We start from the raw sequence: 115,343 nt of genomic DNA, 5'->3' as shown, positions 1-115,343 counted from the left end.
GCCCCTCGCGAGTCCTACGGATGGGACACATGCCGTTATCCTCGCTGGGCACCCCTCACGTGAAGTGGAAGGAACCACCCCATGATCGGATTGGTACTCGCTGCCGGCGCCGGGCGCAGGCTGCGCCCGTACACGGACACGCTCCCGAAGGCGCTGGTCCCCGTGGACGGGGAGACCACGATCATGGACATCTCGCTCCGCAACCTCGCGGCCGCCGGCCTGTCCGAGGTGACCATCGTCGTCGGCTACTGCGCCGGCGCGGTGGAGGAGCGCGTCGAGGGTTTCGAGCAGAAGTACGGCGTCAAGATCTCCCTGGTGCACAACGACAAGGCCGAGGAGTGGAACAACGCCTACTCCCTGTGGCTCGCCCGGGACCACTTCGCCCAGGGCGCGCTCATGGTGAACGGCGACACCGTCCACCCCGTCAGCGTGGAGCACACCCTGCTGGCCGCACGCGGCCCGAGCATCCTCCTCGCCGTCGACACTGTTAAGAAGCTGGCTGACGAGGAGATGAAGACCGTCTTCAATGAAGATGGCCAGCTCACCAAAATCACGAAACTGATGGACCCGGCCGCGGCGTACGGCGAGTACATCGGCGCCAACATCATCGAGCCCGCCTCGGCCGGCAAGCTGGCCGACGCGCTCAAGGCGACGTTCGAGAAGGACCCGAACCAGTTCTACGAGGACGGCTTCCAGCTGTACGCCGACCGCGGTAACGAGGTCCGGGCCGCGCAGATCGGCGACGTGCCCTGGGTCGAGGTCGACAACCACGAGGACCTGGCGAAGGCTCGGGACATCGCATGCCGCTACTAGCTCGTAGCGTCCAGACCCCGCTGCACATCGAAGTGCGGCGGGGCGCGGTCGCGGACCTCGGCAAGATCCTCGCCGACGGCCGCATCTCGGCCGGCGGCGACGTCGCCGTGGTCGTCGGGCCCGGGCTCGGCGAGCAGATCGTCGATCTCCTCCGCCCCTCGCTCAACTCGGCGGAGGTCTTCGTCACCGGAGGCGGCACGCTCGACGCCGCTCTGGACCTGTCGGCGAAACTGCGCAGCGGGCACTACGACGCCGTGGTCGGCATCGGCGGCGGCAAGACCGTCGACACCGCGAAGTACGCGGCGAGCCGGTGGGGTCTGCCCATGGTGTCGGTGGCGACCAGTCTCGCCAACGACGGCATCGCGTCCCCGGTGGCCAGCCTGATCAACGACGGCATCAAGGGGTCGTACGGGGTGCACATCCCGTTCGGCGTCGTCGTCGACCTGGACTTCGTCGAGAGCGGCCCGGACCGGGTCAACCGTGCCGGCATCGGTGACGTGGTCAGCAACATCAGCGCCCTCGCCGACTGGGAACTGGCCCGGGAGATCCGTGGCGAGTCCGTCGACGGCCTCGCCGCGTCGCTGTCCCGGATGGGCGCCGAAGCGGTTCTCGCGATGCCCGGCGACATGACCGACGACGCGTTCGTCACCACACTCGCCGAGGCCCTGATCTCCAGCGGTCTCGCGATGGCCGTGGCCGGCACCAGCATCCCCTGCAGCGGCGGCTGCCACGAGATCATGCACGCCACCGACTCGCTCTTCCCGGACACCGCCTCGCACGGCGAACTGGCCGGGCTCGGTGCGCTGTTCTGCACCTTCCTGCGCGGTGACGAGCGACGGCTCAAGCAGATGTCCGACTGCCTGGCCCGGCACCAGCTTCCCCGTACGCCATCGGACGTGGGTCTGAACGCCGACCAGTTCGCGCAGGTCATCGACTTCGCGCCACGGACCCGGCCGGACCGTTACACCATCCTGGAACACCTCGCCATGACGCCGGAGCAGACCCGGCAGAAGCTGGCCGAATACAACGATGTCATCGCGACCCTCTGAATCCGGCCGCGGCGCCGGCCACCCTCTCGGTGAGGGCGGCCGGCCACCGGCGGCACGTTCCGCTCCGGTGCCCCCGGTCAATCCCACCCGGATCGATCAGCCCGGCGCGTCCTCCGATTCCGCTCCGGCCCCGGGATCCACTTACCCGCCCGGCAGTACGCCCGGTCCGGCCCCGTCGGCGGCCGGCAGGTCCTTCGCGGGTACGCCCACCGCCGCCGACTACTACGCGGTCAACCGTGGCGGCGGCCTGTTCAGCGAAGCCATCAGCCAGCGGATCGGCGCGCGGATCGCGGTCGGCGCGCACAAGCGTCACCTGTCCCCGACCGTGCTGACGATCCTCAACCTGGGGCTGGGCTGCCTCGTCTCGTTCATCGTGATCGCCACTGCCGGCCCGGTCGCTGCCGGCACCCTGTGGGCCGCCCCGATCGGCCTGCTCGCCCTGATCGGCTGGCAGCTGGCCTACGCCTTCGACTGCTCCGACGGGCAGCTGGCCCGGGTCACCGGGCAGAGCAGCACCGCCGGCGGCCGCCTCGACGTGCTCTGCGACGTGGCGGTGCAGTCGTCCCTGGTCGCCGCTCTGGCCGCGACAGCCAAGGCCCAGGAACCGGCCACCCCCGCGTGGCTGCTCGCCGCCTTCGCCGCTACCTGGATGGTCAACCTGGTCACTTCGGTGATGCAGACCGGAACCCAGGCCGCGAGCATGGTCACCAGCACGTCGCTGCCGGTCCGGGCCGTCAAGCTGATCCGCGACTACGGTGCGGTGATCGCTCTGGCCGGCGTGGTCCTGACCGTCGCACCCCAGTGGGCGGTCTGGTTCGTGGGCCTGTTCACACTGGTCAACGGCGGGTTCCTGGCCGCTTCGATCGCTTTCGCCGGCCGCGCGTCCCTCCGCTCCCCGTAACGCACCCCGCGTGGTGACTTACGGCTCGCCCGCGGGCACACGTCACCACGCAACGCGGGTGGCCGGCTACGGCGTACCGGATGAGGACCGGGGCTGGCGGGACATCTCCGCATAGATGGAGGTGAGGCGGGGTGTGAGCACGTCCGGGTGGAAGTGCCGCTGGTAGCGAGCCCGGGCGGCGACGGCCGCGGCGGCGGCGCCGGACCGGGCCGCCGGCAGTGCGGCGGCCAGCGCGGCCGGATCGGGTTCGGCGAGCCAGCCGGCCGCCTCGGCACCGGCGCCGACCATGTACGGGATGCCGCCGACCGCGGTACCGAGGACGGCCCGGCCGCTGGACATCGCCTCGAGGATCACCGTGGGAAGTACGTCCTCCCAGGTGGGTACGGCGATCACCACGGCGGAGGCCTGACGAGCGGCGACCATCCCGGCCCGGTCCAGCGGACCGAGGTAGAGCACGTCGGAACGTTCGGCCGCGGCCTGTTCGGCGAGCGGGCGCAACTCTCCGTCTCCGGCGATGCGGAGGGTGCCCAGGCTGCCGTCGGGATGCCGGCGCCAGGCGTCGAGAAGCAGGCCGAGGCCCTTCTCCGGGGAGAGCCGGGCACCGTACAGGAAACCGTCGCCGAGAGGCGCGGGTGTGCCGGGGTCGGGCAGTCCGTTCGGTTTGATCACGATCCGCTCGGACGGGACGCCGTAGTCGGTCAGATGCGCCGCGATCTTGTCGGTGAGGGCGATGTAGCGGTCCACCGAGCGCCAGGTCGGCCGGTGCACGGCAAGCGTGGTCGCCATGATCGCGCTCTGTGCCGCGGATCCCCGGTAGCAGCGGTGCCGGACCGCCGGCCAGCCGAGCAGCTTGCCGCGGCAGTCGTGGCAGTTGTGGCCGTCCCGGAAGTACAGCCCGGACGAGCAGACCTGCCGGTAGTTGTGCACGGTCTGCACCACCGGGACGCCGTGCGCGTGCGCGGTGCGGATGACCCAGGGCGAGAGCAGCGGGTACGGGTTGTGCAGATGCAGCACGTCGGGTCGTTCCGACCGCAGGAGCGCGGACAGGTCGCGCTGGGCGTCGGCCCCGTAGACGGGTGAGATCGGCAGCAGCACCTTCCGGGCCGCCGACATCGAGTCGATCGAGTCCGAGCTGCGCTGGAACGGGACAACCTCGACGCCGGCTTCCCGCAGCTGGCCGATCTCCGTGTCGACGATCACGTTCTCGCCGGAGGGAATCGCCTCGCGGTACCGGTTGTGCGCCACCACCACCTTCATGGCCGGAGCCTAATGGCGGCCGGCCACGCCGCTCGCGAGGGGCGTGGAACTCCTCGCGGGGGCCCCGGAACGCTAACGTGAAAGGGTGCCCGAACTCCCTGAGGTCGAGGCGCTCGCGGCCTATCTGCGTGAGCGCGCGGTCGGCCGTACCGTGGAACGCTTCGAAGTGGCCTCCTTCAGTGCGCTGAAGACCTATGATCCGCAGCCGTCGGCGCTTGCCGGTCTGGCCGTGACGAGTGCCGGCCGGCACGGCAAGTTCCTCGACGTCGGCATCGGCGGCGACCTGCATCTGATCGTGCACCTGGCCCGGGCGGGCTGGCTGCACTACCGCGACTCGTTCAAGTCGCCGGCTCCGCTGAAGCCGGGCAGCGGCCCGATCGCGATCCGGGTGCGGCTGGACGACGGGTCCGGCTTCGATCTCACCGAGGCCGGTACGCAGAAGTCGCTCGCCGCCTATCTGGTGCGCGACCCGTCCGAGGTCCCCGGCGTGGCGCGGCTCGGCCCGGACGCGCTTGCCGTGTCACCGGAGGAGTTCGCCGACCGGATCCGCGGCCGGAAAGGACAGATCAAAGGGGTCCTCGTCGACCAGGAGGTGCTGGCCGGGATCGGTAACGCGTATTCCGACGAGATCCTGCACGCGGCAAGGCTGTCCCCGTTCGCGCTCACCGGAAAGCTGAGCGACGAACAGATGGCGACCCTCTACGAGGCGATGCGGACGATCGAGACGGACGCGGTCGAGAGATCGGTCGGGCAGAAGGCGGCCGAACTGAAGGGCGAGAAACGCGCCGGGATGCGGGTGCACGCCCGGACCGGGTTGCCGTGCCCGGTGTGCGGGGACACGGTTCGAGAGGTGTCGTTCGCGGACAAGAGTCTGCAGTACTGCCCGACCTGCCAAACCGGAGGAAAACCGCTGGCGGACCGCCGGCTGTCCAAGCTGGTCCGGTGAGCCGCTACCGAACGATAACGGTGCGTATACATCACGATTGTCGCCGTGACGTCACCTTCTCTACGGCCGATCCATCGGTATAGTGGCCCGGTCCCTGGCAACCGTTATGACGCGAACGGGTATCGGCGGACCCACCGACGACCCAGAGGGCGTGGCGGTGCGTAATCTTTTTTCCGGATGCGGGAGGACGTAGGCGGAGTGACTACTAGCCTGCATCGCCCAACAACCGACAGCAGCCGGAGCGGACCCGTGCGGTACGACAGCTTCGAGTGGCAGGAACAGCCACCGAGCAACGGGGTGCCGCGGAACGCCTGGGGCCGGCAGAGCCGCAGACTGTCCCGCTGGCACCGGCCATACACCGTTCTGCTCATCGTGTTCGATCTGATCTCCACGCTCGGCGCCAGCCACATTGCGAGCTCGCTGGAGAAGTCGCAGGCCGGCTTCCAGAACCGGTCCTGGTGGTTCCTGGAGGGTCCGGCCCTCTTCAATTTTTTCGCCTACGTCGTTCTGCCGCTCGGCTGGCTGGTCCTGCTCTGGACCAATGGCACCTACGACCGTCGTTACCTGGGGCTGGGCAGCGAGGAGTTCAAGCGGGTCCTGCGGACCTCGGTCACCGTCGTCGCCGCCGTCTCGCTGCTCGCGTTCGCCACCAAGGCCGATCTGTCCCGCGGGACGGTCGCCACGGTGTCGCTGAGCGCGCTGCTGCTCCTGCTGCTGGGCCGGTCCATCGCACGGCAGATACTGCATTTCGCACGGCGCCAGACCGGCCACGGCGCGCACCGGATGGTGCTGGTCGGCACGCTGCCGGAGGCGCTTGAGGTCTACACCGCGGTGACCCGCAGCCCGGCCGCCGGCCTGATCCCGGTCGCGATCCACCTGACCGACGGTTTCTCGGCCGCGCGGGGCATCGAGACGCCGGTTCCGGTCTACGCCGGACGGGACGTGTTGTCGCTGGTCCGGGAGGTCGGTGCCGACACCATCGCGGTCTGCGGCTCGGCCAGTGCCGAGCCCGGTGAGCTGCGCCGCCTGGCCTGGCAGCTGGAGGGCACCGGCGTGGACCTGGTGGTCGCGCCGCAGCTCACCGACATCGCCGGCCCGCGCGTGCACATCCGGCCGATCGAGGGCCTGCCGCTGCTGCACGTCGAGGAGCCGACGCTCTCCGGCCCCGGCTGGCTGGTCAAGAACCTGATGGACCGGATCGCGGCGGCCCTCGGCCTGTTGGTGATCAGCCCGATCCTGGCGTTCATCGCGCTCGGTATCCGGATGTCCGACCCGGGGCCGGTGTTCTTCCGGCAGACCAGGGTCGGCCACGACGGGCGCACGTTCCGGGTGTGGAAGTTCCGGACGATGTACGTGGACGCCGAGGAGCGCAAGGCGACGCTGGACGAGCTCAACGAGTCCGACGGCATGCTGTTCAAGATGAAGCAGGATCCGCGGATCTTCTCGTTCGGTGCGAAACTGCGGGCCACCTCGATGGACGAGCTGCCCCAGCTGATCAACGTGCTCAAGGGTGAGATGTCGCTGGTGGGCCCGCGCCCGCTGCCCGCGGACGACGGCGACTACCTGGGCGACGTGCGGCGCCGCCTGCTGGTGCGCCCCGGCATGACGGGTCTGTGGCAGGTCAGCGGCCGTTCCGACCTGTCCTGGGACGAGGCGGTCCGGCTCGATCTCTACTACGTCGACAACTGGTCGCTGACCTACGACCTGAGCATCCTGTGGCGGACCATCTGGGTCGTTCTCAAGCGCAAGGGCGCTTATTAAGGTCGTTCACCATGACGGGCCAGGTCGGAAGCGCCATCGCGGTGGTCGCGGTGCTGGCCGCCCTGGCCGCGGCGGTGGTCGCGGTGCTGCGGTTGCGGGCGCGGCGCGGGATCGCGACGGCGATGCAGCGAGCCACCTACGACGTTCTGCACACGGCGGCGCTCGCGGCGGAACCGCTGCGGGCCGGGTTGTCTCCGGCGACGGCCGGTAAGGCGGTCCGGCATCTGCGGGTGCTGGTCGGTGCGGTCGGGCTGGCGATCGTCGACGGGGACCGATGCCTGGCGTACGACGGACGCGGTGCCCATCATGAGGATGAGCTGGTGGCTGCGGCGCGGCGTGCGGCCGGGACGCGGCGTTCGGTCGTACTCAATGGCTCTGATCTTGCCTGTGATCGTGTCGATTGTGTGGTCCGTGGTGCGGTGGTCGCGCCGCTGACCGGACCGTCGGGTGAGGTGACGGCCGCGCTGGTCGCGGTCGCCGACGGACAGCCGGCACCGGGTCTGGTCCAGGCGACGCTGGAGTCGGCGCGGTGGGCGGGTTCGCAGCTGGCGCTGGCCGAACTGGACTCTTCGCGGGAGCGGCTGGCCCGGGCCGAGGTCCGGGCGCTGCGGGCGCAGATCAGCCCGCATTTCATCTACAACGCGCTGACCGCGATCGCCTCGTTCGTGCGGACCGATCCGGAGCGGGCCCGGGAGCTGATCCTGGAGTTCGCCGAGTTCACCCGCTACTCGTTCCGGGCGCACGGCGAGTTCACGACGCTCGCCGAGGAGCTGCGCTCGATCGACCGTTATCTGACCATCGAGCGGGCCCGGTTCGGGGACCGGTTGCAGGTGAGGCTGCAGATAGCGCCTGAGGTGCTGCCGGTGGGCCTGCCGTTCCTGTGCCTGCAGCCGCTGGTGGAGAACGCGGTCCGGCACGGCCTGTCCCGTAAGCCGGGCGTCGGTATGGTGAGCATCGAGGCACGCGACGCCGGGGCGGAGTGCCACATCACGGTCGAGGACGACGGGGTCGGCATGGATCCGGCGGTGTTCACGCGGGACGGTTCGGACGCCGAGGACGGCCAGCACGTCGGTCTGGTGAACGTGGACGAACGGCTGCGCTCGGTCTTCGGCGACCACAACGGCCTGGTGGTGGAGACGTCACCGGGCTCGGGTACGAAAGTGAGCATGCGGGTGCCGAAGTTCCATCCCCAGGTGCGGGCATGAGTCTCGTCGTCCTGGCCGTCGATGACGAGCCGCCGGCACTCGACGAGCTGGCCTATCTGCTGAACGCCGACGGCCGGGTCGCGCACGTGCACCGCGCCGGCGATGCCACCGAGGCGTTGCGGGTGCTGCGGGACACCGAGGTGGACGCGGTCTTCCTGGACATCCGGATGCCCGGCCTGGACGGCATGGAGCTGGCCAGGATCCTGCGCCGGTTCGCCCAGCCGCCGGCGATCGTCTTCGTGACCGCCTACGACGACGGGGCGGTGGACGCCTTCGATCTGGGTGTGACCGATTACGTCCGGAAGCCGGTGCGGGCCGAACGCCTGGCGGAGTCGCTGCGCCGGGTGGCCGGGCTGCGTGCCGCTCCGGCGCCGGCCGCGCCGGCCGACGAGCCGGCGATTCCGGTGGAGCTGGCCGGCACGACCCGCATGCTGCCGCGGTCGTCGGTGCGGTGGGTGGAGGCGCAGGGCGACTACGCCCGGCTGCACACCGGGGACAATTCCCATCTGGTACGCGTCTCGCTCGCCACCCTGGCCGAGCGGTGGGCCAACGCCGGTTTCGTGCGCATCCACCGCTCCTACCTGGTGCAGTTGCGACTGGTCACCGAGCTGCGGCTGACGAATTCGGGTTACGTGGTGGCGGTCGACGGGGTCGAGTTGCCGGTGAGCCGGCGGCACACCAGGGAGCTGAAGGACCGTCTGATCCGGGCCGCCAAGCACGACTGGATCCGCTGAATCCACACGTTTATCCACAGCCCCACAGGCTTCTCCACAGAGTTATCCACAGGCAGGTGCGGGTTATCCCCCATTCCTGCCAAACCCGGGATCCGCCCTGGCCACAGCAAGTGACCCGGCACAGGATCACCTCCACAGGTTGTTCACATCTCCACCGCCTGCTCTGCGCAGGCGGTCAATAAGCTCCTGGCCACCGGCCGGTGAGCCACGGGGGCGCACCGGCCGGCGACCAGGGTCGTACGGAAAGGTGCCAGGGGCGTGGAGAGTATCGAGCGACGAATTCTCGTCGTGGAGGACGAGCGGGCCATCGCCGACGCGGTCGCCGCACGGCTCCGCGCCGAGGGCTTCCTGGTGCAGGTGGTGGGCGACGGTCCGGGCGCGGTCGCCGCGGTCCGGCAGAGCCCGCCGGACCTGATGATCCTCGACGTGATGCTGCCCGGCTTCGACGGCCTCGAGGTGTGCCGGCGGATCCAGGCCGAACGACCGGTCCCGGTGCTCATGCTGACCGCCCGCGACGACGAGACGGACCAACTGGTCGGCCTCGCGGTCGGTGCGGACGACTACATGGTCAAACCGTTCTCCATGCGGGTGCTCGCCGCCCGGGTGCACGCCCTGCTGCGACGCGCCGACAAGGCCGTCATCCCGGCTCCCGCACCCGGCCTGCGGATCGGCGACCTGGAGATCAACCAGGCGGAGCGCCGGGTACTGCGCGCCGGGGTCGAGGTGCACCTGACGCCGACCGAGTTCGACCTCCTGCTGCACCTCGCCGGACGGCCGCGCACGGTCCTGCCCCGGGAGCGGCTGCTGGCCGACGTGTGGGGCTGGGCGGACACGTCCGGGACGCGGACGGTGGACAGCCACATCAAGGGTCTGCGGCGCAAGCTCGGGGCCGGCCTGATCCGGACCGTGCACGGCGTCGGTTACGCGCTCGAGGTGGACCGGTGATCACCGCATTGATGATCCGGATCCACAACCTGGTGGCGCCGCTTTTCGCCTGGCTGCCGCGGCCGCTCGACCCGGTCCGTTCGATCAAGGCGAAACTGTCCCTGGCGCTGGGTTTCGCCGGCGGGGTGGGCCTGCTGGTGTTTCTCTGGCGCATCGACTTCTACCGGGTCGACGTGCTGTGGATCGCCATCGCCGCGGCTCTCGGCCTGGTCACCCTGCAGGTCATGGCACACGGCGCAACCGTGCCACTACGGGAGATGACGGTCGCGGCCCGGGAGATGGCCCGCGGCGACTACACCCGCCGGATCCGGACCCGGTCGCAGGACGAGGTGGGCGAGCTCGCGACGGCGTTCAACCAGATGGCCGCCGACCTGGAAGCCTCCGACCGGCAGCGGCGGGAGCTGATCGCGAACGTGTCGCACGAGCTGCGTACCCCGATCACCGCCCTCCGGGGCCTGCTGGAGAACATCGTCGACGGGGTGGCCACCGCCGAACCGGAGACGATGGAGACCGCGCTGGCCCAGACGGAGAGGCTCAGCCGCCTGGTCACCGACCTGCTCGATCTGTCCCGTCTGGACGCCGGGGTCGTGCCGATGCGGCGCGAGCCGATCGACGTGCCGTCCTTCCTGGACCTGGTGGTACGGGAGGCGACGGTGAACGCCGGCGGCAGCGGCCACGACGTGCGGTTCGAGGTCTCGGCGCCGCGCCTGGTGGTCCCCGGCGACCGGGAACGCCTGCATCAGGTCTTCGCGAACCTGCTTGACAACGCGGCCCGGCACAGCCCCCGCGGCGGCCTCGTCATGGTCCGGGCCGAACGCCACGACGACCACGTGGTCCTGGCCGTCATGGATCAGGGCGACGGCATCCCGGCCGCCGAGCGGGAACGGGTCTTCGAACGCTTCACCCGGGGCGAACGCGCCACCGGCGGCGGCACCGGGCTCGGCCTGGCGATCGCCCGCTGGGTCGTACAACTGCACCGGGGTTCCATCGCGGTGGTCGAACCGGACGATCGCCGCGGATGCCACATCCAGGTACGACTTCCGCTGCAAGCGGCCTGAGGAGATCTCCGACATGTCCATAGTCACGAACAAAACGGCGGCCGGGCAGGTGGGGCCCCTCAACGGTCCGTGGCCCGCGATCAATCCGTGGAGCCGGCACTGGGCCGGCCCGGGCCGCCCGGCCTCACCCGCCACGGTCGTCGCCGTCCTGACCGCCACCGTGATCGCGGCACTCAGTGTCCCGCTGGACCGGACCGGGCTCGGCTGGCTGATCACCGCGCTGGCCGGGGCCGGAGCGCTGGTGGCGGCCCGGGTGATCCGCACCCCCGAGGCGGTGCCGGCGATGGTCGAGCGGCCGGCCGACGCCGGCACGCGCGGCCGCTTCCTGTGGGGTGCCGCCACCGTGGCGCTGCTCGCCGTCGGAACATTCCGGGCGGCCGGCTGGCTGTTCGTGCTGTGTCTGCTGACCGCGACACTGACCACCGCGCTGGCACTCTCCTCCGGCCGTTCCCTGCGTTCCATCCTGCTCATGTACCTCCTGGTCCCGATCGCCGCGGGCCGGGGCGGTGTGTGGCTCGCCCGCGGCGCCGCACGGCTGCGCGGCCGGGGCCGGACCGGTGCCCCGCTGCGCATCGCAGCGACCCTGGCGGTGTCGATCGCGCTGCTTGTCGTCTTCGGCGCACTGTTCGTCTCGGCCGACGCCGCGTTCGCCCGGGTCTTCGAGTCGGCGATCCCCGACCTGGACGCGTTCACCGTCTTCACCTGGGTGTTCGTCTCGGCGGTCACGGGACCGCTGCTCACCGCCGCCGCTTACCTGCGCGCCGCGCCGCCCAGCCCCGGCAGGCTGGACCTGACCGAGGGGCGCAAGGTCGGCCGCCTGGAGTGGGCGATTCCGCTCGGGCTGCTCGTCCTGCTGTTCGCCGCGTTCGTGGCCGTCCAGCTGACCGTCCTGTTCGGTGGGAGCCGGCACGTGGTCACGACCGACGGCCTGACCTACGCCGAGTACGCCCGCAGCGGCTTCTGGCAGCTGTGCGCGGTCACCGGTCTGACGCTGCTGGTGCTGGCCGGGGTGGCCCGGTGGGCGCCGCGGACCGGACGTGCCGACCGGATCCTGCTGCGGGTGGTGCTCGGTGCGCTGGCCACCCTCACCCTGGTGATCGTCGCCTCGGCACTGCACCGGATGAACGTGTACACCGAGACGTACGGCCTCACCCGGCTGCGCCTGCTGGTTGCCTGCTGCGAGATCTGGTTCGGGCTGGTGCTGGTGATGGTGCTGGTCGCGGGCATCCGGATCCGGGCGGCCTGGCTGCCCCGGGTGGCGATCGGTGCCGGAGTGCTGGCCCTGCTCGCCCTGACCGGCGCGAACCCGGACGGCCTGATCGCGGAGGATCACGTCAAGCGGTTCGAACGCACCAACGAGATCGACGTGTGGTACCTGGCCGACCTCTCGCCGGACGCGGCGCCCGCAATCGCCGGCCTGGACGACCCGGAACGCCGTAACTGCCTGCTGGCGGCGATCGGCGACGGCATGCCGGCCGACGACTGGCGGGGCTGGAACGCGGCCCGGCAGACGGCCCGCGACCTGATCGCGAAATACCCGCCGCGCGACCGGGGTGTGTGTCTCCAGATGCTTGACCGGTATTGACATTCGGGCGGGGGCGGACAGACTGCCGGGCATGGCCGTCGAGGAACCGCCCCCGCGCCCGCGCGTCCGGGTCGTGCTCGCCGACGCCGCGGCCCGGCGTGCGGCGGCCGACCACGGCAGCGCTGACCTGGCCGAACAGACCCCGGTCGGGGAGGCGCTGGTCAAAGGGCTGGTACGCGCCCAACTGGCCCTGGCGTTGCGGCTGGCCCTGGTGGTGGCGGCCGGGCTCGGCACGCTGCCCCTGTTGTTCGCCGTGGCACCGGCCGTGGGCGAGGTGAAGCTCTTCGGGATGAACCTGCCGTGGGTGCTTCTCGGCCTGCTGTCGTTCCCGTTCCTGGTCCTGGTCGGCGCGGCCTACGTGCGGTGGGCGGAACGCAACGAGCAGGACTTCGCGGCACTGATCCGCAGGCCGGAGAAGTGAATCCGTACCTGGCGCCCGGCCTGATCCTGGTCCTGCTGCTGACCGTGGCGATCGGCGCGTACGGCCTCCGTTTCGCCCGGACCACATCGGACTTCCTGGTCGCGTCACGATCGGTGAGCCCGTCCTGGAACGCGGCCGCGATCAGTGGTGAGTACCTGTCCGCGGCGTCCTTCCTCGGTGTGGCCGGTCTGGTTCTGCGTTACGGCGTGGACGTGCTCTGGTACCCGGTCGGTTTCGCCGCCGGCTATCTGGCCCTGCTGCTGTTCGTGGCCGCCCCGCTGCGCCGCTCCGGGGCGTTCACGTTGCCCGACTTCTGCCAGGTCCGGCTGCGCTCCACCGCCCTGCGCCGGTTGGCGACCGCGTTCGTGCTGTTCATCGGCTGTCTCTACCTGTTGCCACAGTTGCAGGGTGCGGGTCTGACGTTCGCCACGCTGACCGGTGGTTCGTACGCCTGGGGTGCCCTGGTCGTCGCGGTCGTGGTGACGGCGAACGTGGCGTTCGGCGGGATGCGGGCCATCACGTTCGTGCAGGCGTTCCAGTACTGGCTGAAGCTGACGGCTCTGGCCGTACCGATGATCTTCCTGATCCTGCAGTGGCAGGCCGACGGACGCCCGCAGGTCACGCCGCCCGCGGGCACCGTCTTCCCGGCCGCGACCACGGTCGTCGTCGAGCAGGACGCGGTGCTGGACGGCACGAGAAGCGTCGAGGCCGGGGAGACCCTGCGCTTCGCCGCCGGCGACCGGGTCCCGCAGGTGAGCACTGTGGACGCCGAGTTCGGTGCGGACTGGCTGCTGCCGGACGGGAAGCAGAGCCTGTTCGCGACGTACTCGCTGATCCTGGCCACGTTCCTGGGCACGATGGGGCTGCCGCACGTCCTTGTCCGGTTCTACACGAATCCGGACGGTGCCTCGGCCCGGCGCACCACCCTCGTGGTGCTCGCCATGGTCGGCCTCTTCTACCTGCTCCCGACGTTGTACGGGGTGCTCGGCCGGATCTACACGCCCCAGCTGCTGATGACCGGCAGCAGCGACGCGGTGGTCCTGCTGCTGCCCGAGGCGGCACTCGGTGACGGGCATCTGGGCCGGTTGCTCGGTGCCCTGGTCACCGCGGGTGCGCTTGCGGCGTTCCTGTCCACCTCGTCGGGCCTGCTAACCAGCGTGGCCGGGGTGATCTTCACGGACGTGCTGCGACCGGGACGGAACGGCTCGATCCGGGATTTCCGGGTGGCCACCCTCCTCGCCGCGGCGGTGCCGACCCTGCTCGCCCTCTATGTGTCCGACATGGACGTCTCCCGGGTGGTGGGGCTGGCGTTCGCGGTGGCGGCGTCCAGTTTCTGCCCACTGCTGGTGCTCGGCATCTGGTGGCGGGGACTGACCGACGTGGGCGCGATCGCCGGGCTGGTCGCCGGTGGCGGCGCCGCGATGGCGGCCGTGCTGCTGACCGTGCTGGGTCCGCCGCTGACCGGCTGGTCCGCCGAGGTCATCAATCAGCCGGCCGCCTGGACGGTGCCGCTCGCCTTCCTGGTGATGGTCGGCGTCTCGCTGTTCAGCGGGCGGCGGGTCCCGCCGGACGTGGGCGCCACGATGCTGCGGTTGCACGCGCCGGAATCACTCCGCGGCTGATTTAAGGATCTTTAAGGTTTCCTGCCCGGCCACGGTTGAGCCCGCACCCGTATTCGCTGGCATGAGACGCACATACCGCCGCCCGGGACAGACCGGGAGCAACCGCAAGATCGTGATCGGGCTCGTGGTGGCCGCCGTGGTCGGCGGCGGTATCGCCGTCGGCACCGGCCTGAGCAGCGCGTCCACCGCCTGTGACGGGATGGACCAGGCGATCCGCCAGAACCAGCAGTTCATCGCCGGTCAGCGGGCGAACCCGAACTCGCAGACCGAGGCCGTGATCGCGAACCGGCAGGCCGTGATCGACCTGATCAACGTGCAGAAGAAGCAAGCCGGTTGTGGCGGTGCCGTCGCGGCTCCCCCTGCCCCGCCGGCTCAGCAGGCCACCAAGCCGCCCGCGCAAGCGACCAAGCCTCCGGTTCAGGCGACCACGCCGCCCGCCCAGGGCGGCAACGGCGGCGGCGACGTGGTGTGCGCCGGCTCGACCGTCACGCTCTCCGGCGAGGGCGGCGCCCCGGCCGCGTCCAGCGGAACCCACCCGATCGGCACGACGCTGCGGGTCCGCAACCTGGACAACAACAAGAGCATCACGGTCAAGGTGGCCAGCACGTCGGGCAGCTGCATCCTGCTCAACAACGCCGCCTTCGAGGAGGTCCGGGAACCCGGAAAGTTCCTGATCAGGCGTGCTGTGATCGAGCGGGTGGGCTGATTCGCTCCGGGCGGTCCGGATGTTTCCGGACCGCCCGGCGGCCCGATACGTTCTATTTCATGAACGACACGGCGGCGATGGCGCTTCACGGGCTCGTCAAGCATTTCGACACCCGTCTGGCGGTCTCCGGGGTGAGCCTGGACGTCCCCGCCGGTTCCTTCTTCGGCCTGCTCGGCCCCAACGGGGCCGGCAAGACCACCACGCTCTCCATGGCGGTGGGCCTGTTACGGCCCGACCAGGGCGACGCCTTCCTTCTCGGGTACGACGTGTGGCGCTCCCCAGCCGAGGCGAAGGCCCTGGTGGGGGTGCTGCCGGACGGCGTGCGCATGTTCGACCGGCTGAGCGGCCCGGAGCTGCTCGCCTACCACGGCCTGCTGCGTGGCATGCCCGCCGAGACCGTCGACCAGCGCTCCCGCGACCTGCTCGACGTGCTCGAGCTGGGCAGCGGCAACCGCACCCTGGTGGTCGACTACTCGGCCGGCATGAAGAAGAAGATGGGCCTGGCCTGCGCCCTGTTGCACGCCCCGCGGCTGCTGGTGCTCGACGAACCGTTCGAGGCGGTCGACCCGGTGTCGGCGGCGCTGATCCGCGACATCCTCCAGCGGTACGTGTCCGGCGGCGGCACCGTCGTCTTCTCCAGTCACGTGCTGGAGGTGGTGGAACGGCTCTGCTCGCACGTGGCGATCATGTCGGACGGTGTGCTGCGGATGACCGGGACACTGGCCGAGGTCCGCGGCGAACGCTCTCTGCAGGACGTGTTCGTGCAGGTGGTCGGAGGCCGGGTGGCCACCGGGTCGGAACTCGCGTGGCTCTGAATCCGGTTCCCGGGCCGGTTCCGATCCGCGTGTTCGTCCGGCTCAAGCTGCGGATCACCGCGAACAGCCTGCGCGGCCGCCCGGCCCGGATCGTGATGTTCGTCCTCGGCGCGGTCGCCGCCTGCCTGCTGGCGATCCTCGGGCACGCGATCTTCGCCCTGCCCGGGTTGCTCGACCGGCCCGTGATGGCCGGGGTCCTGTTCCCGTTCGGCGGCGCGCTGCTGATGCTCGGCTGGGTGTTCCTGCCGCTGCTGTTCTTCGGGGTGGACAGCACGCTCGATCCCGCACAGTTCGCCCTGCTGCCGCTGCGCCGCCGCAACCTGATCACCGGGATGGGCGCCGCCGCACTGGCCGGGCTTCCCGCGCTGGCGACCCTCGCGGCCACCCTGGGGATGGTGACGTCGGCGGCCCAGCTCGGCGGCCTCGGCGCGGCTCTCACCGGGCTGCTCGGCGTCGTCTGCGGGCTGCTGCTCAGCGTGGTGCTGAGCCGGGCCGTGATCAGCGCCTTCGCCACCGCGCTGCGCTCACGCCGGGCCCGTGATCTGGCCACCATCATGCTCGCGGTGGTGGCGGCGTCGATCGGCCCGCTCGAGCTGACCCTGCTCGGAGTGCTGAACCGGGCGGACTGGGACTCGGTCGAGGCGATCGCGCGGGTGACCGGGTGGACGCCGTTCGGCGCCCCGTACACGATGGGTCTCGATGTCGCCGCCGGGCGCGCGTGGGCCGTACCGCTGAAGCTTCTGATCGTTCTCGTCACCGTGGGCCTGCTGGTCCGGTGGTGGAGCCGCACCCTGGAACAGGCGATGGCCGGCACCGCGAGCGCAGGCGGGCGGGCCGTGACGCCCGACCGCCGCCGTCCGGTGGATCAGCTGCTGTTCCGCTGGTCACCGCGGAGCCGGTTCGGCGCCCTGACCGCCCGCGAGATCCGCTACTGGTGGCGCGAGACGCGGCGGCGGGCCGCGCTGGTCACCCTCGGCATGGCCGGCATCTTCCTGCCGCTCTCCACCGCTTTCGCCGGTGGCGGCGGACAGGCCACCGGGCTGGCGTTCATCGTCGGCGCCATCGCTCCGATCGGCCTGGCGAACCAATTCGGGTACGAGGGAAGCGCCTACGCCACCAACCTGGCCACCGGGGTGCCGGGCCGGCTCGAGGTGCACTCCCGGGCCGCCGCACACGCCCTGTTCACGGTGCCGTTGCTGCTCGTCGTATCGGTGATGACGGGTCTCGTGGCGGACCGGCTGGAGGCGGTCGCGGCACAGCTCGGCGTCCTGCTCGCCACCTACGGTGCGGGGCTGGCACTGGTGCTGCCGATCTCGGTGCGGGCCGCCTACGCACTGCCGGACACGACCGGCCCGTTCTCGCTCTCGTCGGGCGGCGGGTTCAGCAAGGCGCTGCCGGGTCTGGGTGCGCTGTTCGGGGCACTGCTCGGCGGGTTGCCGATGCTGATCATCTCGTGGTCGTGGCCGTGGATCGGGTTGCCGGCCGGGCTTGCGTACGGGGCCGGCGCCTATCTGCTCGGCGCCCGCCTGGCCGGGCGCATGCTCGACCGCCGGATGCCGGAGCTGCTGGCGGCGGTCACCTCACGTTAGGTCCGTCGCGCGGATCCGGCCTAACGCAACCGGCGCAGGCCGTCCTGGTCCGAGCGGTCCACCTGGGCCTCGTTCCGGGGTGCCGGGATCCGGCCGACCGGGCCGGGCCGCAGTCCTTCCTCGCGGACGAAGATGCGCCGCCGCTGCAGAGCGTTGCCGGCCGGGCCGAGCACATAGCCGTCGAGCCATATCCATCCGTCATAGGTGGCTCTCGGGTCGACCCGGATGATCCGGAAGGTCAGCGCCCGCTCACCGGAGAACTGGACGCTCGCCGCCGGACCGACGTGCACGACGTCGCCCGGACGGAGCAACTCCTGACTCATGACTCGAAAATAGTTGTTGATCAATCGGATCGGGTAGCCGCGTGCGCAATCTGTAAACGGGAGAATGACCGGATGCAGTCTGAAGAGCCGGGTGCCCGCATCCACTCCACCGATCCGTTCGCCGTTCCGGAGACGGAGAAGTCCCAGGTCCGGCGCCTGCGAGGGCGACTCGCCGCGACCGTCACGCTGTGGACCGCACCGGGCCCGGCCGGACTGACCGTCTCCTCCGCGGTGGTCGCCGACGGCGAGCCGGGCCGCGTGCTCGGGCTGATCGACGAGGAGAGCGACTTCTGGGAGGCGGCCGTGGCGGCCGGACGCTTCGCGGTCACCCCGCTGACCCCGGCCGACCGGCAGCTCGCCGACCGGTTCGCCGGCCTCTTCCCGGCACCGGGTGGCCTGTTCGCGGCAGGCGACTGGACGGATACCGGGTACGGCCCCGTTCCGGCGCACGCCGGCGCCTGGGCCGGGTGCCGGCTCGACGGAAGCCGCCCGTGCGGGTGGGCGCGGTTACTCGAGGGAGTGATCGAGACGGTCCGGACCGGCGCCACCGGGTCTCCTCTGATCCACTACCGGGGCAGGTACACCGAACTTGCCTGACTGCCGCTCGGCTTCTGCTCTGCCGCTCAGCGCATTCAGACCACCACTCAGCGCAGACCGCGACCGGCGGGCGGTGACACGGCTCACTCCTTCGTACGGTGCCGGAAAGTCCGCCCCGACGAAGGTGGTGAATCCCCGTGCCGGCATCCGCCGAGAGATACCTCGAAGTGCAGCGCTCCGAGGAGTTCGCTCAACTGCGCCACAGGCTGCGCAGATACATTTTCCCCACGACGGTCGCGTTCATCGTCTGGTACTCGCTGTACGTGCTGCTGTCCGCGTACGCGCGGGACTTCATGGCCATCAAGGTGATCGGCAACATCAACGTCGCGCTCATCTTCGGCATCCTGCAGTTCCTCTCGACGTTCCTGATCGCCTGGCACTACTCGCGGTACGCCGCGCAGAAGCTCGACCCGCTCGCCGATGACATCTACAACGAGCTGGAGAACGGTCCGGCCACGCCGGCCGCGACCGCGACCGACGGGGGCAAGGCCTGATGACCCCGCAGTTCCTCGCGGCCGAATCGGCTGCCAGCTCCCGCTCGCTGACCATCACGCTGTTCCTGGTCTTCGTGGCCATCACGCTCGGCATCACCATCTGGGCCAGCCGGCAGACCAAGACGGCCACCGACTTCTACGCCGGCGGCCGGCAGTTCTCCGGCTTCCAGAACGGCATGGCTATCGGCGGCGACTACATGTCGGCGGCGTCGTTCCTCGGCATCGCCGGCATCATCGCCCTGTACGGCTACGACGGCTTCCTGTACTCGATCGGCTTCCTGGTCGCCTGGCTGGTGGCGCTGCTGCTGGTCGCCGAGTTCCTGCGCAACTCCGGCCGGTTCACGATGGCCGACGTGCTCGCGTTCCGGATGCGTCAGCGCCCGGTCCGTACCGCGGCCAGCGTCTCCACCATCGTGGTGTCGATCTTCTACCTGATCGCCCAGATGGTCGGCGCCGGCGCTCTGGTCTCGCTGCTGCTCGGCATCAAGCCGGGCACCACGTTCCTGGGCATGGACGCGGGTACCGCCAAGGTCGCCACGATCATCCTGGTCGGCGCCCTGATGATCACCTACGTGACGGTCGGCGGCATGAAGGGCACCACCTACGTCCAGATCGTCAAGGCGTTCATGCTCATGGGTGGCGCCCTGATCATGGTGATCATGGTGCTGGCCAGCTACAAGTTCAACCTGTCGGCCCTGCTCGGTGACGCCGCCGCACAGTCCGGCAAGGGCAGCGCCTTCCTGGAACCGGGCCTGCGCTACGGCGTCGAGACCGCAGGCGACGCGGCCAAGACGTTCTACTCGAAGATGGACCTGCTCTCGCTCGGCCTCGCACTGGTTCTCGGTACCGCCGGCCTGCCGCACATCCTGACCCGGTTCTACACCGTGCCGACCAGCCGGATCGCGCGCAAGAGCGTGCTCTGGGCGATCGCCATCATCGGCACGTTCTACCTGTTCACCCTGGCTCTGGGCTTCGGCGCGGCGGCCCTGGTGGGCGGTGCGGACATCACCGCGCAGGACAAGGCCGGCAACACCGCGGCCCCGCAGCTCGCCCAGGAGCTCGGCATCAAGTACCTCGGTGGCGACACCGGGGGTGCGATCATGCTGGCCGTGATCGCGGCGGTCGCATTCGCCACCATCCTGGCCGTGGTCGCCGGCCTCACCCTGGCCTCGTCGTCGAGCCTCGCGCACGACTTCTACGCCAGCGTGATCAAGCGGGGCAACGCGTCCGAGCGGGACGAGGTCCGGGTCGCCCGGTTCTCCGCCCTGCTCATCGGCGCGGTGGCGATCGCCCTGTCAATCTTTGCGCAGAGCCTCAACGTCGCCTTCCTGGTGGCGCTCGCGTTCGCGGTGGCGGCGTCGGCGAACCTGCCGGCGATCCTCTACAGCCTCTTCTGGCGCCGGTTCAACACCTCCGGGGCGCTCTGGTCCATCTACGGCGGCCTCATCTCCGCCGTGGTGCTGGTGTTCTTCTCGCCGGTCGTGTCCGGCTCGCCCACCGCGATGTTCCCGAACCAGGACTGGCACTTCTTCCCGCTGTCCAACCCGGGCATCATCTCGATCCCGCTCGGCTTCTTCTTCGGCTGGCTCGGCACGGTCATCTCCAAGGAGACCGACCCGGAGAAGTACGCGGAGCTCGAGGTCCGGTCAGTGACCGGCCACGGAGCCCACTGAGGGTTGTTCGCGACCCACCGCGAGCTCAAGCAGGCGGAGGGTTGACCGAGACGTCTCCACCGTCGCGAACAACCCTCAGTTGAGGGTTGTTCGCAGTGCACGGGCCGGCGTAGTCGCCGACGCCGGCCCGTGTTCGAGCCGTCACTCTCCTCCTACCTTCGTGCCGAAGCGCCGCGACACCACGGATCAACGCTCGGCACTCCGTAATCTGGTGTCATGTCTGCCACCACCTCTTCCAACGGCAACCCCTCCGGACGTGCGTCCGTGCCCGGGCCCGGCCGTCCCGACCGGGACTGGTCCCCGCGCGGTGGTGACGACTTCCCGGCCTCCGGCCCTCGTGGCCCGCGTCCCCCCGGCGGCACCGGCCGCGCGTACAACGGCGGACGCCGCCCGCGTCCCCGCTGGGGTCGCATCGCTCTCGTGGCCGGCGCGGTCGTCCTGGTCCTCGCCCTGGTGCTCGGCATCACCGCGTGGGGTTACTTCTCCGGCCTGGACGACAACCTCAAACGCACCAACGCCTTCACCGGCATCACCGCGGACCGGCCCGCCAAGGCCGTCGAGGGCGCCTTCAACATCCTGCTGATCGGCACCGACTCCCGTGACCCGGACGCCGTGCAGAACAAGGCCGGCAAGTGGCGTGCCGACACGCTGATCCTCATGCACGTGCCGGAGGACCACCAGTCGGCTCAGCTCATCTCGATCCCGCGGGACCTGTGGGTGAGCATTCCGACCGAGGACAACGCGCCGTGCAGCTCGTCCAGCCGGGCGAAGATCAACGCGGCGTTCGCCTTCGGTGGCATCCCGCGGGCGATCCGTACCGTCGAGTGCCTGACCGACGTACGCATCGACCACGTCATGACGATCGACTTCGGTGGCTTCAAGGAGGTCACCGACGCGCTCGGCGGCGTCGACCTCAAGGTGGAGCAGGACATCACGTCGATCCACAAGCCGTTCCGCGAGTTCAAGAAGGGCACGATGCACATGAACGGTGCACAGGCCCTGGACTGGATCCGGCAGCGCAAGCAGTTCCCCCGCGGTGACTTCGCCCGCATGCAGCACCAGCAGGACTTCCTGAAGGCGCTGATGGACAAGGCGTCGAGCAGCGGCACGCTGACCAACCCGGCGAAGCTCAACGGCTTCCTGAACTCGGTGACCGCGGCCGTCACGGTCGACGAGACGTTCTCGCTGAAGGACATGGCCGTGCAGTTCCGGAACCTGCGCGGGGAGAACCTCACCTTCATCACCAGCCCCAACAAGGGCAGCGAGACGATCGACGGCCAGTCGGTCGTGGTCAGCGACCGGGAGAAGGCGCTCGCGCTCTACGAGGCGGTGGCCGCGGACAAGATGGACGAGTGGCTGAAGGCCAATCCGCCGAAGAAGTGACGACGACTGTCAGGCAACTGTGACTTCAATCTGAAACCAGAAAGAACTTCAGCAGTCGCAGGAGAGTCCGTAGGGTGATGCAGCCCCCGATCCCTCCCGTTGGAGTGCTGCATGACCGCCACGGCGTACCGGCAGTCGCCACCCGTCGTGCCCCCGGCACCACCCGAGAAGCCCCGCAAACGACGCGCACCGCTCTGGGCCAGACTGAGCACCACGGCCGGAGCGGTGTTGCTCGTCGCCAGTGCGGGCGGCTTGATCGGCGGAAAGATGCTGATCAACCAGACCACCGCGACGATCGAGGTCAAGGACCTCACCGGTGACGCCAAGAAGACCGTCGAGGAGGGTGGCGGTGCCACCATCGAGGGTCCGATCGACCTGCTGCTGATGGGTGTCGACAAGCGCGCCAGCTGGGAGGACGACCAGTTGCACGCCGACACCATCATCATCCTGCACATCCCGGCGAGCCACGATCAGGCGTACCTGATCTCCGTCCCCCGCGACACCGAGGTCGAGGTGCCCGCGTTCGCGCCGAGCAAGTACAGCGGCGGGACGACCAAGGCGACCGAGGCGTTCTTCCACGGAGCTCAGAACGGCGCCGGGATGGCCGGCGGTGCGCAGCTGCTCGCCAAGACGCTGAAGAACGTGACCGGGATCAGCTTCGACGGCGCCGCGATCATCAACTTCAACGGCTTCAAGGGCGTGATCGACGAGCTCGGCGGCGTCGACATGTGCGTCGACCAGCAGGTCACCTCGAAGCACCTGGGCCTGATCGGCGGCAAGCCGGTCTATCTCACCGGCCCCGAGGCCACGAACCGGCCCTCCAAGCCGGTGGTGCACAAGGTGGGCTGCAGGCAGATGGAGGGCTGGGAGGCACTCGACTACGCCCGCCAGCGGTACGGACTCAAGAACGGTGACTACGACCGGCAGCGCCACCAGCAGCAGCTGCTCAAGTCGATGGCGAAGAAGGCATCGGACAGCGGCGTGATGACCAACCCGCTCAAGATCAGCTCACTGCTCACGCCGGCGGGCAAGGCCTTCACCCTCGACATCGGCGACATCGAACTCACCGACTTCGCCCTCGGCCTCAAGGACGTCGCGGCCAACGACATGGTCCTGCTGCGGACCAACAGCGGCACGTTCTCCAGCAACGGCAGCGGGCGCGAGGAGTTCAACGACATCAGCCGGCAGATGTTCCAGGCGGCGAAGAAGGACAGGCTGGCCGAGTTCGTCCTCGACCACCCCGAGGTCGTCGCCAACGAGAAGTAGTCCGCCCGGATCGGCCGCCCGAGGAACAGCCGGCCGGCAGGCCCCTTTACGCTTGTCTGCGTGTTCGGACCTCAGGTTCCCAGCGTCACCGCTGACCAAGTCGCCCCCGGCGCCTACCTGCTCGACGTGCGCGAGCCCGACGAGTGGGAGGCCGGCCACGCGCCAGGCGCCCACCACCTGCCGATGATGGAGGTGCCGGCCCGGATGGCAGAGGTGCCGACCGAGGACGAGGTGATCGTGGTCTGCCGGGCCGGGGGACGTTCCGGCCAGGTCGTGGCCTACCTGATGAACAACGGGTGGGACAACGTCCGCAACCTCGACGGCGGCATGCAGTCGTGGGCCGCCGCCGGTAAGGACGTGATCAGCGAAAACGGGCAGCCGGCCCGCGTGCTGTGAGCACCGGGTACCGCCCCCTCGTCTTCGCGCACCGCGGAGGCGCCGACGCACTGCCCGAGCACACTCTCGGCGCGTACCAGCGTGCGCTCGAGGAGGGCGCGGACGGGCTGGAGTGCGACATCCGGCTGACCCGGGACGGCCATCTCGTCTGCGTGCACGACAGCAAGCTGGACCGCACCAGCAACGGGCGGGGCCGGGTCAGTTCGAAGACGCTGGCCGAGCTGGACGCGCTGAACTTCGGCTCGTGGCATCCGGGTTACCCGGCCGACGCCGAGCTGCCCCACCTGTCCCGGCTGCTCACCCTGGAACGCCTGCTTGACGCGGTCCGCTCGGGTGGCCGCCCGGTCCGGCTGCTGATCGAGACGAAACATCCGTCCCGGTACGGCGCCGAGGTGGAACGCCGGCTGATCCGGATGCTGCGGCACTTCGGCTTGGCCGACCCGAAACCCGACGATGACGTCCAGGTCACCGTCATGTCGTTCGCGGCGCTCGCATTGCGCCGGGTCCGGGCACAGGCGCCACGCCTGCCGACGGTCTACCTGATGGAGCTCGTGCCACCCGGCGCCGGTCGCGGCCGGCTGCCGTTCGGCGCCCGCACCGCCGGTCCCGGCATCGAACTGCTCCGGGCGCGGCCCGCACTGCTGCCGGCGATCAAGGCGGCCGGACATCAGGTGTACGTCTGGACCGTCAACGAACCCGAGGATCTCGATCTGGTCCTGGAGCACCGTGTGGACGGAGTGATCACCGACCGTCCACGCTTCGTGCTGGACCGGCTCGCCCAGCTGTGACGTGCACCACTGGATGCCGGTCCACCTCAGGATTCGCTTAGGTTCATCTGCCCAAAACGCGGTGAGCGAGGCAAACTCGCAGGCATGCCGGACCGCCCCGACTATGCGGCCCTGACCCGGGGTCAGGTCGCGGTCCTCGACCGCGTCGACTCGGGTGACGCCGGGCTGTCCGTGCTCCAGCAGCTGGTCCGGCTCGCCGAGGAGACCCTCGGTGCCCGCGGCGCCGTCTTCGCGGAGTACGCGAAGGACCACGGCCGGATCATCGCGGCCACCGGGGTGTGCGCACCGGCGCTCGGCCGCCGGGTGGAGGACCGGCCCGGCCCGCTCAACGACCAGTTGGCCGGCCTCTTCGACGGCGGAGACCTGCCGCACATGCTCGGTGCCCGGGGACACCACGGCAACGAGGTTGCCGGATCCCTGCACGTCTGGTTCGACGCGGCGGCCGGCGAACCCGGCCCCGAACATCAGACCGTGCTCGAACTGCTGGCACGGCTGGCCGGCCGCATCTACGAAGCCGGAGCCGGCCTGCCCGCACACGGCGAACCGGCCCCCGAGGAAGTCCGCCGCGACGCGGACCGCGACCTCTGGGTGGCGGTCACCAGTCACGAGCTGCGAACGCCGGTCACCGTCATCAAGGGCTACGCGGACACGCTCACCAACCACTGGGACAGCGTCGGTGAGCCCGACCGGCGCGAAGCCGTCCGGGTGATCGGCACCCGCGCCGGCGAACTGGCCCGCCTCGTGGACCGGCTGCTGTTCGCCGCCAGCGAAGGGGACGGATCCGTCGGCAGCGCCCCGGCCGGACCGTTCGACCTGGTGGAGGCGCTACGTGCGGCAGCCGGGGCGCTGCCCGGCGATCTGCGGAGCCGGCTGCTCCTGGCCCACATGCCGGCGGATCTGCCGAAGGCGTACGGCAATCGGGATTCGATCGCGACCATCTTCACCGAGCTCGTCACCAATGCGGAGAAGTACTCCGGACCGGACACCACGGTCGAGGTGTGCGCCGGAGCCGACGACGACACGCTCCGGTTCCGTGTCTCCGACCGGGGCGCGGGCATCGCCCCCGAACACGTCGAACAAGCCTTCGACCGATACTGGCAGGCCGATTCCGGACACCACCGGGCCGGCGCCGGGCTCGGCCTGTACCTGGTACGCCGCCTCGTCGAACGGCAGAACGGCTGGGTGTCGCTACGGCCCAGAGAAGGCGGCGGCACGGTCGCCGAGGTCCGCCTCCCGCGCGCCTGAGACACGGACGGGCGACACGCGTGGGTGGCCCACGTCACCGGTTCGCGGAAGCGACCGCTTAGGCTGGTTCCCCGTGAGCAAGCGTCGCAAGTCCCGCGAGACCGCACCGAAGACGAAGGTGCGCGACATCTTCGTCGCCCGCCCGTTCGAGGGCCTGGCCGACGAACCGGAGTGGGTCGCCCTGCGCGAGCTGGTGCCGGCCGCCTCGGCGCCGCTGACCCTCAAGCCGGAAATCATCGAGGAGTACGGCGACCGCCCGGTCACCCTTTCCACGGTGCTGCCGATGGCGTGGCCGGCCATGTCACGCCGCGACGGGGCGGTACTCATCGGTCTGCAGCGGCACGTCCAGTCCGGTGACGTGTCCCGCGACCTGGCCGCCGCCGCCCTGAGCGCCCTCCAGACCGAGCCCGGAAACACCGTGTCGGTGCCGTCCCTGCCCGGCGAGGGTCTGCGCCTCCAGGACATCCTGGTCGACCAGCCGCTCGAGATCACCATGCACGAGGGTTTCGAGTACTGGCTGGACCCGGACCAGATGCAGGACTCGACCGTGAAGGCATCGCTGGAGCGGGCCAACGCGTCGATCTACCCGACCGTGCGGCTGGCCGCGGCCAAGGCCGCGTACTGGTGCCGGGTCGCGCCGGACAAGAGCCACGTCCGCTGGGTGCTGAGCGAACCGGAGGACAAGGCGCTGGACGCCCTGGCCCGCCTGTCCGCCTCAGGCGACCTGCTCCTGGGCGAAGGCACCAAGTTCGCCGGCATGTTCCGGGCGCACGGCCTGCTCGTGCCGGTGTGGGACGTGCCGGGTGAGCCGGAGGGCACCGAGTTCGAGGCACCGCTGGCCGACTTCGCCAAGCGCTACACCGACATCCTGGCCGTCGACGAACCGCTGGACGCTGCCGCCCGGCGCGCGAAGCAGGGCCTGATCGGTCGGCAGCTGACGCTCCGCTGATTGCCTTCGCTGCTGTGTCTATTTCCTTCGCTGCCGCTCGGGGGCATTGGGCTGTGTTTACTTCCTTCGCTGCCGCTCGGGGGCATTGGGCCCTTTGACCCGACGTCGAGGGCTCCGAAATCGACCACGGCTTCGCCTAGCCGATTTCGGAGCCCTCGACGTCGGCGGGCACAATGCGCGTTCGTCCTGGTCAAACCTCATGGTGGGCGGGGCTCAGGGGTGCAGGGGGTCTCTCTGGATGGGGCAGCTCATGCAGCGGGGGCCGCCTCGGCCGGAACCCAGTTCGGAGCCGCTTATCCGGACCACCTCGATGCCGGCGCGTTCCAGCTGGGCGTTGGTTTCGACGTTGCGTTCGTAGGCGACGCAGAGCCTTGGCGCGATGGCGAGGGTGTTGTTGCCGTCGTCCCACTGTTCGCGTTCCGCGGTGACCGGGTCCAGTCCGGTGTCGATGACCCGCAGCCGGTCGATGCCCATCGCCTCGGCCGCGGCTTCCAGGAACGGCCGTGGCGGGCGGATCCGCAGTTCGCCGCCCGGACCGCCGGTGACCGTCCACGCCTGGAGGCTGTCCGCCAGGTTCGGGTACATCACCACGGCGTCGACGTCCACCATGGTGCAGACGGTGTCCAGGTGCATGGTGGCGCGTTCCTGGGCGATCGGCACGGCCAGCACGGTGTGCGCGAGCCCTGCCGCGATGACCCGCTGAGCGAGGCGCTCAGCCCCGGCCGGCGTGGTTCGCTCGCCGACCCCGATCGCCAGCACCTGGGGTGCCAGCACCAGCACGTCCCCGCCCTCGACATGCTCCAGCGACGGGTCGAAGAGCAACGCGGAGCCGGCGAACCGCGGATGGTGCCGGTAGATGGCGTGGGTGAGCGTCGTCTCCCGGCGGCGTGCCCGCATCGTCAGGCTGGTGACCGCGACGCGATCGCGCACCCAGACCGACGAGTCGCGGGTGAAGAGCAGGTTGGGCAGCGGATCGATGACGAAATCGTGCCGGTCCATCATCTCGTAGACCAGTCCGCCGCCACCCGGTTTGATCTCGTCGTGGGCCAGTCCCGCGATGAGCACCTCGGCGAGCCGATCGGGATCCTGATCGGCCAGGTAGTCGGCGACGGTGGCCCGTAGCGAGTCGCCGAGCCGGCGGGCGGCCAGGACTCCGGCGGTCAGCTCGGTCCGGGCCTCCGGCACGGCCAGCGTCTCGGCCAGCAGGTTGCCGAGGTAGAGCACCTCCACCCCGTGGCCGCGCAGTGCCTCGGCGAAGGCGTCGTGCTCCTCCTGGGCCCGGCTCACCCAGGGAATCCCGTCGAAGAGCAGGGAATCGTTGTTGCGCGGGGTCAGTCGTGCGAGCTCCGCTGACGGACGATGCAGCAGTACGGTACGGAGGCGGCTGACTTCACTGTCGACGTACACATGCTTGACGTTAGCCCGTACCGAGCGCTATCGGGTCGTGACGTTGTGACTAGATCTTGGGACGGCCATGCATCAGATGTGGGTGAGGGATAGCTTGGAACGGTGCAGATGCACCATGCGAAAGAAGATGTTGTCGTGAATGCGGCATTCATCCATACTCATTCCTCTTTCTTTCCCGCCCGTCGCCCTGTTCCGTAGGGACACGAGCACGTACGGTAGTTGGAAAAGAGAGCCCGACTGACCTTTTGCCGGAGGTCGCAGTGACTGTCTTCCCCGCCCGCCCCGCGCTGCCCATGCCGTCCCAGACGCTCACACCCGCCGATCGCAGGCATCCGTCCCTCCTCGAGGACACCCAGCGGATGCCCACCCCGGCCGAGTGGGCACGTCGCCGTCGCGCCGAGCGCGGCGCCCGTCGTCTGGAAGCCGCCGGAGCACGCGCACTCACCCGCCTCGACCGACTCGGACCGAACTGGCACATCGTGGACTGGCCTCGGACCGATCTCTCGCAGGCCTACTACGAGCCCAACCCGGCCGATGACCGCGCCGGCTTCCTGGCGATCGGCCCGGGCGGCATCTACGCCGTCACGGTCGTCGACCACGGTCGCTCCCGCGTTCTGATCGCCGGTGACGTGGTGCAGATCAACGGAAAACGCCCGGAGTACGTGAACGAGGCGCGCCGTGACGCCCGCCGCGCCGCCAAGGCCCTCACCGCCGTCGTCGGACTCAACGTCCCGGTGACCGCCGTGCTGACCTTCGTCGGCTCGGGCGTGATCAGCGTCCACGGTCTGCCCAAGGACTGTCTCGTCTCCACCGACAAGGAACTCGACCGCCTGCTGATCGCGGGCGGGGCGAAGATCTCCCCGTCCACCGCGAACAAGCTGTCCGCCGTCGCCCACCACCCGGGCACCTGGTCGAACGCACCCTATCGGCCGGGTCAGGACTACTCTTCGTACGGCAACGGACAGACGGCCGCTGACAAGCGACTGAGCCGCCGGTAACGTTCCCTTCGACGCCGTCGACGGCCGGCGCGGGAGCGTCGGCCGTCGGTGTGAAGTGGAGCGAGGAGGAGCCGGTGGCGCATGTTGAGCTCTCCCTCTCGGGAGCGTTCGTCCCCCAGGCCCGGACACCATCGGAGGCCGAGTTCATCACCAGCGTCGAGCGCTGGTCGATGACGGTCGCTGCGGCCGACGAGCCGTGCCTGGTGATCGACGTCGACGGCTCGATCCTCGCGATGTCGCCGTCCTGCAGCGAGCTGCTCGGCCTGGGCAAGCCGGCCGACGCACTCGGCTTGCGGCTCAGCGCCGCGCTGCACCTCATCGATTTCACCGCGGGCGGCGGCCGCCTGGAGGACCCCGAGGCGGAGAACATCCCGCCGCTGCTGGCGCTGCGCAGCGAACGGCTGGCCCGTGGCCTGATCCGGGTCGTGCCGGGCGAGGCTGAGACACCGCTCACGGTCGATGCGATCTCGACGCCGCTGATGGCAGGCGGGCAGATCGGCGGAACGCTGACCTTCCTGTCCCCGGTACGGTACTGACGTCCCTTTTGTTCGCTACGGTGTGTCGTTTACCGCACTTGGCAACCATTGGATGTCACAAAACCGCAACGTAGTCTGCGAACATGCTCGATCTAGACCTGTTACCGGGTGAATACGCGGTGTGTCGGCTTCCGGCCGGCTCCGCCCTCCCCGCCTCGCTGACCGCAGGTCCGGACGACAAGAGCGTCATCTCGGTGACCTGGGGTGTCGACGAGCTCTCGGTCATCTGTCCCAACGACCGGGTCCCCGCGGACGCGATCGCCGACACCGCCTGGCGGTGTCTGCGTGTGGCTGACGACCTCAACCTGGCCATGACCGGGGTGCTCGCTTCCCTGGTCGTCCCGCTCGCCGAGGCCCGCGTCAACATCGTGACCTTCTCGACGTACGACACGGATTACCTGCTCGTGCCCACCGTGCGGCTGACCGAGGCGATCAACACGCTCACCGCCGCGGGTCATCGGATCGCCAGCTGACGCTCCGGCTCATACCATGAGCCCGTGTTCCCCCGCACACGATTCATCCCGCTGGCCGTGGGTGTGCTGCTGCTGAGCGCCGCCTGCGGCTCCCCGCCCGAGGCGCTGCCCACCGGGCCGACCATGCCGCCCGCCAGCGGCGCCATGCCCGCCAGCGGGGTGGCACCGCCGCCGCTGGTGGTGACGCCGCCGCCCGTGGCCACGCCGCCGACGGGGGTGACGCCTACCGGCGTGATGCCGACCTACACCTATCCGACGCGGACGCCGGTCGCCACCTTGCCGACCACCACCCCGCCGGCCACCACCTCCCCGACGGCCACACCGTCGTACGCGCCGCGCTGCACCGGACAGCCGACCGGCGCCCAGGTCGTCGCGCTCGCCAAGAAGAGCCCGGCCGTACCGGACAAGAACGTCGCCGTGCTGGGCGGGCCGTTCTGCTCGGGCACCTGGAGCTTCACCGTCATCGGGATGACCGGGGCGGAGCCGCTCTCGGTCGTCACCACCGGCAGCGGGACGACACTGACGCTCGTCACGGTGGGCACCGACGTGTGCAATCCGACCGTCAAGACCCAGGCGCCGGCCGGCATCCGTGCACTGGCCTGCGGTTACTGAACCCTCCGGATCCGCCTCACGCCGCCCGGCATCCCGGGCGGTCCACGCGACCACCGCTCATACCGCCCGGCATCCAGGGCCCTCGACGCGACCACCGCTCATACCGCCCGGCATCCCGGGCCCTTCACACGACCACCGCCACGGAGGCCGACCGCGCCCCACCGTCCCGTCCGGATCGGCGGCTAGACTCCGGAAATGCCCGGCACGCCGCCCACCCGTTTCACCTACCTCGGCCCCGAGGGCACTTTCACCGAAGCCGCCCTGCGCACCATTCCCGCAGCTGAGCGTGGGGTTCGCACGCCGGCGCGCAGCGTGCCCGAGGCGCTGGAGGCGGTGCGCGCCGGCGAGGCGGACGCCGCCCTGGTGCCCCTGGAGAACTCGGTGGGAGGCGCTGTCCCGGTCACCCTCGACGAGCTGGTGACGGGCAGCCCGCTGATGATCACCCGGGAGGTGCTGCTGCCGGTCGAGTTCATGCTGGCCTCCCGGCAGCTGACCCCGCTGGCCGCGATCCGATCGATCGCCGCACACCCACAGGCGTCCGCCCAGTGCCGGCGCTGGCTCCAGGCGAACGCCCCGGACGCGGTGGTGGTGGACGTGCTGTCCAACGCGGCGGCGGCGATCAGCGCGGCCGCCGGTGAACACGACGCGGCACTCTGCGCGCCGATCGGCGTCAAACGCAACAATCTGACCGTGCTGGCCGAGAAGGTGGCCGACCGGGCCGAGGCGGTCACCCGGTTCGCGCTGCTCACCCGCCCGGGGGCACCGGCCGCGCCGACCGGCGACGACGTCACCTCGCTGGCCGTGTCGATCCGGCACGACCAGGTCGGTGCACTGCTCTCGGTGCTCACCGAACTGGCCGTACGCGGTATCAACCTGTCCCGGATCGAGTCCCGGCCGACCGGGGAGCAGCTGGGCACGTACTTCTTCTTCCTGGACTGCACCGGCCACGTCGCCGAGGCGCGGCTCGGCGAGGCGCTGCAGGGCCTGCGCCGGATCTGTGCCGAGGTCCGCTTCCTCGGCAGTTACCCGAAGCACCGTCTGCAGCCCGAGCCGCCGGTCGCGCCGCCGCCCGGGCTGTCCGACAGCGACTTCGCCGACTCGGCGGCCTGGCTCGATCGGCTGCGAAACGGCGGCTGACCGGCAGCGGCGGCAGCCACCTCACCCGTCGGCCGTCCTCGCCCGTCAGTCGTCTCGCCCGCCCGCCCGCTTCGCCCGCCGACCGTCCTTGCCCGGCAGTCGCCTCGCCGGCCGGGTTGCCTCGCCCGTCAGTCGTCGAAGAGGTCGCCGAGGATGCTGCCGCCGCTGCTGCCCGACTTCCGCTCGGTGACCCCGGCCAGGCCACCGGGCGGTTCCTCGGACGGCTGGACGATCACGAAGCCCTGACCGGCGAAGCTCATCGTGAACCGCTCACCGGTCGTCCGGCCCAGGAGGGTGCCGAGACCGAACTGCTCGGCCTTGTGGAACCCGGTCTGCAGGTTCGCCGACCAGGCGATCGCGGCCTGCGGGTCGACGTACGTGGGCTGGTCGACGTTGAGCACCACGGGCGTTCCCTTGGTGGTCACCGCGATTCGGCCGTGGCCGCTGAAGACGCAGTTGAACAGGCCGGCGTTGGAGAACATCCCGGCGCCGTTCACCATCCGGATGTCGTAGTTGAGAGTCGAGTCGAAGGCCAGCACGTTGGCCCCGTTGATCGAGAGGGCGTCGCCGGGCTCCAGGTCGATCAGGTGGATGTCGGCGGCGTTCTCGGCGAGAAAGACGTCGCCGTTACCGCGGATCCGCATCAGCGGGACGCCCTCGCCGGTCAGCTTCTGCTTGAGGAACTTGCCGAGGCCACCGGAGCCGATCGCCTCGAACGTCACCCGGCCCTGGTAGGCCACCATCGACCCGGTCCGGGCCAGGAACTCACCGTTCAGTTCGGCTTTGAGGAGCTTCGAGTTCTGCAGCCGGAGACCCGGCTGACTGTGCTCTTTCTCCAGGTTGTCGGCCGAGAAGAGATCGCTGCGCATGATCTGAGAGTAGGCAGGCCCGGCAAGGGTCAGCCCCAGCCGAGTTCGTGCAGGCGCTGGTCGTCGATGCCGAAGTGGTGGGCGATCTCGTGCACCACGGTGATCGCGACCTCGTCGACCACGTCCTCCTCGGTCTCGCAGACCTTGAGCGTGGGCAGGCGGTAGATGGTGATCCGGTCGGGCAGCGCCCCCGCGTAGTCCCAGCCCCGATCGGTCAGGGCGGTGCCCTCGTACAGGCCCAGGAGATCGTCACCACCGTCGGCCGGGGCGTCCTCGACCAGGAAGACCACATTGTTCATCAGGGACAGCAGCTCGACGGGCACCTCGTCGAGGGCCTCGCCCACCAGTTCCTCGAAACGCTCTGGACTCATATCGACCGGCACCAGCCCATTGTGCCCGGATCGCCGACGCGGCCCGAGAAAGGCCGCGCCGGGATCCGGAACGGTTCAGACGAGCTTGGCGACCAGGCTGATCTCGGCACCCGGGCTGAGCAGGCGCGAGATCGGGCAGTTCTCCTTGGCGCCGACGGCGAGCTCCTGGAACTTCGCCTCGTCGATCCCGGGAACGTCGCCGACGGTCTCCAGGTCGATGCGGGAGACGCCGAAGCCGGCGTCGGTCTTGTCCAGGTGGACCTTGGCGACGGTCTCCACCGACGACGGGGTGAAGCCCGCGTCGGCGAGGCCCTTCGAGAAGGCCATCGAGAAGCAGCCGGCGTGCGCGGCGGCGATCAGTTCCTCGGGGTTGGTCCCCTCGCCCTCCTCGAAACGCGACTTGAACGAGTAGGCGCCCTGGAGGCCGCCCTTGCCGGTCTTGACGGTGCCGGAACCCTCGGTGAGGTTTCCTTCCCAGCGGGCAGAAGAAGAACGAATAGGCATGTCCAGAACGCTATCCGATATCTCGCCCGATGGTTCGCCGACCGGGCGAGGGGCCATCATGGATCCATGGCCCAGGACGACCCACGACCCGAGTCGGTGATCACCTTCGGTGGCGGTGCCGAATCGGCCCGGCGCCGGTTCCTGCACGGCCTGGCACGCGACCGGCGACTTCCGGTCCTGGTCGCGGGACTCGGCGGGGTCGCGGCGTTCGGGTCGCTGATCTCCGAGTGGCAGACCACCACCATCGACGGTCTGATGTTCGACGCCGACGGCCTGGGCATGGAGACGGTCCTGCTGACCAGGATGACCGATCTGGGCGGGTTCGGTGGCGGGTATCTGGGCGGGTTGTCGCTTCTCGCGGTAGCGATCGTGCTGACCCTGTTCGGTCCGGCGCCCGGCCGGCCGTACGCCCGATTGGCTGGTTTCGCCCTGGGTGGCGTCCTGCTCGCGCTGGTCCTGGCGCTGGTACAGCACCTGAGCAAGACGAGTGTCATGATCCCGCAGTACTACACCCCCGAGCTGGACGCGATGCGGGTGGCGCACGGGCGTGGCCTCTGGTGCGCGCTGGCCGCGGTGGCCGCCGCGCTGATCGCGCTGTGGCTCGGCCCGGGTGCCGCCCGGACGCCTGAGGAACCCGCCGAACCGGCGCAGACCGGACAGGAGGACCCGCTCGACCTGAGCATCACACCGGCCGCACCGTTCGCCCGGTTCCCCGGCGAGCTGGACCAGCCACACCGATCGTGACACCGGGGGATATCCGGGTGATGATCGGACCGGGACGCCGGTAGGCTCGACAACCGTGATTGACCTGCGTCTGCTTCGTGAAGACCCCGACCTGATCCGCGCGAGCCAGCGGCTGCGCGGTGAGTCCACCGAACTCGTGGACGCTCTGCTGCGTGCCGACGAGGAGCGCCGGGCCGCCACCCAGCGGTTCGAGACGGTCCGGGCGGAGCAGAAGTCCATCGGCAAGGACGTCGCGAAGGCTTCCGGCGAGCAACGGGCCGCGCTGCTGGCCCGTACCAAAGACCTCGCTGTTGAAGTGAAGGCGGCCGAGGCCGCCGCGAGCGAGGCCGAGCAGGCGCTGAAGCGTGCCCACATGGCCGTGTCGAACGTCGTCGAAGGCGCTCCTCCCGGCGGCGAGGACGACTTCGTCGTACTGCGTGAGGTCGGCGACATTCCGCGCATCGAGGTCCCGAAGGACCACCTCGAGATCGGTGAGACGCTGCGCGCGATCGACACCGAGCGCGGTGCCAAGGTGTCCGGCTCGCGGTTCTACTTCCTCACCGGGGTGGGCGCCCTGCTCCAGCTCGGCATGCTCCAGCTCGCCATCCAGCAGGCCGTCGAGCACGGCTTCATCCCCTCGATCACGCCGACCCTGGTCCGGCCCGAGTCGATGGAGGGCACCGGCTATCTGGGGGCGCACGCCAGCGAGGTCTACCGACTCGAGGCCGACGACCTGTACCTGGTCGGAACCTCGGAGGTCGCCCTCGCGGCGTACCACTCGAACGAGATCCTCGACCTCGACGGCCCGCGCCGCTACGCCGGCTGGTCGTCGTGCTACCGGCGCGAGGCCGGCTCGCACGGCAAGGACGTCCGCGGCATCCTGCGCGTCCACCAGTTCGACAAGGTGGAGATGTTCTCCTTCTGCCGCCCCGAGGACGCGGCCGAGGAACACCAGCGCCTGCTCGCGATGGAGGAGGAGATGCTGGCCAAGGTCGAGATCCCGTACCGGGTGATCGACGTCGCGGCCGGTGACCTCGGGTCGAGCGCGGTCCGCAAGTTCGACTGCGAGGCGTGGGTGCCGTCGCAGGGCCGCTACCGCGAGGTCACCTCGACGTCCAACACGACCACGTTCCAGGCGCGGCGGCTCAACATCCGCTACCGCGACGACAACGGCAAGCCGCAGACCGTGGCGACGCTCAACGGAACGCTCGCGACCACCCGGTGGCTGATCCCGATCCTGGAGAACCACCAGCAGCCGGACGGTTCGGTGCGGGTACCGAAGGCGCTCCAGCCGTTCCTCGGCGGACGGGACGTCCTCGAACCCGTTCGTTGATCCAAACGCAATCGATCGGCTACCAGTTGTCATAGATGCTGGTAGCCGATCGGGTGTACCGTTCTCCTTCCGTCCTCCACGGGGGTCTTGCCGACCCACGGAGGTTCCGATGAAGCCCGGTCTCCCCAAGCTGATCGCCACGGATCTGGACGGCACACTCGTTCGCAGCGACGACACCGTCTCCGCGTACACCCATGAGGTTCTGGACCGGGTCCGCTCCGCCGGCATCCGGATCGTGGCCGCCACCGGCCGCGGCCCGCGTCTCACCTCACTCACCCGCAACGACATCCGCGTCGCCGACTTCCTCGTGCTGGCGCAGGGTGGCTGGGTGCTCGACCTCGACGACTCCCGCTACCTGCGGCAGGCCCGGCTCCCCGGCAAGGCGCTGGGCGAGGCCCTCGGCGCCCTGGAGTCGGTGGCCGGCCCGCTGTCGGTGATGTTCGAGGCCCTGGAGCACGACGACTCCCCGCTCTGGGGTGACTACGACCCGACCTGGCGTTACCCGGTCACCGTCGAGTCCCGGACCCGCGCCGAATGCCTCAGCGGCGAAGTGATCAAGGCGTTCGCCCGGTCGTTCTCCCTGAACGTCGACGAACTGCTGGCCTTCGCCCAGCGGGTGGTCCCACCGGACCTGGCAACCGTCACCCAGGCCGGTCTCGACTACGTGGAGATCTGCCCGGCCGGCGTCGACAAGGGCACCGGCCTCTCGGTGGTGGCCGAGGCGGTCGGCGTCGATCCCTCGGACGTCCTGGTCTTCGGCGACATGCCCAACGACCTGCCGATGTTCGCCTGGGCCGGCTGGGGCCGGGTCGCCGTCGCCAACGCACACCCGTCGCTGCTGGCGGTCGCCGACGATGTGACCCTCACCAATGATCAGGACGGCGTGGCGGTCTATCTGGACCGGCTATTGTCCAGGTGATGGCAGATTTCCGGCTGGTCGCCTCCGACATCGACGGCACGCTGATCAACAGTGAGCGCCTGCTCAGTCCGCGCACGCTCGATGTGCTGAGCCGGGTGCCGGTCCCGGTCGTGATCGTCACGGGCCGCCCGTTGCGCTGGCTCGACCAGCTCTTCGCCCAGTTGCCGGCACCCCTGCCCGCGATCTGCGCGAACGGCGCGGTCATCTACGACCCGCACACCGACGAGGTGCTGCGGGCCCAGCCGCTCCCGGTCGAGCTGCTGCTCGAGGTCACCAAACGTCTCCGCGACGCCGTGCCGGACGTGTCGCTGGCCGTCGAGGTCGAGGACGGGCGTGCCTTCCTGCACGAGGACACGTGGACCGTCCGCTGGGAGCACGACCACCGGGTGCGGGTCATCGCCGCCCCCGAGGAGCTGACCTCCGTGCCGGCCGTCAAGCTGCTGGCCCGCTCGTCGACGGCCGACCCCGACGACTTCCTGGAGCTGGTGAGCCGCACCCTCGGCGACCGCGCCACGGCCACCCGGTCGTCGTCGTCCGCGCTTGTGGAGATCTCCGCGGCCGGCGTGACCAAGGCGGCCGGGCTGGCATGGTTCTGCGAGCGCGAGGGCATCACCGCGGAGCAGGTCGTGGCCTTCGGCGACATGCCCAACGACATACCGCTGCTCACCTGGGCGGGGCGCGGCGTCGCGGTCGGCAACGCTCATCCCGCGCTGCGCGCGATCGCCGACGACACGACCGGCACCAACGATGCCGACGGCGTGGCCGATTACCTGGCGTCCCTCTTCAACATCTGATCTCGTACGCCCAAACTGTCCCCGCATCCCGGTCCTGAACACCGCCCGGGCTTCAGTGCCGGCTGACGCGCACCGCTGCCTAAAGCCCCCAGAGGCAGCAGCACCGCCCAGCCACCACAAACCGGCTGGCGCGCACCGCTGTCTCGGGCGCGGTGAGACAGCGGTGGGCGCCAGCCGGGATTGCGGGAGTCGCGCTGCAACCCGGGGAGGCGCATCGGTCGCGTTGCCCGACGCCTCAGCCCGAAAGGCGCGCTGGGGCCCGTGACCCCATGAAGCATCGCGTGGATGCCACGGGACGGCGTAGTTCGGCGGGGCTGGACACCCCGTACGAAATCAGAGGTATTGACCTGTGTTGCCGAGAACGTCTCCCTGGCCGCCCTGCTTGCCCGGGATGACGCCGCCCATCGGCAGGGCGGGCCGGCCCGGGACGCCGCCGCGCATCTGCTCGAGTTGCAGGCGGGCGGCCATCTGCTGGGCCACGAGCGCGGCTTGGATGCCGTGGAAGAGGCCTTCCAGCCAGCCGACCAGCTGGGCCTGCGCGATGCGCAGCTCCGGCTCGCTGGGCGGGGTCTCGCCTTCGAACGGCAGCGAGAGCCGCTCGAGCTCCTCGCGGAGCTCGGGCGCCAGGCCGTCCTCCAGCTCGGTGATGGAGCGCTGGTGGATCTCCCGCAGGCGGCCCCGGCTGGCCTCGTCGAGCGGAGCGGCCCGCACCTCCTCGAGCAGCTGCTTGATCATGCTGCCGATGCGCATGACCTTCGCCGGCTGCTCGATGAGGTTGCCCGGCTCCTCCGGGGTGAGCGAGCCGTCCGACTCGACCGTGCCCATCGGGCGGCCGTCGGGGCCCACGACGATGACGGAGCCGTCTTCCTTGTGCTCAGTGGTGCGGGTGTCGTCGGTCATGCGATCCATCTTTGCGCACGAGTCGGAGCAATGCTCGTGTGGTCGGGGAGCTTCAGGCCCGCAGTTCGGCAACGGCACATTTGACGCTGCCGCCTCCGCGCTTGAGCTCGGAGAGGTCGACGTGAACCGGGAGGTATCCGGCGGCGCGCACCTTGTGTCCCATGGCCACGGCCTCCGTGTTGAGGATCACGTGCCGGCCGTCGCTGACCAGGTTCAGGCCGAAGGCTTCGGCGTCCTCCCGGTCGGCGATCACCGCATCCGGGAAGAGCTGGGCCAGCACTCGCTGGGAAGCCTGTGAGAAGGCGCCGGGGTAGTAGGTTACGTGCCGGTCGTCGAGGGCCGCGAGCGCGGTGTCGAGGTGGTAGAAGGCCGGGTCGACCAGGCGCAGCGAGATCACCGGGCGGCCCAGCACCTCCTGCGCCTCGGCGTGCGCCGCGGGATCGGTACGGAATCCGTAGCCGGCCAGGACGATGCCGCCGTAGGCGTTCGGCAGATAGGCGAAGTCGCCCTCACCCTCGTTGACCTGCTGAGGTGAGATGAAGTTCCAGCTCTCACCGGCCATGTAGAAGGCCTGGTGGGCCATGGCCTCGGCGGCTCGCTGGGGGTAACGGAAGCGGGCGCCGTAGACGGTGCCGTCGACGGAGAACGCGCCGTTCGCGGAGTAGACCATGTCCGGCAGGCCGGGCTCCGGGTCGAGCACGTGCACGACATGGCCGAGGTCAGTGAGGGTGTTCCGGAGCTGTTCCCACTGCTTCAGGGCGCGGCCGGCGTCGACCGCGACAGTGGTGTCCATCCAGGGGTTGATGGCGTACTCGACCGTGAAATGCTCAGGGGGACACATCAGATATGCCCTGTTTCGCGGCAAGCGCTCCGTGTAGCTCATGAGGTTAAAGAGTAAGTAGGCTTGGTTGCAGCAAACAGCTCGAAATATTGCTCCTCGGAGGCGAATCGTTGCATATGGACGCCGTCGACCAGCGAATCATTGCGTTACTCGTCGCCGATGCCCGCGCTTCGTATGCCGACATCGGCGCGAAGGTGTCGCTGTCCGCCCCAGCCGTCAAGAGAAGGGTCGACAGGCTTCGATCAAGCGGGGTCATCAAGGGATTCACGGCTGTCATCGAGCCGTCCGCGGTCGGCTGGACCACCGAGGCCTTCGTCGAGCTGTTCTGCACGGGACGCACCACACCGGCACAGATCACGGTGGCCACCCGGCGGCACCCCGAGGTGATCGGTGCCTACACGGTGTCGGGGCAGGCTGACGCGCTCGTCCACCTGCGGGCGGCCGACATCGGGCATCTCGAGCAGGCACTGGAACGGCTCCGGGCGGAGCCGTTCGTCACGTCGACCAGGAGCATGGTGGTGCTGTCGCGGCTGGTGGAGACAACGACCGCGATCGCGGCACCGTCCGGCTAGAGGTACATCCCCGGCCGGTGGCCCTCGTCGTCGGCCTTCGGTGCGGACGGCTTGTCGCCTTCGCCGAAGAAGCGCTTGCCGCCGAACTCGCCGTGCAGCCGGTCGTCCAGTTCGTCGGCGAGACCGGTCATCACCTGCATGGCGAGCATCAGGTGCACGGCCTGGAAGTTGCGACCGAAGACCGGGATCGACGCCCAGACCGTGTCCTGGGCGCAGTACAACCGGCCGATCGGCATCCGGTTGGTCAGCTCGGACAGTTTCACGTAGAGCTGCTCGGTCGGCTCGACGTCGGTCAGGATCGGCGAGAACACGTCGACCAGCGGCGGGTTGTCGCGGACCCGGACGAAGACCATCGCCGAGCCCGCCCGGATGCCGATGTCGCCGTCCGCGTCGACCTGCAACTGGTCGACAGTTGTCTTGGACATGGTGGCGACGACCGTGCGGACCCGCTCCTCGAGCGGCACGACGTCCTCGGCGATCCCGGCCAGGGCCGCCTCCAGCGCGCCGGGCTCGTCCAGCGCGTCCAGAGCCACCTCGATGCTGGGCTCGTGCCGGGCCGTGCCGAGCGGGCTGGCGTCGATCGGCTCGTCGTTCTCGTCGTGCACCAGGTACACGAGGAAGGCCGGGTGCGGTGCGCCGTAGACGTCGCGCAGAGTGCGGGTGATCACGGCGGCGAACTGGCTCGCCTTGCCGAACGCGGACCGCAGGCCGAACGAGTCGCCCGAGCCGGCCAGCACACCCGGCGGTGACCAGCCCAGAGCCACCAGATCGGCCACGGCGGCCCGGTCCATCCGGAACTCCTGAGGCAACGCCGCGTTGCCGACGGCCAGCGCCTCGACGATCTCGTCCGGCAGGACCCGGATGCTGACCGAGTAGACCGCGGTGCCGGTGCCGGAGGCGGTCGGATCCAGAGTGAGGTCGACGTGCGAGCCGGGCGCCAAGGTCGGCAGGAGGCCGGCCAGCGAACCGGCGAACTCACGCCACGCCTGGGTGACCTTGGCCCGTAGATCGGCCGTGGTCGGCTCGTCGAGCAAACCGCCTTCGAACGTCTCGCTCGCGGCGCCTTCTGCCGTCATGATCGCACCTCCGTTCCCGTCACCCTATCGAGCGACGGTGGGCCGCGAACGTCCGTCCCACACCTGCCGTCATCCGTCCAGCTTGGAAGCCCTACCGGGCCTTACGGAGGGCGAGGGCGCTGATCCTGGCCGCCGCCTCGGACGGGTCGGCACCGGCCGCGACGGCCAGGCCGAGAAGGTACGCCGAAACCGGCGCCCCCGGCCGCAGGACGTTGTGTGCCACGTCCCGCGCCACATCGAGGACCTCCTGGACCGGCACGCCCGTAGGGTCCAGTCCGAGTTCGGCGCTGACCTCGGCGACCCACTCGTCCAGCTCGTTCACCGGGCCCACTCCTCCGCCGTACGCAGATCGTCGTCGGTGTCGCAGTCGAACCAGGGTGGCGGCCCCGGCCGGCGCCAGGACACCTCGGCCACCCGGGAATGGTCCAGCAGCGCCCGGACCGGCGCGCCGTGCAGACTGCCACGGGCCTCGGCCACGCGCCCGAGAGCGGCCCGCAGCCCGGCCGTGCGCCACACCCCGCAGAGCAGTTGGAGGTGCCCGTCGGTGTCCCGGTAGACGGCTCCCTCCATGGGGGCCGACTCGAGGGTGAGCCGCAGCACATCGATCGCCTCGCCGGTCAGCAGCGGCAGATCGGCGGCAAGCAAAGCGGTGTAGGTGACCCGCTCGGGCACCAGGGCGAGCCCCGCCGAGGCGGCCGCGACCGGCCCGCCACCAGCTGGTTCCTCACGAGTGACGTGCACCGGGACCGGGAAGTCCGCCGGTATTCGCCCGACCACGACACGCGGGTCGGCATCGTGCACCGCCGCCAGCACCCGGGTGAGCATCGACTGGCCGGCCACTGTCAGGGTCGGCTTGTCCGCACCGCCCATCCGCCGTGCCGCACCACCAGCCAAGACCACCGCCGCGAATCCCCCCACGTGAGTACCGTATCCCGAGCGGGTGGCAGGTGTGACCACGCGCTCGGTTCGACGCCTTCGGGGTACCCCGTAAGCTCCCGATATGAGCCGCACCACGACGCGCCGCACGGTGGTCAGCATCGATGTGAGCTCGTCGCCCGGCAGCCGGAGCCGCCAGGATCACCTGGCCGCGGAGGAACCGCTGGAGATCCGGGTCCGGAAGAAGCCGCTCGCCGTGACGATGCGCACACCCGGTCACGACATCGATCTCGCGATGGGGTTTCTGCTCAGTGAAGGTGTGATCGCCGTCGCCTCGGACGTGACGACCGCCCAGCTGTGCGCCGGGACCGACACACCGAACACGTACAACGTGGTGGATGTGGTCCTCGACCCGGCCGTGCCGCCGCCGGTCACGGACCCGAGCCGCAATTTCTACACCACCAGCTCGTGCGGGGTCTGCGGCAAGGCCAGCATCGACGCGGTGCGGACCAGGTCGCGCTTCGACGTCGCCGGCGATCCGCTGGTGATCCCGGCCCGCACGCTGGCCGCTCTGCCGGCGAGGCTGCGTGCCGCGCAGCGCACCTTCGACCGCACCGGTGGCCTGCACGCGGCAGGCCTCTTCACCGCCGGCGGTGACCTGCTGGTGTTGCGCGAGGACGTGGGCCGGCACAACGCGGTCGACAAGGTGCTCGGCTGGGCGCTGCGGGAAGGCCGCCTGCCATTGACCGGGCACGTGCTGCTGGTCTCCGGCCGGGCCAGTTTCGAACTCACCCAGAAGGCCTGGATGGCCGGGCTGCCGCTGCTGGCGGCGGTCTCCGCGCCGAGCACCCTCGCGGTCGAGCTGGCCGAGGAATCCGGAATGACACTTGTCGGATTCCTCCGCGAACCGAAGATGAACATCTATGCGGGAGCGCATCGCGTCACCGTCTGACCAGATGTTGTTCACCCGCGTCTCCAACGCTTCGACGCATGCCGATATCGCGTCGCACCCTGCTGACCTCGGCGGCCGGTGCCGCCACCGTGATCCCGCTGAGCGCCGCCGCCAAGCCGTACCGCGGCCCGTTGCGTGCGGACCCCTTCACCCTGGGCGTCGCCTCCGGTGACCCCACGCACGACGGTGTGGTCCTCTGGACCCGTCTCGCCGTCGCGCCGCTCGCCGACGACGGGCTCGGCGGAATGCCGTACCGGTCTGTACCGGTGATGTGGGAACTGGCCGCCGACGAACGGTTCCGCCGCATCGTCCGCCGTGGTGCCACCTCGGCCCGGCCGGACCGCGGGTACAGCGTGCACATCGAACTGAACGGGCTCGTGGCCGGCCGGGAGTTCTTCTACCGTTTCCGCGCCGAGGGATACACCTCCCCGGTGGGCCGCACCCGCACCGCACCACCGCTTCAGGCCCACGACCTCAGCCTGGCCATGTCGTTCGTGTCCTGCTCCCAGTACGAACACGGTTACTTCACCGCCTACCGCCGGCTGGCCGAGGACGAACCGGACCTGATCCTGCACCTCGGCGACTATCAGTACGAATACGCGCCGGACACGTACAACATCCCCGGCGGCAACCCGCGCGACCACCGGGGCCCGGAGACCGTCACGCTGGCGAATTACCGGCAGCGGCACGCCCAGTACAAGACCGACCCGGACCTGCAGGCCGCCCATGCCGTCGCGCCCTGGGCGGTGGTGTGGGACGACCACGAGGCCGAGAACAACTGGGCCGACGAGGTGCCGGAGCAGGCCGACCCGAACTTCCTGGCCCGCCGTGCCGCCGCGTTCCAGGCGTACTACGAGAACATGCCGTTGCGGCGTACCTCGATCCCGCGCGGCATCGACATGCAGTTGTACCGGCGGCTGCACTGGGGCCGGCTCGCCACGTTCCACATGCTCGACACCCGGCAGTACCGCGACGACCAGGGCTGCGGGGACGGTTACAAGGACTGCCCGGCCGCCGCCGACCCGTCGCGCAGCATCACCGGGGCCGAGCAGGAGAAGTGGCTGCTCGACGGTTTCCGCCGCTCCACCGCCCGCTGGGACATCCTCGGTCAGCAGGTCTTCTTCGGGCAGCGCGACAACAACTCGGGCCCGCAGAAGGTGCTCAGCATGGACTCGTGGGACGGATACCAGGGTTCCCGGGACCGGATCACCCGCGGCTGGGTGGACGCCGGAGTCCGTAACCCCGTCGTACTCACCGGAGACGTGCACGCGCACTGGGCCGACGAACTGAAGCTGGACTGGAACGACCCGTCCTCGCGGACCGTCGGCACCGAGCTGGTCTGCTCGTCGATCACCTCGGGCGGTGACGGCGCCGACGTGGCGAGCGGCGACCACAGCTGGGCGGCCTGGAACCCGCACCTGCGCTTTTACAACAACCAGCGCGGTTATGTCCGGACGCGCATCACCCGGCAGTCGCTGACCGCCGATTTCGTGGTGCTGCCGTACGTGACGACCCCGGGCGCCCCGGCGCACACCCGGGCCTCCTTCGTGATCGAGGACCGGGTGCCGGGCCTGCACAAGGTCGCCGACACCCCGACTCCCGCACCGGCGCTGCGGTCGTCGGCCGCGCCGGCCGATCTCGGTGCGGAAACCGTCCGGCAGGAGACCGACCGGCCCTGATCCGCCGGTCATCGCCGCCATCGCCGCACCATCTCGGGTGAGATCGCGAACCCGAGCAGCCGGTGCAGCAGGTCGGCGAGTTCGTGACCGGGCTCCGCGTCCAGAGCCCGGTCCACGGCCACCCGCGCCAGGGCGCCCCGGCCCAGCATCCATGCGGTGAATCCGAGCAGGCAGGCCGGCGCCGGCACGTGGACCGGCTCGACCCGGCGCAGCACGTCGGTCCAGAGCTGGGCCCGCCATTCCTGCGGGCCGGCCCGGTCCACGGCGTAGTCCTCCATTCGCGGATCGGCCAGCAGCACCCCCAGCCAGGCCGTCTCGTCATCGGTGAGGACGCCACCGGACCGATACCGCTTCTCGGCCTCGCGGACCGCGAGACGGCCGGCCCGCCGGATCCGTTTCATGTCGGCGGAGCCGCTCACCAGGTCGGCGAAGCGGCTACGGGCCCGTTCGGTGGCCGCGGTCATCGCCTGCCGGGCCGGACCGTCCACCGACGCCAACTGCGCGATCAGGTCGCTGCGGCTGGGCAGCGCCACCTGACCGCGATAGGTCGCCTCCGCCGCGATCACGCTGTCCGGCGGCAGACAGTGGGTGCCCTCGGGCGGGCAGCAGTCCCGGTCGTCGCAGGCGTACGACCACCAGCGCCCCTCGTGGACCCGCAGCGCGTCCTCGATACGGATGCCGAGGGTCAGCAGGGCCTCCGCCATCCGCAGCATCGCCGGGGTGACCCGGTCCGGCCGGCCGTAGCCGATGATCACCACGGCATCCGGCTCCTGCCGGTGGATCGCGGCGGCCACCTCCCCGAACTCCGCCCGTGCGGCGGCCTCGTCCAGATCCGGGGGCGGCAGGTCGAAGCACGCACCGAAGTCGAGCAACCGATCACGCATGCCGACCAGCGCGACGGCGTCATGCGGGTGGTAACCCAGCAGGAACGGCACGGCCGCGATGAGTTCGGAGAAGTTTCGGACGGCGAAGTCGGCTTTCATGCCGGGCAGCGTGACCCGCCGGCGGCTCCCGTCGCGTGCCGGAAACGGCTCCTGTGGACGACACGCCGGTCTGTCCACAGGGCGGGGAAGGAGATCCCCTGGTTGCCGGCTTCTACGACCGGAACGGCAACTCGTGCAACTCCAGGCCGTGGTGCCAGGGGTGGGTGTGCCGTTCCAGGTCCATGGTCAGCTCGATCGACGAGACCACGTCGTACCCGGCGGCGTGCAGGCTGCGGATCGCCTCGACGTTGCGGGACTCCGGCGAGATGGTCAGCGCGGTCATGTTGCGGCGTTTCGCCTCGGCCGCGACGTGCTGGAGCAGCTTGCGGCCGACACCCTTGTGCCGGTGCGTGATGGTCACGACGACCGGGTCGACCTCTCCGGCACGGCCTCTCATGATCAGCCCGACCATCCCGATCACCCCGTCGTCGGCGTGGTCGGCGACCCAGAGGCCGGACAGGTCGAGACGGGTGAGGTACTCCTCGAAACCGGCGCCGCCGTCATCCCTGTGCTCGCCGTACATCTCGTTGTGCTGACGGGTGAGTTCCGTCCACAACCGCCGGCTCGCGGAGTGATCACTCGGCCGGTACGAGCGCACTACGACAGGGGTCATATCGCCATCTTGCCTCGGAATGGAGACGTACGTCACCGGAAGCGCAAGATAACCGGGTGGACATGGAGTACCTGCGCGCGCACCCCCAGCATCTCCCGACATTCTTGACACATCAGCGTATTCGGGAAACCCCGGTGCACTCCGGCGTCTGTTCGGCGAGCCGGCTGACCCTTGAGGACGGCTCGTCGATCTTCGCGAAGAGCTGGCCGTCCGGCCCGGCACCGGCCGGCATGTTCGCCGCCGAGGCCGCCGGGCTGACATGGCTGCGCGAGGCCGGAACCGTTCCGGTGCCCGAGGTTCTGGTCGCGCTGCCCGACCTGCTGGCCATGGAATGGGTCGAGCCGGGTGAGCCCACCCGGGCGGCCGCCGAGGAATTCGGGCGCGACCTGGCCCGGCTGCATCGGACGGGAGCCGCGAGTTTCGGCGCCGCACGGCCTGGATACATCGGCCCGCTGCCGCTCGACAACACCCCCGGCGCTTCCTGGGCCTCCTGGTTCGCGGAACGGCGACTTCTTCCGTACCTCAAGATCTCTGTTGATCGCGGCGCACTGGAAGCCTCCGACGTCGCGGCGGTCGAGAAGATCATCCAAACCATTCATCGGTACGGTGCAGACGAACCGCCCGCACGCATCCACGGCGACCTGTGGCCCGGGAATGTGCTGTGGTCCGCCGACGGGCGTGCCTGGCTGGTCGATCCGGCCGCGCACGGCGGCCACCGGGAGACCGACCTGGCGACGCTGGCGCTGTTCGGCGGCGTACCGCACCTGGACACGGTCCTCGCCGCCTACCGCGAGGAATGGCCCCTGGACGAAGGCTGGCGGGATCGCGTGCCGCTGCACCAGCTGCATCTGTGGCTGGTGCACACCGCCGCCTTCGGCAGTGGATACCGCCCGGGGGTACGCGACGCGGCCACCGCGTTGTCCACACGGCGATATGCCTAGAGGCGGTGAGGGTGACGAGCGGCTAGATTCGATTCGTGCGCATCTCCCGGCAATCAGCCGTGCCGCCGCGGCGGCAGGCGTGACCGTGCTCGCCGACCGGTTCGGTCGTATCGCCACCGATCTTCGTGTCTCGCTCACGGATCGGTGCAATCTGCGCTGCACGTATTGCATGCCGGCCGAGGGCCTGGCGTGGATGCCGCAGCCGCAGCAGCTCACCGATGACGAGGTGAAGCGGCTCGTCCGGATCGCGGTGGAGCAGCTCGGCGTCACCGAGGTGCGGTTCACCGGTGGTGAACCCCTGATCCGGCGTGGCCTGGTGGACATCATCGCCGAGGCCGCACGCCTGGAGCCGCGGCCCAAGCTCTCGGTCACGACCAACGGCATCGGGCTCGACCGGATCGCTGTTCCACTGCGCGAGGCGGGCCTCGACCGGGTGAACGTGTCGCTCGACACGCTCGACCCGGTCCGGTTCCACACGCTCACCCTTCGCGACCGGCATTCCGACGTGCTGGCCGGCTTGCGGGCCGCGGCCGCCGCCGGTCTCACCCCCGTCAAGATCAACACGGTGCTGATGCGCGGGGTCAACGACGACGAGGCTCCGGCGCTCCTCAGGTTCGCGCTGGACCACGGTTACCAGCTCCGATTCATCGAGCAGATGCCACTCGACGCCCAGCACCAGTGGGACCGTCGCGAGATGGTCACGGCCGAGGAGATCCTGGCCGCGCTCGAGCCCTTCGCCCTGGAGCCGGACAATGTTTCACGTGGAACAGCGCCGGCCGAGACATGGCTGATCCCCGGACATGTCGACGCCGCGGGCGAACCGGCCCGGGTCGGTGTCATCGCCAGTGTGACCCGGCCGTTCTGCGGCGACTGCGACCGGACCCGGCTCACCGCCGACGGTCAGGTCCGCAACTGCCTCTTCGCGACCGAGGAGAGCGACCTGCGGAAACTTCTCCGCGGCGGCGCGTCCGACGCGGACATCGCCGAGGCGTGGCGGGTCGCCATGTGGGGCAAGCGCGCCGGTCACGGCATCGACGACCCCGCCTTCCTGCAGCCCGTACGCCCCATGTCCGCGATCGGAGGCTGAGTCGTGCTCACCGTGCGCTACTTCGCCGGGGCCCGCGCGGCCGCCAACGGCACATCGAGCGAGACGGTCGAGGCCGGCTCGCTCGACGAGCTGCTCCAGGTACTCATCAACCGGCACGGCGAGCGGCTGGCACTGGTCCTGAAAGCCGCCAGCTTCCTGGTCGACGGACTGACCTGCCACGACCGGACGGCGGCCCTGCCGGACGGCGCGACCGTCGATGTCCTGCCACCCTTCGCCGGAGGCTGAGCACCCGGTTCTGTCATACCCCTCGGGCAGCATCTCCGGCATGCAGGTTCATGTCGCAAGCCGCCGGCGGCAACCGGAATCGATCCGTGCCGCGTTTCCGGGCGCCACCGTCATCGACGTGACCTCGCGAGGCCCCGAGCCATGGGTGCGATTCAGCCCGTTCTTTCCGCACGGCGGCATTCCCGTCCCGCTGACCCCCGATGTGGTCGCCGCGTCGGTCGAAGGCATCTGGCAGGCGCTGAAGGTGTTCGAACAATCGGGCGTGGACCCCGCGAAGCTGTCGGTCACGTCGATGACCGGCCTCAAGCGCACGGTCCGCCGGTTCGGCCCGGTCCGCGGACATCGAGCCGGACTGCACGGGGAGACGTTGCTGGACTACCCGACCGCCCGCCGCAGGATCTACCTGCCGGCCTACCGGTGGGTGCTGGAGCATCGCCTAGCCGACGAGGTCGAACGGTTACGCGAGCTGGCCGAGCGGGGCGTGGTCCTGCTCGACTACACGACCAACGGCGACCCCGCTGACACGTCGAGTCCGCTGTCCCATGCCGCACTTCTGGCCCGCCATCTAATCGGAGACTGGCCCACCGAGACCCCGTCATGACTTGGCCACCGCACCCGGGAGCGGATCACCCGACCCGACAACGGCCCCGAGACCTCGTCGTTGCCCACCCCTCCGGGCGAGCCACCACCTGACCGGAGACCGACGTACCGAGACTCGGCAGCTCCACCTCGCCGTACCCCGCCGGGCGAGCAACCGCCTGGTGGAGACCGGCCCACCGAACTCCGTCAGGCCCACGCCGCCGCCCCTCGCCGGGCGAGCCACCAGCTGATCGGAGACCGGCCCATCCAACTCCGTCAGGCCCACGCCGGGCGAGCCACCACCTGATCGGAGACCGGCTCACCGAGCCCCGGTCATCACCCTGCCGCCGGCCCGAGAGGCGGCCGGCACGCGGGTCGGAGTCAGACCGGCCGGAAATCCATCCGGCCCGGCTGGACCCGTCCGCGAGGTGGGGCCGCCACCGCAGGTCGGAGCGGTGCCATCTGATGAAGCCTTTTCAGGCGAGCGGGCTGGCGGTCGGTGCGGCCGTCTTAGGGGTCCCGGCCCTGCCAGGTGGTGATGCAGACCTCGTTGCCCTCGTAGTCGGCCAGGACCCAGAAGGACGGCGCCCGCTCCTCGGAGACCAGCCGGCCGCCGGCAGCGAGTGCTGCGGCGAGACGTCCGGGGGCCTCGTCATGCGGGACGCAGATGTCGAAGTGGACGCAATTTCGTTGCGGGCGAGGCTCGGACATCCGCTGGAACCAGACGGCCGGGCCCTGACGCAACGGGTCGACCAGGCGGTCCTCGGCCCCGTGCTTACCGGGCTCGTCGGTGTAGCCGAGCACCGCCTTCCAGAACGGCCGAACGGCCCCGATGTCCAGGGCGTCGATCGCGACCTCCCACTCCTGCACCGGCCGCACAGCCGGATCGGCTCCCGGCGTCGTCTCCAGGCCCACGGCACGGAGCGCGGCAGTGATCGAGCGGGCCAGTTCGGTGTCGCGGATGGTGACCCCGCCGAAGGCCTGTGGTCGCAAGATGAGGCTGACCAGTTTCGGGCGCAGGTCCAGACGCAGGTGCTCGTCTGCGTCGGCGCCACAGGCCTCGACAACGCGGGCGGCAACCGCGGTGGCCTCCGCGAGCGAGCCCACCGCCACCGATGTCCGCAGCGTTCCGATCAAGTAACGCCAGCCCTGCTCACCGACCGCCGCGGACGCCGCGGTACGGCTCAGAAACCGTTCCATCCCGCCAGGCTGCCAGATCAGCCGTCGACGTGCCGTCCGGTGACGGCGGCAGTGGGACACCGCCTCCACCCGCAGCTGCGTCGGCTACCGCGGATTCAGCAACCTGACCAGCACCCGGCGTGCCGGGCATCCCGCACCCGCCACAGGCGTGGTGACCCGCGCCCACCAGCGCACCGCAAACACCAAACACGCATCACAGCACCGCAGCGTGGTGACCTGCGCCCGCCAGCGCACCGCACATCACCACACAAACGCTTGGGCACCCACCACGGAGCGGCCTGCGTCATCCGGGCACCGCGCACCGTGCGGCGTCACGGCTGGTGAGTCCATTCGCGTGGCCATAAGCGGTGGGGCGGTTCGATGCCGGGACGGTACGCCCGCGGAGGCACACCGATGCTGAGACACCGCTGAGGAGCCGATGCGCGGCCGCCGTCGGCAGGTTCAGGCGGTCGGGGACACTTGGTCGGGCAAGCTGAGGGCGCGGCCACGGCAGTGGACGGCTGGGGAGGGTTCGTTTGTTGGTGTTCTTCGCGGTGGTTCTGCTCGCCGTCGGCTTGATCCACTTTTACCTGTGGAAGCGGCTGGTTCGTGACCCGCTGCGGCCCGGTCTGGGCCGCCGAGCCGGGACGGTGCTGGCCGTGGTGCTGTGCGCCCTGGCTCCACTGACCCTCATCGGGGTGCGTGCGGGCTACTTCCAGTGGCTCTCGTGGCCGGGCTATCTGTGGATCGCCATGATGTTCTACCTGCTGGTCGTGCTTCTGGTCCTGGAGATTCCGCGACTGCTGACGGTGCGTCTGTGGGCGGGCTCGGGACGTACCGCCGGAAAGGCCCGGACCGCCGCTGAGCAGGCGGCTGCCGCACCGGCCGCAACCGATGTCGTCTCCGTGCCGGCCCAGTCGGCCGCTCTCGCCACGGCGTCAGGCGACGATCCGCCAACCGCATCCGTGCATGAGAACGACCGGGGCGGGAGCAGCACGAACGACCGGGGCAGAGGCAGCACGTACGACCAGGGCAGGGGCAGCGCGAGGGACCGTGACGGCAGCAGCGCCAACGACCCGAGTGAAAGCACCGCCCGGAAGCCGGCTGAAAGCGAGAACAAGCCGGCTGAAAGCGAGCCGGCTGAGAAGCAGGGCATCGAGCGCCGCCTCCTGATCGCCCGAGGCACCGCGATCTTCGCGGGCCTGACCGCCGCCGGCATCACCGGTTACGGCGTGAAGACCGCCACCGGCGCCCCGCAGATCGATCGAGTACGGATTCCGATCGCCAAGCTGCCGCGGGCGATGGACGGCACCCGGCTGGCGGTCGTGTCGGACATCCACATCGGCCCGCTGACCGGGGTCGACCACGCCCGGCGGATCGTCCAGGTGATCAACTCGGTGGACGCCGACCTGGTCTGTGTCGTCGGCGATCTGGTCGACGGCAGCGTGGCGGAACTGGGCCGGTTCGCCGCGCCGCTGGCCGGTATCGAGTCCCGCCACGGTGCGTTCTTCGTGACCGGCAACCACGAGTACTACTCGGGCGTCGAGGAGTGGGTCGACGAGGTGGCCCGCCTGGGGATCCGGCCGCTGCGCAACGAGCGGATCGAGATCAACGGGCTGGACCTGGCCGGGGTGAACGACCTGACCGGCGAGCAGCAGGGCGACGCCCCCGACTTCGCCCGTGCCCTCGGCGACCGGGACACCAGCCGTCCCGTCGTGCTGATGGCTCACCAGCCGGTGGCGGCCCGCGAGGCAGCGCCCTACGGGGTGGACCTTCAGGTCTCGGGTCACACGCACGGTGGCCAGATGGCGCCGTTCAACATGCTCGTGAAGCTTCAGCAGCCGGTAGTCTCCGGCTTCGGGGAGGTGGACGGCGTGCCGGTGTACGTGACCAACGGAGCGGGATTCTGGGGTCCGCCGGTGCGGGTGGGCGCGCCCCCGCAGGTCACGGTCATCGAATTGCGTGTGGCATAACCCATCAAGATCGGTAAGTGTGTTTGAGCGTGGCGAAGCTTGGCGAGACCGACGGCCGTGACAGGATGCGGAGCGTGGAGGTCAGCACGGATACATATGTCGCGGACCTGCACATTCATTCTCGCTACTCGCGGGCGTGCAGCCGGGATCTGACGCTGCCCAACCTCGCCTGGTGGGCGCGGCGCAAGGGCATCGCTCTGCTCGGCACCGGAGACTTCACCCATCCGGCCTGGTTCGAGCACCTCAGGGAGAGCCTGGAGCCGGCCGAGCCCGGCCTGTTCCGGCTCGCCGACGAGAAACCGGTCACCAAGCGTCTGCCGGGATCGCTGCGGGGCACCGCACCGGCCCGGTTCATGCTCAGCGTGGAGATCTCGACGATCTACAAGCGCGACGACAAGACCCGCAAGGTGCATCACCTGCTCTACGCGCCCGACTTCGCGTCGGTCGAGAAGATCAATACGGCGCTGTCCCGGATCGGCAACCTGACCGCGGACGGCCGGCCGATCCTCGGGCTGGACTCGCGAAACCTCCTGGAGATCACTCTGGAGGCGGGCGGCTATCTGGTCCCGGCGCACATCTGGACGCCGTGGTTCTCGGCGCTGGGTTCCAAGTCGGGCTTCGACGCGATCGCCGACTGCTATGCCGACCTCGCCGATCACGTGACCGCGGTGGAGACCGGCCTCTCCTCGGACCCGGAGATGAACTGGCGGGTCTCGAGCCTCGACCGGTACCGCCTGGTCTCCAACTCGGATGCGCATTCCCCGGCCGCTCTGGCTCGCGAGGCGACGCTGTTCTCCGGTGTTCCGGACTATTTCGCGGTCAAGGACGGCGTGGGCCAGGCCGGGACGCTCGAGTTCTTCCCGGAGGAGGGCAAGTACCACGCGGACGGCCACCGTGCCTGCGGCGTGAACTGGGAGCCCGCGAAGACCCGCGCCGTGAACGGCCGCTGCCCCGAGTGTGGCCGGCCGCTGACGGTCGGCGTGCTGAGCCGGGTCGAGGACCTGGCCGATCGCCCGCTCGGCTTCCACAAGGACACGCATGTCGAGCATCTGATCCAGCTGCACGAGATCATCGGTGAGATCCACGGCGTCGGCCCGAAATCGAAGACGGTCGAGTCGCAGCTCAACCATCTGGTCGCCACCCTCGGCGCGGAGCTGGACATCCTGCGCAAGGTGCCGGTCGACGAGATCGGCAAGGCGGGCGGTGACGAGCTGCGTGAGGCGATCACCCGGCTGCGTCGCGGTGACGTGCGGCGGGTGCCCGGTTACGACGGCGAGTACGGCGTGATCACCCTGTTCGACCCGGGCGAGCTGCGGAATCGCAACAGCGCCCCGCAGATGGAGACGCTTTTCGACTTCCCGGCGGCACCGGCCGTGACGAAGCCGAGGACCGAACCGGCCGCCGCGCCCGCGAAAGCGAAGGCCAAGCCGGCCAAGGAAAAGCCTGCCCCGCCACCGCTGGCACCGCCGCCGAGCCCGCACGAGCCGTTCGAGCCGATGCTTGCCGGTATGGAGGAGGTCGGCACCGGCCTGCTGGACCGTCTCGACGCCATGCAACGGGTGGCCGCGTCGGCGCCGGGCGGGCCGCTGCTGATCGTGGCGGGCCCCGGGACCGGCAAGACGCGGACGCTGACGCACCGGATCGCGTACCTCTGCGCCGAGCTGGGGGTCTTCCCGGAACGCTGTCTGGCGATCACGTTCACCCGGCGGGCCGCCGCCGAGTTGAAGGAGCGTCTGGAATCGCTGCTCGGTGACGTGGCAGAGGACATCACCGTGGGCACGTTCCATTCGCTGGGCCTGGCCGTGCTGAAGGAGAACGCGAAGGCGGCCGGGCTCGGTTCGGGCTGGCGCATCGCCGACGAGCAGGAGCAGGCGCAGGCCAGGGAGCAGGCCGGGGACGATGACGCGGCGTACCGGAAGTTGCTGCGCCAGCAGGATCTCGTCGACCTGGACGATCTGATCAGCGTGCCGGTGACACTGCTGCGCGACGACCCGGCGCTGGTGGAGAAGTACCGCAGGCGCTGGCAGTGGATCTTCGTGGACGAGTACCAGGACGTCGACGAGCTGCAGTACGAGCTGTTGCGCCTGCTGAGCCCGCCGAACGGTAACCTGTGCGCGATCGGTGACCCGGACCAGGCGATCTATTCGTTCCGGGGCGCCGACGTGCAGTACTTCCTGCGCTTCAACTCCGACTTCGTGGACGCGCGGCTGGTCCGGTTGACCCGCAACTACCGGTCGTCGGCACCGATCCTGGCCGCCGCGGTGCAGGCCATCGCGCCGTCGACGCTGGTCAGCGGGCGCCGGCTGGATCCGGCCAGGCTGGATCCGGAGGCCGCGCTGGTCGGCCGGTACCCGGCCCGCAGTGTCGCCGACGAGGCCGATTTCGTGGTGCGGACGATCGACGAGCTGGTCGGCGGGCTGTCCCACCGTTCGCTCGACTCGGGCCGGATCGACTCCCGTACCGCCGCCGTAGGGAACTTGTCTTTCTCGGACATCGCGGTGCTTTACCGCACCGACGCCCAGTCCGGGCCGATCTTCGACGCGCTGTCGCGCGCCGGCATTCCGGTGCAGAAGCGTTCACACAACCGGCTGCGGGATCGCGCGGGCGTGACAGAGATCGCCCGCGAGTTGCGGCACGCGGGTGGCACCGGTGGTCCGCTGGCCGCCCGGGTGAAGGCCGCCGCCCAGGTGCTGGCCCAGCGTTGTGCGGCGCCGACTCTCGACGGCGACCAGCTCGTTCCCGAGGACGTCCGGCTCGCCGCCGAGCTGCTGACACCGCTGGCCGACCGGGTGGGCGACGACCTGCCGCTGTTCCTGCAGCAGCTGGCGACCGGCGCCGAGGTGGACGCGCTGGATCCGCGTGCCGAGGCGGTCAACCTGCTCACCCTGCATGCCGCGAAGGGCCTGGAGTTCCCGGTGGTCTTCCTGGTCGGGTGCGAGGACGGGCTGCTGCCGCTGCGGTGGCCGGGCTCGACGCCGTCCGAGGAGGAGACCGCCGAGGAGCGCCGGCTGTTCTTCGTCGGCCTGACCCGGGCGCAGGATCGGCTGTACGTCAGTCATTCGGCGAAGCGTTTCCGGCACGGCAGCGAGCGGGAGCAGACGCCGACGCCGTTCCTCGACGTGATCGATTCCGGACTGTTCGAGAGGCTGGGCGACACTTCCCCGGCCCGCCCGAAGGACCGCCAGCTCCGACTGCTGTGAGGCTCAAGCCGCGGTGAGCCCGATACAGGCACCGAGCAGCAGTGCCGGCCCGAACGGGATCGGCCGTGCCCGGCGGGTCACCAGCAACCAGGTGGCGATCGCTCCGTTGAGCAGGTGGGCGGTGCCGAGACCGACGGCCACCGCCGGCCAGCCCGCGAACCCGAGCAGGAACGCCAGTGCCGCGCCCAGTTTCACGTCGCCGAGGCCGAGTCCACGCCCGGGCAGGAGGGCGATCGCCAGGTAGGCGGCGCCGACCAGCAGTCCGGCGCTCAGGGCCGGGACGATCCGGTCCGGCGCAATCAGGGCGAGCGGGATCCCACCGGCCAGCGCCAGGATGCCGACCAACCGGTCGGGCAGCCGCAGGCAGCCCAGGTCGATCATCGCGAGGAGGAGTCCGGGGAGCGCCGCGAGGAGATGGACCGGCAGTTGCGGGACTGGGCCGAGGACGGCCGCCAGTAGTCCGGCGGTCAGCGCGAGTGTCACCGGTGGCAGGTGTCCGCCGGTGCAGCAGGACGGTCCGGCGTGGATCCATCCGGCCGCTCCGGCGGGAAACGGCCGGCCGCACCGTTCGCACGCGGTACGGGCCGACGATCCGAACGGGACGGTCAGGCGGTGCCCGATCCGGGGCAGGAACGCTCCGGCCGCCGCCCCGAAAAGCATCGACAAGATCACCAGTTGTGACGACACGAACGTGAAAGGTATCCGATTGTCCGCCGCACGCTACGGTGGCAAGCAGCCTAAGCCGCTTCCGGAGGGACCCCCGATGTCGCAGAACGGGCCGTACCCTGGTCAGTCATGGCCGGGTGGTAGCCCCGAGCAGCCATATTCGGAGCCGTCCGATCCCTGGCACGGACATGAGATCCCTCAGCAGCAGGCGTTCGCCCCGCCGGCTGAGTGGAAGAAGCCGGACGCCGGGTGGCAGAAGCAGCCGGCTCGACGCGGGTTCGCGATGGGTGCCACGGTGGCGGCGCTGAGTGTGCTGATCGGCGGGGGTGTGGCGACCACGGCCTGGTTCGTTCTCGGCGACGAGAAGGAACCGGCGCCGACCGTTGCCGCCACCACTGCGGCACCTCGCGTTCCCCGTCCGCAGACCAGCGCGGATGCCCGGTTCGCGGCGAAGGGCCAGTGCGTGCGCAACGAGGGCACGAACAGTGAGCCGAAGCTACGGATCGTGGTGTGCACGGGCAACACCTACGAGATCTTGAAGCGTATCGACGGCAAGACCACCGGCGAACGGGACGCGGTCCGGAAGTGCGGAACCGTGCCCAAGTACACCAAGTGGTACTACTACGACACTGAGTACGACGACGTCGATTTCGTGCTGTGCCTGCGGGAGTATGCACCCGTCTAGCGCTTTCTAGCGCTCCTGTTAGACGAACTTAGAGGGTGATATCGAGCAGACTCTAGCGCTGACGCTAGAGAGCCCGATACGGTGCTACGTCATGGATCCGGTGCGGAACCCGTACGCTCCCGGCGCCGGTCAGCGCCCACCCGAGCTCGCAGGTCGCGGCCGTGAGCTGGACGCCTTCGACGTGGTCCTCGAGCGGGTGGCCCGCGGACGGCCGGAGCGCAGCCTCGTGCTCACCGGCCTGCGCGGCGTCGGCAAGACGGTGCTGCTCAACACCCTGCGCTCGGCAGCGATCGGACGGCTCTGGGGTACCGGCAAGATCGAGGCCCGGCCGGACCAGTCGCTGCGCCGCCCGGTCTCCGGCGCGCTGCACATGGCGATCCGCGAACTGGCCCCGCATCACCGCGATCCGGACCGGGTCGACGAGGTGCTCGGCGTACTCAAGGCGTTCGCGCTACGGGCCAACGACGGCAACTCCAAGCTGCGCGAACGGTGGGCGCCCGGCATCGACGTGCCGGCGGCCCGCGGCCGTGCCGACTCCGGCGACATCGAGATCGACCTGGTCGAACTCTTCACCGACGCCGCATCCCTGGCCACCGACGTGGGCACCGGCATCGCCCTGTTCATCGACGAGATGCAGGACCTGAGCGCCACGGACGTGTCGGCGCTCTGCGCGGCCTGTCACGAGCTCTCCCAGCTGGGTGCACCGCTGATCGTGGTGGGTGCCGGACTCCCGCACCTGCCGGCCGTGCTGTCGGCCGCCAAGTCGTACTCGGAACGGCTCTTCCGCTACGCCCGGATCGACCGGCTGGACCGGGACGCCGCGGACCTGGCGCTCGGAGTGCCCGCGGAACGGGAGGACGTCGAGTACGACCAGGAGGCGCTCGATCTCCTCTACGAGAAGTCCGGCGGTTATCCGTACTTCGTACAGGCTTACGGCAAGGCGACCTGGGACCACGCGCCGCAGTCACCGATCACCGCCGACGACGTCCGGGTGGCCGCTCCGGAGGCGGAGGCCGAGTTGGCGGTCGGTTTTTTCGGCTCCCGCTTCGAACGAGCCACTCCGGCCGAGCGGGAGTACATGCGGGCCATGGCTGCCCTCTCCGACGATCCGGGCAACGACATGGACGCTGCCGTACCGACCTCGGAGATCGCCATCTCGCTGGGCCGGAAGCCGGCGAGCCTGTCCCCGGCCCGCGACGCGCTGATCAAAAAGGGACTCATTTACTCCGGTGAACGGGGAACGGTCGCGTTCACCGTCCCGCACTTCGGCCGATACCTCAGGACACAGCCGGTATAAGACCGCCGGTGCGGGTATAACCGGAGCCATGAGGCCCGTTCGCAGCGCAGCGCGCGCCATGCTGGCATCGATCTTCGTCGTCGAGGGCATCCGGACCCTGGCGCGGCCGGAGTCCCGCGTCCAGGCGGTCCGTCCGCTCACCGACCGGGTGACACCGCTGCTCGAGCGGACCGACCCACGCCTGCCCACCGACCCCGTCACCCTGGTCCGCGTCAAGGCCGCCGCTGACGTGCTGGCCGGTCTGGCGCTTGCCACCGGCCGGTTCACCCGGCCCGCCGCGGCGGTTCTGGCCGCCGGGCTGATCCCGCACACGGCGACCGGCCGGGATGACCGGGATCAGGTGCTGCGCAACCTCGGGCTGCTCGGCGGGCTGCTTCTGGCGGCGGTCGACACCGAGGGCAAGCCCGGTCTTCGTTATCGGACAACGCACGCGGTGGATCGGAGTCAGCGCTCGGTTCGGCGCGCTCTGCGTACCGCTCGCCGGGAGGCCAAGATCGCAACGGCGTCGGCCGTGGCGGCGCGTAAATTGCCCGGCTAACAACCTTCTTGCGGCCTTTGCGTTAAAGCGGACGAGGGGCCGCGCGGTCGGTCTGTGCCTTCCAAGCTCGCTTTCCGCTCGGCTACGACCTGCCGTTCCCGACCGCTTCGCCCCTCGCGCAAGAGGGCGGGTCGACCGGCAGAACGTGCCGTGCCCGGGGACGAGACGGGAGTCGCGCCATGCCGGCGAACGAGGACAACGTGCACAACGCTGCGCGGGCGCGAACCGGGTTGGTCGCCGTCGGCGTCCTTCTCACGGTCGCGATCATCACTCTCTACCTGCAGCGGTACGGGTTGAGCACGCTCGCCGTGGAACACCGGGCAATGCGGGGCTGGCTGGCCGGTGACGGGCTCTACGCGTACCGCTCACCGGGGACCGAAGCGGGAGCCGCGTTGCCGCCCGCACTCGCGTTGATGTTCGCGCCGCTGACCCTGCTGCCGCTGCGTGCCGCCGGCTGGCTGCTCGCCCTGACCGGGCTGGCCGCCCTGCTGCTCACCATCCGGGTCGTCGCCGGTCCGGTCGCCCGCCGATACGGACGCCGGCGCGGCCCGTTCGTGGTGGCCGTGGCCGCGCTCGCCCTGGTTGCCGAGCCGGTCCGCGCGGCGATCGGCCTCGGCCGCCCGGAGCTGCTGATCCTCGCCCTGCTCGCGGCCGACCTGGTCGCTCTCCGCCGGGTGTCCCGGGCGCGGCACCGGTCTCTGAACGCTCTGCTGGGGTGCGGCCGGTCCGGTGCCGGCCGTCCCGGCATCCCCGCCCCCTCGCGCCCGCTCAGGTCCCGGCCGGCGTGTTCGGAGGTGGATCCGGCGGCACCCGGACCGTTGCGCCGGGCGTGGACCGCCGGCACGTGGGCGGGTGCCGGCACCGGCCTGGCGACCGCCCTCAGTCCGGTCGCACTGCTGTTCATCGTGCATCTGTTCGTCACCAGGCGGCGCCGTGCGGCCCTCACCGCGATGGCGACCGCGACGGTTGTCACCCTCACCGCGCTGGTCCTGGCACCCGTCGAGAGCATTGCCTGGTACGGGACGACGATGTGGGAACTGGACCGCTCCGCCCCGGTGAGCGACACCGACAACCAGTCCCTGGCCGGTGTGATGGCCCGGCTGTACGGCTTCCCCGCGCCGCCGGTCCTGGTGTGGTTCTCGTTCGGTGTCCTGCTGGTGGCTGTCGGCCTGATCCGGGCCCGGTCGGCCCACGCCGACGGTGACGAGGTGGCCGCGTTCACCCTGATCGGCTTGACCGCTGCCGTCGCCGGCCCGGTCACCACCGCCGCGGAGAGCCTGTGGCTGCTTCCCGCCGTTCTGATCCTGGCCGACACCGGCTTGCGCCGCCGGCTGAGTGTCCGGCTGCCCCGCGCGGCACGCTTCACCGGCATGGGTCATCTCGCGGCGGCCGCCGCCGGTTACCTGGTCCTGATCAGCACACCGGTCTGGTCGCTCCGCTGGAACGTGCCCGCCTTCGCCTTGATCGTGCTGGTCAACGCGCTGCCGTGGCGGCACGGCACACCGACGCTGCCGACCCGGCGCCCCACCGCGGCCCGGCGTGCGGCGATTCCCCTGCCACGGGGCGGCTGACCGGCTGTACCGGGCACCCCGGTCAGGGGCAGTTGACCCACTCTTCGGTGCCGTCCTTGAAGACCTGCCGCTTCCAGATCGGCAGACGGGCCTTCGCCTCGTCGACCAGCCGGCCGCAGGCTGCGAACGCCGCCGCCCGGTGTGCCGTGCTGACCGAGGCGACCAGCGCCACGTCCCCGATGGCAAGCGTGCCGATGCGGTGCGACACGGCCACCGCGTAGACGGCCGGGTCGGCAGCGATCTCCTCGGCGACCTCACGCAGGATCGCGGCGGCGGTGGGGTGGCCCTCGTACTCCAGAAGGGTGACACCGCGGCCCTCGTCGTGATCGCGGACCACGCCCTGGAACGAGACGACAGCGCCGGCCCGCGGGTCGGCGACCGCCGCCTCGTGCGCGGCCAGGTCCAGCGGCTCGTCGACCACAGCGGTCAGGGTCACCACACCGATGGCGGTGGTCATGGGCGTTCTCCCGGCAGCAACGGAAGGGGCAGGAAGGGAACCGTGTCACCGGCGACGGCCTGTGTGCCGGGACGAACGACGACGAAACCGTGGGAGTTGGCGAGCCCGCGGAGCATGGCGGACCCGACGTGCCCGACCGGCGTCGCGGTGCGCCCGGCCGGGTCGAGAGCGGCGAGCGCCAGATGGGTGAAACCACCACGACCCGGGACGGCGGCACCCGCGGTGACCGCCGGCAGCGCCGGCAGCGCCCGCCCGTGCAACCCGGCCAGCAGCGGTGCCACCAGCGTGACCAGAGCGATCACCGCGGACTGCGGGTTGCCGGGCAGGCCGGCGAGGAAGCGGTCGCGGCCGTCGGGGCCGGGCACCCGGGCGAGCAGCATGGGGAAGCCGGGGCGCACCGCGACGGTGTTGACGATGTAGGACGCGCCCAGCTCGGCAAGCGCCGGGTGCAGGTGGTCGACCGGACCGTGCATCGTGCCGCCGGTGGTGCAGACCAGGTCGGCCGTACCGAGGGCGGACCGGATCGCCACGAGATGTGCCGTCAGGGTGTCCTTGACGGGGCCGGTCACCGATTCGACACCGGCGCCGTACCGTCGCAGCCAGCCGGGCACCTGCGGACCGAGGGAGTCCCGGACCCGGCCGGCGCCGGGAGGGCCGGCGGTGAGCAGCTCGTCGCCGAAGACGAGCAGCGCGGCGCGTGGCCGCAGCCGGACCGGAAGAGTCTCGTAACCGCACGTCGCGGCAACGCCGATGATCGCCGGGTCGACCGTGGTGCCGGCCGGGAAGAGTTCCTCGCCGAGGCGGGCCTCCTCGCCGGGGAGCCGCCAGTCGGGAATGGCGCGCGGCTCGCCGGAGACCCGGCCGTCGGCCCCGGTGACCGAGTCCTCGATCCGGATCAGGGCAGTGGCGTGCTCGGGAACCATCGCGCCGGTGGCGATCTCGACGCAGTCGCCGTCCGCGGCGAGCGGCGGTGGTGTGCCACCGGCCAGCACCCGGCCGGCCGGCCGCCACGGACCGGCGCCGCGCACCGCCCATCCGTCGATGCTCGACGTCGGGAAGGCGGGCAGGTCGGTGAGGGTGCGCAGCGGTTCGGCGAGGGTCCGGCCGTCGGCATCGGCCAGCGGGATCGTCTCCACGCCACGGGCCGCCGCCTGGCCCGCCTCATAGGCGAGCGTGCGCGCCAGTTCCCAGTCCGCAGGGGTCGACTCGGTCACCGCAGAAGCCTAACGCTCAGTGGTCGCCACCCCGGATCTGGTCCACGGTGTGAGCCAGCAGGGGGCCGAGCACGGCCAGCCCGTCCTTGGCGCCACCGGTGGAGCCCGGCAGGTTGACGATGAGGGTGCGCCCGGCGACTCCCGCGAGTCCTCGGGACAGCGCGGCCGCGGGTACCCGGTCGCGGCTGTGGGCACGGATCGCCTCGGCAATACCGGGAATCTCGAAGTCGAGCAGGCCCCGGGTGGCCTCGGGGGTGCGGTCGGTCGGGGTGACCCCGGTTCCGCCGCTGGTCAGGACGACGTCGATGCGGTCGGCGACGGCGGTGCGCAGGGCTTCGGCAACCGGATCCCCATCGGGTACGACGACGGGCGTCTCGTCCACGTCGCAGCCGAGTTCGCGCAGCCCGGCGACGAGACGCGGGCCGCTGGTGTCGGCGTAGACCCCGGCGGCGGCCCGGTTGGACGCGACGATCACTCGGGCCCGGATGGTCACGGCCGGTCCTCCGGGCGTACCCAGTCGCCGGTCTTGCCGCCTTCTTTTCGCAGCACCCGGACGGCTTCCAGGCTGGCCGCGGGGTCGACCGCCTTGATCATGTCGATCATGGCGAGGCCGGCCGTGGCCACCGCGGTGAGGGCTTCCATCTCGACGCCGGTCCGGTCCGCGGTCTTGGTGATCGCGGTGATCTCGACGGTGTCGGGAGTGGTGGTCAGCTCGACCTTGACCCCGTGCAGTCCGATCGGGTGACACAGTGGGATCAGATCCGGGGTCTTCTTGGCCCCCATGATCCCGGCGAGGCGGGCCACCGCGAGCGCGTCGCCCTTGGGCAGGCCGTCACGCAGCAACAGATCGACCACCTCGGCGGTGGTCCGGACCCGGCCCGCGGCGATGGCCCGGCGGTCGCTCACCGCCTTGGCGGAAACGTCGACCATGCGCGCGGCACCGGTCTCGTCAACGTGGGTCAACTGGGTTCCCTGGGACATACCGGGAGCTTAGTTCCCACCCCCGCCGCACCGGCTTCACACTTCGTCCACAGAGCTCAGGGATGCTCTACGGATATCGGAAATAGAATTTCGGGTAAGTGAATGAACCGATTCCCATCGCACTGGGTTTCCATTCAGAAGCTGTCCGTAACGGTATGTCATCCGGTTATCGCATTTTGCGCATACCGACACTATCCACTGGAAAACACCTCCACTCAGTCCTAAGTTAGGTCCTGTCAGGACGACACGGGGCAAATAGGGAGGTAATCGTCATGGTTGACGCCAAAGAGTGGGCCTGAAAAACGCCTGATGCGCGGACAGACAGTTATCAATTACGTTGGTGTTTGAGCAACGACTTGATCGCGCTGAGCAACGACAAGGACCGCATGTCTCAGGACAACGACGAAGACAACGTGACCGATCGGCAGCTACGGCTGCTCGTCGGTCTCGTCGTCGTTCTGGGCCTCTGCACGATCGCCGGCTTCGGGGCCTACACCCTGCTGCGTCCGCCGGCCGCGTCACCTGCCCCACTGACCCTCGCCGCCCTCTGCGGCCTCATGATCATCGCGCATCGGACGCGGGTCTACGTCCGGGTCAAGTCCAACATCGACGGCAACACCTGGGCCGAGGTGCCGGTCCTGATCGGACTGACCCTCATCCCGGCACCATGGGTCGTCTTCTCCGCACTCGTCGCGATTGTCGTCGTACGCTGCCTGAAGTGGCTCGGTCCGCAGAAAACGGCATTCGGTATAGCCAAGGAAGCTCTGACCACCGGATCGGCGGCCGCCGTATTCCTCGCGCTGGGGGTCCGTGCCGATCTGTCCCAGCCGGCCTTCCCGGTGCTGCCGATCATGCTGGCACTGGCCGCCTACATCCTGGTCGACCACCTCGCCTTCGTCCCGGTGGTGTCGGTGGCCACCGGCAGCAGCGCCTGGCGGATCGCTCTGCACGACTGGCCCAGCAAGGTCATCCTCCACCTCGGCGAACTGGTCGCCGTCCTGCTGGTGATCGGGGTTCTCGCCACCGGCACCAACCCGCTGCTCCTGCTGGTGGTCCCGCTCGTTGTGGTCTGTATGCACCTGTGGCAGTCCCGCAGCGTCCGCACCCGCGAGGAACGCGAGTCCTGGCAGCGTCTGGCCAAGGCCACCGACGAGCTCAACGCCGTCGACCTCACCCAGGTCCTGCACTCGGCGACGACTCGCGCCGCCCAGATCTTCTCCGCGGCCGAGGCCGCCATCGACCTGACCGCCCGCACGGTCCGGGCCACCGAGTCCCAGGTCCTGGCGGACGGGCCGATCCCGGCCGATGTCGCGCCGCCCTCGGACGAGACCACCGTCGACCTGATCGCGCACGACGGCAGTGTCCGGGTCGGGGTGTTGCGGCTGCGGTTCGGGGGCAAGGTCCGGTTGACCGAGGTGGAGCAGTACAAACTCCGTACCTTCGCGTCCGCGGTGTGCACCGCCATCCGCAACGCGCAGGCCTACGCCGAACTGGCTCGCATCGCCGCGGAGAACGCCCATGCCGCGACCCACGACTCGTTGACCGGCCTGGCCAACCGCCGCCGGCTCTACGACCATGCCGAGCAGCTGTTCCACCCGCCCGCCCGGTCCGGCCTGTTCGCTCTGCTCCTGATCGACCTGAACCACTTCAAGGAAGTGAACGACACACTCGGGCACGCCGCTGGCGACCACGTGCTGCGTGAGGTGGCCGGCCGCCTGCGCGACGCGGCCGCCCCCGGAGATCTGGTCGCCCGGCTCGGTGGCGACGAGTTCGCGGTGCTGCTCACCGGCCTGCCGACACCCGCACTGGCCGGGCACCGGGCCGCCGGCATGCTCACGGCTCTGGACGCCGTCATCGAGGTCGAGGGGATGCGGCTCACCGTCGAGGCGGCCGGCGGTATCGCTCTGGCCGCCGGCACCGGCGGGGTCGAAGAGCTGATGCGCCGCGCCGACATCGCGATGTACCAGGCGAAACGCGCCGGCGAGCAGACCGTCGTCTACGCACACGCCCGGGACACCGCCGACCTGGAACGGCTGATGCTCACCGGCGAGTTGCGCCGTGCCGTCGCCGAGCACGAGTTCACCGTCGACTTCCAGCCGATCGTCGATCTGGGCACCGGCGAGGTGGTGGCGGCCGAGGCGCTGGCCCGGTGGCACCACCCGGAACAGGGCAACCTCAGTCCGGTGCGGTTCCTGGAGACCGTCGAGCGGTCCGGGCAACTGCCGGCGTTCGCCGACGCGGTGCTGGAGCAGTCGCTGATCGCCCGGCAGAGCTGGCGTGAGGCCGGCTTCGACCTGCCGGTCGCGGTCAACGTGTCGCCGCGCAGCCTGCTGGACCCCACGTTCCCCGGCGCGGTGCTGGCCCGCCTGGCCCGGCATGACGTGCCCGCCGACCGGCTCGTGCTCGAACTCACCGAGACGCTCACCGTCAGTCAGCTCGACGTGGTCGAACGTACCCTGGCCGAGCTGCGCAATGCCGGGGTCCGGCTGGCCATCGACGACTTCGGGACAGGCGTGTCGTCGCTCTCCGTACTGTCTCGCATCCCGGTGCACCAGCTCAAGATCGACCGCGAGTTCGTAGCCGGGGTGGAGACGTCGACGGAAGCCGCCGCGGTCGTCCGGACGACCGTCGACCTGGCCCGCAACCTGCATCTCACGGTGGTGGCCGAGGGAGTGGAGAGCGAACCGCAGCGGCGCGCTCTCTGGTCGCTCGGCTGCACGGCCGGGCAGGGGCACCTGTTCGCCCGGCCCCACTCGGCCGCCCGCTTCCTCGGCATCCTGCGTCGTGGCTGCGGTGGACGACCGGGTGCGCTGGCGGTGGCACTGCACGTGGAGGGCTCGGTGGTCCGTCTGCCGGCGCGCCGTCTGCCAAACTTGCCCGCGTGATCAAGCTGTCGGACCGCGCGGTCGACCTGCTCCTGTATTCGCTCTCCGCCATCTTCGCGCTGGTCACCGCACTGACCTCCACCCTGTTGCCGCACCGGGCCTGGGGTGCGATCGCGGCCTGCGGCTATCTGGCCGCCGCGCTGCTCGTCTTCCTGGTCCGGCAGCGTGGCCTGCTCACCTGGGTGGCCTGGGGTGCGGTGGCGCTGCTCCCGATGATCGTCCAGGCGGTGCAGCGTGCGAGTGGGCGCACCGACCGGGCCCAGGAGGAGGTCCTGGTCGTCGAGCACATGGGCGAGTCGCTGCTGCACAGCGGCACGCCCTATCTGAGTCGCCCGGAGATCGCGGCGATCCCGCTCGACGAGCGCCTGCTCGGGTACCGCCCGTACCAGCCCGGGATGTCGATCTTCGGCTTGCCGCGTGCGCTCGCGGGCGAGCACTGGTGGACCGACGCACGGATCTGGTTCGCGATCATCACGGTGGCCGCGGTCGGTGCGGCGGTCACCCTTCTGCGTCGCCCGGACCCTTCGGCGGTACGACCGGCGCGTGCGTTCCCGTCCTTCATCCCGGAGCACCCCACTCTGGTACGCGCCATGCAGGCCGCCACGGTCCTGCCGGTGACCGCACTGACCCTGGCGACCGGCGGGGACGACATCCCGGTGCTGGCCCTGTGCCTGCTCGCCCTTGCGCTCGCCTCGGCCGGCCGCCCCGGCTGGTCCGGAGTCGCCGCCGGTGCCGCCGCGGCCTGCAAGCTGTTCGCCCTTCCGGTGGTCGCCGTCCTGGTCGTGCACGCGGTGGCGACCGGAACGTGGCGCCGTCTGCTGCCCGGCGCGCTCGGGCTGCCGATGCTCGCCCTGCTCCCGCCGCTGCTGGTGGACGTGGACGCCCTGGTCGAGAACGTGCTCCGCTTCCCGCTGGGGCACGGCCTGGTGACGAGTCCGGCGCAGTCGCCGTTCCCCGGCTACCTGATCGCGCAGACCGTGCCGGGCGGCCGTTCTGTCGCGGCCGGCCTTCTGGTGGCCGCGGCCCTCGTGATCGGGGTGCTCCTGCTGCGCCGTCCGCCGCGGACCGCCCGCTCGGCCGCGCTGTTCTGCGGGTGGGGGCTCTTCACCGCGATCCTGCTGATGCCGACGACACGATTCGGTTACCTGCTCTACCCGGCTGCTCTGCTGCTTTTCGCCCCAGCACTCAGCAAGCACACAGCTTCTTCGGCCCCACGGCATGACACAGCCTTGTACCGTCAATGAAATGCATATGACCTGTCCCAAGTGTCACGGTGAGATGCGGGTCTACGAGCGCAGTGGCGTCACGATCGACCAGTGCACCGAGTGTCGCGGAATCTTCCTGGACCGTGGGGAGCTGGAGAAGCTCTTCGCCGTCGAGGCCAATTACAACCGGCCCCCGGCCGGCGGTCAGGTTCCGCCCGCCCCGCACCAGCCGGGCTACCCGCCGCAGCCGGGTTACCCGCCCCCGCCCCCGCCCGCCTACGGTCAGCCGGCCCCGCACGCCTACCCGCCGCCCGCCCCGGCCTACGGCCACCACGGCCACTACCGGCGCACCGCTCCCGGTTACGGGCACCACGGCCACTACCGGCGGAAGGGCTTCCTGCACGACCTGTTCGACTGATCGCTCCCGGGCCGTCATGCGGCCCGGCCTGATCGCCGTCGAAAATTCTCGGGTGCGGTCGGCATGCGGTGTGCGACGTTGTATCGCATGTCGGCCGATCCCGTGGCTCTCGCCGCTCGCCTCGCCGGTGAGCGGTTCCCGCACGCGCACGCCGCCTTCCTCGGTGGCAGCTCGCCGACCGCCCGCCGGACCGCATGGTCCGACCTGGACATCGTGGTCGTCCTGGACGGGCCACCGGCGCCGTTCCGGGAGACTCTGCGCCACTCCGGCCAGCTCGTCGAGTGGTTCGTGCAGACACCCGGCTCGCTGCGCCACTACTGGCGGCAGGACACCGCGCGACGCCGTACCCCGCTGCTGCGGATGGTTGCCGAGGGCGTGATCCTGACCAGCACCGACGGAGCCGCCGAGGCTTATCGGGAACGGGCCGCCGCCCTGCTCGCCGCCGGACCCGCCGCGCCGGCCGCCACCATCGTCGACATGCAGCGTTACCTGGTCACCGACATGCTCGACGATCTGCGCGGCTGTTCCGATCCGGTGGAGATCTCCTACCTCGCGGCGACTCTCGTACTCGCCGCCTCCGATCTGCTGCTGCTCGCCGAGAACCGCTGGTCGGCACGGGGTAAATGGCTGCCCCGCCGGCTGGCCGAGATCGACCCCGAACTGCCGGGCCGGCTCGCGGCCGCGCAGCAGGACGTTCTCGGCGACCGCGAGCCGCTCGTGGCGGAGATTCTTGCGGTCCTGCAACGCGCCGGAGGTCCGCTCCAGGAAGGTTTTCGCCTCGAGGGCGAAGATCCGGGGCGATAATTTTCTGCCGCCACCACCGGAGCTCTGGGCACGCAGAGTCATGTCGTCGCCGGACGCGTCGATCCACAGTGCACGGTCAAGCCGTGTGAGCTTGATGCCTTCGTCGCGATGGCACTATTGCCGGAGTGCAATTGATCACTCTGAGTAGTGACAAAATGAAGTCGCATCGTCACTTGAGAGTGAACTATTTCGATAAGTCTCTCTTTTCGTGTGCGTTACGAAGTTGCCGGAATACGCAACGTCGCCGATCTTGGGTATTCTCACGTCCGCCCCCCTGTCGCGGCAAACGGAGGAACAACCGTGACTGAAACCACTGATCGAGCCGCCGACCCCAACCTGCGCACCGACCTCGAGGACACCTACGGCCGATACGAGGAAATGCGCTCCGGAGTGGACGAACTCCAGCGCAGCGTCGCCGCCATGCAGGTCAGCGCGGAATCCGAGGCCGGTGAGGTGCGAGCCACTGTGGACGCCGACGGCCGCCTCGTCGACCTCCGGCTCAACCCGCAGGTCTGCCGTGAATGGTCACCCGAAACCCTCGCGCGAGTGATCGTGGAAACCGTTCAGCACGCCTCCGCCGGCAAATCCCGGCAGATCGAACAACTGGTCACCAACCACCGCTCCGCCGAGGTGCCTTAACCGCATCAATCGTCCTTGATCGCCCCGTCGCGGCCTTACGTCCGGCTGGCTGTCACCGCTGTCTCGACCGTCTCGAGACAGCGGTGAGAACCAGCCGGACAAAAGCTGCCAGGAAGCGTTCAGATGGACATGCCGGCTTCAGACAGCCATGCCGGCTTCACCCGGCCATGCCGACCTGAGCGTCATGCCCACCTGAGCGTCATGCCCACCTCAGCGCCATGTCGGGCTCAGCGCCATGTCGGGCTCAGATCGCCATGTCGACGAAACGAGAAAGGTGCAGCTGCGCCGCCACCGTGATGGTGTCGGTCGGGCCGTTTCGATGCTTGGCGACGATGAAGTCGGCCTCCCCCGCGCGTGGCGACTCCTTGTCGTAGTAGTCGTCGCGGTGTAGCAGGATCACGACGTCGGCGTCCTGCTCGATGGAACCGGACTCACGCAGGTCGGACAGCTGCGGGCGCTTGTCCGTGCGCTGCTCGGGACCACGGTTCAGCTGACTCACGCCGATCACCGGGCATTCGATCTCCTTGGCCAGCAGCTTGAGGCCACGGGAGAGCTCCGAGACCTCCTGCTGGCGGCTCTCGGTCTTCTTCGGCGAGGACATCAGCTGCAGGTAGTCGATGACCAGCAGCCGGAGGTTGTGACGCTGCTTGAGCCGGCGTGCCTTCGCCCGGATCTCCATCAGGTTCATGTTGGGTGTGTCGTCCACGAAGATCGGCGCCTGGCTGATCTCGCCCATCCGCCGGGCCAGTTTGGTCCAGTCGTCATCGGAGAGCTGGCCGGAGCGCAGCGTGTGCAGTGGCACGCGGGCCTCGGCGGAAAGCAGGCGCATCACCATCTCGATCTTGCTCATTTCGAGAGAGAAGATGGCGCTGGCGTGACCGTGCTGGATCGCCGCGTTACGGGCGAAGTCCATGCTCGCGGTCGACTTACCGAGACCGGGACGGCCGGCCACGATGATGAGCTGGCCGGCGTGCAGGCCGTTGAGCAGGCGGTCGAGGTCGGCGAACCCGGTCGGGACGCCGGTCATCACGCCGCCGGACGCACCGACCGCCTCGATCTCGTCGAGGGTCGGCTGAAGCATGTCGCCGAGGGCCGCGAAGTCCTCGCTGACCCGTTTCTCGGTGACGTCGTAGATGGCCTGCTGAGCCAGGTCGACGATGTCGTCGACGTCGCGGCCGCCGTTGCCGCCCGTGCCGTAACCCAGCTGGACGATCTTGGTGCCGGCCTCGACCAGGCGACGCAGAATGGCACGCTCGGAGACGATCCGGGCGTAGTACGAGGCGTTCGCCGCGGTCGGCACGCTCTCGATCAGGGTGTGCAGGTACGGCACGCCGCCGACCCGCTGCAGGTCCCCGGAGTCAGCGAGCGCAGCGGCCACGGTGAGCGCGTCGGCCGGCTCGCCGCGGCCGTACAGGTTGAGGATGATGTCGAAGATCGTGGCGTGCACCGGCCGGTAGAAGTCGGTGACCTTCAGGATCTCGACCACGTCGGCGATCGCGTCCTTGGACAGCAGCATTCCGCCGAGCACGCCCTGCTCGGCCGCGACGTCCTGCGGCGGGGCCTTGTCGAACTGGCCACCGTCCGAGCCGCCGCCACCCCGGCCGCCTCCTCCGCCGCCTCCGGTGAAGTTACCCCCGCCGGAGCTGCCCCCCGGTTGGGACGGCGGCCGCGACTCAGGCCTCGTGTCGTCGGTGATCGACACCGGTTTCCCCCTCCACTCGGCCATGGCCGCCTCACGAATCGGATCGTCCCGGACAACCCCTTCGACTGATCCCGGACCGGATTCAGTGCTTCGATCCGATCAAAGTCCGCTTGTGAGGCTGGACCACTGTACGAATCTCGCCGCCACCAGCCCAACTGCCGCGGTGGACAAGCCTCTGGACAACCTGTGGACATCCCCGGTGACTCTGTGGGTAGCCCTGTGCACACCGTGTGGACAACTTTGCTGACAACCGACCCGAGCAGGGGATTCGTCGTCCCCACCTGTGGAGGGCAGAAACAGTTCAGGATCAGCGGAAATACCGGCTCCAGTGAGCAAGCCGTCGCACTGAGGCGTTGCGGTTCCGCTTCGCGCACGTCACCCTTTTCAGGTGGACCAACGGGAGTGGGACTACGGGACCCGCATGTCGCGCACTCGGCGCGCTGCGGGACCTTGGCCCACCCGTGAACCGGAGGCCGAGGAATCCGAGTCCCGTTGGTCGTCCCTGACCGACACCGGCAGCATGGCACCGAGCGACGAGGCACTCACCTGGCAGCGCCGGGCCGACGACTGGGCACAGCAGTCGGAGGTCGAGCCGTACAACGGTGGCGGCGGCCAGGCCGTCGAGCCGGCGAACCGGTGGTCCTCCGAGGTCACCACCACCGGCCGGCCCACCTTCCCGGCAGACGGCGTCGGCTGGCGCACCGAGACCGCCGAGTGGCGGGCCACCGGTGCACGCTGGCGGCAGACCACCGAGTGGCGCTCGGCCACCGGCTCGCACGTCTGGCGGTCCACCACCGAGGCGTGGCGCGCCGAGGACGACGCCGCCCCGGAGCGGGAGAAGCCGTCGATCCCCGGCACCGCGTGGGAGACCGGTTCCGAGACCGACGCCGCCACCCCGTCGTGGCGGCACTCCGCACCGGACACCCCGTCGTGGAGGCAGTCCGAGCCGGAGACCCCGTCGTGGCGGCAGTCCGAGCCGGAGACCCCGTCCTGGCAGCGCACCGAGCCGGACACCTCGTCGTCCTGGCAGCGCCGCCCCGACCTGCCGGCCGCGACCACCCCGGTCGAGCAGACCACGTCCTGGCGGCAGCCGTCCACCCAGCTCCCGTCATGGCAGCAGCCGTCCGCTCCGACACCGTCCTGGCAGCAGCCCCAGCAGACCCCGTCATGGCAGCAGCCGTCCACGCAGACCCCGTCCTGGCAGAAGGAACAGCAGGCGCCATCCTGGCAACAGGAGCAGCAGGCCCCGTCCTGGCAGAAGGAACAGCAGGCACCGTCCTGGCAGCAGGAGCCGGCTACCCAGGCGCCGTCCTGGCAGCAACCCCAGCAGACCCCGTCATGGCAGCAGCCGTCGGCGCAGACTCCGTCCCGCCGCCGCGGCGCGGACACCGGCACCTGGTCCACCGCGTCGGCCTCCGGCCCGGCATGGTCGGACCGTCCGGGAGCGGGTGAGGGCCGTCCGGGTCCGGGCGAGAACACGACCGGGCTGACCCGCTGGGAACGCACCGAGGCACCGGGCTGGCAGCGCTCGCCCGCCGAGGATGCCCGTCACCTGGTCCGGGAGGACGACCGGGCGGCCTGGAGCCGGGACGCCGGTCACACCGAGCGGCCGGGTCACGCCCAGCAGCCCGGTTACGCCGAGCAGCCCGGTTACCCCGAGCGGCCTGGCTATCCCGAGCAGCCTGGTCACCCCGAACGATCGGGTTACACCGAGCGCCCCACTCGCGCCGGCCGGCGCCGAGCCGCCGAGAGCCAGTCCGCGCCGGCCGGTGGCTCCGGTTGGTCGAGCGGTTCGGACGACGACTGGGCCGGGCACACCGACACCGGCAGCATCCCGGCCTTCACCGGCCAGGGTGACGCGGCCGAGGCGCCCGTCTGGGGGGCCCGATCCGAGGCCCCGTCGCGGCGCGACCGGCGCCGTCAGGCCGAGAAGTCACGCTCCGAGCCACCCCGTCCCGATCCATCCCGAGCCGCGCCATCCCGGGCCGAGCCAGGTGGCCGGCGCGGATCCCGTCCGGAGCGGCAGCCCCGCTACAACTCCAACCCGACGAACTGGCGCGAGGACACCGCGTCCTGGGACGCCGAGCAGGACACCAGCAACTGGACCCGCGACCCGGACACCGGCCAATGGAGCCGCGCGGAGGACGATCCACGGGTTCTCGCGTGGCGTGCCGAGGCGGCCCGTCGCGAGGCGATGAGGGAGGACGAGCCGGAGAACACCGGCCGTCGTGCCCGGCGCGCCGATCCGCCCGGTGGTGTGCCCGGCGGACCGCTGCCGAGCAGTTCCGTTCCGGCCGGTGACGCCGGCGGCTCCGGCTGGGCGGCGGACGGCCTGGCGGACGACGGCCCGGACAGCAGGCGGCGCCGGCCCGACGACCCTTACAGCACCGGCGGGTACGGCGGCGGCCGTCGGCGTCGTGCTGCCGAGTCCGCCATGCCCGAGGAACCGCTGGGTCCCGAGGTGTGGCAGGCCGCGCCCGAAACACGGCCGAACCGCCGGGCCGGTGTCGAGCCGGACGGCGGACGTCCCGGCCCGATGCCGCCGCAGTGGTCCGACACCGGTGTGCCGGAGCCGCGCCGCCAGGCGTACCGGGACGAGCCTCAGGTGGAATCCCCGCGCTGGCAGGGCCCTGGGTACGGCGGCGGTCAGCGTGAGCTCCCGCCCGGCGGGGGTTACGGTCCCTCGCGCCCCGAGGCGCAGAGCCGCAGCGGTTTCGGCAGCGCTGCCCGTGAGCTTCCGGCCGGGCCGCCGGTGCAACCGCAGCGGCCCGCCTACGGTGCCCGGGAACTCCCGGCCGGGCCGTCGGCCCCGCAGCAGCCCGCCTACGGTGCCCGAGAGTTGCCGGCCGCCCCCGCGAGCGGCCCGGCATGGCAGGAGCCACAACGTCCCGCGTACGGCGGCCCGCCGCCCGGCCAGTCGTGGCTGGACCAGGAACGGCAGCAGCGTCAGGCGCCGCAGCGGCCGCCCTACGGCACTCCGGACGGCGGGGAGACATCCTGGGCCGATGAGGAACGGCAGCGGCCCCAGCGGCCTCAGGGGCCGTCCTACGGGGTTCCGTCGCAGCCGTCGGGCTACGACATCCCGTCGGAGCCTCGCCGTCCCGGTTACGGCTCCGCTCGCGCATTACCGGCGGGCAGTTCGGCGCCCGCCTCCGGGCCGGCGTGGGCCGCGCAGCAGAAGCCGGTGTACGGCAGCGCCCAGGTGTCGTCGCCCGGCGACCCGTCGGCACGCCGGCCCGACCCGCTGACCGACACGTCGTCCCGCCGCGGCTGGGGTGACCGCGACGATCCGCCGCCGCCCGCCGGTGGTGGTGGCTTCGGTGACCGTCCGCCTCTTGCGGACTGGCTCGCAGCCGAACGCGCCGGCCGGCGCGGGGCCGACTATCGAGGCGCCGGGCAGGATGGTGAGACCGACTGGCGCCGCGAGCTGTCCCGCCAGAGTGATCTGGCCGAGGGCGAGTCCCGCCGTTACGACACGTCGGACTTTCCTCCCTTTCGGCCAAGCGGCTCAGCCGCGGTCGGCGGATCGTCGAATCTGGCCCTGAGCGCCACCTCGGTGATCCAGGCGCCGAGCGCCGCGCCGGGTGCCGGCGTGGAGGAGGACACTTCCTGGCCGCCGCGCCGGGGCACCGGTGCCTTCCAGGGCACCGGCTCCTACGAGCGACGGCCGATGGCCGGCGACTTCCCGTCGGGCCGGCCGAACGATCTGCTCGACCCGGATGACGACGAGGAACAGGAAGACCAGGAGAGCAGCCCGCTCGCCGCGGTCGGTTACACCGTCGTCTGGTACGGCGTGCCGGTCGTCCTCTTCGTGGCGGGCATCTTCCTGCTGAACAGCGGCCAACGCGATCACGCCCTGGACACGCTTGCCGACGCCGCGCCGGAGTTCGGCATCTCGCTGGCGTTGAGCATGCTGGTGGCCTACGGGCTGCGAACGGCCACGACGGCCTGGAAGTCGGCGAGTGTGGGCTTGGCCGCGGCCGTGGTCGGCGGCGGTCTCGCGACGGTGCTGGCCTCGGCCATCACCGGCAACAGCCTCAGCTGAGTCCCCACCCCGGCAACAGCCTCCGCTGAATCCCATCACCGGCAACAGCCTCCGCTGACTTCCGGCCTCGGCAAGGACCTCAGCTGAATCCCAGCCGTCACCGGTGGCAATCTCAGCCGGAAACGAAACGGCGCGCCGGGCCGGAGCCCAGCGCGCCGTTTCGGCGTAGTACGAACGACTACTTGGCAGCCACCACGTTCACCGGGAACGTCGCGGTCACCTCGGGGTGCAGCTTGACCTGGACGTTGTACGAGCCCGTGGTCTTGATGTGACCGGGGAGCTCGAGACGACGACGGTCGAGCGCCGGGCCGCCGGCGGCCTTGACCGCGTCGACGATCTCGGCCGGGGTGATCGAGCCGAACAGACGGCCACCGTTGCCGGAGCGCGCCTTCAGCGTGACCTTGAGGCCGGCCAGCTGGCCCTTGACCTCGTTGGCCTGACCGAGGTCACGGATCTCACGAGCCTCGCGGGCCCGCTTGATCACGACGACCTGCTTCTCGGCGCCCTTGGTCCACTGGATCGCGAACCCCTGCGGGAGCAGGTAGTTGCGGCCGTAACCGTTCTTCACCTCGACGATGTCGCCGGGGGTGCCGAGGCCGGACACTTCCTGAGTGAGGATGATCTTCATCTTGGTGTCCTCTCTCAGCGCGCCGTGGCCGTGTACGGCAGGAGCGCCATCTCACGGGCGTTCTTGACCGCGCGGGCGATCTGCCGCTGCTGCTGGGAGGTCACACCGGTGACGCGGCGGGCACGGATCTTGCCGCGGTCGGAGATGAACTTCCGCAGAAGCGCGGTGTCCTTGTAGTCGATGTAGGTGATCCCGTCCTTGTCGAGCGGGTTCACCTTCTTCTTCGGCTTGCGAAGCGCAGCGGCCTTAGCCATTGCTCAAACTCCTGTTGATGATCGGGAAGCCCGTGGGCTCAGAAGGGAGGCTCATCGTCGCCGAACGAGGAGTTGCCACCGCCGGAGCGGCCGCCGGATGCCGGCGCAGCCGTGGACCAGGGGTCGTCGAAGTCGTTGCTGTTGCCCCGACCGCCGCCGCCACTGTTGTTGTTGCCACCGGACTGCCTGTTGCCGCCACCACCGGAGCCGTAACCGCCCCCGGAGTTGCCGAAGCCACCGCCGCCGCCGGACCGGACCGCTTTCTGCACCGTCGCCGTGGCGTAGCGCAGGGAGGGACCGATCTCGTCCACCTCGAGCTCGTAGGAGGAACGCTTTTCGCCCTCTTTGGTCTCGTAGGACCGCTGACGCAGCCGGCCCTGCACGATCACCCGGGCGCCGCGCTGCAGCGACTGGACGACGTGCTCGGCGGCCTCACGCCAGATGTTGCAGGTGAGGAAGAGCGCCTCGCCGTCTTTCCACTCGCCGCTCTGCCGGTCCAGCGTCCGCGGCGTCGAGGCGATGCGGAACGAGGCGACACCCGCCCCCGAGTTGGTGTAACGCATCTCAGGGTCGTTGACCAGGTTGCCAACGACCGTGATTACGGTTTCTCCAGCCATGAAACTTCTCCTCGCCGCTCGGGTCGTTGATGCAAAGGGTCTCAGGACCCTCTGACAAAAACGGCTCAGCGGGTCTCGGGACGGATGACCTTGGTGCGCAGGATGGACTCGTTGAGCCGGAGCTGACGGTCCAGCTCGGCCACGGCCTCGGGCGTCGCCTGCAGGTCAACGACCGCGTAGATGCCTTCAGCCTTCTTGTTGATCTCGAACGAGAGCCGGCGACGGCCCCAGACGTCGAGCTTCTCCACCGAGCCACCCGCGGTCCTGATCACGTTCAGGTACTGATCGAGCGACGGTGCGACGGTGCGCTCCTCGAGCGAAGGGTCGAGGATCACCATGAGTTCGTAATGACGCAAGACTGTCTCACCTCCTGTGGGCTTAGCGGCCACGGTCTCTCCGTGGCAGGAGGTCTTGTGTCGCTCGCAGAAGAAAGCCGTGGGAGACATGCGCCCACGGCGAACACACTGCGAACCGAGCCAGCATACCCAGGTCGGGCACAGGACCCAAAAACGGCGACCCCGTCCGAGGGACGGGGTCGCCGATGGAGAGCCGCGGGGCGTCCGGCCCGATTCGTTGGGTGGGACCTGGGGAGGAACGACCACACCGATGAGGTTGGACGCGTACGCCCCGCGGAGCCTCTAAGTCGGAGCTTACGCCATATTTGTACGAGATGCACGTTGCGACACGATTGCCCGAATCGCGGCGGTTGCCACGCCGAGGACACACACCAGAGCTGTCAGCCCGAGCAGGCCCAGCGGATGCCCGTCCTCGATCCGGCCCACCGCCGCGACCGGCTCCGCAGCCCGGAAACCGCCCGGTTCGGTCGTCTCCACCACCGGCAGGGCACCGTCGGCCCCGGTCTCCGTCGCCGACGGCACGGGCCGGTCCTGCGGCGGTACCGGGGGCACGATCGCCTTCCGGTCGCCGGGCGGCATGCCGGCGAACGCGGGGGCGCCGATTCCGGCCGTACCCCGAATTGTTCCGGCCTTGATCCTGGGGTTGATGTCGCCCTGCGGCATCGCCTGCGCCGCCGTCGTGGCGGCCTGCAACGCGCTCGCCGGACGCGACTCGGCCGGACGGCGAACGCCACGCCGGGAGTCCCCCGGAGCGGTACGGGCCGGCCGCGACGCCGGGGCGATCGTGTCCGGCAGCGTCGAACCGGCCGAGGTACGCGACGGCGAGCCGGAACCGGCCGCCGGCTTAGACATCACCGCCGAGGCACCGCCGCTCGCCGGCACCGGGGTCGGCCCCGGCTCCTCGGAGGAAGCCGACGGGGCCGCGGTGACCAGCACCGGCCTCGTGTCCTCACCGAGCGAGCAGTCCGGGGTGAGCAGCACCGCCGTGGTGCCCCGCCGGAACACCACCTCGGCGGCGCCGTCCGCCGGGATGGTGCCCCTCGGCGCCCCGGCGAGTTTCAGCTGCGCGTCGTGCCCGGTCTGATTGACCACCCGGACGACACTGCTGGCCGGAACGGTCATCGACTCGACGCTCGGTTGAGAACCGCAGGACAGGCCGAGCACGCCGGCGCCGCCGAAACTCACCTGGCGGTCGTTCGCCTCCAACTGGTCGGCGCTCGCCGTCCCGTTCGTGAGCAGCGGGGCGCCGATGATCAAACCACTCAGCACCAGAGCCGCCATCCGGTATCGGAACTGCCGCGACATGCACCATCCCCCAGTTCAACGCCGGCCTGTACCGGCATCCGTCAAGCGTGATCAATGGAGCTAACGACTCGTGACAGACGCCGGTGACGCGGGGGAGAAGCGTCGTACCCGCGTCGTAGGCTCGTCCCATGCGCATCGGAGCCCACGTCGATTCAGCCGACCCGCTGGCCGAGGCCGCCGCCCGTGGCGCCGAGGCCGTGCAGTTCTTCCTGACCGACCCACAGAAATACAATTCGCCCAAACCGCGCGAGGATGCCGAGCTTCTCCGTGCGTCGGCGATCGACGTCTATGTCCACGCGCCGTACATCGTCAACGTCGCGTCCCCCAACAACCGGATCCGCATCCCGAGCCGCAAACTGCTCATGGCACACGCCCGGGCGGCCGCCGAGATCGGCGCGAAAGGCCTGATCGTGCACGGTGGACACGTGGGTGCCGGCGCGGACCTCGCGGCCGGCTTCGCGAACTGGCGGAAGGCCTTCGAGTATGCGGAGAAGGACGGTGGGCTGCCCCTGCCGGTGCTGATCGAGAACACCGCCGGTGGCGACAACGCGTGTGCCAGGCGCTTCGACGACCTGGCCCGGCTGTGGGAGGCGGTCGGCTCGTTCGGTGCCGGCTTCTGCCTGGACACCTGCCATGCGTTCGCCGGCGGGGAGGACCTGGTCGGCGTCGTCGACCGGGTCAAGGCGATCACCGGGCGGATCGACCTGATCCATGCCAACGATTCGAAGGGTGGATTCGACTCCGGCCAGGACCGGCACGACAACCTCGGTAATGGGAAGATCGACCCCGAGTTGGTGATCGCCGCCATCCGCGCCTCCGGCGCTCCGGCCATTGTGGAGACGCCCGGCGGAGTGGAGGGCCAGACCGCCGACATCGCCCTGCTGCGGGAGCGGGCGGGTAACTGACGCACCGCCCACGGGGAGGGTCATGACCGAGCAGCCGAAGCCGATCCCGCCCGCTTCCGACAAAGCGGCGGCGCCTGAGCCTGCCGCCGCGCCGGGACACCGGCGGCGGTTCGGGCTGTTCGCTCGCGGAAGTCGCCCGGCGAAGGCCACCAAGGACAAGTCCTCAGCGGCGGTCGTCCCGCTGACCGTCGCCGACGAGCCCAGCAAGCCTGAAAACAAAGATCCGAAGCACACCGGCGGGGGTACGAAGAAGCGGCAGCCACTGCCGGCGACGCGACCTCCCGGTGCCCCGCCGGACCCGTGGTCGGCCTTCGCCGCGACGCCGGACCAGCAGCCCGGCCTGCTGCGCCGCGGGCTACGGGCGTCGCTGCGTTCCCTGATCCACGAGTACGCCCTGATGGTCTACGCGGGCTGCCTGCTGGCCGTGGCGATGACCTGGCCGGCTCTGCGCTACCCGATGTACACGCTTCCGCAGGACCTCGGTGATCCCTCCCGGCAGGCCTGGCAGTTGTCCTGGCTAGGCCACATCCTGATCACCGACCCGGTCCGGCTGTGGCAGTCGAACTCGTACTTCCCGGCCGCCGACGCCTTCGCGTTCGGCGACAGCCTCCTAGGCTACGCGCTCGCCGGGATGCTCGGCACCGGGCCGAGCGCCGCGATCCTGCGCTACAACGTGTTGTTCGTGCTGGCTCATGCTCTGCTCGTGATCGGTGCCTATGCCCTGGTACGACAGCTCGGCGCCCTGCGAACCGGTGCGGCGGTGGCGGCGGTGGCGTTCGCCTACGCGCCGTGGCGGCTGGCGCAGGAGGGCCACCTCGACATCATCTCGGCGGGTGGCATCCCGCTGGCCCTGGCCATGCTGGCCCGCGGCCACGGCTACTCGCTGCGGCACGGATTCCGCGCCGAACGACGCAGCGCCACCTGGGCGATCACCGGCTGGCTCGTCGCGATCTGGCAACTCTCGCTCGGCTTCTCCCTGGGTGTCCCCTTCGCGTACGTCCTGGGTGTGCTGCTGCTCTGTCTCTTCCTTGCCGGCGTGGTGCATCATCTCCGCCCGCTGCCCAGGAAGGACCGGGATCCGGCCGCCCTGCCGAAGACCGGTACTCCATCGACGGCCCCGGAAGACGGCACCGCGGCAGCCCCGAAAGACGGCGCGCCGAAGGACAAGGCTTCACCGACGGCGCCGGAGCCCGGCAAACCCGAGCCTGGAAAGCCCGAGCCTGGAAAGCCCGAGCCAGGCAAGCCCGAGCCTGGAAAGCTCCAGTTGGGTAAGCCGGAGCCGAGCAAGCCGGAGCCAGGCAAACCCGAGGCGAATCCGGCATCCGACAGGCCTGGAGCGAACCCGCAGCAGGCCAAGGCGGGAACGACTCCGGAACCCGGTAGGGCTCAGGCTGTGCCGCCGGCCGGCAAGGTGCAACCCCAGCCCCAGGTCGGCAAGGTGCAGCCCACGTCGGAAGCCGGCCGCGCTCAGGCGATCGCGAAGGCCGCCGAGCCGCTGAAGGACACCGCGGTCCAGCCCGCGCTTGATCTGTCCAAGGCGGACGTGCTGGAGAGCCCACCCCGGCGGAGCCGCTCCCGGCTTCCCCGGTTCCTGCGGTTCCTCCGCTTCTTCCGCCGCCCGACTCCGCCGCCCCGCCCCACGGGGCCGCTGAAGGCGCGGCGGAAGCCGCTCGTCGGCGTGCTGCTCACCAACATCAACATCATGGGCGCCACGATCTTCGCGGCGGTCGGCATCCTGATCGCGGTGCCGTACATCCGGCGCGACGACACCGGTTCCCGGCTGGAGGAGATCACCTTCTTCTCGCCACCGCCGCGTAGCCTGTTGATCGGCCCGGCCGAGTCACGGGTCTGGGGCGCCGCGCACGAGTCGCTACGGTCGTCGCTCGGCTGGGCGGCCGAGATGTCGCTGCTGCCGGGCTTCGCCCTCTACGCACTGGCCCTGGCCGGCCTGTTCCTGTCGATCTGGCGGCTCCGGCACCGCCTGCTGCTGGTGACCGCCCTGGCCGTCTCGATCGTGCTCACCCTGGGAACCAGCTTCTTCGACGGCCGCTGGACCTACATGCCGCTGTTCGGCCATTTCCCGGCCTCGTTCGACCTGCGCATCCCGGGCCGCCTGATGCTGTGGGTGACGCTGATCCTGGCGATCCTGGCGGCCGGAGCCGTCGACGACTTCGTGCGCCGGGCCGAGCATCTCGCCGCCCAGCGGATCCCGCCGTGGCCGGGCCCGTGGCTGCGCCTGGCCACGCTGGTCCCGCTGTTCCTGGTCGCGCTGGAGGGCTGGAACACCACGGCCCACCCGATCGTTCCGGTCCAGCCGGCCGCCATGCGGACGGTGCCCGGCCCGATGCTCGTGCTGCCGACCGCCGAGCTGACCGACCAGACCGTGCAGCTCTGGACCACCTCGAAATTCCAGGACGTCACCAACGGTGGCGGCACCTTCAACGCCCGCGCCCAGGCCGAACTGCGCGCCAAGGTCGCCGCGTTCCCCGACGCCGCCAGCGTGGCCTATCTCGATTCGCTCGGTGTCCGGCGGGTGCTGCTGCTCAGCGACCACATCGCCGGCACCTCCTGGGAGAATGCCGGCGACCTGCCGGTGGAGAGTCTCGGTCTGCGGCGCGAGGACGTCCCGGGCGCCGTCGTGTTCACCCTTGACTAGGCGCGCCGATCGGAGCCGCGCTGCTGCCCTCGTGAACGGGGGGCGGGGGTGGAGCCTCCAGTGAGGGGCCCAGGCCGAACGTCCGGCGCAGACGGCTGATCCACGGCTGCTCCGGCCCGTCGAGCACGCCCGCGTCCGGGTCGGCACCGCCGTAGGACTCCCGGACCACGTCGAGCTCGGGCCGCCAGATCTCCCTGATCACCAGGCCGCACAGGACTGCCACGGTGACGAAACGGGCGGTGGAGGCGAGCACGAAGGTGCCCTCGGGGATGACCGACTTGCCGCCGGCACCCATCAGCTCGGCGTAGAAGGCGGCGAGGTAACCGATCTCCGCGACGGTCCAGGCGACGACCGCTCCCCACTTCGGGCGGGCCAGGGCGATCAGCGGGATGAGCCACAACACGTACTGCTGGGACCACACCTTGCTGAACAGCAAGAAGGCAGCCACGACCAGGAAGGCGAGCTGGCTGAGCCGTGGACGGCGCGGGGCCAGCAGGCCCAGCATCAGGATCCCGAGGCAGCAGAGGGCGAAGAGCGCGTACGACAGGCGGTTGAGCTCGGGGATGTGGTCACTGAGCCATTGGAACGGGCCCTGGTCGCCGGCCGTTCCCGTGTTCCACTTGCCGTCCAGGTATCGACCGATGTACCAGAAGGTGCCCCAGTCGATCGGCCGTTCGTCGTTGAGCCGGAAGAACCGCAGCCAGCTCTCGTGCCACAGGATCATCACCGGCAGGTTGACCATGAGCCAGGTGACGCCGGCCATCGTGAAGGAGCTGAAGAACGACCGTAGCCGGCCGGTGCGCAACGCCAGGATCAGGATCGGCCCGAGGATGAACACCGGCCACAGTTTCGCCGCGGCCCCTAATCCGAAGAAGACGCCGGCCCACATCGGGTGTCGTTTCACCCACAGGGCCAGGCCGACGGCGAACAGACCGATCGCCAGGAAGTCCCAGTTGATCGTGGCGGTGACCACGATGATCGGGGAGACCGCGAAGATCGCCGCGTCCCACGGCCGGCGGCGCCGGAGCGACAGCACGATCGCCACGCTCATCACCGCCAGCAGGGACAGCACCAGCGCGTTGACGTTGTAGAACCAGCTGCCCTGGTTGATGTCGGGGTGGGTCTCGCCGTAGGCGTGCACCGGCAGGCCGAGCGCACCCATGAAGTAGCCGGTGACGACCGGGTACTCGACGGGGTGGTCCTGATAGGGGACCTTGCCCTCGTTGAGTCCCTCGGCGAAGTAGAGAGCCAGCACGTCGGTGTAGCAGTACCGCGTGTACTGGATGTTCTTCTGCCAGTTGCCGTCCATGCAGGGGGACTTCTGCACCCAGGACAGAGCGAGGATCAGGCAGGCGAGAGCCATCACGATCCGCGGCGCGGTCCAGAACCGGCCGGGCCTGGAGTCCGGCGGGACGGCGTGGGCACCGAGCGGTCCGCCGATGGCTTCGGAGAGCCCGCGCACGAAACCGTCCGAGGTCGCTCTGGAGACGTCGGGCCGTTCTGTGGGTGGTTGGGCGCTCATGTCTTGGCATCATGCCGCATCCCGGGCGCCCGGGGGCCATCGGCCACGTGCGGCACACCGATCTTCCTGAGATCCACAGGTCCCGATAAGGGAGCGGCGCCCGCCCTCGTCGAGAGGATGGGCGCCGCTGTCAGGTCCTGATAGCTACCGGGGGCCTGGTCCGCCACCGCCACCGTTGTTGGGCCCGCCATTGTTGTTGCCGGGGTTCGCGTCGTCGTCGTCGTCGTCTCCGCCGTCTTCGCCGTTGCCGCCGCCCTGGCACAGCGGGTCGTTCGGTGTCAGCTGGCAGAACACGCTGTTCTGATCGATGCCGGGTTGTTCCACCGGCTTGACGCCGTTGCCCTTGGTGGCGTCACCGGTCCGGATGCGCTCCGGGAACTTCTCCTCTTCCCACTTCATCGCCTCGGCGGCGGTCTCGAGGAACTCCTCCCAGATCGCGGCAGGGGTGCCGGATCCGAACATGTTGCCGCCGTCCTTCTCCTTCAGCGGCACACGTTTGCCCGCCCCACCGACCCACACGGTCGCGGCGAGCTGCGGAATGCCACCGACGAACCAGGTGTCACCGCTGAGGCGCTTGGAGCCGACCTTGATCTCCCAGGTGCCACTCTTGCCGACCGATTCCCGGCCCTCGACCGTGTTGCCGGCGGCGCCCGGGATCTTCTTCAGCACACCCAGCAGGTCGGACGTCTTGTCCGCGTCGAAGACCCGATCGCCCTTCTTGCCGGCGGTGTAGCGGACAGTCTCGGTGCCGGTCTTCGGATCGCGCTGGCGGACCTGCTTGACGAAGTGGGCCTTGTGCCGGACACCGCCGTTGACGATGGTGGCGACACCCGCGGCGTGCTCCAGCGGCACCACACGGTACTGGCCGAACGCGACCTCGTTGTCGAAGTTGTTCGCGAACTTGCTCGCGTTCTCCTTCTTGGTGAGGTCGATCTTCTTGCCGCCGTCGGTCCACATCGTGCCGACGCCGGCGTCGCGGGCCGCCTCGATGACCTTCTCCTGGCCGATCTGGTCAGCCATCCAGTAGAACGGGAAGTTGTACGACTTGACGGTCGCGAACTCCAGGTCACAGAAGGTGCTCTTGCCCTGGCACAGCGTCTTGTCGTCGGCGCCGGCGTTGCTGATCACATCGCCGTTCGCCTTCTTCTTGGTCGCGTCCCAGATCGTGTCGAACGAGTAGTCCGCCCGCAGGCCCGCGGCCAGCGTGTAGATCTTGAAGGTCGAACCCGGGGACTGACCACCGCTGCCGTCACTGGGGACGCCGCTACCGTCACCCTGCATGTAGCCGCCGTAGTCGATGCCGTTCGGGTCGTCGCCGCCGTAGTAGCCGAGCACCTCGCCGCTCTTCGGGTCGATGCCGATCACCGAGGCCTGGTACGTCTTCGGCCGCTTGTACATCGGCGACGTCTGGCTCAGCCGGGAGCCGGCCTTCTCGGCTGCCGCCTGCACCTTCGGGTTGATCGTGGTGGTGACCGTGTAACCACCCTTTTCCAGCATCTCCTCGGTGATGCCGAGTTCCTTCAACTCGAAGAGCACGTGGCGCATGACCATGCTGACCGGTTTGTTCTCCAGGGCGTTCTTGGAGGTGGAGGTCGGCGGGTTGACCTTGGGGTACTGCCGCTTGTCGTACTGCTCCTGGGTGATCGCACCCATCTCGAGCATGTTCTTGAGCGTGTACTCCCAGCGCTGCTTGGCCTCGACCTCGTTGTTGGCCGGGTCGTAGCCGGGGTGGGTGTTCGTCTTGTAGGGCTGCTTGATGATCGAGGCGAGGACCGCGGCCTGGTAGACGTTGATCTCGTTCTTCGTGTCCTTCATCACCGTGGCGTTGAAGTAGCCGTTCGCGGCCGACTCGACGCCGTACCGTCCGCGACCGAGGTCGATGAAGTTCAGGTACATGCCGAGGATCTCGTCCTTGCCGTACTCGGACTCCAGCTTGCGGGCGATCACCGCCTCGCGCAGCTTCCGGCTGTAGCTGATCTCTTTCTCGTCAGCCACGTGCCGGGCGTACTGCTGGGTGATCGTCGACGCGCCCTGCAGCTCGCCACCGGTGAAGTTGTTCCACGCGGCGCGGGCGATGCCCTTCATGTCGATGCCGTTGTGGCTGCGGAAGTTCATGTCCTCCGCAGCGATCACGGCGTTCATGATGTTCGGGCTCATCCGCTGGTACGGCACGTTGATCCGCGGCGAGCCGGTTTTCTGCAGCACCTGTGGCGACTTGCCACCGCCCGCGAGGAGGAACGTGTTCATCTGGTCTTCGGCCTTGGGCGGCGGCAGCTTGATGTCGTCGAAGAAGTAGGTGCCTCCGACGATGCCGACGCCGAGCAGGATGACCAGCACCGCGGCGGCCGCGGTCAGGATGTTGGCACGGCGGTGTTTCTTGTCCGCCTTGCCACGGCCCTTCTTACCGCCGCTGCCACCGGAACCTCCGGAGCCACCGCCACCGCCGGGCCCACCCGGGCCACCCGGTCCACCGGGTGACACCGAGGCACGGCCGCCGACCGGGGCGGCACCGACCGAGGCACGGCCGCCGACAGCCGCGGCACCCACCGAGGCACGCCCCGGAGCTGCCGAGCCCACCGCGGCACGGCCCGGTGGCGCCGAACCCACCGCCGCGGACCCTACGGATGCGGAGCCGACCGACGCCCGGGCAGCGGAGGCACTGCCCACCGACGCCCGTCCCGACGAGCCGGGAACCGCGGCGGCACCGGATGGACGTCGATATGCGTCCGGTCCGGGCTTGGCCACGTTCCGTGGTTCGTCGTCAGGCGTGGTAGCAGCGGACGGCCCGGGTACTTGGACCCGGGCTCGTGCGGACTGCGAATCGCCGTACGCGTTCATTCCCTCACACCTACCGGTCGCGGGGGCGCGGTCGAAAGGCCCGGACGGGCCGTCCCGACGCTGCGCCTCGAGCGGGCGTTGTGGGCTGCGATCCCGGCAGCCCCCTTGTCTCTTGTCTGCGTTGACCGTTCTCCGGTCACAAACTCGTACACGTTAGCGAGATCGATCCGGTTCATCTTCATCGCCGAACCTCCCCGCCGTGTGACGTCTGACCTGTCCGGTGGGATCCCCCTCCACCGGACGAGACCATAACGTCGGTGTGCAACATCTCGTCCGCAGCGAGGCCGTCGCGGCCGAGAACGAACCGTTCGATGAGGTGGTTCCACGAGCAGGAACGGCAGACCTCGACGACGAAAACCTGAAACTCACGCAGCGTCATCGCGAGCACCGGGAGCTCGGCCAACTTCCGCGCCTGGCCGGCGGACTGCTTGAGCTCGTCGCCATAGACGTAGTGCACCAGTGTCAGGTTGTCCCGGCGGCAGATCGGGCACCGTTCTTCGGTCGGCTCGCCATGAAAAGTCGCGGCGTTTCGCAAGTAAGGAGACGCGTCGCAGACCTCGAGCGTGCCGATCCGGCCGTTTTTGACGTCACGCAGGACTGCTCGCCTCTGTAGCGAGTAGTCGACAACCTGCCGCTGCGTGCGCATGGCGAAGAGAGTACGCGGTCCCCGCCGCTGCGGCGACCGTCATCACGCAGCGTGGCGCGGCGACTGCGAAGGATGGCCGAGTTGCACAGGTTCGCCTCCCGATCTACGGTTACGATGTATCGGGCCGATACATCGGGATCCAGCTTCGTTCGGGAGCACAGTTCTCGTCCGGGAGCACAGTTCGAGGGAGGGCCAGTGCTCGAGTTGGCGATCCTCGGTCTCCTTCAGGAGGCCCCGATGCATGGGTACGAGCTCCGCAAGGAACTCGCGACCAAACTCGGCACGCTCCGCGCCGCGATCAGTTACGGCACTCTGTACCCCACTCTGAAGCGGCTGAAGCTCGCCGGCTGGATCAGTGAGGCCGAGGCCAGCGACGACATTGTTCCCCCGATGACCAGCAAGCGGGGGCGGGTTGTCTACAAGATCACGGCGGAGGGCAAGGAACACTTCGCCGAGCTCCTCACCCAGGCCGGCCCGGAGACCTACGACGACGCCGGCTTCGGGGTGCACTTCACCTTCTTCTCCAGGACCGATCGCGCCACCCGGCTGCGCATCCTGGAAGGCCGCCGCCGCCGGATCGAGGAGCGTCGCGAGGGTTTGCGCGAGATCCTGGCCCGGGCCGCCGACCGCCTCGACGCCTACACCCTGGAGCTGCAGCGCCACGGCCTGGACGCGTGTGAGCGAGAGGTCCGCTGGCTCGAGGAACTGATCACCAACGAGCGCTCCGGTCGTACCCCTGCCTTCCGTAATCGCGCCGGGCTCACCGGCATCCCTGACCCCGCTCCCGCCGGCGGAACGCCGGCGGCGGGAACGGCTCCCCCAGAAACACCGCGTCCGCACCCGGACCGGCCGTGATGAACAACAAGGAGGCAAACGCGATGGGCTCCGTCCGCGTCGCCATCGTCGGTGTGGGTAACTGCGCCTCGTCCCTCGTGCAGGGCGTGGAGTACTACAAGAACGCCGACCCCAACGACCGCGTCCCGGGTCTCATGCACGTGACCTTCGGCGAATACCACGTATCCGACGTGAAGTTCGTCGCGGCGTTCGATGTGGACGCCAAGAAGGTCGGCATGGATCTCAGTGAGGCGATCGTCGCCAGCGAGAACAACACGATCAAGCTGACCGACGTGCCGCCGACCGGCGTCACCGTGCAGCGCGGCCCGACCTTCGACGGTCTGGGCACGTACTACCGCGAGATCATCGAGGAGTCGTCGGCCGAGCCGGTCGACGTCGTGCAGGCCCTCAAGGACGCTGAGGTCGACGTCCTGGTCTCCTACCTCCCGGTGGGCTCCGAGGAGGCCGACAAGTTCTACGCGCAGGCCGCCATCGACGCAGGTGTCGCCTTCGTGAACGCGCTGCCGGTCTTCATCGCCTCCGACCCGGAGTGGGCGCAGAAGTTCACCGACGCGGGCGTGCCGATCGTCGGCGACGACATCAAGAGCCAGGTCGGCGCCACCATCGTGCACCGCGCGCTGGCGAAGCTGTTCGAGGACCGCGGGGTGGAACTGCTGCGCACGTACCAGCTCAACTTCGGCGGCAACATGGACTTCATGAACATGCTCGAGCGCAACCGTCTGGTCTCCAAGAAGATCTCGAAGACCCAGTCGGTGACCTCGCAGATCCCGCACGAGATGATCAAGAGTGACGTGCACATCGGCCCGTCCGACCACGTGCCGTGGCTCGACGACCGCAAGTGGGCGTACATCCGTCTCGAGGGTCGTTCCTTCGGTGACACCCCGCTGAACGCCGAGCTCAAGCTCGAGGTGTGGGACTCCCCGAACTCGGCCGGCGTGATCATCGACGCGGTCCGCGCCGCGAAGATCGCCAAGGACCGCGGCATCGGTGGCCCGATCCTGTCGGCGTCCTCCTACTTCATGAAGTCCCCGCCCGTGCAGTACAGCGACCACGACGCCCACGCGGCCGTCGAGGCGTTCATCTCCGGTGAGATCGAGCGCTGACCCGATCGCGCTGAGAAGGCCGGCTCACATCGTGGGCCGGCCTTCTCACATCCACGATCGGAGCAGCGCCACTCCCGCCTCCAGCTCCAGGAGGCGGCGTTTACGGTCGAGGCCACCGCCGAAGCCGACCATCTTGTTGCCGGCACCGACCACGCGATGACACGGCACGATCACCGGAACCGGATTGCGGTTGCAGGCCGTACCGACCGCCCGTGCCGCGCCCGGGTCGCCGAGGGCGGTGGCGATCGCCCCGTAGGTGATCGTCTCGCCGTACGGGATCCGGGCTATCTCGGCCCACACCGCCCGCTCGAACTCCGACCCGCCGCGCAGCTCGAACGGCACGGTGAAGTCGGTGAGCTCACCGGCGAAATAGGCGCGCAGTTCCCCGGCCGCCGGGTGGTCGGTGGACGGGCCCGGCCGGGCGGCGAAACGCACACCGACCACAGCTGGACCGTCGACGACCACACCGAGCGGGCCGATCGGCGACTCGATGACGTACATGCGCCAAGTCTGCCTCGTGGGTCCGGTGAAGTTACCGCACCTTGACGGCGTCACCGGCGACCGCGGCGTTGCGCTTCCAGTCGCCCTCGTAGACGGCCTTCCAGACGCCGCTCCGGGTGGCGGTGAATCGCTTGCTGTAGTAGCCCTTGCTGTTCGTGGTGGCGGCACCCCGGTAGGTCCAGGTGGTCGCCCCGGTCGCCTTGAACCAGACCTTCACGGTCGCCTTGGCGTACGTCTTGCCGTTCACCTTCAGCACGCCCTTGGCGGTGATCTTCTGTCCCTTGCGCACCGGCTCGGGCGACGCGTTGAGCGTCAGCTTCGACGGCCGCAGGATCGAGATGTCGAAGAAGGCGGGGTCGATGTATGTGGCCTGGCCGGGTCCGGTGTAGACACCGCCGGACACGATGGCCAGGTAGCGACCGGAGTGGTCACTGCCGCACAGCGGCACCGTGGCCCGGTACGTGGTCGTCGACCCCACCCGGGTGAGGTCCTTCCCGCGCAGGTGGTCGTCGCGGGGCGTGGGACCCTCCAGGTCGACGCGGATTCCGCTCGGTGCCGGGCTTCCGTCCGGGATGGGCGCGCTCAGCACCGCTGTGAAGGTCACATTCGTGCAGCCGGCCTTGGAGCTGAGGACGACGGTGTCCCGGCTGACCGAGGCGGACTTGATGACGATGGCGGGATCCGCGGCCTGTGCCGGTGAGCCGGCCAGGAGCGCGGCGGCGGGCGCGACGGCCAGCAGTGCGGCCAGGGCCCGGTTGCGTACGGCGATCATGGACAGGACGCTACCGTTCCGACGCAAGAGAAGTAAGAGCCGGAAACCGGATGCAAAGATCTGGATCCCTCGCGCGTCATGCCCGGCGGAGGTGACCGGTGAGGCAGTCACTCGAGGATGAGTTCACCGCGTTCGTCGCGGCCCGGGGGCAGTCACTGCTCCGGATCGCGCACGCACTGACGGGTGACCGTGAGGCCGCGCAGGACCTGGTGCAGGGTGCACTGGCCAAGGCGTACGCACGATGGCCGCGCATTCACACCGACGCCGAGGCGTACGTCCGAAAGATCATCTACAACGACCGCGCGTCCGCCTGGCGCCGTCCCGGCCGGCAGAACGAGGTGACGGTCGCCGACGTACCCGATGTCGCCGCGGGTGACCGCCACGATCAACGTGTCGCCGACCGGATCACGGTGCAGCAGGCGCTGCTCTCGCTCCCGGCCCGGCAACGGGCCGTGCTGGTCATGCGCTACCTGGAGGACCGCTCGGTGGAGGAGACGGCTGAGGCCCTCGGTTGCCGGCCCGGGACCGTGGCCAGCCAGGCGTCCCGTGCGCTGGTGAAACTGCGCGACATGGTCGGCGACCGGATCACGTCGATGGGGGGAGCCCGATGAGGGACCTGGAGGAGAGCTTGCGCGACGCCGTACTCGACCTCGCCGACGGGGCGCCGCTCACGGAGAACCTCGCCACCGTGGCGCGGGCCCGCGGCCGGCGGATCCGGCGCCGGCGCCGCACCGCACTCGGCGCCTTCGTCGTCGTCATGTTCGCCGCCGTCGCCGTGCCCTACGTGGCGCTGCGCCGCGAGGCGCCGCAACCGGTGGTGGAGCCGGCCCCGACGGTCACCGTGACGCCCTCGGTGCTCACCCGTGCCCTGCCCGGCTTCAGCATCAAGAGCCCGTACCGGCTTCCCGGCGGCGCGACCGTCAGCATGTTGACGCTCCCCGGCGCCGACGACAGCAAGATGTACGTGTCGCTCGACCGATCCACCGGCCGGTACCGGCAACTGGCCTTCGCCTACGACCCGCTGGGCATGTCGGCGGACGGCAAGCTGTTCGCCGGTTCGACCGGCAGCGGAAAGGTACGCGTTCTCGACGCCGCCGACCGCACGGTGGACACGATCGGCGTCCGGATGCAGTTCGACATCGACTCCAAGCCGGAGTGGTCGCCCGACGGTTCGCGACTGCTGCTGCCCACGCCGGACGGTTTCGCCGTCTACGACGTGGCCACCAAGTCACACCGTGTGTTCGAGAACTCCGCGATCCGCTACTTCTGCCCGGACCTCTGCTACTTCACCTGGCTGCCGAACGGCCGCGAGGTGGCCGTCGGACGCCGGGACGACAACGTGCCCCGCTCCGAGGCCCGGGCCGCCGTCGTCGCATCCGCCGACATCTACTCGGCCGACACCGGAAAGCTGGTACGGAGCATCCCGATGACCGGCGTGCCGGCCAGCACGGACGCCTGGTCGCCGGATGGTCGCTCGGTGCTGGTCAGGGTGCAGGATGAGGACTTCTCGACGTCGACCCGCATCGCGGACACCACCACCGGGGCCCTGCGTGGCGACCCGATCAGCGGCCAGGCGTTGTTCCTGGGCGACGGCCGGATCCTGGCCATCGGCAGCCGCCACGCCGAACTGTTCACCGCCGACGGAATCCCGCTGGAGGAGGCGACGCTGCCGAGGCAGTTCAACGACGCGATCCTCACCGTCACCCGCAATTAGGCGATGTGGCCCTGTTCGCGGGCCCACTTGAGGAGTTCCGCCTCGGCCTCCTCGTGGTCCAGCGGGCCGCGGTCGAGCCGGAGCTCTTTCAGGTGACGCCAGGCCTGGCCGACGACCGGGCCGGGCGGCACCCCGAGCAGCTCCATGATCGCGTTGCCGTCCAGGTCGGGGCGGACCTTGGCCAGGTCCTCCTCGGCCGCGATCCGGGCGATCCGGTCCTCCAGCGCGTCGTAGTCGGCGGCCAGCTGGGCGGCCTTGCGCCGGTTCCGGGTCGTCACGTCGGAGCGGGTCAGCTTGTGCAACCTCGACAGGAGCGGGCCGGCGTCGGTGACGTACCGGCGCACCGCCGAATCGGTCCACTCGCCCCGGCCGTACCCGTAGAACCGCAGGTGGAGAGCGACCAGCCCGACCACCTCGGAGGTCACGTCCTTGGGGTACCTGAGTGCCTTCATCCGCTGTTTGGTGAGCCGGGCGCCGACCACCTCGTGGTGGTGGAAGCTGACCCGGCCGTCCCGGCCGACCGCCTTGGTGGCGGGCTTGCCGACGTCGTGCATCAGCGCGGCCATCCGCAGCACGAAGTCGGGGGCCTCGTCACCCTCCAGACGCATCGCGTTGCTGACCACGATCAGCGTGTGCTCGTAGACGTCCTTGTGCTGGGCGTGCTCGTCGATCTCGAGTTTCAGACCGGCCAGTTCCGGCAGGAACCGGTCGGCCAGCCCGGTGTCGACAAGCAGGCGCAGCCCGGTGATCGGATCGGCGCTGCACATCAGTTTGGTGAACTCGTCCCGGATCCGTTCCGCGGTGATCCGGTCGAGATCAGCGGCCATGTCGCGCATCGCCGCGACTACCGGCTCGTCCACAGTGAAGCGCAGCTTCGCGGCGAACCGGGCGGCCCGCAGCATGCGCAGCGGATCGTCACCGAACGAGATCGACGGCGCATCGGGCGTCCGGATCACCCGGGCGGCCAGGTCCGCGAGGCCGCCGAACGGATCGGTGAACTCGTGCCCGGGCACCGACACCGCCATCGCGTTGATGGTGAAGTCGCGGCGGGACAGGTCGTCCACCAGCGACGTGCCGTAGGAGACCACCGGGTTGCGCGTCACCCCGTCGTAGGACTCCGCACGGTAGGTGGTGATCTCGATGCGGGAACCGTGCTTCTGGATGCCGATCGTGCCGAAGTCGCGCCCGGTCTCCCAGATCGCCTCGGCCCAGCCACTCACCACGGCGAGGGTCTGCTCAGGACGGGCGTCGGTGCAGAAGTCGAGGTCGTCGTTGAGGCCGTCGAGCAGCGCATCCCGGACCGAGCCGCCGACCAGGTGCAGTTCGTGCCCGGCGTCGGCGAAGCGCCGCCCGAGCTCATCGGCGACGGGGGACACGCGGAGCAGCTCGGCTACCGCTTTCTGCTGGGCGGAGTTCAACACAGACATGGGGTCACCAGGGTATCCGGCCTCCGGTTTCCGGGCGGTGGGCGGGGCGGCCGGATGGGCACGGGCCGGTGGGACGGCGGCTGTGGCACCGGGAGTCGTCGCCGGGCAGGATGGCGACATGCCGGTTTCCGAGGTTCTCCGCCTGCTGTCCCAGGACCCCGCCTTCTGGACCGGCGGGACGACCGGCGCCGACGACCTGCCGGAGCAGCTGCACGTCTCGTTCCCGGTGGTGGGCGGCTACTCGCTGGTGCTCGACATCGACCTGACCGGCGGCGACCGGCACCTCGGACTGCGGCGGCCGGCCTCCAGTGAGCCGGTCCAGCTGGGCTGGGCGCCCGCCGACGGTCCCTACCCGGCCGCGCTGCGGTGGTCGGAACTGGAGTCCTTCGCCCGGGTGATCGCGCTGGAGGATCCGATGCTGCCGCATCCGGGGCTGGTGGTGGCGCTGCTGTCACCGTTCGCCCCGGCCGGCGCCGACGACGATCCGGCCGGGATCGCGGCGATACGCGAGGCGGCGTACCGGTCGTTGCGCCGGGAGGTCCCGGCGGTCGTCGTCAGCGGGCCCGAGCAGGCCCCGCTGCCGCTCTTCGCCGACGAGCGATGGTGGCCGGTGCCTCCGGTGCCGTCACCGCAGGTCCTCGATGAGGCCGCGATCGCGGACCTGAGCGCACCGGCCGAGGCGCGGCTCCAGGTCCGCACGGCCTCCCGGTTCCCCCATGAGGACCTCACCGATCTGGTACGCCGCGCGAGCGCCGTTCTCACACTGCTGCCACACAGTGAGGCGTACGCCGGGACGCGTCCCCTGGCCAGACGGATCGCCGACTCGGGTGACCTGGAGGGGGTGCCGGCTCTGCTCGGTGCACTGACCGAGGCGGGCTGTGATCATCCGACCGTGCTGGATGCGCTGAGTGAGCCTCTGGTCCCGCTCGAGGCGTGCTGGATGGTCGAGACCCTGGCCGGGGCGGAACCCGGCACCCTCCTGCGTCACCACGTGTGACTTCTGCCTTTATGGTGGCTCCATCATCGGCAGGGTTCGGGAGGCTTGGGTGAACGGCGGCCTGTACCGCAGTACGCACGCGGCGCCGGACGGTCGGCCTCCGGCACAGGAGGGCGTGACCGTCGTCTCGGTCGAGGAACCGGCCCCGGCGGAACAACCCGGACAGACCGGTGGCGGGAGCACCGCCGGCCAGAGCGCGATCATGGCGGTCGGCAGCCTGGTCAGCCGGATCATCGGGTTCGTCCGCAACGCGCTGATCGGCATGGTCCTGGGCGAGGCGGTCGGTGACGCCTACACCGGTGCCCAGTTCCTTCCCGGTCAGATCTACGAGCTGCTGCTCGGCGGCATTCTCTCCAGCGTGCTGATCCCGCTGCTGGTCCGGCGGCGCAAGGCCGACCCGGACGGCGGCCAGGAGTTCACCCAGCGCCTGCTCTCCTTCTCCGTGGTCATGCTCGGCCTGGCGACCGCCCTGGTGGTCCTCGCCGCCCCGCTGATCACGGCGATCCAGACGAGCGGGGACAGCACCACGCGGGCCTTCCGCGACCTGGTCACCGACTTCTCGTACCTGATCCTGCCGATCGTCTTCTTCACCGGTGTGTCGGCGCTGATCGGCGCCGTGCTGAACGTGCGCGGCCACTTCGCCGCACCGATGTGGGCGCCGATCCTCAACAACATCGTCGTGATCGCGGTGTGCGGGGTGTTCCTGCTGGCCTTCGGGACGGACAAGAGACTGACCCCGGAGAACATCAGCAACGCCGAGCTCGTGCTGATCGGCGCCGGCACCCTGCTGGGCATGGTGGTGCAGGCGATCGGCCTGCTGCCGGCCCTGCGCAAGGTCGGTTTCCGGTGGAAGTGGCGCTGGGCCCCGCGCGAACTCGGTCTCCGCGAGATCGGGCACCTGGCCGGCTGGATGCTCTGTTACGTGGCCGCGAACCAGATCGCGGTCTTCGCGCTGGTCCGGGCCTTGAACAGCGCCGGCGGCAAGGACAACCCCGGTGCGCTCGCCTTCAACAACGTGTTCCTGCTGATGATGATGGCGCACGGGATCATCGGTGTCTCGGTGATGACGGCGCTGCTGCCGAAGATGAGCGCGGCCGCCGCCGAGGGCCGGCTGAGCGAGGTCAGCGACGATCTGACTCGTGGGATCAAGCTGGTCTCCGCGGCACTGGCCCCGATCGTGGTGGCCTACGCCGTGCTGGGCGGGCCGATCGCGGTCCTGCTGTTCCAGGGCGGGCGCATCACGAACGCGGACGCGCTGGACATGGGCACGGTGCTGACCGTCGCGGCGTTCGCCGTGCTGCCCCTGTCGATCAGCTTCCTCTGCACCAACGCTTTTTACGCCCTGCAGGGCAACAAGACGGCTGCGCTGATCAACCTGCCGGTGGTGGCGGCCCGGATCGCCGGTTACTTCGTGCTCGCCGCGGTCCTCGACGCATCCCTGACCGCGGCCGGGATGACCGCCGCCAACGGCATCTCCTACCTGCTGTCCGCGCTGATCTCGCTTGCCGTCCTGCGGCGCCGGATCGGCCGGCTGAACCTCGGTTCGGTGTTCGTGGCCCTGCTCAAGGTGGCGGTGGCCGCCGGGGTGGCGGCCGGGCTCGCACTGCTCGTGGTGCGCCTGCTGCCCGGCTCGGGCGCGCCGGACGGGCGGGTCGAGGCGCTGGTGCAGCTCGCGGCCGGCGGAGCCGTGATCCTGGTCGCCTATCTGGGCGCGGCGCTGGTCCTGCGCGTCCAGGAGGTCAGCCAGGTGATCGGGATGGTCCGCCGGAAGATCGGGCGCTGATCCACCGATATACCCCCCGAACAGGTAATTCCTGACTCATCCGGCATTCGGCCACCTGCTGCGGGTTGCCCGGCACCGGTGCCGCGCCGGGGGGACGACCTGCCGGAGGATGGCCGAGTGCGGGTATGGTCGGTGTCGGCATATGCGCGGGAGCCCGCAGTCCCGGACGCCCGAGAGGCGGCCCGATGAACTTCAGCACCGGCGAACGATTTCCTGCACCGAGGAATGCACCATCGAGGGAGGACTGGTGACCCAGGTCGGCGAAGGCCACGAGACCGCGGCCGACGAGGCCGGACCGGTCTTGACCTTCGGTGCTCCCACCGCCGGTGAGGTTCTGGCCGAGCGCTATCAGCTGGAAGAGCACGTCAACAACGACAGTGCCGGCCGGCAGGTGTGGCGCGGCATCGACGTCATCCTCCGGCGCCCGGTCGCCATGGTGCTCCGGCACCCCGGCGGCGACTCCGCCGTCGAGATGCTCCAGGCCGCCGTCGCGGCGAGCCGGGTGATCCACCCCAACCTGGCCGGCGTCTACGACGCGATCGACGAGCAGCAGCGGGCCTACGTGGTCCGTGAGTGGGTCGACGGCCAGTCGCTGCGTGATCTCGTCGCCACCGAGGGGCCGCTGGACCCGGCCCGGGCCATCTCGATCGCGCACTCGGTGGCCGACGCGCTCACCGCCGTGCACGCCACCGGCATGGTGCACGGCAACGTGCACCCCGGCAGCACGCTGATCGCCGACGACGGCCGCGTCGTGCTTGCCGACGCGCGGGCCGACGAGGCGGACAGCACCGAGTCGGACGTGCGTGCGGTCGGCGGCGTCCTGTATTTCGCGCTCACCGGTCGCTGGCCGCACAACGAGGTGGGCAGCTCCGCGCTGCCCGACGCCAACCGGGACAGCGCCGGCAACCCGTCCGCCCCGCGGCAGATCCGGGCCGGCGTCCCGGCGTACCTCGACGATCTCACCATGGACCTGCTCGACCGCCGGGTGGCGGCGCCGGCCTCCGACGCGCTCACCGCGGAACTGGGCCGGCTCGACGCGGCCGCCGAGGACGAGGAGTTCGAGGACGTCGGCCCGCTGCGGTTCGTCCACGGCGGTTCGTCGTCCTCCGGCGAGCAGATGCGCAGCGCCCCGAAGATCCTGATCGGGGTGGGCGCCCTGATCGTCATCGCGATCATCGGCCTGGTCTTCGGCATCCGGGCGATCAACAACACCAGCAACGCCAGCAACACCGCGGGTGCGGGTGCACCGACGGTCGCACCGACAGGTGACAGCGACGGTGAGACCCCGCCCCTGCCGAAACCGAGCCCACTCAAGATCACCGGCGACATGGTGCGCCTGGTCGACCCGCCGCCGGGTGACCGCGGCGACGCCGATGAGGCCCGGCTCACCGTCGACGGCGACTCGAACACCGGCTGGTCGACGCAAACCTTCTACAACCGCGCCAACTTCGGTAACACGAAGGACGGCATGGGCATCCTGATCAATCTGGGTGAGCCGCGGTCGCTGTCCGAGGTGCGTGTGGCGACGTCGGCGCCGGGCGTGACGATGGACGTGCGGACCGGCACCGAGGACCCCGGCGACAACTCCAACGGTGACAAGAAGCTGCTGCAGCAGTTCAAGTCGCTCTCCGACGAGAAACCGGAGAAGAGCGGCGGCACGAAGTGGATCTACACCGGCTTCGACCCCAACCAGAAATACCAGTACGTCCTGGTCTTCCTGACCGAGCTGCCCCCGAGCGAGGAGGGCGACGGCTACAAGGTCAGCGTCAACGAGATCGAGCTGTACGGCTACTGACACGCAGCGTGTGAGTGAGAGCCGGGCCCCACGGGTCCGGCTCTCACTCGTTCTATGGATCAATAGCCATCGCGGTCGTGGCGGAGGACCCGCGATGGAATAGATTGCTCGCGTGACAGTCCGGGACGGCTTCGGTCGCGACGCCGGCGGGTCGGAGACCGCGCCGAGCGACGCCGATCTGATCCGTGCCCACGTCGACGGTGATCCGACGGCGTTCGCCGAGTTGGTCCGCCGCCACCGGGACCGGCTCTGGGCGGTCGCCCTGCGCACGGTCGGCGACCGCGAGGAGGCCGCCGACGCGGTTCAGGACGCCCTGCTGAACGCACACCGCAACGCGGCCCGGTTCCGGGGCGACGCGGCCGTCACGACCTGGCTGCACCGCATCGTGGTGAACGCCTGCCTCGACCGGCTCCGCCGCCGTCAGGCCCATCCCACGGTCCCGCTGCCGGACGGCCACCGTGACGACGACCGCGCCGGCGGCCCCGAACCGGCCGCGCCGCTGCCCGACCAGGACACCGTGCTCGTCGTGCGGGACGCGCTGGCCGCTCTGCCGACCGAACAGCGGGCCGCCATCGTGCTTGTCGACGTCCAGGGGTACGGCGTGGCCGAGGCCGCCGTCATGCTCGGTGTGGCGGAGGGCACCGTGAAGAGCCGGTGCGCCCGGGGCAGGGCGAAGATGGCGATGACTCTCGGATACCTGCGGGGGAACCGGAACGACGGCGGGACCGTCCCATCCAGGTCGGAAGCGGCGGGAACGCTTCCGGCCGGGCAAGAGCGGAGGGAGCCGCGGTGACGGGCGCCGAGTTCGAGGGGGTCGACATCGACCTGCTCGCCGACTATGTCGGTGGCGCTCTGGACGGCACCCCCGACGAGGAGCGAGTGGCCGGTCTCGTGGCCACGGACGCCGCGTGGCGGGCCGCCTACGAGGCTCTGGAGCCGGGCATGATCGCGGTCGGCGCGGTGCTGCGGGAGTTCGATCCGGAGCCGATGCCCGACGATCTCGCGGCCCGGCTCGACGCGCTGTTCCGGCCCGGGCCCGCAGAGAAGGAGCTCGCGCTGCTGCGGACCACGCCCGCGGAGAAGAAGCCCGCACTGCTGCGGACCACGCCCGCGGAGGAGCCCGCGCTGCTCCGGACCGGGCCCGCGGAGGAGGAGTCCGCGGAGCCCGTACCCGCGAAGGTTGTTGATCTTGATAGTGCCCGTCGCCGGCGGCGGTGGGCCGCACCGATCGCTGTCGCCGCCGCGGTGGCCGCCTTCGCCGGTGTCGGGGTGACCTCGTTCCTCGAGTCGGACGCGATGGACAAGGCGCAGACGGCGGCCGGAGCCGGGTCCGCGGCGAACTCCGACGCCGAGGTCATGACCGGCACCACGGCGGTGGACGGCGTGACGACACGCAGCGGCACCGACTACACCTCCGGCACGCTGGCGAACGCGGCCGGGAAGCAGACCCGGACTTCCTCGTCGATGGATTCACCGGCTCCGGCCGCCGGCGAGGAACCGATGTCGGTCTTCAGTCTGGACCGTCTGGACAGCCCGGCCGCGCTCGCCGAATGCGTGGCGGCGATCTCCCGGCAGAACGGCGGTCTGCTCTCCGTCGAGCTGGTGGACTATGCCCGGTTCGAGGGCTCCCCCGCGGTGATCGTCCGGTTCTCCGCGGCCAACGGCACCTGGGTGTGGGCCGTGGGTCCCGAGTGTGGCGTGCCCGGTGCGGGCGCGGCCGTGCTGGAGCAGGTGCCGGTACGCTGATCGGACTCCCCACGTGAGGTCGGACACCTGGCCCACCGGGGAATGGCGGTTGCCAGCTTGACGTTCTAGCGTGCAGTGTCGCCGCCCTAAACGCGTGCGGCGAAAACAGACTGAGGAGTCGGCAGTGGACGAGGTCCGCAATCTGATCATCATCGGTTCCGGACCGTCGGGCTACACCGCGGCGCTGTACGCGGCCCGGGCCAACCTCAACCCGCTGGTGATCGAGGGCGTGAACTCCGGTGGCGCCCTGATGACCACCACCGAGGTGGAGAACTTCCCGGGACACCGGGACGGGATCATGGGCCCCGAGCTGATGGACAACATGCGGGCCCAGGCGGAGCGGTTCGGCGCGGAGTTCCTGACCGACGACGTCACCCGGGTCGAGCTGACCGACAAGCCGACCGAGGCCGGCACCGAGGGCCTCAAGACGGTCTGGGTCGGTGAGCAGCAGTTCTTCGCCCGCGCCGTGATCCTGGCGACCGGTTCCGCGTGGCGCCCGATCGGGGTTCCCGGCGAGCAGGAGCTGCTCGGCCACGGCGTGTCGTCGTGTGCCACCTGTGACGGCTTCTTCTTCCGCAACCAGCACATCGTCGTGGTCGGCGGTGGTGACTCGGCGATGGAGGAGGCGACGTTCCTCACCCGGTTCGCCGAGACCGTGACGATCGTGCACCGCCGCGACAGCTTCCGGGCCAGCAAGGTCATGCAGAAGCGGGCGCTGGACAACCCGAAGATCAAGGTCGAGTGGAACACCGTGGTCGAGGAGATCCTCGGCAGCGACGGCAAGGTCGTCGGTGTCCGCCTGCGTGACGTCAACTCGGGCGAGACCAAGGTTCTGGACGTCACCGGCGTGTTCGTGGCGATCGGCCACGACCCGCGCAGCGAGCTCTTCAAGGGGCAGATCGAGCTCGACGACGAGGGCTATGTGAAGGTGCAGTCGCCCAGCACCCGGACCAACGTCCCCGGCGTTTTCGCCGCCGGTGACCTGGTCGACCACACCTACCGGCAGGCCATCACCGCCTCCGGCACGGGCTGTGCCGCGGCGCTCGACGCCGAGCGCTTCATCGCTTCATTCGTAGAGCTGTAAGACCCGGGAGGTCCTCGTGGGAGCAACCAAGGTGGTCACCGACGCCACCTTCGCCAGTGACGTGCTGAAGTCCGGCAAGCCGGTGCTCGTCGACTTCTGGGCGGAGTGGTGCGTGCCTTGCAAGAAGGTCGATCCGCTGCTGGCCGAGATCGCGGCCGAGCTGGGTGACCAGGTGGAGATCGTCAAGGTCAACATCGAGGAGAACCCCGAGACCGCCATGGCGTACGGCGTGATGACGGTGCCGACCCTGACCATCTTCAAGGACGGCGAGCCGTTCAACTCGGTGACCGGCGCCAAACCGAAGAGTGCCCTGGTCAAGTTCATCGAGACGGCGCTGTAGAACCCCCGTCGTGAACGCCCCGCGCCCGCACTGGGCCGCGGGGCGTACTCTCCGGGAGGTTGTGTCCTTTCTCGCCCTAGGGAGTCGTGAGTGCGGTCCATCCGACGCGGAGACACCGGTGTGGCTGTTTCCGAGATCCGGTCGATCCTGGTCGGCCTGGAATTGCTCGCCGACGCCGACCCGGACGTCTTCGACGATGCGCTGGAAACCGCGGTCCGTGCCTTCCAGCAGGATCGTGGGCTCGGCGTCGACGGCATGGTCGGCGACGAGACCTGGGGTGCGCTGGACGCGGCCCGCTGGCGTCTCGGCTCCCGGTCGCTGTACCACTCGGTGCCCGACGCCCTCGTCGGCGAGGACGTCCGCGCTCTTCAGGAGAGACTTCTGGAGATGGGGTACGACACCGGCCGTCCCGACGCCGTCTACGGCGCCCGGACCGCCCGTGCGGTGGCCCAGTTCCAGCGCGAGATCGGTCTCGTCCAGGACGGCTCCTGCGGCCCGCAGACCATGAAGGCGCTGCGCCGGCTCGGCCGTAAGGTCGTCGGCGGCCGCCCGCAGTGGCTGCGCGAGGCCGAGGCGTTCCGCCAGTCCGGCCCCAACCTGGTCGGCAAGACCATCGTCATCGACCCGGGCCACGGCGGCGGTGATGACACCGGCGTGGTGGTGCCCGACGGCTCGCTCCGGTGGAACGAGGCCGATCTCGTCTTCGACCTGGCGTCCCGCCTCGAGGGCCGGCTCTCCGCGGCCGGCATGCGGGTGCACCTGACCCGTGGCCCGTCGCCGGCCGCACCGATGAGCGGCGCCGAACGGGCCGCTCTCGCCAACACCCTCGGCGCCGACCTGCTGATCTCGCTGCACCTGGACGGCCACTCCTCCACCGCGGCCGAAGGCGTGGCGACCTACCACTACGGCACCGGCAACGGGCTGAGCTCCACGGTCGGCGAGCGGCTGGCCGCCCTCGTACAGCGGGAGATCGTGGTCCGGACCGGCATGCACGACTGCCGGACCCATGCCAAGACCTGGGACCTGCTGCGTCTCACCCGGATGCCCACGGTCCGGGTCGACATCGGCTACCTGACCTCGCCGGTGGACCGGGTCCGCCTCATCGACCCGATGTCCCGGGAGCAGATCGTCGAGGCGCTGCTCGCCGCCGTGCAACGGATGTACTTCCCCGTCGAACGGGACGTCCCCACCGGCTCGATCGACGTCCGGCAGCTGCGGATGGCCCTCGCCGACAAGAGCTAGCGCTCTTTGTAGCGCTAGTTGTCGGCCGACCTGGTCGCGGTGACCGGGCGGACCGGGCGCAGCAGGGCTTCCGGGCTCATCGAGCCGAGCAGCTTCTCCAGCGCGTACTCGACGTCGGACTTCCAGGACAGGGCCGTCCGCAGCTCCAGCCGCAGCCGCGGGTAACGGGGGTGCGGGCGGACCGTCTTGAAGCCCACCGACAGGAAGAAGTCGACCGGGGCGATACAGGCCGACTGCTCGTCGTTGTCGTCCGGCTTGGCGTCGCCGAAAGCCTCCACAGCCTTCACACCGCGCTTGGTGAGGTCACGGGCGACACCCTGGACCAGCATCCGGCCCAAGCCGCCACCGGCGAAGGCGGGCACCACCGTGGCGGTGGTCAGCAGCGCGGCGTCGGCGCTCACCGGTGAGGTCGGGAATGCCATGCCACGGGGCACATAGGCGGGTGGCGCATACATCACGAAACCGGCCGGCATCCCGTCGACGTACACGAGCTTGCCGCACGAACCCCACTCCAGGAGCGTCTGCGAGACCCAGGCTTCCTTCTCCAGGCCCGGATCACCGGTGGCGCAGGCCCGCTCCGCGGAGACCGGGTCCAACTCCCAGTAGACACACTGCCGGCACGGCCGGGGCAGGTCCTCGAGCGTGTCGAGGGTGAGATTGACCAGGCGTCGCGACATGTGCCGACCCCTTGCAGTTCGAAGACGGAACACGGACCGGACGCCGCCGCGCCCCCGCCGAATCCTACGTTGTAACCACCATGAACGGGAGCAGGTCGGGCAAGAGCCCGGCGGGTCTAGGATCGGTAGCCGACGAACTGTTCTGAGAGAGGTGAGAGCCGCATGACCGGAACGACCCAGGACGATTACACCGATCGGTACGCGCGACGCGTACGCGGGATGACCACATCGGAGATCCGGGCCCTGTTCGCCGTCGCGAGCCGCCCCGAGGTGGTGTCACTGGCCGGCGGATCGCCCTACATCGCCGCGCTGCCGCTCGACGCGGTCGGTGAGATGCTCGGCGAGCTGGCCGCGCGGCAGGGTGCCACCAGCCTTCAGTACGGCATCGGCCAGGGCACCATCGAGCTACGCGAACAGATCTGCGAGGTGATGAGCCTGTCCGGCATCACCGACGCCTCCCCCGACGACGTGGTGGTGACCGTCGGCGGACAGCAGGCCCTCGACCTCATTGCACGCCTCTTCCTGGACCCGGGTGACGTGGTACTCGCCGAGGGGCCGACTTACGTCGGCGCACTCGGCGTCTTCCAGGCCGCCCAGGCACAGGTCCGGCACGTGGCAATGGACGCCGAGGGCCTGATCCCGGCAGCACTCGAGGAAGCCATCGAGGCGACCGCCAGGGCCGGCCGCAGAGCCAAGTTCCTGTACACGATCCCCACCTTCCAGAACCCCGCCGGTGTCACCCTGTCGGAGGAGCGCCGCGAGCAGATCCTCGACATCTGCGAGCGCGCAGGCCTGCTCGTGGTCGAGGACGACCCGTACGGCCTGCTCTCCTTCGAGGGCGACGCACCGCAGCCGCTGCGCGCCCGCCGCCGGACCGGCGTCTTCTACTGCTCCACCTTCTCCAAGACGTTCGCGCCCGGACTGCGCGTCGGCTGGGTTCTCACGCCGCACGCCGTACGCGAGAAGCTGGTCATGATGAGCGAGGCCAACGTGCTCTGCCCGAGTGCGTTCGCCCAGGGAGCCGTCACGCAGTACCTGACGACCATGCCGTGGCGCGAACAGATCAAGGTCTACCGCGAGATCTACCGGGAACGCCGGGACACCCTCCTCGGCGCGCTCGAGACTCTCATGCCGGCCGGCACCACCTGGACCCGCCCGACCGGCGGCCTCTTCGTCTGGTTGACCCTGCCGGAGGGCCTCGACTCGAAGGCGATGATGCCGAGGGCCATCGCCGCCCGGGTCGCCTACGTGCCCGGCACCGGCTTCTACGCCGACGGCACGGGCCGCGGCAACATCCGGCTCAACTTCAGCTTCGCCGCGCCCGACCGGCTCCGTGAGGGCGTCCGGCGCCTCTCCGGCGTCATGCAGCAGGACCTGGCCATGCGCGCCGTGTTCGGCGGCGCCGGCCTCCAGCCGGGCCATCAACGGCGTCGGGGCCCGGCCACCGCGGACGCTCCTGGTCCCGACTTGGCATGATCACCACCATGGGTACGCGTGACGAAGTGCGAGTTCTGATCCTGGCCGGCGGGCTGTCCTACGAACGGGACGTGTCCCTGCGTTCCGGCCGGCGGGTGCTCGACGCGCTGCGGTCCACCGGCCTGACCGCCGAAATGCACGACGCCGACGTGTCCCTGCTGCCCGCGCTGCAGGCCGACCCGCCCGACGCCGTCGTGATCGCCCTGCACGGCGCCACCGGCGAGGACGGGTCCCTGCGCGGCGTGCTCGACCTGTGCGGGGTGCCCTACGTCGGCGCCGATGCGCGCGCGGCCCGGCTCGCCTGGGACAAACCGTCCGCCAAGTCGATGCTGCGCGAGGCAGGCATCCCCACCCCCGACTGGGTGGCGCTGCCCCACGACCGGTTCTCCGAGCTGGGCGCGGTCGCGGTCCTCGACCGGATCGTCGAACGGCTCGGACTGCCTCTCATGATCAAACCGGCACAGGGCGGTTCCGGACTGGGCGCCGCCGTCGTACGGGACGCCGCCGACCTGCCGGCCGCGATGGTGGGCTGCTTCGCGTACGACTCGACCGCGCTCGTCGAGCAGTACGTGACCGGCACCAACGTGGCCGTCTCGATCGTCGACACCGGCAACGGTCCCGAGGCACTGCCGATAGTGGAGATCGTGCCGCGGGACGGGGTCTACGACTACGCGGCCCGTTACACGGCCGGACTCACCACATGGCACGTACCGGCACGCCTCACACCGGCAGTCGCGGACCGGGTGTCGGAGGCGGCGCTGACGGCCTACAAAGCCCTCGGTCTGCGAGACCTCTCCCGCATCGACGTGATCGTCACGGACGACGGGGAGCCGCACGTTCTCGGCTGCAACGTGTCGCCCGGACTCACCGAGACGTCACTGCTGCCGCTGGCGGTACAGGCGGCAGGCGCCGACCTCGGGACGGTGCTGGGTGCGCTGGTGTCGCGTGCGGTGGCTCGGCAGATGTCCTGACGGTTCACAGGTTTCGGTACGCGGAAAGGCCCGGCGGCTTCGCCGGGCCTTTTTGTTTCCTGGTTCCGCTTGCTCGTGTTCGGCTCGCCTGTCTGCGTCGTGTCCGTCCGTGGTTGCCTGCCCGCTGACCTGATTCCCTCCGCGGGCGGGCCGGTCCCGACTTCCTGCGGCGCCTGTCTTTCTTCTCTTTCGCTGTTTCGGCAGAAGGCCCGTCCCAAGTCTCTGGCAGCGCCCAGTCTTCTCGGTGGGCGCAACGGGTTGCTTTCCCGTCCCGGTGCCCAGTGGTTTCCTTCCCGTAGACGTCCGTACTGGCTCTCTACGCAGCGCCGGGTCCCATCTCATTCCGTCAGCGCCCTGCCCTGCCGCTTTCCGCCGGCGGCCAGTCCTACCCTTTTCCCGGCGGTCCGGTCCTACCGCTTTCGCCAGCGCCGCGTGTTACCTGTTCCCGTCGGCGCCCGACGTACCTCTTCCTGACGGCGCCCGACCTGCCTCTTCCCGATCGCGCTCGACCTAGCTTTTCCGACCGCGCCCGGCCTACCTCTTCGCTGGCGGTCCGGTCCTACCTCTTGCCATCGACCCGTCCTGCTTTCCGTTGGCGCCTCGCCCTACCTTCTTGCTGGGTGGCCTTGGGCTGCCTCTTTCCGTCGACGCCTCGGCCTGACTTTGTTGGCCGGCGCCGTACTACACCTCTTTCATCTGCGTCCGTCCTGGCTCTTTGCCAGCGCCCGCCCGGTCTCTTGGCCAGCGCCCGCCCGGTCTCTTTGCCAGCGCCCGTCCTGCCTCTTTCGCCAGCGCTCCGACTCGCCTGCCGCCGAGGCCCGTCCTAACACGTCGTGTTCTACCGACGCTGGTCCGAGTTTGACTCTGACTTTGTTCCAAACGCTCAGCCGGTCACACGGGTCTCAGCTTGCCTCGCGTCCTCTGGGCCCGTTTGCAGCATCGACCCGATATCCGCCGGCGGCGCAGCTGTCCGTAGCCGGATGTTCCCATGGCGGTGACTTGGTGCCCTGTTCGGCACAGGCCTGGCTACGACCTTGCTGCCATGTTCCGCATAGGGCCTGACTGCGTTCTCGGCTGCCCGGTTCTGCACAACTCCGGCTTCGTTCTACGCCTCGGCCGCCTCAACGTCGCCCAGCGTCGATGGACGACGGCCGCCGTCACTCTCGATGTCCATACTGGTCGGAACGTTGATGGTGGCCGGCGACTCCCATTGGATATGAGCCGGCTCAGTGTTGGCCGTGCCCCCGAAGTCAGCAAGCCAGGCGGCGACGAGCGATAGGTTCTCCCGCCACTGCGACTCCGGAACCACCGGCAGGATGTCGTCCCACAGCGACAGGAAGGTCCCGCGCAACTGCAGCCGGCCATAGGGCCGGGCCAGGAACCACATGTGCAGGTGCGCCGAGCCGTCGCCCCAACGATTCACGTGAACCCGGGCCACGCCGTCAAGCGACCGGATGGCCCGCTCGAGCCGAACCGTCATGACACCGAGCTCGGCGGCCAGCAGGTTGGGAAGGTCCCCCAGGTCGAGGTGTGAACGACACTCAAGGATGAGGACCATCGGCAGACCGGTCGGCCGGTCCATGGCCCGTACCCGCCACCGTTCATTGACCCAGATGTAGGAGTCGTCCGGCGTACCGCAAGCCACGCAGTCCGAGGCGTCCTCCCCGCTCCGCGGCGGTTCCACCTCCACCGGCGGAGCGAGCTTCTTGACCCGCATGTCCCCCTCGAAGGGAAACGAGGGCCAGCGAGTGAAGTCGGGCAGAGGGGCGGTGTTCTCAGACACGACGTGACCTTAGCCCAGCCCACTTGCACCTGTCCCGGGTCAATTTCGCACGACGGAGGGACCTCTTCATGTTGACCAGCATGAAAATGAGGCCTTCCGCACACGCGCCCCAAAGTTATCCACAGGAGTTATCCACAGGCACTCCCGTTTCACGTGAAACACGACGTAGAACGCTTGTGCACCCTGTGGATAGAGCAGTGGATGACCCCTACAACATCGGCGTCGTTTCACGTGAAACAGCGACAACCTCAGAATCAACAGCCGCAACACACAGGTTGTGGATAGTGGCCCCCACGCATGTCTGTCATCGGAGAACGACGTTAGACCACACCCCCGTAGCAACGAACCTGGAGCCGAGCCGGCAACCCCCAAGCCGTAGGCGACCTCCACGCCGATCGAAGTCGCCACGCCTCCAGCGATCGACGCAGTACCTACCAAGGAGCGGGGGAAGCCAAGACACCCATGAACGCCAGCCGGCGGCCGTCGTCCTCACAGCGAGCCGAAGGCACTCGCGCCTAAGGAGTCCGGACTGTCGGCTCGGTCGCGGAACAACCGCACTCCTTCAGAAGAGCGCGAGGTGCCAGCTTGCTTGGAGAGAGTCGGAGCTGGTCTCTCGCCCGGTCCCGCCCGCAAGGTAAAACGCCTCCGCTGCAGCGTCAGCCATTGCTCATTTCTTCGGCACTCCATGGTTTAGCAACTCCTGGTTCGGCACTCCGGCCCCCTTGGCGCCCGTCAGCAGTGCCATGGCCACCTTCACCTTCATGAGAAGAAGATTCACACCTCAACGGTGAGCGGGCCCCCTACTGCTCATCAGGATTGTTGCTGGCTCCGCCAGCCAAACCCCCGCACGGGCTAGGTGCTCTTCTCAGCGACCGCACCGACCAGCCCCGGCCCGCAGTCTCCGGCGCGGTTCCGTCCTCGCTGCTGGCATCGGCCACCTACTACGGACCACCAGGTCTCAAAGGCTTCCATCGCCGCAGCTTCACGTCTGATCGCTATCCCCGCATGACGCCCCAGTCCGCGAAGCACAAGCCCTCTCGCCCTCTCGCCCTCTCGCCCTCTCGCCCTCTCGCCCTCTCGCCCTCTCGCCCTCTCGCCCTCTCGCCCTCTCGCCCTCTCGCCCTCTCGCCAAAGTGTTGATCAGCATTTCGTCGCCGGCTCTATTCCAACTGGCTTGGTGTTCCCCGGCGTGGGACCGGGCACTGCCAGAGCCTGAGGGACGTCCGCGCGTTATGGCGCCTGCCCGTAGAGCCATACGCCTCCGCCTTCGACGCCACCAAGGCCCTTCATCGGGGCCGGTCTCAACGCGATCCCCACAGCATGGTTCGGCCTAGCGAACCGCTGCTGTCAGCAATAGCGCCTAGACGACGGGCCAGCCTTTAGCGTGTATCGGAAAGGCTCTACTCAGACCAGTTCGCCAGCCCGGGCTGTACGAGCTGGAGGCAACGTCTGGGCCTACGCGATCTTGCCGCAACTTCGGTGACGTAGTGCTGGATGGTCGAAATCCAGATTGGCCGCTGTTCCTTAATACGTTCCGGAGACCGTTGACATCGACTGCTCAAACATCAGGCGTAGAGCTGCCGGGCTCATTGGGCAGTGCCACAGAGCGGAGCCCACTTCAAACGCGGCCGCAGCCAACGACGCAAAAGGAGTCGTGCCCACCACGATGAATCCGAACAGGTCGGCTGGGCTGGTGTCCGGCCCACGGTTCACGCCCTCAGTGGCCGAATGCTGTCGACTAGCCAGCCTCTAGCCCCTCGGCGTGGGAAATGGCGCACCGTCCGGCGCACCGTCCGGCGCACCGTCCGGCGCACCGTCCAAGCCAAGCAGCCCACCCGTCACACGTCGACCCATAGCTCTATAGCTCTGTTGTTCCGTGCCCGAATACCTGGCGCCTTCTCGAGAGCCTTCGCCAATCAATCCGACTCGTTGAAGCTACGCACGACGACAGAGGTGTGGAGTGCGGCCAGTCCTCGGCATCGCTTCAACCCTGCCATGGCCGCGCAGCAGGTCTCGACCTTAGAAGATCGGGCTCAATCCACGCCGTTGCGCTGAGCTAGAGATCATCGCCATGCCCCCCTTTCAGTGCGTCGGCGACTAATCGCAGCTCTCTACCTGCCGGGCTCAACGTCACGCAGAAGCCGCTCTCATCTCATATCGCCGACCACTTCGCCCGGAACCTCACTCCGCGGAGGGAGCCCACGTGCGCCGTCCTTTGACCCGTTCGGATGGAGACACGCATGCCCGGTGCCCGTTTCACGTGAAACGGGCACCGGGCACCGGGCACCGGGCACCGGGCACCGGGCACCGGGCACCGGGCACCGGGCACCGGGCACCGGGCACCGGGCACTCAACTTCAAGGAGCATGTTTCGTTTCACGTGAAACGGAACGACGTACCTCGAGAGAAGTACCAGCGGCTGACTAAACCGCCAGCCACGCCCGGCCGGACACTCCCGCGCAAGAAAAGCAACGCGGTACCTGCTCGCCCACGGACCCCGCGCTTCGCGGTCGCGGCTGGAGAAGAGCGCGGCACGAATACTTCGAGACTTGCCCTGCGGATTCCCATCGGCCACCGATTGAAAGCCGTATGAGTAATCGGACGAGGCAAGTCCGCTCGGCCCCCGGCTGCGGTGCTCGGTGCTCAGTGGTCACTGTTCGGTCCAAAGACCTTGGGACTCTTGCTGTGCGTGCTGCTCTACCGTCGGCCCTCAGGCGCACCTTGTCACATGTCTACCCATTGCAGTGCAGGACGGTCCGGCTTGTTCCGCGACCATAGGTTCGCGTCACCTGCGTCGCCTTTGCGCTCGCCCTAGGTCGGCTGTGGAATCGCCCGCCACGATGCGAGCCCTCCAACCAGCCCCAAAAGCCTCCCGTCCTAGGGACCCCGCAACCGCCCGTCCAAGGCGCCCCGGGGTTTCACGTGAAACGTCGCCGGGCAAACGCCTTGTCCGACAGGCCACGTCTGCGCCTCGGCGTCATGTCCGTCCTCCGTATACACCGTAGACACCACATCCCCGCTCGGAAGAAATGCCTGGATCTGATGCAGTCCCATCAGCTCATGATCTGTTTTCCCATCGCGAGCACTCCAAGCGCGTGCCCTTCACCGTTTGTTCAAGTTCAGCTGGATCCGACTGCGGTATGAGCGAGGGCCATAAGGACCACCGCGAGCCCTACTACGCGAAACCGTCAGGCCGCGCGTCCAGCCACAGCTGGGCCTCCGAGGTAGGCTCCGCCGCTACTAGCGACGGACAGATCAGCCACCTTGGCAGCTACAAGGACGTAGACAGGCGGTCGGCAAGCCTCCGGCGGAACACTCACGGAGCCGCAAGTATCGCCACCTTGCCGACGTAGGAGATCGAGCTCTCAACGTCCCCTGACCGCCTTGGCCGCGGCAGCATCGCACCATCCCGCTGGAGCAAACCAACCGCTAGCGATGGTGAGCGTTCCGGCGACCGCACACGGGCTGAGACCCCCTCGGCATACGGACCGGGGAGAGGCATGTACTGGGCCCTCATCACAGCACATAGGTTCGCCTTCACTCCAGACCAGGATTTGTCATCAACAGTCGTCGGCTGCTCCGCTTCCCTTCGGACTCTCCAGCCCCATCGAAGTAGCGATCAAACCTACGTCGGTCCGACGCGTAGGCCCCGAACAGTGCCACTAAGAGCCGGCAATAGGCGACCGCGGCGTATGGCTCGGCAAGGCTGGAACAACTGGCCACCGAAATCCGCCTAGGGACGGACCGATCTACCGACTGAGCGCTCACCGGGCTGGCAGAGCAGAGGCTGGTTCCCCCTGCCAATGCGGAGCAACGTCGACGGCCTGTGGGCTAATCAATCGTATGCGGACCAACTATCACCAGCAGTTTCATGCGTCCTGCAAGGCGCCCAAGGGTCTGCGCTCCAAGTGGATGGGTGCGGCGGTCGGCCTCCCACAGCGTCATCTTCAAGACCAGCGTGGCGTTCCTTTCCAGTTTCGGCCTGTCGCGTGTTTCACGTGAAACGAGGCATGTACCCCGTCGAAGTCCGCACGTTTTAGCCAGGCATATTCAACGCAGTCCGACATGGCTGAGCTTGACGAGACGTAGCAGCAGGATCGGCGAGGTGGCAGCCGGCCCCAAGACACGGCTACGCCTTCTCATGTCGAGCCGCGCTTTTCAGGGCGCCGTGCTCATCAGCCGACAGGAGCCCGAGCCATCAGTCGACAGGCCCGAGCCATCAGTCGACAGGCCCGAGCCATCAGTCGACAGAAGCCGGCTCATCAGCCGACAGAGGCCGCGCCCGTCAGCCGACACTTCTCAACAGTGCCTTATCGGATGCTGCCTGGAGTGGACAAGCAGGCTGACTCGACGCCACGCACAGCTTGGTCGTGCTGACGTGCATCTCCTCTTGTCGGCAGCAAGCCAGCAAGAGGAGCAAGGCGCAGAGGGATCAGCCGACAAACTCGCCGAGCGCCAGAGGCGAATCTGCCCGCACCTCGAAGCGAGGCCGTTGATGCCTTGCCATAAGCGACGCAAACGCGACTGGATGATCGCGAACGCCAGGCGAGCCGCACGGGAAAGACAGACCTGAACCGACCCGCAAGCATCACGTCTGCCCATGCCTCGAATTGAAAACGCCCGCAGGGGCGCCTGATGCGCATCGATGCGATCCCCAACTTCGGTGCCCGAGTCACCGGGTTACCAAGCCGGCGATCGGCAGCCAGGTCATCCCAAGAAGAGGCAGACCGATATGACGAAGACTTCTCGCAAATATTCGAAGCGGCCAGCCTACGAGATTCCGCCCCTCGCCGGAGCTAGCAGAAGCTTCGACCGCGGCCTTCGGTGAAGGTGAGCGAGCAGGATCACCATCAAACGGCGACTGACGTCAACACATACGAACGGCCTCAGAGCGTTCCAAGGCTGGCTCACAGCTTGTCAGCGTTCGCTCGAACCAGAACTCACGTTCTGTCAGAACGATTCTCCTGGGATTTTGACCAAGGCGTAGGAGCGAGAACGCGACGATCAAAACGCGAGTTTTGCCCTCTTCGCGAAGTCAATCCTCGCCAGAGCAGCAATACGAAGGAAGCCGACCGGAAAAGTCGCCAGGCATGAGGCGAAGACCGTCACCGACACGACGTACGCGATCGGCGCCGCCCGCCGAGCCATCGCGGTAGCTTGCGCAGCACCGCAAGGACAGCACGGATCCAAAGACTAGAGAAGGGACCGAAGCGCACCGACTACCCATGGCACTCCGGACACGGATGAGCAAGAAGACACAGGTGCACGAGAAATCGGCCAAACAGAAAGGCGCGTGAGGGGTCACGCGCCTTCAGGACCGTCAGCGAGGGATCACTCTTGCGGCTCGGCCCCGTCACGAACCGAGCCCTCTTCCTCCACGCCGATCATGCTGACGATCCTTTCCAGGTCGTCAACCGTCGCGAACTCTATCGTGATCTTGCCCTTGTTCCGGCCGATGTCGACCTTGACCCGGGTGTCGAACCGGTCGGACAGCCGCTCGGCCAGATCGTTGAGCGCGGGCGCATGCACCTTCGCCCGCCGGGCCGGCGCCGTCTTCTTGGCGATGGTGTCCTCGGAGGCGGCCAGGTGCACGATCTCCTCGGTGGCCCGCACCGACAGTCCTTCGCGAACGATCCGTTCGGCGAGGGCGTCCTGGGCGGCGCTGTTGTCGAGGCCGAGCAGTGCTCGGGCGTGGCCGGCCGACAGGATTCCGGCGGCGACCCGTCGCTGCACCGCAGCGGGCAGGTTCATGAGTCTTATCGTGTTGGAGATCTGCGGCCGGCTGCGGCCGATCCGCCGCGCCAACTCCTCGTGCGTGGCTCCGAACTCTTCGAGTAGCTGCTGGTAGGCGGCCGCCTCTTCGAGCGGGTTGAGGTTGGCCCGATGGATGTTCTCGAGCAGCGCGTCCCGGAGCATCGCGTCGTCCGGGGTGTCCCGGACGATGGCCGGGATCGTCTCTCTGCCGACAGCTTGGGCGGCCCGCCAGCGGCGCTCACCCATGACGAGCTCGTACCGGCCGTCGCCGAGTTCCCGAACCACGATGGGCTGGAGGAAACCGACTTCCTGGATGGAGGTCTTGAGTTCTTCCAGTGCCTCTTCGTCGAAGACGTGCCGGGGCTGTTTGGCGTTCGGCTCGATCGCTGACACGGGCAGTTCGGCGAACCGCGCCCCGGGCACCGGCGCAAGTTCCTCGTCCTCCGGCGAAGAGGACGACGGCTGCGGTGCAGACGAGGAGGACGCCGCCGTATCAGGCGCGTCGGATACCGGCGTGGTGACCGGTTGCTGGACCGGCACCGCCGACGCCGGCTCGGCGAGTGGCTCGGGCAGCACCTCGACAGCGGGAGCCGCCGACTCACCAGCGGGTGCCGTCGGGATCAGTGCGCCCAGGCCGCGGCCCAGGCCACCCCGCCGGTTCTTCATGCCGTGCCTCCCGTGTTGACACCACGCACTGCGAGTTCCAGGGCCGCCTCGAAGTAGCTGGTGGCTCCTCGTGAACCCGGATCGTAGGTCATCACCGACTGGCCGTAGCTGGGAGCCTCCGATACACGCACGTTTCGGGGGATCACCGCGTTCAGCACCTTCGCGCCGAAGTGGTTCCGGACATCCTGTTCCACCGCATCTGCCAGTCGCGTACGCCGGTCGTACATCGTCAGCAAGATCGTAGATACATCGAGGGTGGGGTTGAGGTGCTGACGCACCAAGTTGATGTTGTTGATCAGCTGATTGAGACCTTCCAGGGCGTAGTACTCGCACTGGATCGGGATCAGCACCTCCTGTGCCGCGCACAGAGCGTTGACGGTCAGCAGGCCGAGAGAAGGCGGGCAGTCGATGAAGACGTAGTCGAACTTCTCGGGGTGACCGGCGATGGCCCGGGCCAGCCGGGACTCGCGGGCGACCACCGACACGAGCTCGATCTCGGCGCCGGCCAGGTCGATGGTGGCCGGCACACAGAACAGGTTCGGGATGCCTTCCACCTGCTGGGCGACCTCGGCCAAGGGCACGTTGTCGATCAGGCAGTCGTAGACGTCGGGTACACCCGCATGGTGGGGCACATTCAGACCGGTGGAGGCGTTCCCCTGCGGGTCCAGGTCAACCACCAGCACACGGTTACCGTGAAGCGCCAACGCCACAGCGAGGTTGACCGTCGTGGTCGTCTTCCCGACGCCGCCCTTCTGGTTGGCGACGCAAATCACCCGGGGGTGGTCTGGGCGCGGCATGATGATCTCGCCGCTCGGGTTGAGGATCTGCACAGCTCGCAACGCTTCCATAGCAAGGGGCGGATCGTCCTCATCCGGCGCGGGCGTTTCACGTGAAACATGCTCGGGGGACTGAACGGGGACCCCAGAAGTAGGAGCACCGGAGGCCGGAGCCGCAGCCATCGACCCCACGCCGGGCATCGGCGCACCGTACTCATACGCCGGTGGGGAGTTGTACCCGCCCGCCGTCCGGGGCTGCGGAACGTTTTGATCGCCAGCGTGCAGCCCGCCCACGCTCATTCCCGACGGCCCGTCGAGAGGCGACTCGGTTTCACGTGAAACACCGTACTCATGCACCGCTTCATCCCTGATGGTTAGGAAGGGGTTGGCCGGCAGAACGTGCGCTCCGGCTGGGAGATCCGGTCCACACTATCGACATCCGGCCAGCCTACGGGTGTCGGGCATGTGTCGCCATGGTCGTCCGTCCGACGAAGCGAGCACAACACCGCTCCATCGTCTTCCAACGACGCCGCAAAGACCATGACGCCGGGCACAACCATCCGCCAGAGAACAGGCACGACGGCAGACAAGCCCGAAAACCTGGCGATCGTACGGTCTAAGCCCTCCCACAACCGCACAGCACCACCCTGACCGCCCCGGTCGGCCCGCTGAAAGCGCCGTTGACGCCCCTGACGCAACGTTTACTCCCGCGGGTCAGGCCGGACCGATACCAGCGGCACGCAAGCACTGAAGGCCTTCCGAGGCCTTGTGGATCAGCCTCGGCGACCGCGGCCACCGCGGCGGCCACCACCCGCGCGAGTCGATCCGGACGAGGACGACGATGAGGACCGCTGCCGCCCAGGAATCACGTGCCGTTCCTTGACGATCTCCACCACGGTGGTGGGCGGCTCGATCAACCCGTTCCCGCAGAGCCGGACGACCGGCTCGGCACCGCCGAGCGCAGCGATGGCCGCGGCGCTCTGCGCGATCTCCTCGGCTGCCGAGGATCCCTTCATCGCCAGCAGCCGTCCACCGACTGCCGCCAGCGGCAGGCACCAGCCGGCCAGCTTGTCGAGCGCAGCCACCGCCCGAGCGGTGACCACGTCTGCACCCGGAAGCGTCCCGACGACTTCCTCAGCCCGCCCGCGGACAACCGTGACGTTGTCCAGTCCGAGCACGTCGACCGCCTCGTCGAGGAAGGCGGTACGCCGGGCGAGTGGTTCGACCAGCGTGACATCGAGGTCCGGCCGGGCCACCGCGAGTACCAGTCCGGGCAGACCGGCGCCGGATCCGACGTCCATGACGGAAACACCCGCCGGGATCATCTCGGCCATGACGCCGCAGTTGACCAGGTGGCGTTCCCAGAGCCGCGGGGTCTCGCGGGGCCCGATGAGCCCGCGCACGACACCTTCGGTGGCGAGCAGTTCGGCATAGCGGCGGGCCAGTGACAGCCGGTCCCCGAAGACGGAGCCGGCGGCGGCCGGAGGCGCGCCGAGTTCCTGCAGGGCAGTGGATGGGGCGGGGAAAGACGACGGCCCGGGCGTCGTGTCGCCCGGGCCGGTGTCACCCGCGCCGTAGCGGGTCTCCGTCACGATCAGTCCGCCACCCGCACCACGATGCGCCGACTGGGCTCGACGCCTTCGGACTCGCTCTGCACGCCCGGGATCGCGTTGACCACGTCGTGCACGCATTTGCGCTCGAACGCCGACATCGGCTCGAGCCGGACCGGTTCGCCGTGCTCCTTGACCTTCTCGACGGCGTTACGGGCGACAGCGCCGAGTTCCTTGCGCCGGGCCGCCCGGTAGCCGCCGATGTCGAGCAGCAGGCGGCTGGGCGATCCGGTGGCCCGGAAGATCGCGAGGCGGGTGAGTTCCTGCAGCGCCTCGAGGGTCGCGCCCCGCTGGCCGACCAGCGGCTGGAGACGGCCGCCGACGACCTCGACCATCGGGCGGCCGGCCGAGACGAGCTCGTCGATGTCGCCGTCGTAGTCGAGGATGTCCAGCAGACCCTCGACGTAGTCCGCGGCGATCTCACTCTGCCGGAACAGGTCGCTGTCCGAGGCGACGCTCTCCGACTTCTTGGCCTCGTCGGCGCCGGCCGGCTCGGCAGCGGTGGCTTGCTCTGACGAGTCGGCGGAAGGGGGAGTGCTGGTGT

The 115,343-nt window shown here is 69.5% G+C and carries 102 protein-coding genes and 3 pseudogenes (1 of these 105 running past the window's edge); 68 read left to right on the top strand and 37 right to left on the bottom strand.

The annotated features are described in order from the left end of the window. Positions 1-81 precede the first annotated feature (81 nt). From AB0G04_RS15000 to AB0G04_RS14990, 3 genes are all read left to right on the top strand, one after another. Positions 82-813, top strand: coding sequence for a phosphocholine cytidylyltransferase family protein (locus AB0G04_RS15000; protein WP_360982198.1), 732 nt, complete (start codon positions 82-84; stop codon positions 811-813). Then, positions 801-1,862, top strand: coding sequence for an iron-containing alcohol dehydrogenase family protein (locus tag AB0G04_RS14995; protein WP_360982196.1), 1,062 nt, complete (start codon positions 801-803; stop codon positions 1,860-1,862). Before AB0G04_RS15000 ends, AB0G04_RS14995 begins: the two co-directional genes overlap by 13 nt. A gap of 67 nt (positions 1,863-1,929) precedes the next feature. Next, positions 1,930-2,763 (top strand): CDP-alcohol phosphatidyltransferase family protein, encoded by an 834-nt coding sequence (locus AB0G04_RS14990; RefSeq protein WP_360982194.1) that lies wholly within the window; start codon positions 1,930-1,932, stop codon positions 2,761-2,763. A gap of 66 nt (positions 2,764-2,829) precedes the next feature. On the opposite strand, the gene AB0G04_RS14985 is transcribed toward AB0G04_RS14990, so the two are convergent. Continuing rightward, positions 2,830-4,020 (bottom strand): glycosyltransferase family 4 protein, encoded by a 1,191-nt coding sequence (locus AB0G04_RS14985; RefSeq protein WP_360982192.1) that lies wholly within the window; start codon positions 4,018-4,020, stop codon positions 2,830-2,832. 85 nt (positions 4,021-4,105) lie between these two features. Here AB0G04_RS14985 and AB0G04_RS14980 point away from each other — a divergent pair, with 85 nt between their 5' ends. The 12 genes from AB0G04_RS14980 to AB0G04_RS14925 all read left to right on the top strand — a co-directional run bounded on the left by AB0G04_RS14980 (position 4,106) and on the right by AB0G04_RS14925 (position 17,407). Further along, positions 4,106-4,966 (top strand): DNA-formamidopyrimidine glycosylase family protein, encoded by an 861-nt coding sequence (locus AB0G04_RS14980; protein WP_360982190.1) that lies wholly within the window; start codon positions 4,106-4,108, stop codon positions 4,964-4,966. 177 nt (positions 4,967-5,143) lie between these two features. Further along, positions 5,144-6,727, top strand: coding sequence for a sugar transferase (locus AB0G04_RS14975; RefSeq protein ID WP_360982188.1), 1,584 nt, complete (start codon positions 5,144-5,146; stop codon positions 6,725-6,727). 11 nt (positions 6,728-6,738) lie between these two features. Beyond that, positions 6,739-7,932, top strand: coding sequence for a histidine kinase (locus AB0G04_RS14970; protein WP_360982186.1), 1,194 nt, complete (start codon positions 6,739-6,741; stop codon positions 7,930-7,932). Next, positions 7,929-8,666, top strand: coding sequence for a response regulator transcription factor (locus tag AB0G04_RS14965; RefSeq protein ID WP_360982184.1), 738 nt, complete (start codon positions 7,929-7,931; stop codon positions 8,664-8,666). Before AB0G04_RS14970 ends, AB0G04_RS14965 begins: the two co-directional genes overlap by 4 nt. Before the next feature lie 258 nt (positions 8,667-8,924). Next, the gene (locus AB0G04_RS14960) at positions 8,925-9,611 is read left to right on the top strand and encodes a response regulator transcription factor (RefSeq protein WP_360982182.1); all 687 of its coding nucleotides are present in this window, start codon (positions 8,925-8,927) and stop codon (positions 9,609-9,611) included. An 11-nt stretch (positions 9,612-9,622) separates the two neighbouring features. Further along, positions 9,623-10,669: an ATP-binding protein gene (locus tag AB0G04_RS14955; RefSeq protein ID WP_360982312.1), complete on the top strand. Its 1,047-nt coding sequence runs from the start codon at positions 9,623-9,625 to the stop codon at positions 10,667-10,669. 13 nt (positions 10,670-10,682) lie between these two features. Beyond that, positions 10,683-12,254 (top strand): DUF4173 domain-containing protein, encoded by a 1,572-nt coding sequence (locus tag AB0G04_RS14950; RefSeq protein WP_360982180.1) that lies wholly within the window; start codon positions 10,683-10,685, stop codon positions 12,252-12,254. A gap of 31 nt (positions 12,255-12,285) precedes the next feature. Beyond that, a complete protein-coding gene (locus AB0G04_RS14945; RefSeq protein WP_360982178.1) occupies positions 12,286-12,675 on the top strand; it encodes a hypothetical protein in 390 nt (129 codons plus the stop codon). Further along, positions 12,672-14,297 (top strand): cation acetate symporter, encoded by a 1,626-nt coding sequence (locus AB0G04_RS14940; RefSeq protein ID WP_360982176.1) that lies wholly within the window; start codon positions 12,672-12,674, stop codon positions 14,295-14,297. Before AB0G04_RS14945 ends, AB0G04_RS14940 begins: the two co-directional genes overlap by 4 nt. A 61-nt stretch (positions 14,298-14,358) precedes the next feature. Then, positions 14,359-15,003, top strand: a complete 645-nt coding sequence (locus tag AB0G04_RS14935) for a hypothetical protein (RefSeq protein WP_360982174.1) — start codon at positions 14,359-14,361, stop codon at positions 15,001-15,003. Positions 15,004-15,062: 59 nt separating this feature from the next. After that, a complete protein-coding gene (locus AB0G04_RS14930) occupies positions 15,063-15,818 on the top strand; it encodes an ABC transporter ATP-binding protein (RefSeq protein WP_360982172.1) in 756 nt (251 codons plus the stop codon). Next, on the top strand, positions 15,809-17,407 hold the full coding sequence (locus AB0G04_RS14925) for an ABC transporter permease (RefSeq protein WP_360982170.1): 1,599 nt from the start codon (positions 15,809-15,811) through the stop codon (positions 17,405-17,407). Before AB0G04_RS14930 ends, AB0G04_RS14925 begins: the two co-directional genes overlap by 10 nt. A 20-nt stretch (positions 17,408-17,427) precedes the next feature. On the opposite strand, the gene AB0G04_RS14920 is transcribed toward AB0G04_RS14925, so the two are convergent. Then, on the bottom strand, positions 17,428-17,730 hold the full coding sequence (locus tag AB0G04_RS14920) for a hypothetical protein (RefSeq protein ID WP_360982168.1): 303 nt from the start codon (positions 17,728-17,730) through the stop codon (positions 17,428-17,430). A 78-nt stretch (positions 17,731-17,808) separates the two neighbouring features. Here AB0G04_RS14920 and AB0G04_RS14915 point away from each other — a divergent pair. The 9 genes and pseudogenes from AB0G04_RS14915 to AB0G04_RS14875 all read left to right on the top strand — a co-directional run. Beyond that, positions 17,809-18,327: pseudogene (locus AB0G04_RS14915) on the top strand (flavin reductase family protein); the annotation flags it as partial. Positions 18,328-18,464: 137 nt separating this feature from the next. Then, on the top strand, positions 18,465-18,821 hold the full coding sequence (locus AB0G04_RS14910; protein WP_360982166.1) for a DUF485 domain-containing protein: 357 nt from the start codon (positions 18,465-18,467) through the stop codon (positions 18,819-18,821). Further along, entirely contained in the window at positions 18,821-20,494 is a 1,674-nt protein-coding gene (locus AB0G04_RS14905) for a cation acetate symporter (protein ID WP_360982164.1), read from the top strand. The genes AB0G04_RS14910 and AB0G04_RS14905 overlap by 1 nt, the downstream gene beginning before the upstream one ends. Positions 20,495-20,710: 216 nt before the next feature. After that, the gene (locus AB0G04_RS14900; protein WP_360982162.1) at positions 20,711-21,877 is read left to right on the top strand and encodes an LCP family protein; all 1,167 of its coding nucleotides are present in this window, start codon (positions 20,711-20,713) and stop codon (positions 21,875-21,877) included. A gap of 111 nt (positions 21,878-21,988) precedes the next feature. Then, positions 21,989-23,143 carry an LCP family protein gene (locus tag AB0G04_RS14895; protein ID WP_360982160.1) on the top strand — a complete coding sequence of 385 codons (1,155 nt, stop codon included), beginning with the start codon at positions 21,989-21,991 and terminating at the stop codon, positions 23,141-23,143. Positions 23,144-23,203: 60 nt separating this feature from the next. Then, the gene (locus AB0G04_RS14890; protein ID WP_360982158.1) at positions 23,204-23,539 is read left to right on the top strand and encodes a rhodanese-like domain-containing protein; all 336 of its coding nucleotides are present in this window, start codon (positions 23,204-23,206) and stop codon (positions 23,537-23,539) included. Then, positions 23,536-24,327, top strand: coding sequence for a glycerophosphodiester phosphodiesterase family protein (locus tag AB0G04_RS14885; protein ID WP_360982156.1), 792 nt, complete (start codon positions 23,536-23,538; stop codon positions 24,325-24,327). The genes AB0G04_RS14890 and AB0G04_RS14885 overlap by 4 nt, the downstream gene beginning before the upstream one ends. 84 nt (positions 24,328-24,411) lie before the next feature. After that, on the top strand, positions 24,412-25,572 hold the full coding sequence (locus tag AB0G04_RS14880; RefSeq protein ID WP_360982154.1) for a HAMP domain-containing sensor histidine kinase: 1,161 nt from the start codon (positions 24,412-24,414) through the stop codon (positions 25,570-25,572). Positions 25,573-25,645: 73 nt separating this feature from the next. Continuing rightward, entirely contained in the window at positions 25,646-26,521 is an 876-nt protein-coding gene (locus AB0G04_RS14875) for a DUF5926 family protein (RefSeq protein ID WP_360982152.1), read from the top strand. Positions 26,522-26,734: 213 nt separating this feature from the next. Here the strand turns inward: AB0G04_RS14875 and AB0G04_RS14870 are convergent, their stop codons facing one another. Beyond that, positions 26,735-27,928, bottom strand: coding sequence for an arginine deiminase (locus tag AB0G04_RS14870; RefSeq protein WP_360982150.1), 1,194 nt, complete (start codon positions 27,926-27,928; stop codon positions 26,735-26,737). Positions 27,929-28,188: 260 nt separating this feature from the next. Here AB0G04_RS14870 and AB0G04_RS14865 point away from each other — a divergent pair, with 260 nt between their 5' ends. From AB0G04_RS14865 to pheA, 5 genes are all read left to right on the top strand, one after another. Further along, positions 28,189-28,926 (top strand): hypothetical protein, encoded by a 738-nt coding sequence (locus AB0G04_RS14865; protein ID WP_360982147.1) that lies wholly within the window; start codon positions 28,189-28,191, stop codon positions 28,924-28,926. Positions 28,927-29,000: 74 nt separating this feature from the next. After that, complete coding sequence (locus AB0G04_RS14860; RefSeq protein WP_360982145.1) at positions 29,001-29,462, top strand: PAS domain-containing protein; 462 nt, start codon at positions 29,001-29,003, stop codon at positions 29,460-29,462. 83 nt (positions 29,463-29,545) lie between these two features. After that, positions 29,546-29,935 carry an ACT domain-containing protein gene (locus tag AB0G04_RS14855; RefSeq protein WP_360982143.1) on the top strand — a complete coding sequence of 130 codons (390 nt, stop codon included), beginning with the start codon at positions 29,546-29,548 and terminating at the stop codon, positions 29,933-29,935. A gap of 24 nt (positions 29,936-29,959) precedes the next feature. After that, entirely contained in the window at positions 29,960-30,547 is a 588-nt protein-coding gene (locus AB0G04_RS14850) for a hypothetical protein (protein ID WP_360982141.1), read from the top strand. A gap of 195 nt (positions 30,548-30,742) precedes the next feature. After that, positions 30,743-31,684 (top strand): prephenate dehydratase, encoded by a 942-nt coding sequence (pheA, locus tag AB0G04_RS14845; protein WP_360982139.1) that lies wholly within the window; start codon positions 30,743-30,745, stop codon positions 31,682-31,684. Positions 31,685-31,812: 128 nt separating this feature from the next. On the opposite strand, the gene AB0G04_RS14840 is transcribed toward pheA, so the two are convergent. From AB0G04_RS14840 to AB0G04_RS14830, 3 genes are all read right to left on the bottom strand, one after another. Then, complete coding sequence (locus AB0G04_RS14840) at positions 31,813-32,553, bottom strand: AIM24 family protein (RefSeq protein ID WP_360982137.1); 741 nt, start codon at positions 32,551-32,553, stop codon at positions 31,813-31,815. A gap of 29 nt (positions 32,554-32,582) precedes the next feature. Further along, positions 32,583-32,924, bottom strand: coding sequence for a metallopeptidase family protein (locus AB0G04_RS14835; RefSeq protein ID WP_360982135.1), 342 nt, complete (start codon positions 32,922-32,924; stop codon positions 32,583-32,585). A gap of 75 nt (positions 32,925-32,999) precedes the next feature. After that, positions 33,000-33,428 carry an OsmC family protein gene (locus tag AB0G04_RS14830; RefSeq protein ID WP_360982133.1) on the bottom strand — a complete coding sequence of 143 codons (429 nt, stop codon included), beginning with the start codon at positions 33,426-33,428 and terminating at the stop codon, positions 33,000-33,002. A 66-nt stretch (positions 33,429-33,494) separates the two neighbouring features. Between AB0G04_RS14830 and AB0G04_RS14825 the strand changes: the two genes are divergently transcribed. From AB0G04_RS14825 to AB0G04_RS14810, 4 genes are all read left to right on the top strand, one after another. Next, on the top strand, positions 33,495-34,172 hold the full coding sequence (locus tag AB0G04_RS14825; protein WP_360982131.1) for a hypothetical protein: 678 nt from the start codon (positions 33,495-33,497) through the stop codon (positions 34,170-34,172). A gap of 55 nt (positions 34,173-34,227) precedes the next feature. Further along, positions 34,228-35,484 carry a serine--tRNA ligase gene (gene serS, locus AB0G04_RS14820; protein WP_360982129.1) on the top strand — a complete coding sequence of 419 codons (1,257 nt, stop codon included), beginning with the start codon at positions 34,228-34,230 and terminating at the stop codon, positions 35,482-35,484. A 109-nt stretch (positions 35,485-35,593) separates the two neighbouring features. Beyond that, complete coding sequence (locus AB0G04_RS14815) at positions 35,594-36,403, top strand: HAD family hydrolase (protein WP_360982127.1); 810 nt, start codon at positions 35,594-35,596, stop codon at positions 36,401-36,403. Continuing rightward, a complete protein-coding gene (locus AB0G04_RS14810; RefSeq protein WP_360982125.1) occupies positions 36,403-37,197 on the top strand; it encodes an HAD family hydrolase in 795 nt (264 codons plus the stop codon). Before AB0G04_RS14815 ends, AB0G04_RS14810 begins: the two co-directional genes overlap by 1 nt. Positions 37,198-37,530: 333 nt before the next feature. Here AB0G04_RS14810 and AB0G04_RS14805 read toward each other — a convergent pair whose 3' ends face one another. After that, complete coding sequence (locus tag AB0G04_RS14805; protein WP_360982123.1) at positions 37,531-38,097, bottom strand: bacterial proteasome activator family protein; 567 nt, start codon at positions 38,095-38,097, stop codon at positions 37,531-37,533. Between the two features lie 52 nt (positions 38,098-38,149). Continuing rightward, positions 38,150-38,980 carry a dimethylargininase gene (gene ddaH, locus AB0G04_RS14800; RefSeq protein ID WP_360982121.1) on the bottom strand — a complete coding sequence of 277 codons (831 nt, stop codon included), beginning with the start codon at positions 38,978-38,980 and terminating at the stop codon, positions 38,150-38,152. Between the two features lie 68 nt (positions 38,981-39,048). On the opposite strand from ddaH, the gene AB0G04_RS14795 reads away from it, so the two are divergent. Continuing rightward, positions 39,049-39,510, top strand: a complete 462-nt coding sequence (locus AB0G04_RS14795) for an Lrp/AsnC family transcriptional regulator (RefSeq protein ID WP_360982119.1) — start codon at positions 39,049-39,051, stop codon at positions 39,508-39,510. On the opposite strand, the gene AB0G04_RS14790 is transcribed toward AB0G04_RS14795, so the two are convergent. The 3 genes from AB0G04_RS14790 to AB0G04_RS14780 all read right to left on the bottom strand — a co-directional run bounded on the left by AB0G04_RS14790 (position 39,507) and on the right by AB0G04_RS14780 (position 41,504). Next, positions 39,507-40,586: a hypothetical protein gene (locus AB0G04_RS14790; protein WP_360982117.1), complete on the bottom strand. Its 1,080-nt coding sequence runs from the start codon at positions 40,584-40,586 to the stop codon at positions 39,507-39,509. The two genes, AB0G04_RS14795 and AB0G04_RS14790, sit on opposite strands and share 4 nt — an antisense overlap. Before the next feature lie 91 nt (positions 40,587-40,677). Then, a complete protein-coding gene (locus AB0G04_RS14785; RefSeq protein ID WP_360982115.1) occupies positions 40,678-40,908 on the bottom strand; it encodes a DUF6457 domain-containing protein in 231 nt (76 codons plus the stop codon). Next, positions 40,905-41,504, bottom strand: coding sequence for an NTP transferase domain-containing protein (locus AB0G04_RS14780; RefSeq protein ID WP_360982113.1), 600 nt, complete (start codon positions 41,502-41,504; stop codon positions 40,905-40,907). Before AB0G04_RS14780 ends, AB0G04_RS14785 begins: the two co-directional genes overlap by 4 nt. A gap of 82 nt (positions 41,505-41,586) precedes the next feature. Between AB0G04_RS14780 and fdhD the strand changes: the two genes are divergently transcribed. Both fdhD and AB0G04_RS14770 read left to right on the top strand, forming a co-directional pair. Then, positions 41,587-42,414, top strand: a complete 828-nt coding sequence (fdhD, locus tag AB0G04_RS14775; protein ID WP_360982111.1) for a formate dehydrogenase accessory sulfurtransferase FdhD — start codon at positions 41,587-41,589, stop codon at positions 42,412-42,414. Positions 42,415-42,452: 38 nt separating this feature from the next. Further along, positions 42,453-44,093: an alkaline phosphatase D family protein gene (locus AB0G04_RS14770; protein WP_360982109.1), complete on the top strand. Its 1,641-nt coding sequence runs from the start codon at positions 42,453-42,455 to the stop codon at positions 44,091-44,093. 8 nt (positions 44,094-44,101) lie between these two features. Here AB0G04_RS14770 and AB0G04_RS14765 read toward each other — a convergent pair whose 3' ends face one another. Together AB0G04_RS14765 and AB0G04_RS14760 are read right to left on the bottom strand one after the other, a co-directional pair. Further along, the gene (locus tag AB0G04_RS14765) at positions 44,102-45,076 is read right to left on the bottom strand and encodes a DUF4192 domain-containing protein (RefSeq protein ID WP_360982107.1); all 975 of its coding nucleotides are present in this window, start codon (positions 45,074-45,076) and stop codon (positions 44,102-44,104) included. Positions 45,077-45,188: 112 nt separating this feature from the next. Further along, positions 45,189-45,689, bottom strand: coding sequence for a GNAT family N-acetyltransferase (locus AB0G04_RS14760; RefSeq protein ID WP_360982105.1), 501 nt, complete (start codon positions 45,687-45,689; stop codon positions 45,189-45,191). 56 nt (positions 45,690-45,745) lie between these two features. Here AB0G04_RS14760 and AB0G04_RS14755 point away from each other — a divergent pair, with 56 nt between their 5' ends. From AB0G04_RS14755 to AB0G04_RS14740, 4 genes are read left to right on the top strand one after another with little or no spacing between them, the layout of a single operon-like run. Next, a complete protein-coding gene (locus AB0G04_RS14755) occupies positions 45,746-46,630 on the top strand; it encodes a fructosamine kinase family protein (protein ID WP_360982103.1) in 885 nt (294 codons plus the stop codon). Positions 46,631-46,682: 52 nt separating this feature from the next. Further along, positions 46,683-47,717, top strand: a complete 1,035-nt coding sequence (gene moaA, locus AB0G04_RS14750) for a GTP 3',8-cyclase MoaA (protein WP_360982310.1) — start codon at positions 46,683-46,685, stop codon at positions 47,715-47,717. A 3-nt stretch (positions 47,718-47,720) separates the two neighbouring features. Next, positions 47,721-47,963, top strand: coding sequence for a MoaD/ThiS family protein (locus AB0G04_RS14745; RefSeq protein WP_360982101.1), 243 nt, complete (start codon positions 47,721-47,723; stop codon positions 47,961-47,963). Between the two features lie 40 nt (positions 47,964-48,003). After that, positions 48,004-48,564 carry a hypothetical protein gene (locus AB0G04_RS14740; protein ID WP_360982099.1) on the top strand — a complete coding sequence of 187 codons (561 nt, stop codon included), beginning with the start codon at positions 48,004-48,006 and terminating at the stop codon, positions 48,562-48,564. Positions 48,565-49,052: 488 nt separating this feature from the next. On the opposite strand, the gene AB0G04_RS14735 is transcribed toward AB0G04_RS14740, so the two are convergent. Then, positions 49,053-49,742, bottom strand: coding sequence for a VOC family protein (locus AB0G04_RS14735; protein ID WP_360982097.1), 690 nt, complete (start codon positions 49,740-49,742; stop codon positions 49,053-49,055). A gap of 518 nt (positions 49,743-50,260) precedes the next feature. On the opposite strand from AB0G04_RS14735, the gene AB0G04_RS14730 reads away from it, so the two are divergent. Beyond that, positions 50,261-51,694, top strand: coding sequence for a metallophosphoesterase (locus tag AB0G04_RS14730; RefSeq protein ID WP_360982095.1), 1,434 nt, complete (start codon positions 50,261-50,263; stop codon positions 51,692-51,694). Positions 51,695-51,759: 65 nt separating this feature from the next. Further along, positions 51,760-54,894, top strand: coding sequence for a UvrD-helicase domain-containing protein (locus AB0G04_RS14725; RefSeq protein ID WP_360982308.1), 3,135 nt, complete (start codon positions 51,760-51,762; stop codon positions 54,892-54,894). Between the two features lie 3 nt (positions 54,895-54,897). On the opposite strand, the gene AB0G04_RS14720 is transcribed toward AB0G04_RS14725, so the two are convergent. Next, entirely contained in the window at positions 54,898-55,581 is a 684-nt protein-coding gene (locus AB0G04_RS14720) for a prepilin peptidase (RefSeq protein WP_360982093.1), read from the bottom strand. 76 nt (positions 55,582-55,657) lie between these two features. Between AB0G04_RS14720 and AB0G04_RS14715 the strand changes: the two genes are divergently transcribed. The 4 genes from AB0G04_RS14715 to AB0G04_RS14700 all read left to right on the top strand — a co-directional run bounded on the left by AB0G04_RS14715 (position 55,658) and on the right by AB0G04_RS14700 (position 59,651). Next, positions 55,658-56,245 carry a hypothetical protein gene (locus AB0G04_RS14715; protein ID WP_360982091.1) on the top strand — a complete coding sequence of 196 codons (588 nt, stop codon included), beginning with the start codon at positions 55,658-55,660 and terminating at the stop codon, positions 56,243-56,245. A 91-nt stretch (positions 56,246-56,336) separates the two neighbouring features. Then, positions 56,337-57,542, top strand: coding sequence for an ATP-binding protein (locus AB0G04_RS14710; RefSeq protein WP_360982089.1), 1,206 nt, complete (start codon positions 56,337-56,339; stop codon positions 57,540-57,542). Between the two features lie 28 nt (positions 57,543-57,570). After that, positions 57,571-58,080: a DoxX family protein gene (locus AB0G04_RS14705; RefSeq protein WP_360982087.1), complete on the top strand. Its 510-nt coding sequence runs from the start codon at positions 57,571-57,573 to the stop codon at positions 58,078-58,080. Positions 58,081-58,259: 179 nt separating this feature from the next. Continuing rightward, entirely contained in the window at positions 58,260-59,651 is a 1,392-nt protein-coding gene (locus AB0G04_RS14700) for a glycosyltransferase family 87 protein (protein WP_360982085.1), read from the top strand. 22 nt (positions 59,652-59,673) lie between these two features. Here the strand turns inward: AB0G04_RS14700 and AB0G04_RS14695 are convergent, their stop codons facing one another. Genes AB0G04_RS14695 through moaC form a run of 4 tightly spaced genes read right to left on the bottom strand, consistent with a single transcriptional unit; the run spans position 59,674 to position 62,303 of the window. After that, positions 59,674-60,108: a molybdenum cofactor biosynthesis protein MoaE gene (locus tag AB0G04_RS14695; protein ID WP_360982083.1), complete on the bottom strand. Its 435-nt coding sequence runs from the start codon at positions 60,106-60,108 to the stop codon at positions 59,674-59,676. Continuing rightward, a complete protein-coding gene (locus AB0G04_RS14690) occupies positions 60,105-61,322 on the bottom strand; it encodes a molybdopterin molybdotransferase MoeA (RefSeq protein ID WP_360982081.1) in 1,218 nt (405 codons plus the stop codon). Before AB0G04_RS14690 ends, AB0G04_RS14695 begins: the two co-directional genes overlap by 4 nt. A 16-nt stretch (positions 61,323-61,338) precedes the next feature. Then, entirely contained in the window at positions 61,339-61,839 is a 501-nt protein-coding gene (locus AB0G04_RS14685; RefSeq protein WP_360982306.1) for a MogA/MoaB family molybdenum cofactor biosynthesis protein, read from the bottom strand. Beyond that, positions 61,812-62,303 (bottom strand): cyclic pyranopterin monophosphate synthase MoaC, encoded by a 492-nt coding sequence (gene moaC, locus AB0G04_RS14680; protein ID WP_360982079.1) that lies wholly within the window; start codon positions 62,301-62,303, stop codon positions 61,812-61,814. The genes AB0G04_RS14685 and moaC overlap by 28 nt, the downstream gene beginning before the upstream one ends. A gap of 386 nt (positions 62,304-62,689) precedes the next feature. On the opposite strand from moaC, the gene AB0G04_RS14675 reads away from it, so the two are divergent. The 5 genes from AB0G04_RS14675 (at position 62,690) to AB0G04_RS14655 (ending at position 68,254) form a co-directional block, all read left to right on the top strand. Further along, a complete protein-coding gene (locus tag AB0G04_RS14675; protein WP_360982304.1) occupies positions 62,690-65,188 on the top strand; it encodes a bifunctional diguanylate cyclase/phosphodiesterase in 2,499 nt (832 codons plus the stop codon). Beyond that, the gene (locus tag AB0G04_RS14670) at positions 65,185-66,432 is read left to right on the top strand and encodes a glycosyltransferase 87 family protein (protein ID WP_360982076.1); all 1,248 of its coding nucleotides are present in this window, start codon (positions 65,185-65,187) and stop codon (positions 66,430-66,432) included. The genes AB0G04_RS14675 and AB0G04_RS14670 overlap by 4 nt, the downstream gene beginning before the upstream one ends. Position 66,433: 1 nt before the next feature. After that, complete coding sequence (locus tag AB0G04_RS14665; RefSeq protein WP_360982074.1) at positions 66,434-66,811, top strand: zf-TFIIB domain-containing protein; 378 nt, start codon at positions 66,434-66,436, stop codon at positions 66,809-66,811. 87 nt (positions 66,812-66,898) lie between these two features. After that, positions 66,899-67,615 (top strand): nucleotidyltransferase domain-containing protein, encoded by a 717-nt coding sequence (locus AB0G04_RS14660; RefSeq protein ID WP_360982072.1) that lies wholly within the window; start codon positions 66,899-66,901, stop codon positions 67,613-67,615. Between the two features lie 300 nt (positions 67,616-67,915). Then, on the top strand, positions 67,916-68,254 hold the full coding sequence (locus AB0G04_RS14655; RefSeq protein ID WP_360982070.1) for a YbaB/EbfC family nucleoid-associated protein: 339 nt from the start codon (positions 67,916-67,918) through the stop codon (positions 68,252-68,254). A gap of 244 nt (positions 68,255-68,498) precedes the next feature. Here the strand turns inward: AB0G04_RS14655 and dnaB are convergent, their stop codons facing one another. Further along, positions 68,499-69,956 (bottom strand): replicative DNA helicase, encoded by a 1,458-nt coding sequence (gene dnaB / locus AB0G04_RS14650; RefSeq protein ID WP_360982068.1) that lies wholly within the window; start codon positions 69,954-69,956, stop codon positions 68,499-68,501. A 520-nt stretch (positions 69,957-70,476) separates the two neighbouring features. Here dnaB and AB0G04_RS14645 point away from each other — a divergent pair. Further along, a complete protein-coding gene (locus tag AB0G04_RS14645; RefSeq protein ID WP_360982066.1) occupies positions 70,477-74,001 on the top strand; it encodes a hypothetical protein in 3,525 nt (1,174 codons plus the stop codon). A 178-nt stretch (positions 74,002-74,179) separates the two neighbouring features. Here the strand turns inward: AB0G04_RS14645 and rplI are convergent, their stop codons facing one another. The 5 genes from rplI to AB0G04_RS14620 form a co-directional block, all read right to left on the bottom strand. Continuing rightward, positions 74,180-74,629 carry a 50S ribosomal protein L9 gene (gene rplI, locus AB0G04_RS14640; protein ID WP_043529634.1) on the bottom strand — a complete coding sequence of 150 codons (450 nt, stop codon included), beginning with the start codon at positions 74,627-74,629 and terminating at the stop codon, positions 74,180-74,182. A gap of 14 nt (positions 74,630-74,643) precedes the next feature. After that, positions 74,644-74,883: a 30S ribosomal protein S18 gene (gene rpsR / locus AB0G04_RS14635; RefSeq protein ID WP_007073789.1), complete on the bottom strand. Its 240-nt coding sequence runs from the start codon at positions 74,881-74,883 to the stop codon at positions 74,644-74,646. A 38-nt stretch (positions 74,884-74,921) separates the two neighbouring features. Next, complete coding sequence (locus AB0G04_RS14630) at positions 74,922-75,500, bottom strand: single-stranded DNA-binding protein (protein ID WP_360982064.1); 579 nt, start codon at positions 75,498-75,500, stop codon at positions 74,922-74,924. Between the two features lie 65 nt (positions 75,501-75,565). After that, the gene (gene rpsF / locus AB0G04_RS14625; RefSeq protein WP_014448192.1) at positions 75,566-75,856 is read right to left on the bottom strand and encodes a 30S ribosomal protein S6; all 291 of its coding nucleotides are present in this window, start codon (positions 75,854-75,856) and stop codon (positions 75,566-75,568) included. 294 nt (positions 75,857-76,150) lie between these two features. After that, complete coding sequence (locus AB0G04_RS14620; RefSeq protein ID WP_360982062.1) at positions 76,151-77,161, bottom strand: hypothetical protein; 1,011 nt, start codon at positions 77,159-77,161, stop codon at positions 76,151-76,153. A 128-nt stretch (positions 77,162-77,289) separates the two neighbouring features. On the opposite strand from AB0G04_RS14620, the gene AB0G04_RS14615 reads away from it, so the two are divergent. Both AB0G04_RS14615 and AB0G04_RS14610 read left to right on the top strand, forming a co-directional pair. Beyond that, complete coding sequence (locus AB0G04_RS14615; protein WP_360982060.1) at positions 77,290-78,066, top strand: deoxyribonuclease IV; 777 nt, start codon at positions 77,290-77,292, stop codon at positions 78,064-78,066. Positions 78,067-78,463: 397 nt separating this feature from the next. After that, positions 78,464-80,722 (top strand): hypothetical protein, encoded by a 2,259-nt coding sequence (locus AB0G04_RS14610; protein ID WP_360982302.1) that lies wholly within the window; start codon positions 78,464-78,466, stop codon positions 80,720-80,722. Here AB0G04_RS14610 and AB0G04_RS14605 read toward each other — a convergent pair. From AB0G04_RS14605 to AB0G04_RS14595, 3 genes are all read right to left on the bottom strand, one after another. Next, on the bottom strand, positions 80,709-82,244 hold the full coding sequence (locus tag AB0G04_RS14605) for a glycosyltransferase 87 family protein (protein ID WP_360982058.1): 1,536 nt from the start codon (positions 82,242-82,244) through the stop codon (positions 80,709-80,711). The genes AB0G04_RS14610 and AB0G04_RS14605 overlap by 14 nt on opposite strands. 144 nt (positions 82,245-82,388) lie before the next feature. Then, positions 82,389-84,851 carry a transglycosylase domain-containing protein gene (locus AB0G04_RS14600; protein WP_360982056.1) on the bottom strand — a complete coding sequence of 821 codons (2,463 nt, stop codon included), beginning with the start codon at positions 84,849-84,851 and terminating at the stop codon, positions 82,389-82,391. Positions 84,852-85,260: 409 nt separating this feature from the next. Then, positions 85,261-85,728 carry a DUF5318 domain-containing protein gene (locus AB0G04_RS14595; RefSeq protein WP_360982054.1) on the bottom strand — a complete coding sequence of 156 codons (468 nt, stop codon included), beginning with the start codon at positions 85,726-85,728 and terminating at the stop codon, positions 85,261-85,263. A 195-nt stretch (positions 85,729-85,923) separates the two neighbouring features. On the opposite strand from AB0G04_RS14595, the gene AB0G04_RS14590 reads away from it, so the two are divergent. Next, the gene (locus AB0G04_RS14590; protein ID WP_360982051.1) at positions 85,924-86,583 is read left to right on the top strand and encodes a PadR family transcriptional regulator; all 660 of its coding nucleotides are present in this window, start codon (positions 85,924-85,926) and stop codon (positions 86,581-86,583) included. A gap of 23 nt (positions 86,584-86,606) precedes the next feature. Then, complete coding sequence (locus tag AB0G04_RS14585) at positions 86,607-87,686, top strand: inositol-3-phosphate synthase (protein WP_360982049.1); 1,080 nt, start codon at positions 86,607-86,609, stop codon at positions 87,684-87,686. 45 nt (positions 87,687-87,731) lie between these two features. On the opposite strand, the gene AB0G04_RS14580 is transcribed toward AB0G04_RS14585, so the two are convergent. Next, positions 87,732-88,187 carry a methylated-DNA--[protein]-cysteine S-methyltransferase gene (locus tag AB0G04_RS14580; RefSeq protein ID WP_360982047.1) on the bottom strand — a complete coding sequence of 152 codons (456 nt, stop codon included), beginning with the start codon at positions 88,185-88,187 and terminating at the stop codon, positions 87,732-87,734. 31 nt (positions 88,188-88,218) lie between these two features. Beyond that, positions 88,219-88,959 carry a hypothetical protein gene (locus AB0G04_RS14575; protein WP_360982045.1) on the bottom strand — a complete coding sequence of 247 codons (741 nt, stop codon included), beginning with the start codon at positions 88,957-88,959 and terminating at the stop codon, positions 88,219-88,221. Positions 88,960-89,057: 98 nt separating this feature from the next. Here AB0G04_RS14575 and AB0G04_RS14570 point away from each other — a divergent pair, with 98 nt between their 5' ends. Both AB0G04_RS14570 and AB0G04_RS14565 read left to right on the top strand, forming a co-directional pair. Next, positions 89,058-89,570, top strand: coding sequence for a SigE family RNA polymerase sigma factor (locus AB0G04_RS14570; protein WP_360982043.1), 513 nt, complete (start codon positions 89,058-89,060; stop codon positions 89,568-89,570). Beyond that, the gene (locus tag AB0G04_RS14565) at positions 89,567-90,673 is read left to right on the top strand and encodes a WD40 repeat domain-containing protein (protein ID WP_360982041.1); all 1,107 of its coding nucleotides are present in this window, start codon (positions 89,567-89,569) and stop codon (positions 90,671-90,673) included. Before AB0G04_RS14570 ends, AB0G04_RS14565 begins: the two co-directional genes overlap by 4 nt. Here the strand turns inward: AB0G04_RS14565 and AB0G04_RS14560 are convergent. Beyond that, entirely contained in the window at positions 90,670-92,100 is a 1,431-nt protein-coding gene (locus tag AB0G04_RS14560) for a CCA tRNA nucleotidyltransferase (protein WP_360982039.1), read from the bottom strand. The two genes, AB0G04_RS14565 and AB0G04_RS14560, sit on opposite strands and share 4 nt — an antisense overlap. 118 nt (positions 92,101-92,218) lie before the next feature. Here AB0G04_RS14560 and AB0G04_RS14555 point away from each other — a divergent pair, with 118 nt between their 5' ends. The 8 genes from AB0G04_RS14555 to AB0G04_RS14520 all read left to right on the top strand — a co-directional run bounded on the left by AB0G04_RS14555 (position 92,219) and on the right by AB0G04_RS14520 (position 101,087). Continuing rightward, positions 92,219-93,097, top strand: a complete 879-nt coding sequence (locus tag AB0G04_RS14555; protein WP_360982037.1) for a hypothetical protein — start codon at positions 92,219-92,221, stop codon at positions 93,095-93,097. A 49-nt stretch (positions 93,098-93,146) separates the two neighbouring features. Next, on the top strand, positions 93,147-94,880 hold the full coding sequence (murJ, locus tag AB0G04_RS14550; RefSeq protein ID WP_360982035.1) for a murein biosynthesis integral membrane protein MurJ: 1,734 nt from the start codon (positions 93,147-93,149) through the stop codon (positions 94,878-94,880). A 247-nt stretch (positions 94,881-95,127) separates the two neighbouring features. Continuing rightward, positions 95,128-96,675: a protein kinase family protein gene (locus AB0G04_RS14545; protein ID WP_360982033.1), complete on the top strand. Its 1,548-nt coding sequence runs from the start codon at positions 95,128-95,130 to the stop codon at positions 96,673-96,675. A gap of 112 nt (positions 96,676-96,787) precedes the next feature. Continuing rightward, positions 96,788-97,468 (top strand): RNA polymerase sigma factor SigM, encoded by a 681-nt coding sequence (gene sigM, locus AB0G04_RS14540; protein WP_360982031.1) that lies wholly within the window; start codon positions 96,788-96,790, stop codon positions 97,466-97,468. Further along, entirely contained in the window at positions 97,465-98,421 is a 957-nt protein-coding gene (locus AB0G04_RS14535; RefSeq protein WP_360982029.1) for a hypothetical protein, read from the top strand. Before sigM ends, AB0G04_RS14535 begins: the two co-directional genes overlap by 4 nt. A gap of 124 nt (positions 98,422-98,545) precedes the next feature. After that, positions 98,546-99,505, top strand: coding sequence for a thioredoxin-disulfide reductase (gene trxB / locus AB0G04_RS14530; protein ID WP_360982027.1), 960 nt, complete (start codon positions 98,546-98,548; stop codon positions 99,503-99,505). A 16-nt stretch (positions 99,506-99,521) separates the two neighbouring features. Continuing rightward, the gene (gene trxA / locus AB0G04_RS14525) at positions 99,522-99,845 is read left to right on the top strand and encodes a thioredoxin (RefSeq protein WP_360982025.1); all 324 of its coding nucleotides are present in this window, start codon (positions 99,522-99,524) and stop codon (positions 99,843-99,845) included. A 90-nt stretch (positions 99,846-99,935) separates the two neighbouring features. After that, positions 99,936-101,087 (top strand): N-acetylmuramoyl-L-alanine amidase, encoded by a 1,152-nt coding sequence (locus AB0G04_RS14520; protein ID WP_360982023.1) that lies wholly within the window; start codon positions 99,936-99,938, stop codon positions 101,085-101,087. Positions 101,088-101,101: 14 nt separating this feature from the next. On the opposite strand, the gene AB0G04_RS14515 is transcribed toward AB0G04_RS14520, so the two are convergent. Further along, entirely contained in the window at positions 101,102-101,764 is a 663-nt protein-coding gene (locus AB0G04_RS14515; RefSeq protein ID WP_360982021.1) for a GNAT family N-acetyltransferase, read from the bottom strand. A 162-nt stretch (positions 101,765-101,926) separates the two neighbouring features. On the opposite strand from AB0G04_RS14515, the gene AB0G04_RS14510 reads away from it, so the two are divergent. Further along, the gene (locus AB0G04_RS14510) at positions 101,927-103,240 is read left to right on the top strand and encodes a PLP-dependent aminotransferase family protein (RefSeq protein ID WP_360982019.1); all 1,314 of its coding nucleotides are present in this window, start codon (positions 101,927-101,929) and stop codon (positions 103,238-103,240) included. Beyond that, positions 103,237-104,211 carry a D-alanine--D-alanine ligase gene (locus tag AB0G04_RS14505; RefSeq protein ID WP_360982017.1) on the top strand — a complete coding sequence of 325 codons (975 nt, stop codon included), beginning with the start codon at positions 103,237-103,239 and terminating at the stop codon, positions 104,209-104,211. The genes AB0G04_RS14510 and AB0G04_RS14505 overlap by 4 nt, the downstream gene beginning before the upstream one ends. 1,192 nt (positions 104,212-105,403) lie before the next feature. Here the strand turns inward: AB0G04_RS14505 and AB0G04_RS14500 are convergent. The 5 genes and pseudogenes from AB0G04_RS14500 to AB0G04_RS14480 form a co-directional block, all read right to left on the bottom strand. Further along, positions 105,404-105,973 (bottom strand): annotated as a pseudogene (locus tag AB0G04_RS14500) (hypothetical protein); the annotation flags it as partial. A 5,351-nt stretch (positions 105,974-111,324) separates the two neighbouring features. Then, entirely contained in the window at positions 111,325-112,413 is a 1,089-nt protein-coding gene (locus tag AB0G04_RS14495; RefSeq protein WP_360982015.1) for a ParB/RepB/Spo0J family partition protein, read from the bottom strand. Further along, a pseudogene (locus AB0G04_RS14490) lies at positions 112,410-113,312 on the bottom strand (ParA family protein); the annotation flags it as partial. The gene AB0G04_RS14495 and the pseudogene AB0G04_RS14490, both read right to left, overlap by 4 nt. A 650-nt stretch (positions 113,313-113,962) precedes the next feature. Continuing rightward, a complete protein-coding gene (gene rsmG / locus AB0G04_RS14485) occupies positions 113,963-114,694 on the bottom strand; it encodes a 16S rRNA (guanine(527)-N(7))-methyltransferase RsmG (protein WP_360982301.1) in 732 nt (243 codons plus the stop codon). 89 nt (positions 114,695-114,783) lie between these two features. Further along, on the bottom strand, positions 114,784-115,343 hold the 3' portion of the coding sequence (locus tag AB0G04_RS14480) for a R3H domain-containing nucleic acid-binding protein (protein ID WP_360982013.1). The gene runs 7 nt beyond the window's last position; the window shows 560 of its 567 coding nt (coding positions 8-567); the start codon falls outside the window, past its right edge; the stop codon is at positions 114,784-114,786.

Source organism: Actinoplanes sp. NPDC023801, assembly GCF_040639655.1.
Lineage (GTDB): Bacteria > Actinomycetota > Actinomycetes > Mycobacteriales > Micromonosporaceae > Actinoplanes.
Note: the sequence above shows the minus strand (reverse complement) of the source record. Positions and strands in the feature narration are given on the sequence as shown.

Coding starts and splice junctions, on each gene's coding strand:
- AB0G04_RS15000 (WP_360982198.1), top strand. CDS start 82: ATGATCGGATTGGTACTCGCTGCCGGCGCCGGGCGCAGGCTGCGCCCG.
- AB0G04_RS14995 (WP_360982196.1), top strand. CDS start 801: ATGCCGCTACTAGCTCGTAGCGTCCAGACCCCGCTGCACATCGAAGTG.
- AB0G04_RS14985 (WP_360982192.1), bottom strand. CDS start 4,020: ATGAAGGTGGTGGTGGCGCACAACCGGTACCGCGAGGCGATTCCCTCC.
- AB0G04_RS14975 (WP_360982188.1), top strand. CDS start 5,144: ATGCGGGAGGACGTAGGCGGAGTGACTACTAGCCTGCATCGCCCAACA.
- AB0G04_RS14970 (WP_360982186.1), top strand. CDS start 6,739: ATGACGGGCCAGGTCGGAAGCGCCATCGCGGTGGTCGCGGTGCTGGCC.
- AB0G04_RS14965 (WP_360982184.1), top strand. CDS start 7,929: ATGAGTCTCGTCGTCCTGGCCGTCGATGACGAGCCGCCGGCACTCGAC.
- AB0G04_RS14955 (WP_360982312.1), top strand. CDS start 9,623: ATGATCCGGATCCACAACCTGGTGGCGCCGCTTTTCGCCTGGCTGCCG.
- AB0G04_RS14950 (WP_360982180.1), top strand. CDS start 10,683: ATGTCCATAGTCACGAACAAAACGGCGGCCGGGCAGGTGGGGCCCCTC.
- AB0G04_RS14945 (WP_360982178.1), top strand. CDS start 12,286: ATGGCCGTCGAGGAACCGCCCCCGCGCCCGCGCGTCCGGGTCGTGCTC.
- AB0G04_RS14935 (WP_360982174.1), top strand. CDS start 14,359: ATGAGACGCACATACCGCCGCCCGGGACAGACCGGGAGCAACCGCAAG.
- AB0G04_RS14930 (WP_360982172.1), top strand. CDS start 15,063: ATGAACGACACGGCGGCGATGGCGCTTCACGGGCTCGTCAAGCATTTC.
- AB0G04_RS14920 (WP_360982168.1), bottom strand. CDS start 17,730: ATGAGTCAGGAGTTGCTCCGTCCGGGCGACGTCGTGCACGTCGGTCCG.
- AB0G04_RS14905 (WP_360982164.1), top strand. CDS start 18,821: ATGACCCCGCAGTTCCTCGCGGCCGAATCGGCTGCCAGCTCCCGCTCG.
- AB0G04_RS14900 (WP_360982162.1), top strand. CDS start 20,711: ATGTCTGCCACCACCTCTTCCAACGGCAACCCCTCCGGACGTGCGTCC.
- AB0G04_RS14895 (WP_360982160.1), top strand. CDS start 21,989: ATGACCGCCACGGCGTACCGGCAGTCGCCACCCGTCGTGCCCCCGGCA.
- AB0G04_RS14880 (WP_360982154.1), top strand. CDS start 24,412: ATGCCGGACCGCCCCGACTATGCGGCCCTGACCCGGGGTCAGGTCGCG.
- AB0G04_RS14855 (WP_360982143.1), top strand. CDS start 29,546: ATGCTCGATCTAGACCTGTTACCGGGTGAATACGCGGTGTGTCGGCTT.
- pheA (WP_360982139.1), top strand. CDS start 30,743: ATGCCCGGCACGCCGCCCACCCGTTTCACCTACCTCGGCCCCGAGGGC.
- AB0G04_RS14840 (WP_360982137.1), bottom strand. CDS start 32,553: ATGCGCAGCGATCTCTTCTCGGCCGACAACCTGGAGAAAGAGCACAGT.
- AB0G04_RS14835 (WP_360982135.1), bottom strand. CDS start 32,924: ATGAGTCCAGAGCGTTTCGAGGAACTGGTGGGCGAGGCCCTCGACGAG.
- AB0G04_RS14830 (WP_360982133.1), bottom strand. CDS start 33,428: ATGCCTATTCGTTCTTCTTCTGCCCGCTGGGAAGGAAACCTCACCGAG.
- AB0G04_RS14825 (WP_360982131.1), top strand. CDS start 33,495: ATGGCCCAGGACGACCCACGACCCGAGTCGGTGATCACCTTCGGTGGC.
- AB0G04_RS14815 (WP_360982127.1), top strand. CDS start 35,594: ATGAAGCCCGGTCTCCCCAAGCTGATCGCCACGGATCTGGACGGCACA.
- AB0G04_RS14810 (WP_360982125.1), top strand. CDS start 36,403: ATGGCAGATTTCCGGCTGGTCGCCTCCGACATCGACGGCACGCTGATC.
- AB0G04_RS14805 (WP_360982123.1), bottom strand. CDS start 38,097: ATGACCGACGACACCCGCACCACTGAGCACAAGGAAGACGGCTCCGTC.
- ddaH (WP_360982121.1), bottom strand. CDS start 38,980: ATGAGCTACACGGAGCGCTTGCCGCGAAACAGGGCATATCTGATGTGT.
- AB0G04_RS14790 (WP_360982117.1), bottom strand. CDS start 40,586: ATGACGGCAGAAGGCGCCGCGAGCGAGACGTTCGAAGGCGGTTTGCTC.
- fdhD (WP_360982111.1), top strand. CDS start 41,587: ATGAGCCGCACCACGACGCGCCGCACGGTGGTCAGCATCGATGTGAGC.
- AB0G04_RS14770 (WP_360982109.1), top strand. CDS start 42,453: ATGCCGATATCGCGTCGCACCCTGCTGACCTCGGCGGCCGGTGCCGCC.
- AB0G04_RS14765 (WP_360982107.1), bottom strand. CDS start 45,076: ATGAAAGCCGACTTCGCCGTCCGAAACTTCTCCGAACTCATCGCGGCC.
- AB0G04_RS14760 (WP_360982105.1), bottom strand. CDS start 45,689: ATGACCCCTGTCGTAGTGCGCTCGTACCGGCCGAGTGATCACTCCGCG.
- AB0G04_RS14740 (WP_360982099.1), top strand. CDS start 48,004: ATGCAGGTTCATGTCGCAAGCCGCCGGCGGCAACCGGAATCGATCCGT.
- AB0G04_RS14735 (WP_360982097.1), bottom strand. CDS start 49,742: ATGGAACGGTTTCTGAGCCGTACCGCGGCGTCCGCGGCGGTCGGTGAG.
- AB0G04_RS14725 (WP_360982308.1), top strand. CDS start 51,760: ATGCGGAGCGTGGAGGTCAGCACGGATACATATGTCGCGGACCTGCAC.
- AB0G04_RS14715 (WP_360982091.1), top strand. CDS start 55,658: ATGTCGCAGAACGGGCCGTACCCTGGTCAGTCATGGCCGGGTGGTAGC.
- AB0G04_RS14710 (WP_360982089.1), top strand. CDS start 56,337: ATGGATCCGGTGCGGAACCCGTACGCTCCCGGCGCCGGTCAGCGCCCA.
- AB0G04_RS14705 (WP_360982087.1), top strand. CDS start 57,571: ATGAGGCCCGTTCGCAGCGCAGCGCGCGCCATGCTGGCATCGATCTTC.
- AB0G04_RS14700 (WP_360982085.1), top strand. CDS start 58,260: ATGCCGGCGAACGAGGACAACGTGCACAACGCTGCGCGGGCGCGAACC.
- AB0G04_RS14695 (WP_360982083.1), bottom strand. CDS start 60,108: ATGACCACCGCCATCGGTGTGGTGACCCTGACCGCTGTGGTCGACGAG.
- moaC (WP_360982079.1), bottom strand. CDS start 62,303: ATGTCCCAGGGAACCCAGTTGACCCACGTTGACGAGACCGGTGCCGCG.
- AB0G04_RS14675 (WP_360982304.1), top strand. CDS start 62,690: ATGTCTCAGGACAACGACGAAGACAACGTGACCGATCGGCAGCTACGG.
- AB0G04_RS14665 (WP_360982074.1), top strand. CDS start 66,434: ATGCATATGACCTGTCCCAAGTGTCACGGTGAGATGCGGGTCTACGAG.
- AB0G04_RS14660 (WP_360982072.1), top strand. CDS start 66,899: ATGTCGGCCGATCCCGTGGCTCTCGCCGCTCGCCTCGCCGGTGAGCGG.
- AB0G04_RS14645 (WP_360982066.1), top strand. CDS start 70,477: ATGGCACCGAGCGACGAGGCACTCACCTGGCAGCGCCGGGCCGACGAC.
- rplI (WP_043529634.1), bottom strand. CDS start 74,629: ATGAAGATCATCCTCACTCAGGAAGTGTCCGGCCTCGGCACCCCCGGC.
- rpsR (WP_007073789.1), bottom strand. CDS start 74,883: ATGGCTAAGGCCGCTGCGCTTCGCAAGCCGAAGAAGAAGGTGAACCCG.
- AB0G04_RS14630 (WP_360982064.1), bottom strand. CDS start 75,500: ATGGCTGGAGAAACCGTAATCACGGTCGTTGGCAACCTGGTCAACGAC.
- AB0G04_RS14620 (WP_360982062.1), bottom strand. CDS start 77,161: ATGTCGCGGCAGTTCCGATACCGGATGGCGGCTCTGGTGCTGAGTGGT.
- AB0G04_RS14615 (WP_360982060.1), top strand. CDS start 77,290: ATGCGCATCGGAGCCCACGTCGATTCAGCCGACCCGCTGGCCGAGGCC.
- AB0G04_RS14610 (WP_360982302.1), top strand. CDS start 78,464: ATGGTCTACGCGGGCTGCCTGCTGGCCGTGGCGATGACCTGGCCGGCT.
- AB0G04_RS14605 (WP_360982058.1), bottom strand. CDS start 82,244: ATGAGCGCCCAACCACCCACAGAACGGCCCGACGTCTCCAGAGCGACC.
- AB0G04_RS14595 (WP_360982054.1), bottom strand. CDS start 85,728: ATGCGCACGCAGCGGCAGGTTGTCGACTACTCGCTACAGAGGCGAGCA.
- AB0G04_RS14585 (WP_360982049.1), top strand. CDS start 86,607: ATGGGCTCCGTCCGCGTCGCCATCGTCGGTGTGGGTAACTGCGCCTCG.
- AB0G04_RS14580 (WP_360982047.1), bottom strand. CDS start 88,187: ATGTACGTCATCGAGTCGCCGATCGGCCCGCTCGGTGTGGTCGTCGAC.
- AB0G04_RS14575 (WP_360982045.1), bottom strand. CDS start 88,959: ATGATCGCCGTACGCAACCGGGCCCTGGCCGCACTGCTGGCCGTCGCG.
- AB0G04_RS14565 (WP_360982041.1), top strand. CDS start 89,567: ATGAGGGACCTGGAGGAGAGCTTGCGCGACGCCGTACTCGACCTCGCC.
- AB0G04_RS14560 (WP_360982039.1), bottom strand. CDS start 92,100: ATGTCTGTGTTGAACTCCGCCCAGCAGAAAGCGGTAGCCGAGCTGCTC.
- AB0G04_RS14555 (WP_360982037.1), top strand. CDS start 92,219: ATGCCGGTTTCCGAGGTTCTCCGCCTGCTGTCCCAGGACCCCGCCTTC.
- AB0G04_RS14515 (WP_360982021.1), bottom strand. CDS start 101,764: ATGTCGCGACGCCTGGTCAATCTCACCCTCGACACGCTCGAGGACCTG.
- AB0G04_RS14510 (WP_360982019.1), top strand. CDS start 101,927: ATGACCGGAACGACCCAGGACGATTACACCGATCGGTACGCGCGACGC.
- AB0G04_RS14505 (WP_360982017.1), top strand. CDS start 103,237: ATGATCACCACCATGGGTACGCGTGACGAAGTGCGAGTTCTGATCCTG.
- AB0G04_RS14495 (WP_360982015.1), bottom strand. CDS start 112,413: ATGAAGAACCGGCGGGGTGGCCTGGGCCGCGGCCTGGGCGCACTGATC.